Annotated in this window: 80 protein-coding genes and 12 pseudogenes (2 of these 92 running past the window's edge); 36 read left to right on the top strand and 56 right to left on the bottom strand. The window is 58.1% G+C overall.

Going from position 1 to position 115,343, the window contains the following annotated elements:
- The 3 genes and pseudogenes from AU509_RS18245 to AU509_RS01215 form a co-directional block, all read left to right on the top strand.
- A protein-coding gene (locus AU509_RS18245) for a hypothetical protein (protein ID WP_217809646.1) crosses the window boundary here: on the top strand, positions 1–103 show its final stretch. 146 nt of this gene lie to the left of the window's left edge; only the last 103 of its 249 coding nucleotides appear in the window; the start codon falls outside the window, past its left edge; its stop codon occupies positions 101–103.
- A pseudogene (locus tag AU509_RS19010) lies at positions 79–1,318 on the top strand (amidase). The gene AU509_RS18245 and the pseudogene AU509_RS19010 overlap by 25 nt, the downstream one beginning before the upstream one ends.
- Before the next feature lie 28 nt (positions 1,319–1,346).
- Complete coding sequence (locus AU509_RS01215) at positions 1,347–2,615, top strand: MFS transporter (RefSeq protein ID WP_094117452.1); 1,269 nt, start codon at positions 1,347–1,349, stop codon at positions 2,613–2,615.
- A 120-nt stretch (positions 2,616–2,735) separates the two neighbouring features.
- On the opposite strand, the gene AU509_RS01210 is transcribed toward AU509_RS01215, so the two are convergent.
- Positions 2,736–3,689 (bottom strand): AraC-like ligand-binding domain-containing protein, encoded by a 954-nt coding sequence (locus AU509_RS01210; RefSeq protein WP_094117451.1) that lies wholly within the window; start codon positions 3,687–3,689, stop codon positions 2,736–2,738.
- 171 nt (positions 3,690–3,860) lie between these two features.
- Here AU509_RS01210 and AU509_RS01205 point away from each other — a divergent pair, with 171 nt between their 5' ends.
- The 3 genes from AU509_RS01205 to AU509_RS01195 all read left to right on the top strand — a co-directional run bounded on the left by AU509_RS01205 (position 3,861) and on the right by AU509_RS01195 (position 6,435).
- Positions 3,861–4,889 (top strand): carbon-nitrogen hydrolase family protein, encoded by a 1,029-nt coding sequence (locus AU509_RS01205; protein WP_085650925.1) that lies wholly within the window; start codon positions 3,861–3,863, stop codon positions 4,887–4,889.
- A 77-nt stretch (positions 4,890–4,966) separates the two neighbouring features.
- Positions 4,967–5,857 (top strand): transporter, encoded by an 891-nt coding sequence (locus tag AU509_RS01200; RefSeq protein ID WP_162896375.1) that lies wholly within the window; start codon positions 4,967–4,969, stop codon positions 5,855–5,857.
- Positions 5,858–6,063: 206 nt separating this feature from the next.
- Positions 6,064–6,435, top strand: coding sequence for a group I truncated hemoglobin (locus AU509_RS01195; protein ID WP_244200970.1), 372 nt, complete (start codon positions 6,064–6,066; stop codon positions 6,433–6,435).
- A gap of 187 nt (positions 6,436–6,622) precedes the next feature.
- Here AU509_RS01195 and xdhB read toward each other — a convergent pair whose 3' ends face one another.
- The 4 genes from xdhB to ygfK form a co-directional block, all read right to left on the bottom strand.
- Complete coding sequence (gene xdhB / locus AU509_RS01190) at positions 6,623–8,962, bottom strand: xanthine dehydrogenase molybdopterin binding subunit (RefSeq protein WP_094117450.1); 2,340 nt, start codon at positions 8,960–8,962, stop codon at positions 6,623–6,625.
- Positions 8,952–10,394 carry a xanthine dehydrogenase small subunit gene (gene xdhA / locus AU509_RS01185; protein ID WP_094117449.1) on the bottom strand — a complete coding sequence of 481 codons (1,443 nt, stop codon included), beginning with the start codon at positions 10,392–10,394 and terminating at the stop codon, positions 8,952–8,954. Before xdhA ends, xdhB begins: the two co-directional genes overlap by 11 nt.
- Positions 10,395–11,030: 636 nt before the next feature.
- A complete protein-coding gene (gene ssnA, locus AU509_RS01175; RefSeq protein ID WP_094117447.1) occupies positions 11,031–12,362 on the bottom strand; it encodes a putative aminohydrolase SsnA in 1,332 nt (443 codons plus the stop codon).
- A gap of 3 nt (positions 12,363–12,365) precedes the next feature.
- Entirely contained in the window at positions 12,366–15,473 is a 3,108-nt protein-coding gene (gene ygfK, locus AU509_RS01170; RefSeq protein WP_094117446.1) for a putative selenate reductase subunit YgfK, read from the bottom strand.
- Between the two features lie 417 nt (positions 15,474–15,890).
- On the opposite strand from ygfK, the gene AU509_RS01165 reads away from it, so the two are divergent.
- Positions 15,891–16,700: an XdhC family protein gene (locus AU509_RS01165; RefSeq protein ID WP_094117445.1), complete on the top strand. Its 810-nt coding sequence runs from the start codon at positions 15,891–15,893 to the stop codon at positions 16,698–16,700.
- Here the strand turns inward: AU509_RS01165 and hydA are convergent.
- Together hydA and dpaL are read right to left on the bottom strand one after the other, a co-directional pair.
- Positions 16,692–18,092 carry a dihydropyrimidinase gene (gene hydA / locus AU509_RS01160; RefSeq protein ID WP_094117444.1) on the bottom strand — a complete coding sequence of 467 codons (1,401 nt, stop codon included), beginning with the start codon at positions 18,090–18,092 and terminating at the stop codon, positions 16,692–16,694. The two genes, AU509_RS01165 and hydA, sit on opposite strands and share 9 nt — an antisense overlap.
- A 27-nt stretch (positions 18,093–18,119) precedes the next feature.
- Positions 18,120–19,315 (bottom strand): annotated as a pseudogene (gene dpaL / locus AU509_RS01155) (diaminopropionate ammonia-lyase).
- Positions 19,316–19,611: 296 nt separating this feature from the next.
- Here dpaL and AU509_RS01150 point away from each other — a divergent pair.
- A complete protein-coding gene (locus AU509_RS01150) occupies positions 19,612–21,375 on the top strand; it encodes a sigma 54-interacting transcriptional regulator (RefSeq protein WP_094117443.1) in 1,764 nt (587 codons plus the stop codon).
- Positions 21,376–21,387: 12 nt separating this feature from the next.
- Here the strand turns inward: AU509_RS01150 and AU509_RS01145 are convergent, their stop codons facing one another.
- The 13 genes and pseudogenes from AU509_RS01145 to AU509_RS01090 all read right to left on the bottom strand — a co-directional run bounded on the left by AU509_RS01145 (position 21,388) and on the right by AU509_RS01090 (position 34,574).
- Positions 21,388–21,957, bottom strand: coding sequence for an NTP transferase domain-containing protein (locus AU509_RS01145; RefSeq protein ID WP_094117442.1), 570 nt, complete (start codon positions 21,955–21,957; stop codon positions 21,388–21,390).
- Positions 21,958–21,976: 19 nt separating this feature from the next.
- Positions 21,977–22,435, bottom strand: coding sequence for a (2Fe-2S)-binding protein (locus AU509_RS01140; RefSeq protein ID WP_094117441.1), 459 nt, complete (start codon positions 22,433–22,435; stop codon positions 21,977–21,979).
- Positions 22,436–22,438: 3 nt separating this feature from the next.
- Positions 22,439–25,669: a molybdopterin cofactor-binding domain-containing protein gene (locus AU509_RS01135; protein ID WP_100053490.1), complete on the bottom strand. Its 3,231-nt coding sequence runs from the start codon at positions 25,667–25,669 to the stop codon at positions 22,439–22,441.
- Between the two features lie 7 nt (positions 25,670–25,676).
- On the bottom strand, positions 25,677–26,159 hold the full coding sequence (locus tag AU509_RS18380) for a nitrilase-related carbon-nitrogen hydrolase (RefSeq protein WP_254901493.1): 483 nt from the start codon (positions 26,157–26,159) through the stop codon (positions 25,677–25,679).
- Positions 26,084–26,629 carry a nitrilase-related carbon-nitrogen hydrolase gene (locus AU509_RS18375; RefSeq protein WP_254901492.1) on the bottom strand — a complete coding sequence of 182 codons (546 nt, stop codon included), beginning with the start codon at positions 26,627–26,629 and terminating at the stop codon, positions 26,084–26,086. The genes AU509_RS18380 and AU509_RS18375 overlap by 76 nt, the downstream gene beginning before the upstream one ends.
- Before the next feature lie 29 nt (positions 26,630–26,658).
- A pseudogene (locus tag AU509_RS01125) lies at positions 26,659–27,893 on the bottom strand (Zn-dependent hydrolase).
- Between the two features lie 35 nt (positions 27,894–27,928).
- Positions 27,929–28,684 carry an ABC transporter permease gene (locus AU509_RS01120; protein WP_244200971.1) on the bottom strand — a complete coding sequence of 252 codons (756 nt, stop codon included), beginning with the start codon at positions 28,682–28,684 and terminating at the stop codon, positions 27,929–27,931.
- 13 nt (positions 28,685–28,697) lie between these two features.
- Positions 28,698–29,477: an ABC transporter ATP-binding protein gene (locus AU509_RS01115; RefSeq protein ID WP_094117439.1), complete on the bottom strand. Its 780-nt coding sequence runs from the start codon at positions 29,475–29,477 to the stop codon at positions 28,698–28,700.
- A 34-nt stretch (positions 29,478–29,511) separates the two neighbouring features.
- Positions 29,512–30,555, bottom strand: coding sequence for an ABC transporter substrate-binding protein (locus AU509_RS01110; protein WP_217809642.1), 1,044 nt, complete (start codon positions 30,553–30,555; stop codon positions 29,512–29,514).
- A gap of 33 nt (positions 30,556–30,588) precedes the next feature.
- The gene (locus AU509_RS01105) at positions 30,589–31,521 is read right to left on the bottom strand and encodes a MurR/RpiR family transcriptional regulator (protein WP_085650941.1); all 933 of its coding nucleotides are present in this window, start codon (positions 31,519–31,521) and stop codon (positions 30,589–30,591) included.
- 516 nt (positions 31,522–32,037) lie between these two features.
- Positions 32,038–32,340: a helix-turn-helix domain-containing protein gene (locus AU509_RS01100; RefSeq protein WP_085650942.1), complete on the bottom strand. Its 303-nt coding sequence runs from the start codon at positions 32,338–32,340 to the stop codon at positions 32,038–32,040.
- 4 nt (positions 32,341–32,344) lie between these two features.
- Positions 32,345–32,698, bottom strand: a complete 354-nt coding sequence (locus AU509_RS01095) for a type II toxin-antitoxin system RelE/ParE family toxin (RefSeq protein ID WP_085650943.1) — start codon at positions 32,696–32,698, stop codon at positions 32,345–32,347.
- 421 nt (positions 32,699–33,119) lie between these two features.
- The gene (locus tag AU509_RS01090) at positions 33,120–34,574 is read right to left on the bottom strand and encodes a sugar porter family MFS transporter (protein WP_094117438.1); all 1,455 of its coding nucleotides are present in this window, start codon (positions 34,572–34,574) and stop codon (positions 33,120–33,122) included.
- 415 nt (positions 34,575–34,989) lie between these two features.
- On the opposite strand from AU509_RS01090, the gene AU509_RS18085 reads away from it, so the two are divergent.
- The 3 genes from AU509_RS18085 to AU509_RS01080 all read left to right on the top strand — a co-directional run bounded on the left by AU509_RS18085 (position 34,990) and on the right by AU509_RS01080 (position 37,404).
- Positions 34,990–35,148, top strand: a complete 159-nt coding sequence (locus AU509_RS18085) for a hypothetical protein (RefSeq protein WP_176223437.1) — start codon at positions 34,990–34,992, stop codon at positions 35,146–35,148.
- 134 nt (positions 35,149–35,282) lie between these two features.
- Positions 35,283–36,290, top strand: a complete 1,008-nt coding sequence (locus tag AU509_RS01085; RefSeq protein ID WP_094117437.1) for an alpha/beta fold hydrolase — start codon at positions 35,283–35,285, stop codon at positions 36,288–36,290.
- Positions 36,291–36,453: 163 nt separating this feature from the next.
- Complete coding sequence (locus AU509_RS01080; protein WP_208640017.1) at positions 36,454–37,404, top strand: D-2-hydroxyacid dehydrogenase family protein; 951 nt, start codon at positions 36,454–36,456, stop codon at positions 37,402–37,404.
- 40 nt (positions 37,405–37,444) lie between these two features.
- Here AU509_RS01080 and AU509_RS01075 read toward each other — a convergent pair whose 3' ends face one another.
- From AU509_RS01075 to AU509_RS01045, 7 genes and pseudogenes are all read right to left on the bottom strand, one after another.
- Positions 37,445–38,080, bottom strand: a complete 636-nt coding sequence (locus AU509_RS01075) for a glutathione S-transferase family protein (RefSeq protein ID WP_094117435.1) — start codon at positions 38,078–38,080, stop codon at positions 37,445–37,447.
- Between the two features lie 115 nt (positions 38,081–38,195).
- The gene (locus AU509_RS01070; protein WP_094117434.1) at positions 38,196–39,959 is read right to left on the bottom strand and encodes a tannase/feruloyl esterase family alpha/beta hydrolase; all 1,764 of its coding nucleotides are present in this window, start codon (positions 39,957–39,959) and stop codon (positions 38,196–38,198) included.
- Between the two features lie 290 nt (positions 39,960–40,249).
- Positions 40,250–41,277, bottom strand: a pseudogene (locus AU509_RS01065) (NADP-dependent oxidoreductase).
- A gap of 238 nt (positions 41,278–41,515) precedes the next feature.
- Positions 41,516–42,631 (bottom strand): NADH:flavin oxidoreductase/NADH oxidase, encoded by a 1,116-nt coding sequence (locus AU509_RS01060; RefSeq protein WP_085650995.1) that lies wholly within the window; start codon positions 42,629–42,631, stop codon positions 41,516–41,518.
- A gap of 379 nt (positions 42,632–43,010) precedes the next feature.
- Positions 43,011–44,357: a carboxylesterase family protein gene (locus tag AU509_RS01055; RefSeq protein ID WP_085650950.1), complete on the bottom strand. Its 1,347-nt coding sequence runs from the start codon at positions 44,355–44,357 to the stop codon at positions 43,011–43,013.
- Positions 44,358–44,698: 341 nt separating this feature from the next.
- A complete protein-coding gene (locus AU509_RS01050; protein ID WP_085650951.1) occupies positions 44,699–45,721 on the bottom strand; it encodes an LLM class flavin-dependent oxidoreductase in 1,023 nt (340 codons plus the stop codon).
- Positions 45,722–45,968: 247 nt separating this feature from the next.
- Positions 45,969–47,306 (bottom strand): neutral/alkaline non-lysosomal ceramidase N-terminal domain-containing protein, encoded by a 1,338-nt coding sequence (locus AU509_RS01045; protein WP_094117433.1) that lies wholly within the window; start codon positions 47,304–47,306, stop codon positions 45,969–45,971.
- A gap of 226 nt (positions 47,307–47,532) precedes the next feature.
- On the opposite strand from AU509_RS01045, the gene AU509_RS01040 reads away from it, so the two are divergent.
- The 4 genes from AU509_RS01040 to AU509_RS01030 all read left to right on the top strand — a co-directional run bounded on the left by AU509_RS01040 (position 47,533) and on the right by AU509_RS01030 (position 49,567).
- On the top strand, positions 47,533–47,814 hold the full coding sequence (locus tag AU509_RS01040; RefSeq protein WP_176223436.1) for a TetR/AcrR family transcriptional regulator: 282 nt from the start codon (positions 47,533–47,535) through the stop codon (positions 47,812–47,814).
- 145 nt (positions 47,815–47,959) lie between these two features.
- On the top strand, positions 47,960–48,169 hold the full coding sequence (locus AU509_RS01035) for a hypothetical protein (protein ID WP_139823998.1): 210 nt from the start codon (positions 47,960–47,962) through the stop codon (positions 48,167–48,169).
- Between the two features lie 133 nt (positions 48,170–48,302).
- The gene (locus tag AU509_RS18370) at positions 48,303–48,677 is read left to right on the top strand and encodes an acyl-CoA dehydrogenase family protein (RefSeq protein ID WP_254901491.1); all 375 of its coding nucleotides are present in this window, start codon (positions 48,303–48,305) and stop codon (positions 48,675–48,677) included.
- Positions 48,638–49,567 carry an SfnB family sulfur acquisition oxidoreductase gene (locus AU509_RS01030; protein WP_254901495.1) on the top strand — a complete coding sequence of 310 codons (930 nt, stop codon included), beginning with the start codon at positions 48,638–48,640 and terminating at the stop codon, positions 49,565–49,567. The genes AU509_RS18370 and AU509_RS01030 overlap by 40 nt, the downstream gene beginning before the upstream one ends.
- Positions 49,568–49,848: 281 nt before the next feature.
- Here AU509_RS01030 and AU509_RS01025 read toward each other — a convergent pair whose 3' ends face one another.
- Positions 49,849–50,523, bottom strand: a complete 675-nt coding sequence (locus AU509_RS01025; protein WP_085650955.1) for a MarC family NAAT transporter — start codon at positions 50,521–50,523, stop codon at positions 49,849–49,851.
- Between the two features lie 319 nt (positions 50,524–50,842).
- Between AU509_RS01025 and AU509_RS01020 the strand changes: the two genes are divergently transcribed.
- From AU509_RS01020 to AU509_RS01005, 4 genes are all read left to right on the top strand, one after another.
- On the top strand, positions 50,843–51,676 hold the full coding sequence (locus AU509_RS01020; RefSeq protein ID WP_085650956.1) for a VOC family protein: 834 nt from the start codon (positions 50,843–50,845) through the stop codon (positions 51,674–51,676).
- 325 nt (positions 51,677–52,001) lie between these two features.
- Positions 52,002–52,859, top strand: a complete 858-nt coding sequence (locus AU509_RS01015; RefSeq protein WP_176223435.1) for a neutral/alkaline non-lysosomal ceramidase N-terminal domain-containing protein — start codon at positions 52,002–52,004, stop codon at positions 52,857–52,859.
- Positions 52,860–52,876: 17 nt separating this feature from the next.
- Positions 52,877–53,308: a hypothetical protein gene (locus AU509_RS01010; RefSeq protein WP_139823996.1), complete on the top strand. Its 432-nt coding sequence runs from the start codon at positions 52,877–52,879 to the stop codon at positions 53,306–53,308.
- Between the two features lie 250 nt (positions 53,309–53,558).
- A complete protein-coding gene (locus tag AU509_RS01005; protein ID WP_162896377.1) occupies positions 53,559–54,608 on the top strand; it encodes an NAD(P)-dependent alcohol dehydrogenase in 1,050 nt (349 codons plus the stop codon).
- Positions 54,609–54,736: 128 nt separating this feature from the next.
- Here the strand turns inward: AU509_RS01005 and bcsG are convergent.
- Both bcsG and bcsE read right to left on the bottom strand, forming a co-directional pair.
- Positions 54,737–56,397 (bottom strand): annotated as a pseudogene (gene bcsG, locus AU509_RS01000) (cellulose biosynthesis protein BcsG).
- A 184-nt stretch (positions 56,398–56,581) separates the two neighbouring features.
- Positions 56,582–58,074 (bottom strand): annotated as a pseudogene (gene bcsE, locus AU509_RS17875) (cellulose biosynthesis protein BcsE).
- A gap of 268 nt (positions 58,075–58,342) precedes the next feature.
- On the opposite strand from bcsE, the gene bcsR reads away from it, so the two are divergent.
- From bcsR to AU509_RS00955, 7 genes and pseudogenes are all read left to right on the top strand, one after another.
- Positions 58,343–58,549 (top strand): cellulose biosynthesis protein BcsR, encoded by a 207-nt coding sequence (gene bcsR / locus AU509_RS00985; protein ID WP_085650961.1) that lies wholly within the window; start codon positions 58,343–58,345, stop codon positions 58,547–58,549.
- Positions 58,540–59,274 (top strand): cellulose biosynthesis protein BcsQ, encoded by a 735-nt coding sequence (gene bcsQ / locus AU509_RS00980; protein WP_085650962.1) that lies wholly within the window; start codon positions 58,540–58,542, stop codon positions 59,272–59,274. The genes bcsR and bcsQ overlap by 10 nt, the downstream gene beginning before the upstream one ends.
- Entirely contained in the window at positions 59,271–61,865 is a 2,595-nt protein-coding gene (bcsA, locus tag AU509_RS00975) for a UDP-forming cellulose synthase catalytic subunit (RefSeq protein ID WP_094117428.1), read from the top strand. The genes bcsQ and bcsA overlap by 4 nt, the downstream gene beginning before the upstream one ends.
- A gap of 19 nt (positions 61,866–61,884) precedes the next feature.
- A pseudogene (gene bcsB / locus AU509_RS00970) lies at positions 61,885–64,187 on the top strand (cellulose biosynthesis cyclic di-GMP-binding regulatory protein BcsB).
- Positions 64,184–65,296, top strand: a complete 1,113-nt coding sequence (gene bcsZ / locus AU509_RS00965) for a cellulose synthase complex periplasmic endoglucanase BcsZ (RefSeq protein ID WP_244200972.1) — start codon at positions 64,184–64,186, stop codon at positions 65,294–65,296. Before bcsB ends, bcsZ begins: the two are co-directional and overlap by 4 nt.
- Positions 65,278–68,774: pseudogene (bcsC, locus tag AU509_RS19005) on the top strand (cellulose synthase complex outer membrane protein BcsC). The gene bcsZ and the pseudogene bcsC overlap by 19 nt, the downstream one beginning before the upstream one ends.
- A 246-nt stretch (positions 68,775–69,020) precedes the next feature.
- The gene (locus AU509_RS00955) at positions 69,021–70,616 is read left to right on the top strand and encodes an EAL domain-containing protein (protein WP_244200973.1); all 1,596 of its coding nucleotides are present in this window, start codon (positions 69,021–69,023) and stop codon (positions 70,614–70,616) included.
- 66 nt (positions 70,617–70,682) lie between these two features.
- Here AU509_RS00955 and AU509_RS00950 read toward each other — a convergent pair whose 3' ends face one another.
- Positions 70,683–71,834: an alanine racemase gene (locus AU509_RS00950; RefSeq protein ID WP_085650967.1), complete on the bottom strand. Its 1,152-nt coding sequence runs from the start codon at positions 71,832–71,834 to the stop codon at positions 70,683–70,685.
- 323 nt (positions 71,835–72,157) lie between these two features.
- Between AU509_RS00950 and AU509_RS00945 the strand changes: the two genes are divergently transcribed.
- Positions 72,158–73,174 carry an acyltransferase family protein gene (locus tag AU509_RS00945; RefSeq protein WP_085650968.1) on the top strand — a complete coding sequence of 339 codons (1,017 nt, stop codon included), beginning with the start codon at positions 72,158–72,160 and terminating at the stop codon, positions 73,172–73,174.
- Between the two features lie 72 nt (positions 73,175–73,246).
- Here AU509_RS00945 and AU509_RS00940 read toward each other — a convergent pair whose 3' ends face one another.
- Complete coding sequence (locus tag AU509_RS00940; RefSeq protein WP_094117426.1) at positions 73,247–74,413, bottom strand: pyridoxal phosphate-dependent aminotransferase; 1,167 nt, start codon at positions 74,411–74,413, stop codon at positions 73,247–73,249.
- A gap of 386 nt (positions 74,414–74,799) precedes the next feature.
- Between AU509_RS00940 and AU509_RS00935 the strand changes: the two are divergent.
- Together AU509_RS00935 and ggt are read left to right on the top strand one after the other, a co-directional pair.
- Positions 74,800–77,074: pseudogene (locus AU509_RS00935) on the top strand (molybdopterin-dependent oxidoreductase).
- A 194-nt stretch (positions 77,075–77,268) separates the two neighbouring features.
- On the top strand, positions 77,269–79,032 hold the full coding sequence (ggt, locus tag AU509_RS00930) for a gamma-glutamyltransferase (protein ID WP_094117425.1): 1,764 nt from the start codon (positions 77,269–77,271) through the stop codon (positions 79,030–79,032).
- A 73-nt stretch (positions 79,033–79,105) separates the two neighbouring features.
- On the opposite strand, the gene AU509_RS00925 is transcribed toward ggt, so the two are convergent.
- Entirely contained in the window at positions 79,106–80,122 is a 1,017-nt protein-coding gene (locus tag AU509_RS00925) for a Ppx/GppA phosphatase family protein (RefSeq protein WP_094117424.1), read from the bottom strand.
- Between the two features lie 697 nt (positions 80,123–80,819).
- Here AU509_RS00925 and AU509_RS00920 point away from each other — a divergent pair.
- Positions 80,820–81,422 carry a TetR/AcrR family transcriptional regulator gene (locus AU509_RS00920; RefSeq protein ID WP_094117423.1) on the top strand — a complete coding sequence of 201 codons (603 nt, stop codon included), beginning with the start codon at positions 80,820–80,822 and terminating at the stop codon, positions 81,420–81,422.
- Positions 81,419–82,609 carry a multidrug effflux MFS transporter gene (locus AU509_RS00915; protein ID WP_094117422.1) on the top strand — a complete coding sequence of 397 codons (1,191 nt, stop codon included), beginning with the start codon at positions 81,419–81,421 and terminating at the stop codon, positions 82,607–82,609. The genes AU509_RS00920 and AU509_RS00915 overlap by 4 nt, the downstream gene beginning before the upstream one ends.
- Positions 82,610–82,668: 59 nt before the next feature.
- Here AU509_RS00915 and fdhE read toward each other — a convergent pair whose 3' ends face one another.
- From fdhE to AU509_RS00895, 4 genes and pseudogenes are all read right to left on the bottom strand, one after another.
- Complete coding sequence (gene fdhE / locus AU509_RS00910) at positions 82,669–83,595, bottom strand: formate dehydrogenase accessory protein FdhE (RefSeq protein ID WP_085650975.1); 927 nt, start codon at positions 83,593–83,595, stop codon at positions 82,669–82,671.
- A 418-nt stretch (positions 83,596–84,013) separates the two neighbouring features.
- A complete protein-coding gene (locus AU509_RS00905; RefSeq protein ID WP_085650976.1) occupies positions 84,014–84,349 on the bottom strand; it encodes a DUF2002 family protein in 336 nt (111 codons plus the stop codon).
- A gap of 68 nt (positions 84,350–84,417) precedes the next feature.
- A complete protein-coding gene (locus AU509_RS00900) occupies positions 84,418–85,149 on the bottom strand; it encodes a glutamine amidotransferase (protein WP_085650977.1) in 732 nt (243 codons plus the stop codon).
- Positions 85,150–85,398: 249 nt separating this feature from the next.
- A pseudogene (locus AU509_RS00895) lies at positions 85,399–86,990 on the bottom strand (ABC-F family ATPase).
- Positions 86,991–87,170: 180 nt separating this feature from the next.
- On the opposite strand from AU509_RS00895, the gene AU509_RS00890 reads away from it, so the two are divergent.
- On the top strand, positions 87,171–88,049 hold the full coding sequence (locus tag AU509_RS00890; protein ID WP_094117421.1) for a PhzF family phenazine biosynthesis protein: 879 nt from the start codon (positions 87,171–87,173) through the stop codon (positions 88,047–88,049).
- Between the two features lie 127 nt (positions 88,050–88,176).
- Here the strand turns inward: AU509_RS00890 and AU509_RS00885 are convergent, their stop codons facing one another.
- The 15 genes and pseudogenes from AU509_RS00885 to lrhA form a co-directional block, all read right to left on the bottom strand.
- On the bottom strand, positions 88,177–88,488 hold the full coding sequence (locus AU509_RS00885) for a DUF883 family protein (RefSeq protein ID WP_085650980.1): 312 nt from the start codon (positions 88,486–88,488) through the stop codon (positions 88,177–88,179).
- Positions 88,489–88,648: 160 nt separating this feature from the next.
- A pseudogene (gene nuoN / locus AU509_RS00880) lies at positions 88,649–90,111 on the bottom strand (NADH-quinone oxidoreductase subunit NuoN).
- 6 nt (positions 90,112–90,117) lie between these two features.
- On the bottom strand, positions 90,118–91,653 hold the full coding sequence (gene nuoM / locus AU509_RS00875) for an NADH-quinone oxidoreductase subunit M (RefSeq protein ID WP_094117420.1): 1,536 nt from the start codon (positions 91,651–91,653) through the stop codon (positions 90,118–90,120).
- 99 nt (positions 91,654–91,752) lie between these two features.
- Positions 91,753–93,603, bottom strand: a complete 1,851-nt coding sequence (nuoL, locus tag AU509_RS00870) for an NADH-quinone oxidoreductase subunit L (protein WP_085650983.1) — start codon at positions 93,601–93,603, stop codon at positions 91,753–91,755.
- Positions 93,600–93,902 (bottom strand): NADH-quinone oxidoreductase subunit NuoK, encoded by a 303-nt coding sequence (gene nuoK / locus AU509_RS00865; protein ID WP_085650984.1) that lies wholly within the window; start codon positions 93,900–93,902, stop codon positions 93,600–93,602. Before nuoK ends, nuoL begins: the two co-directional genes overlap by 4 nt.
- Entirely contained in the window at positions 93,899–94,447 is a 549-nt protein-coding gene (gene nuoJ, locus AU509_RS00860) for an NADH-quinone oxidoreductase subunit J (RefSeq protein ID WP_094117419.1), read from the bottom strand. The genes nuoK and nuoJ overlap by 4 nt, the downstream gene beginning before the upstream one ends.
- A gap of 10 nt (positions 94,448–94,457) precedes the next feature.
- Positions 94,458–95,000, bottom strand: a complete 543-nt coding sequence (nuoI, locus tag AU509_RS00855) for an NADH-quinone oxidoreductase subunit NuoI (protein ID WP_026739920.1) — start codon at positions 94,998–95,000, stop codon at positions 94,458–94,460.
- 14 nt (positions 95,001–95,014) lie between these two features.
- Positions 95,015–95,992, bottom strand: a complete 978-nt coding sequence (gene nuoH / locus AU509_RS00850; RefSeq protein ID WP_085650986.1) for an NADH-quinone oxidoreductase subunit NuoH — start codon at positions 95,990–95,992, stop codon at positions 95,015–95,017.
- The gene (gene nuoG / locus AU509_RS00845) at positions 95,989–98,715 is read right to left on the bottom strand and encodes an NADH-quinone oxidoreductase subunit NuoG (RefSeq protein ID WP_094117482.1); all 2,727 of its coding nucleotides are present in this window, start codon (positions 98,713–98,715) and stop codon (positions 95,989–95,991) included. The genes nuoH and nuoG overlap by 4 nt, the downstream gene beginning before the upstream one ends.
- Positions 98,716–98,834: 119 nt before the next feature.
- Positions 98,835–100,184 (bottom strand): NADH-quinone oxidoreductase subunit NuoF, encoded by a 1,350-nt coding sequence (gene nuoF / locus AU509_RS00840; protein WP_094117418.1) that lies wholly within the window; start codon positions 100,182–100,184, stop codon positions 98,835–98,837.
- Positions 100,181–100,726 carry an NADH-quinone oxidoreductase subunit NuoE gene (gene nuoE / locus AU509_RS00835; RefSeq protein WP_094117417.1) on the bottom strand — a complete coding sequence of 182 codons (546 nt, stop codon included), beginning with the start codon at positions 100,724–100,726 and terminating at the stop codon, positions 100,181–100,183. Before nuoE ends, nuoF begins: the two co-directional genes overlap by 4 nt.
- Positions 100,727–100,728: 2 nt before the next feature.
- The gene (gene nuoC / locus AU509_RS00830; RefSeq protein ID WP_094117416.1) at positions 100,729–102,528 is read right to left on the bottom strand and encodes an NADH-quinone oxidoreductase subunit C/D; all 1,800 of its coding nucleotides are present in this window, start codon (positions 102,526–102,528) and stop codon (positions 100,729–100,731) included.
- 100 nt (positions 102,529–102,628) lie between these two features.
- Positions 102,629–103,302: pseudogene (locus AU509_RS00825) on the bottom strand (NuoB/complex I 20 kDa subunit family protein).
- A gap of 14 nt (positions 103,303–103,316) precedes the next feature.
- On the bottom strand, positions 103,317–103,766 hold the full coding sequence (locus AU509_RS00820) for an NADH-quinone oxidoreductase subunit A (RefSeq protein ID WP_026739927.1): 450 nt from the start codon (positions 103,764–103,766) through the stop codon (positions 103,317–103,319).
- Between the two features lie 642 nt (positions 103,767–104,408).
- The gene (gene lrhA / locus AU509_RS00815) at positions 104,409–105,359 is read right to left on the bottom strand and encodes a transcriptional regulator LrhA (protein ID WP_094117415.1); all 951 of its coding nucleotides are present in this window, start codon (positions 105,357–105,359) and stop codon (positions 104,409–104,411) included.
- Between the two features lie 1,250 nt (positions 105,360–106,609).
- Here lrhA and AU509_RS00810 point away from each other — a divergent pair.
- Entirely contained in the window at positions 106,610–107,824 is a 1,215-nt protein-coding gene (locus AU509_RS00810; RefSeq protein WP_094117414.1) for a pyridoxal phosphate-dependent aminotransferase, read from the top strand.
- 150 nt (positions 107,825–107,974) lie between these two features.
- The gene (gene yfbR / locus AU509_RS00805; RefSeq protein WP_094117413.1) at positions 107,975–108,574 is read left to right on the top strand and encodes a 5'-deoxynucleotidase; all 600 of its coding nucleotides are present in this window, start codon (positions 107,975–107,977) and stop codon (positions 108,572–108,574) included.
- Here yfbR and AU509_RS00800 read toward each other — a convergent pair.
- The 4 genes from AU509_RS00800 to yfbV all read right to left on the bottom strand — a co-directional run bounded on the left by AU509_RS00800 (position 108,569) and on the right by yfbV (position 112,273).
- Entirely contained in the window at positions 108,569–110,410 is a 1,842-nt protein-coding gene (locus AU509_RS00800; RefSeq protein WP_094117412.1) for an SLC13 family permease, read from the bottom strand. The two genes, yfbR and AU509_RS00800, sit on opposite strands and share 6 nt — an antisense overlap.
- Positions 110,411–110,519: 109 nt before the next feature.
- Entirely contained in the window at positions 110,520–111,176 is a 657-nt protein-coding gene (locus AU509_RS00795) for a sugar phosphatase (protein ID WP_094117411.1), read from the bottom strand.
- Between the two features lie 19 nt (positions 111,177–111,195).
- The gene (locus AU509_RS00790; protein ID WP_094117410.1) at positions 111,196–111,690 is read right to left on the bottom strand and encodes a YfbU family protein; all 495 of its coding nucleotides are present in this window, start codon (positions 111,688–111,690) and stop codon (positions 111,196–111,198) included.
- 127 nt (positions 111,691–111,817) lie between these two features.
- Positions 111,818–112,273: a terminus macrodomain insulation protein YfbV gene (gene yfbV / locus AU509_RS00785; protein ID WP_094117409.1), complete on the bottom strand. Its 456-nt coding sequence runs from the start codon at positions 112,271–112,273 to the stop codon at positions 111,818–111,820.
- Between the two features lie 413 nt (positions 112,274–112,686).
- On the opposite strand from yfbV, the gene ackA reads away from it, so the two are divergent.
- Together ackA and pta are read left to right on the top strand one after the other, a co-directional pair.
- A complete protein-coding gene (gene ackA / locus AU509_RS00780) occupies positions 112,687–113,889 on the top strand; it encodes an acetate kinase (protein WP_085652059.1) in 1,203 nt (400 codons plus the stop codon).
- An 84-nt stretch (positions 113,890–113,973) separates the two neighbouring features.
- A protein-coding gene (gene pta, locus AU509_RS00775; protein ID WP_094117408.1) for a phosphate acetyltransferase crosses the window boundary here: on the top strand, positions 113,974–115,343 show its 5' portion. The gene runs 775 nt beyond the window's last position; only the first 1,370 of its 2,145 coding nucleotides appear in the window; it begins with the start codon at positions 113,974–113,976; its stop codon lies off the right edge, out of view.

Here is a 115,343-nt window from a genome sequence, read left to right as displayed (position 1 = left end):
CCTGCGGGAAAGATCGCGGCTGCTCAGAGAAGCGGAAGATAAAGACCTCGCCTTGGCGAAGGGCGACTATCAGGCTGGATGCATGGATTCCCTTTGGCGGTGAAAGATCTGGCGCTCACGCAAGGGATCCCGACTACCCGGGGATCGCGGATTTTCGCAGAGGACATTCCCGAGAAAGACGCCCTCATCGTGGAAAGAATGAAGCAGGCGGGTGCATCGTGATCGGTAAAACCAATACGCCGGAATTTGGGCTAGGTTCTCAGACCTATAATTCGGTGTTCGGCGCGACGGGCAATGCCTATCACCCGGCGTTGACCGCAGGAGGCAGCAGCGGCGGCGCGGCGGCGGCACTGGCGATGTACCTGCTGCCGGTGGCAGACGGCAGCGACATGATGGGCTCGTTACGTAACCCCGCCGCCTTCAATAACGTCATTGGCTTCCGCCCTTCGCAGGGCTGCGTTCCTCTAACGGAGAGCAACGAGCTGTTTATCAACCAGATGGCGTATGAAGGTCCGATGGGGCGCTGCGTCAAAGACGTTGCCCTTCTGTTGGCCACGCAGGCCGGTCGGGACGATCGCGCGCCGCTATCGCTGAACGTCGATGCCGAACAGTTTACCGCCTCGCTGGAAAGCGACTGTACCGGTCTGCGAATCGGCTGGCTGGGCGATCTTCAGGGCCACCTCCCCTTCGAAGACGGCGTATTGCCCCTGTGTGAAGCCGCGCTGAGCACGTTTTCTTCGCTCGGCTGCGACGTGAGCGACGTCGTGATTGATATGGATTTCGACTCGGTCTGGAACGCGTGGTGTACGCTGCGGCACGCGGCCGTGATGCACAATCTTTTCCCCCTCTACGCAGACCCCGAGAAGCGGACATTCCTGAAACCGGAAGCGCTTTGGGAAATAGAGAACGGGCTGGCGTTAAGCGCGATGCAAGTCATGCAGCGTCGGCGGTCAGAACGCAGCTCTACAGAAAATTGCTCGCGCTTTTCGATGAGGTGGACTTCCTGATACTACCGAGCGCGCAGGTTTTTCCCTTCGACAAACACCGCCATTGGCCGGACACCCTGTCAGGCCGGACGATGGACACCTATCACCGCTGGATGGAAGTCACCATCCTCGGGAGCCTTTCCGGCTGTCCCATCGTGAATATGCCGGCCGGATTTAATCCATCAGGGTTGCCTACCGGGCTCCAAATTATCGGGCGTCCTCAGCGCGATATGGCGGTGCTGCGGCTGGCTCAGGCCTATGAAACCGCCACGCAATGGACCGCAAAGGTTAAACCGCCGGCCATTAACGACAGCGAATTGATTCACGATTGATTTCATTTATTCACCAGAGGGGATCACAATGAGCAGCCATAAAAAAATTATCGCAGGCACCATCGGCAATATACTCGAATGGTATGACTTTCTGATTTATGGCTTCTTCGCTGCGGTGATCGCCAGACAATTCTTTCCGGCCAATGACGAATACAGTTCGCTGCTGATTTCGTTAGCGACCTTCGGCGTGGGCTTTTTTACCCGACCAATTGGCGGACTGGTGATTGGTTTTTATGCGGATAAATACGGCCGGAAGAAAGCGCTACAGCTCATCATCTGGCTGATGTTTATCGCGGTCGCGATCTTTGTCGTGACCCCGTCCTATCACCAGATTGGTATTACAGCCCCGATATTGATCGTCATCGCGCGTCTTATTCAGGGGTTCGCGACCGGTGGCGAATATGCCAGCTCAACCTCCTATCTGGTGGAAGGCTCAGACGACAATAAGAAAACGTTTTACGGTTCCTGGCAATTATTCGGGCAGTGTCTGGCGGTGGTGCTGGCATCGATTATCTCAATGATTATTTTCAAGGTGTTCAAAGAGAGTCTGGACAGCTGGGGCTGGCGAATTGCGTTTGCCATCGGTCTGATTATTTGTCCGGTCGGGCTCTGGATTCGAAATAACCTCTCTGAATCCGACGAGTTTATTCAGCAGCAATCCGAGGAAACCCTGCCAGGCGATAAAAAACGGCTGGATGTCAGAAAAATCATCCTCGGATTTTGTCTGGTGGTCAGCGGAACGGTGGGCTTCTACGTGTTGTTGATTAATATGCCGAGCTTCGCCAGTAAACAGCTAGGCATGCCCATCACCAGCGTACTGACCATCCAAATCGGCATCGTCAGCCTGATGGCGATCATCATTCCCCTGTTCGGCATTCTGGCGGACAAAATCGGAAGAAAGCGCGTGTTCCTCGTCGCCACTATCGGCTACTTCGTGATGGTGCTGCCGCTGTTTACCTGGGTGATTCATTCTCCCCAAATCAGTCATATGCTGATTATGCAGCTGGTGCTGGGCATCTGTCTGGCCGCGCAATTTGCCACCATGCCCACCATGCTGACATTGCTGTTCCCCGTCGAGAACCGGGTGACCTCGTTATCCATCAGTTACAATCTGGCGACCATGACCTTTGGCGGATTCTCGCCGTTCATCGTGGCCTGGCTGTCGCATAGTTGGGGCGCGCCTGCCCCGGCGTATTACATGTTTGCGGTGTCTGCCATCAGCCTGGGGGCCGCGATTTGTTTTCCTCGCGACGAGAAAAAAGCGCAGCCCATGGTGGCCAGCGAGTGGACGCACTAACGATGATCGACTGGGGCCATAGAACGGACGATATGGCCCGTTTTATTCAGCGGCGCTGACATAGTAAGAGGCATATTCAAGACCGTGGTGATGGATACAATGGATCTGTTCGTCACTCCATTACTGCCCGACCGTCGTCGGTTGCGCCCGAACAAAATGGCTCGGCGTTGCACCGAACATTTTCTTAAATTCTCTCGAAAAATAGGCGGGATCGCTAAATCCCCAGCGGTAGGCGATATCACTGACCGAACCGTGCCTCGCGCCTCGGTCTCGCAAGGTTTCCGCGCACCGGTTTAACCGCGCCGTTAACAGATAGCGACCGAATGTGTGACCTTCCCGTTGAAATAACATGCTGAGGTAGCGAGGCGTGATTTTAAAACGTTGGGCGACCGCTTTAAGGTTTAAATCCGGATCTGAGAGATTGTCGTTAATCAGCATTTTTATTTGTAAAAACAGCATACTGGCCGTCGTAGACTGAGCCGAATGACTGCGATGATCGGCGATAATCGTCGCCAGCAGATCCATCGCCTGATCAATCAGCCGCTGCTGGTGCTGTTTAGGCAATTCATCCGGCAGATTAAACAAGCCATCGAGAAAACTCGCGGTCAGCCCACTGAGCGGATGCGAGCCGCCGAAGCTCACCGCGGTCAAGTCGTCCACCCGCCCTAAGCGACGCTGTAAATGCAGTCGGGGAAATTGCACCACCAGTTGCTGAAACTCCCCATTCAGGTGCAGTTCGTAAGGCGCGCGCGTGTCGTACAACGCGAATTCGCCACGGCCAAGCGTCGCCTCTCGCCCACCCTGAACGACGCCTGTCCGACCGTGTCTGACCATGCTCAACAGGATGACATCATCGCAATACTGATGTAGCCGACCTTGAGTACGCGTCACCGTCTGCGGCGCGCCCTGCACATTGACCAGCGCAATATCCGATAGCGCGCGCGACTGTAATCGCCCATGAAAATCGCCGTCGCCGATCCGGCACTCTAACGGTACGAAAGTCTGGCTTATCGCTTCACGCCAGTAGCTGTGACGTTCTCTGGCAAGCACCTCTCCGGTATCAAACACCTTCATGCGGCAGCTCCATCGTGTTGTTCCCCACGCGGCGGAAGCTGCAAGTTGTGTGCCATCGGGAGTTCCTTCTCAGTCAAGAGTGACTTCCTTCTGGTCATAACGCGCGAAACACCGTTCCCCTTATAAAAAACAGCGAACACATCGTTATTTCAACGGAGAGAGGCACCCCTGATGAATCGAGCTATCACCGTCGCCTGCGTACAGGCCGCCCCGGTATTTATGGATCTCAATGCCACGGTGGATAAGACCATCGCCCTGATCGAAGAGGCCGCACAGCGTGGCGCCGAGCTGGTGGCTTTCCCGGAAACGTGGATCCCGGGCTATCCCTGGTTCCTGTGGCTGGACTCCCCTGCCGCCGTAATGCCGTGGGTTTACCGCTATCACCAGAACTCGCTGACGCTGGACAGCGAGCAGGCGAAACGCATCGCGGCAGCGGCGCAGGCCAACAATATCTGGGTTGTGCTGGGATTCAGCGAGCGTGATAACGGCAGCCTGTATATCGCTCAGTGGATAATCGACAACCAGGGCGAAACGGTCGCAACGCGTCGCAAGCTGAAAGCGACTCACGTCGAACGTACGCTGTTTGGCGAAAGCGACGGTTCCTCCCTGCGCACCTTCTCCACGCCGCTTGGCACGCTGGGGGCGCTGTGCTGCTGGGAGCATCTCCAGCCGCTGACGCGCTACGCGATGTATGCCCAACATGAACAAATCCACATCGGCGCGTGGCCCAGTTTTAGCCTCTATCAGGGCGCGACCGCGGCGCTGGGTCCGGACGTCAACGTAGCGGCGTCGCGTCTTTATGCCGCCGAGGGGCAATGCTTTGTGCTCGCGCCCTGCGCCATCGTCTCGCCGGAGATGATTGAGCAGCTCTGCACCGATGAGACCAAACGCCAGCTGCTGAAAGTCGGCGGCGGCCATGCGCGAATCTTTGGACCGGATGGCGGCGAACTGGCGACGCCGCTGCCGGAAGACGAAGAGGGACTGTTGATGGCGACGCTGGAGCCCGCCGCGATCACCTTTGCCAAGGCTGCCGCAGATCCGGTGGGGCATTACTCGCGCCCGGACGTCACGCGACTGCTGTTTAACTCCGCCGCTAACCCGACCGTGGTCAATCTCGCCGTCACGCCTCCACCGGAAGCGGACGAACCGTTTCCGGCGACCACGGCGGAATGGGTCGTGCTACCGGAAAGTCAGGGCTAACAGACCGAGGCTCCGACACGATCGGAGCCATCCTTGCGATATCTAATAAAAACAAGTTTCTGAACAGGGGGATAATCATGAAATTAGCCGTCCGGCAGTATCAACGAATGGCCCTTTTCGTCTTAGTGAGTGGCGCGGCGATGAATGCGGCGCAGGCGCTGGAATTTTCGCCTGGCGACTATGAAATGCTGCCGGACAACGCCACCTTTTTTCTGACGTATTTACAGTACAATCATAGCGATGCTTATTATTCTCAAGGCAATAAGGCGGCGGGCGACAATAAGCTCAAATCAGAAGTCTCGATGTTACGCCTTATCCATGCTTATCATCCGATGGAAAATGTCAGCATCCAGCCACAGGTCATTCTGCCGTTTGGCAACGTTACCGCCTATGGCGATAGCCGCGCATTGGGAGACGCCTCCGGTATCGGCGATGTCGTCGTTGGCTCCCCAGTCGTCGTCAATATGGATCCCGCGGGCACCAACGTTTTGGCCCTCGGTCCCTACATTTATCTGCCTACGGGTCATTACAACAACGATAACCCATTGAATATGGGTGAAAACCGCTGGCGTTTCTTGCTTCAGGCCGCGTGGATTCACCACTTCACTCCTCACTGGGCCTTCGATACCGGCGCCGATGTTTCCTGGGTCACGCCTAACGACGACTACGGTGCGTCAGGGCAGACATTAGAACAAAAACCGCGTTACGAATATCAAGCCTATCTGCGCTATGACTTCACGCCGCAAACGCGGGTAGGTTTCGGCGGCGGATGGATTACGGGGGCAGAGAGCAGCGTGGGAGGAGTGAATCAGCGCGATCGCCTGAATACCACCTACGCCCGTATCTCTGCCTCGCACTTTTTTACGCCATCGGTGCAATTGCAGGCGGTCTTAGGGCGAGATCTGGATGTCAAACAAGGATTTAAACAGGATTTGAACGCCACGTTGCGTTTAGGCGTCCTGTTTTGATTTTTCATGACAGGTGAACGTTTTCGAATGCACTGACCTTAGCTGATCATCATCGGAGGACTCAACATGACTCGTCAACACCCCGCAGAACCCAGTCAGGACACCCTGTATACCCGTCTTGGCGGATACGATGCCATTCATCAATTTGCGGGCGCGGCCCTCAAAAAAGCGATGGCACATCCCAAAATCGGGCATATCTGGGCCATATGTCAGAATCCACGTTCCTCAAGGAACATATCAATTTCGTTGATTTTCTGGCCGTACACTGGGGCGGCAACGCGGTATATCGCGGCCGGGATATGGTGACGGCCCATCGTGGAATGGGTCTGACCGAAGAGCACTGGCAGGCCATGTTCGACTGCCTTGAAGCGTGTTACGAGGATTTCGACGTCCCCCATGATCTGCGTGAAGAGATCACCGCCACGTTCATGTCATTCAAACCGGTGGTGATTGGCAGCCCCTCCTATCGTGACGTCGTGCTGTCGCACCCGGAGATGGATGTCACCAAAGGCATGAAAAGCGTTGGCGTGGAGTGGCCTTCGTCCAACGATGCCGACACCCCCACCGATCCGCGATAAGCCTCGGTAATCCCCTACGCATTGCGTGTCACTCCGCGCATGACGCCAGTGGATCGGGGCTGAGTCCGGGCCGCATCGCCGACAGAGCATCAGCGCCTCCCAGTGCTGACCCGCGTTTGAACCGCGGTCGCTTACAGGCCCGCGCAGATCGTGCTGCGCGGGCCTGATTTCCGTTGAAAGCGGCGCCTCAGAACGTCTGCAACGCACGCCATACCCGCTCCGGCGTTGCGGGAAGGTCGAGCAGATGATGCGGCCCTTCATCCCGTCGCGCGACGGCATCCTGCAACGCGCACCAGACGGCCATGCCGAGCATAAACGGCGGCTCGCCCACGGCTTTGGAGCGGAACACGGTTTCTGCGGCGTTGCCCGTATCAGGCAGAAGCTGCACGCGAAAATCGTGCGGGATATCCGCGACCGTCGGGATTTTGTAGGTCGCGCCGGTGTCCGTCAGCAGCCGCCCCTGCTCATTCCACACCAGCTCTTCCGTCGTCACCCAGCCCATGCCCTGCACGAAACCGCCTTCCACCTGCCCGATATCCAGCGCCGGATTCAGCGAAGCGCCCGCATCGTGCAGGATATCGACGCGCTTGACCTGATACTCGCCGGTCAGCGTATCCACCGCCACTTCCGCACAGGCCGCGCCATACACAAAATAATAAAACGGCTCTCCGCGTCCCGCCTCGCGATCGTAATGAATGCCCGGCACCCGATAGTATCCCGTGGCCGACAGCGATACCTGATTAAGCCACGCCAGATGCGCGACCTGCGCAAACGTCAGATGCTGGCTGCCTGCGCGTATGACGCCATTATGAAACGCGACGTCCGACGGTTCACAGGCATACAGGCGGCACAGCAGTGTGACGAGTCGCTGCTTGATGATTTCCGCCGCCTGCTGGGCCGCTTTTCCGTTTAAGTCCGCGCCGCTGGACGCCGCGGTCGGCGAGGTATTCGGCACTTTCCCCGTATGCGTGGCGGTGACCTGAATCGATGCGATATCGATTTGCAGCACCTGCGCCACGATCTGCGCCACCTTGGTATTCAGCCCCTGCCCCATCTCCGTACCGCCGTGATTCAATTGCACGCTGCCATCGCTATACACTAGCAGCAGCGCGCCAGCCTGGTTGAGAAACGTGGCGGTAAACGAAATGCCGAACTTGATGGGCATCAGCGCCAATCCGCGCCGCCACGTTGCGTGACGGGCGTTAAAAACCTCAATCTCCGCACGGCGCTGACTGTACGCGGCGCTCTGCTCCAGCCGCGCGGTGATCTCGTTCAGCAGATTTTGTCTGACCGGCTGGTAGTAGTGGGTCACATTGCGATCCGCTACCCCGTAATAGTTACGCTTGCGGACCTCCAGCGGGTCCAAATGCAGGGTACGCGCGATATGTTCGATGACCTGTTCAATCGCCGCCATCCCCTGTGGGCCGCCGAAGCCGCGAAAGGCCGTGTTGGAAACCGTGTGCGTGCGGCAGCGGTATCCGGTAATGAGCGCATCCCCCAGATAATAGGCATTATCCGCGTGGAACATGGCGCGATCGACAATCGATCCCGAGAGATCCAACGAATGGCCGCAGTTTGCCGCCAGATCGATCCTCACGCCGCTGAACACGCCATGGTCATCAATGCCCACCTCATAGCGCACGAAAAAACCGTGGCGCTTGCCGGTGATACGCATATCGTCGCGCCGCGACAGACACATTTTTACCGGTCTTTCCGTCACACGCGCGGCAATCGCGCATAAACAGGCGACGGCCGCTCCTTGAGACTCCTTGCCGCCGAAAGCGCCGCCCATACGGCGCATTTCCACCGTGACTTCGCTTTGGCGAACGCCGAGCACCGAGGCGACCAGCTTTTGCACCTCGGTCGGATTCTGGCTGGAGGCGTAGACCGTGACCGTCTGATTTTCGCCCGGACACACCAACGCGGACTGCGTTTCCAAATAAAAGTGCTCCTGTCCGCCGACGTGGAACTCGCCCGTCAGGCGGTGGGTCGCGCGGGCCAACGCCGCATCGACATCGCCGCGTCGATGTTCAAAGGGACGCTCGACATAGCACTTTTTTTCCAGCGCGTCTTTCACGTCCAGTATCGGCGTGAGCACCTCGTAGTCGATCACCGCCGCCTGCGCGGCCCGTCTGGCGGCTTCGCGGGTTTCCGCCGCGACCACCAGCACCACCTGTCCGGCATAGTTCACTTCGCCATCCGCCAGCAGCAGGTCGCCCGGCGCCAAAGCGCCGATATCCGGATTCCCCGGGATGTGTTGCCGGGTGACGACCGCCACCACGCCGGGAATGCGATAGCAGGGTTCGACGTCCAGCGACCGAATACGCGCGTGGGCGTGATCGCTCAAACGCGGGCAAAGATGCAGGACGCCTTCCGGTTCGGGACGATCGTCGATATAGCGCGCCTCGCCGCTGACATGTTGCTCCGCGCTCTCGTGAACGCGGCTATCCCCCACCGCGCCGGGCAGCGGCTGGCGGAATTGCGCTTGCAGCGCGGTTTGTTCAGGCTGTGAAGGATTATGCGACATGGGGGACGGCCTCCGTTTCGGGCGCTTCGCCTTGCATCCATTCGTAGTAACGCAGCAGCAGATTTTTGGCGATCTGACGGCGATATTCGGCGCTGGCGCGCGCATCGCTTAGCGGCGTGAAGTCCTGCTCCAGCGCCTGACAGGCGGCGGCGACCGTCGCCCGGTTCCACGGCTGATGCAACAGCGCCTGCTCACAGCGCTCGGCCCGCCGGGGGATCGCATCCATTCCCCCGAAGGCGACGCGCGCCTCGGCGACCCTTCCGCGCTGGAGTTGCAGTGAAAACGCGCCAAAGACAATGGAAATATCGTCGTCTGCTCGCTTGGAGACTTTCCACGCCTGAAAATGATCCAACCGCGGACCGCGCGGGATCCTCACCTCACGAATAAATTCGCCCTCCTCTAACGCGGTGTGGCGATAGGACAGGAAGAAGTCATGCAGCGGCAGCGTGCGGGTTCTCTCCCCTTGTTGCAGCAGCAGTTCGGCGTCCAGCGCCAGCAGCATCGGCGGGGTATCGCCGATGGGCGAAGCATTGGCGATATTGCCGCCTAACGTGCCGCGATTGCGAATTTGGCGTGAGGCGAAACGACGTAGTACCTGCGAAAACGCGGGGATCGACGTCTCCAGTAGCGTTTCGCACTGCGTGATGCTCATCCCCGCGCCCAGATAAAACGCGTGTTCATCCGTCCGCCAGCGGTGAAGCTCGCTCACCTGATCCAGATCGATGAAAGGCGCGCCATCGTCAGCCGCTTGCGCGATCTCCAGCATCAAATCGGTCCCGCCCGCCAATAGCCGGGCCTGCGGATAGCGCTGATAACAGTCGGCCAGCTGGTCCAACGTCGCGGGAATAAAGCAGTCGCGCGCGCCCTGAGAGAGCGTCTCTACCTCTGTCTGAGACAGCGCCGCCAGCCGCGCAACGGTCAAGGCTTCGTCACGGCGAAAGCTGTCTTCTGTCGGATGTTCGCACAGGTAGCGGGCCGCGGACATAATCGGCCGATAGCCGGTACAGCGACACAGGTTTCCCGCCAGCGCCTGTTCGGCTTCCGCCCGATCCCACCCCGAGCTCTGCTTTTGCAGCACGAACAGCGACATCACCATGCCCGGCGTACAGAAACCACATTGGGAAGCATGCAGATCCACGACCGCCTGTTGCACGGGATGCAGCGCCCCCTGCTGCCGAAGATCCTCAACGGTAATCAGCTGTTTACCCTGCAACGCGCTGACCGGCATCAGGCAGGCGCTGGCCGTCTCATAATGCAACCGTCCCTGCTCTACCCGACCGAGCGCCACGGTGCAGGCGCCGCAATCGCCCGATCCGCACCCCTCTTTGGTGCCCACGCGACGTCTTCGCTGTCGCAAATACGCCAAGACGGTCATGGCAGGATCGAGATCGCGTTCAACCACCGGCGTGTCATGCAATAAAAATTGGATCATGCGGTTTTATCCTGGGTTATCAACGGATGATGTCTTAATAGGAGCAATTCCCATACCAAAATAAAAACCGCATCTTTATTTCATTTATTTTCTGAAAGGCAAACGATTGCCAATTTAAGAAAATAATCGCACCGAATTCACGCATTAGGACGCCGATAACGCGATCATTTCCGCCCTGAATGTTATGCACCATGAAATGGCATTCTGGCATGAATATGCCCATATAAAGTGCATGGCTATATAATATTTCTGACACCCATAATGACGAAGAAAATAAATAGACCACATCGAATACGAGAGTAACCGACAGACGGCCGGCGTTGCTACATGGGGTTAACACGTGTGAAATGGCGGCCTCTAACCCGTCAGAGGCACAAAGAGATAAACATCAAAAAAAAATAAAACAGACCACATCCATCCTCCTACTGAATCGGGAATCGCTGGGTGTGACTTACAATAAAAAATAAGGTCTGACGATTAATTATCATAGCGAATTAATAATTAAATCAATAATACTTCGATATTGATGTTAATAACCCCACCCGATATAAAAACACGGAAAAAATAAAAAACCCTCCGCGTTCACGAAGGGTTTATCGGGTTTTAAATATAGCGAGTAACGCGGTGATACTCGATTTATCCGCCTAAGTTATCCATCCGCTGCCACAATTTCTTCGCTTCCCGTCGGGCATGGAAATAGATTTCCTCGACGTCGAAAGGAAAACAGCGATCCTCATACACCATATTGCCCGCCACCATGACGCTGTGTACGCAAGAGGAATTGAGCCCAAACGCCAGATGACCGGCCAGATTCTCTGCGCACAGCGGCGTCGGCGACGGGTAATCCAACAGGGTTAAATCCGCCTGATACCCGGCGGCGAGCGCGCCGAATGAGGCCTGAAAATTACGCTCCAGCAGCAGATTGCCCTGATGCAGAAAGCGCATGAAGCTGTCCGGCCACAGCGTGCCGCCCGCATCGCGGTGTTTGAAGTAGGCGAATTTCAGCTCTTCGAACATGTCGGCGCCGATACCGTCCGTGCCGAGCGCGACGTGGCGATACTCGGCCAGACGCGGATTGTAGCCCACCTGATTGTTCATGTTCGAGCGCGGATTGTGCACCAGAAAAGCATCCGCATGGTTGATTACCGCGACATCCTCGGCGGAAAGACAGAGGCCGTGCGCAATCAGGCTTTTCTCGTTAATCAGGCGCGCGCGCGCCAGTCTGACCATCGGGTCAACGCCATAGTGGTGATGACTGTGCGAAACATCGTAGCGATCTTCCGCCACGTGCAGATGTAGCCCGCGCCCCGTCACCTGCACGGCGTTCTCCAGCAATGCCAACCCGGCATCGCTGAGCGTAAAAGGCGCATGCGCACCGATATGCGCTTCCACCAGATAGGGCGTTTTCCCGGACTTTTTATCCAGATCGATACGATGCGCAAAGCGGATGTTCTCTTCCACCCCGCGACGCAGTTCATCCAGCCCACCGTTTCGGTCCGTCGTTTCATAACAGGTCATGCCGCGCAGACCGGCGGTCAGAAATCCCCGGCGCAGAATATCCAGCGAACCGGCAATGAGCGACGGCGACGCATGATGGTCAATCACCGCCGTACAGCCTTGCTTGATGGCCTCCAGCGAACAGACCAGCCCGCTGTAATACAGCGACTCCTCGTCCAGCGCGCGATCCAGTTTCCACCACAGATTCTTGAGCGTTGAAATGAAGTCGGGACAGGGGTCAATGCGCGCCATCACGCCTCGCGCCAGCCCGGAGTAGAAGTGGTTATGAGCGCAAACAAGGCCCGGCATGACCAGCCGTCCGTTCATTTCTTTGACCGCCGCCGCCGGATAGCGCGCCGTCAGTTTGGTCCCGACCGCCGCAATCTCCGTGCCGTCGATGGCGATGTCCACGCCCTCATCCACCCGTGCAGGCGAAAACTGTACCGCAGTCGCATTGCGTAAAATCAGCATGAGTTACTCCTCCACCGCGCCAAGCAGATAGTGATGTTCTCGATAAACCGTTGAAATAATTCGGCACATATCGGCCAGTGCCGGTGGAGCGCTGGCGATAACGCCGTGCGGGTCTATCGCCAGGTGATAAATTTGCTGTTCGTGGCGCACCAGCACGCCGTCCTCATCCAGCATGAATCCGGGATTACCGCTGGCGGCAAAATCCTGCCGCAAATTGAAGATCGTGACTTTGTCCCGATACGGTTTCCCGTCCCACGGGCAGAACTGAGCGCAGTTGCCGCACTCATTGCAATAGGCATCAATGTGCAGCGTCTGAAAACGGTCACGAAAGCCGGGAACGGCAATCGAGATATTGGCGCGATTGGGGCAGACATCCACGCACTTGGCGCAGACGTAGTTGCATGACAGGCAGCGGGCGGCCTCTTGTTGGGCAAACGCATCTTGCTCATCGGCCCCGACCCGGCGCAGTGCTATCGTGCCTTTGCGACGGTAGATATCGTCAGGATCGGTATTCAGCCAGCGTTTGGCCGCGTGATCGTCATGCACATTTTCCCGGCGCAATATCTCATCCGCTGCACGCCGTGCCGCCCCCATCGCCGCGACAATCGACGCCGGGCCGCTGTGCGCATCGCCAATCAGAAAGACGTTTTTGCGTACCGTTTCCTGCGTCTGGCGGTTCACCGTCGGGATACCGCTCTCCGCCAGCGGAACGCCTATACGGGCCAGTGCCTCGTAGTCCGGCTCTTCCCCGATGGCGGAAATCAGCGCGTCCAGACACACCACATCAGTGCGTTCGGTCGCCTGCGGACGCGACCGCCCCAACGCATCCGGTTCGCCGGGCTGCATGATGCGTAGCGTCACCGTCCCATCCGCGTCAAAACGTTCCGGGCTGACCCAGAAGCGAAAATCCACGCCCGCGCGGCGCGCCTCCTCCACCTCCTCACGCCAGGCGGGCATCTCTTTTTCGCCCCGTCGATAGAGCAGCGTCACCTGCGTGACCCCGGGGACCCGCATCGCCGCGCGGGCGCAATCCATCGCGGTATTGCCTGCGCCAATCACCCCGACCGAACGCCCTAAAGAGAGCGGCTCCTGACGGTTAAAGCGCCGCAGGAACTGGAACGATGACCACACGGCGCCATTGTCTCCCGCCAGCGCCGCCTCCCGGCTGCGGTAGGCGCCGGTTCCCACGCACACAAAGGTATATCCCCGCTGGCGTAACGCCTCGACCGTCAGATCGTCGTCACAGCCATAGTGAAACTGCACGCCGTGCTGGGCGACGAAATCAATATCATGCTGGATTTTTTCCGCCGGAATACGGAACTGCGGCACGACGTGGCGCACCACGCCGCCCGCGCTTGGCTCCCGTTCAAACACGGTGACCGGATGGCCCGCCCGCGCCAGAAAATACCCCGTCGCCAGCCCCGCAGGCCCCGCCCCCAATACCGCGACCGGATGACGATGGCCCGAACCTGCCGGTCGACACCAGCGACGTCGATACTCCTCCCACCCTTTTTCTAACGCGATACGTTTGATGTCCCGGATTTGCAGCACGCTATCGTAGTCCAGTCGCGTACAGTTGGACTGACACTGATGATCGCAGATATGGCCGGTGATCGCGGGCAAGGCGTTGCGCTGGTAGATCAGCGCCAACGCATCCGCGTAGCGCCCCGCCCCTGCCAGACGCAGGTACTCGGGAATATCCTGATGGATAGCGCAGGCGCTCACGCACGGCGCGACGTAACAGTCGGAGGGCGGTAAGGCGCCGCCCGCCGCGATGGTATCGTCCTGTTTCCAGGACTTCTGATGGTACTCCGCCGTCAGCGCGGCACGCGCCAGAGTCTCTAACCGGTCGACATCCACCGAGGTCATGCCCCAGCCGGTCGAGGTTTCCAGTTCATGCGCACAGGCGGCCAGACGTAGGTATCCGCCCGGTTTGAGCAAATCCGTCGCCATCGTAATCTGGTGAATGCCGGTTTCATGAATGGCGCGGATAGTGAACTGGCTAGCCCCGCCGGAGTAAGAGATCGGCAGTTTTCCCTGAAAGTGGCGCGACAATACGGCGGCGACGTTGATGGAAAGCGGAAACAGCGCTCGTCCGGACATGTACATGTCCTCGTCGGCCAGACGTCGTTTGTGGTTGCCGACGCCCAGCGTGTTAGTGAGTTTGACCCCAAACGCCAGCCCCCGCTGATCCGCCAGAGCCAGCAAACGCTCCAGCATCGAGAGCGCCTGCGCCAACGGCAAGTCATGCAAAAAAGACGCTTCTTTCAGCGGGATGTCGTCAAACCCACAGCCATCCAGAATCTCACGCACCCGCGCGTAGCCGAGCAGCGTGGGGTTCAGCTTCACAAACGTGTGCAGCCTCTTCTCTTCCAGCATATAGCGGCAGATGGCTTCAATCTCATCAGGCGGGCATCCGTGCATGGTGGAGAGCGTCACGCCAGTAACCAACTGCGGAGTAATCCGCTCAGGCAGCGCCATCAGCGCAGGCCGTTGCGCCGGTGGGACGATATCGCGCAGCAAATCGACCTGCTCGACCCAGTGCGTCAGCGTCTGGCGATAACGCTGGAAGGCGGGAGTGTCGCCCGCATCCATCATCGTCGCGATAAAGGTTTGCATCGGCGCCTGTTGAATACCTGTCAGGTCATAGCCCACGCTCATATTGAAGATAAACGACCGCCCCTGCCCGGCGGAACGCGGCGCAAACAGACACTCCAGCAGCCACAGCGCGAACCACGCCTTGAGGTATTCATCGGCCGCTTTCTCCAGCGTGAACTCGGTAGACCATTCGGTGTTGAACCCTTCGTCCTGCGCATCAATACACGGTTTCTTCAGCTCAAGCCGGTCCAGAATCTGCACCGTTTTCAATTCAATAAAACTGCCGCCGCAGAGCCAGGCGGCAATAATATTTTGCGCCAACTGCGTGTGCGGCCCGGCCGCTGGCCCCACCGGGGTATCGCACACTTCGCCAAAGACGCCCATTTGCCGGGCCGGTTGACGGCGATAGAACTGGCGCTCAGGAATGCCGAAAATAGACCGGTTTTGCCGAAATTCAGCAAACATTCTTTCCAGCAGCTGCTCGAATGGAATGGGACGCATCACATCACCCACATTGCTCTCCTTTATTGTTTTTCTTGGAAAATCAAACGATACGACCACCGCATTACGCGGAAATAAGCGCACCAACGCGCCGGGATAACACCGGTCTCACGCGAATGTTTCGAATAGGAGCAATATGCAGGCCAGAAATTCGTCGGGGCCACATCGCGCCGGGACATCCCCCGTTTCCGCCGCCCTGCACGTCCAGAGGAAATATCGATGGCAAGCGCGCCGTGCCGTCCTCTTTCCGGTTCAGCGCAACGTTTTGCAAATAGAGAGACGAATTTCTCATTTTGAGAAAATGAGCCGGGCTTTCTCACTGCGCTATAGCGTCTTTTTTGTCCGCCGCACCGCTCACCCTTAGGCTCAGGTCACGGGCACAAAATTTGCATTACCTGATCATCACCCATGACTTACGCGAGGTACGGAATGCGCCTTTTTACTCATGCAGCGGAACTGGAAAAGAACAACCGCGCTTTTGCGTGGATTCAAATCGTGGAAAGCCGCGGCTCGACGCCCCGCCACAGCGCCAGCATGCTGGTCGATGAAGACGGCCACTGCGTCGGTACGATTGGCGGAGGAATGGTGGAGCGGCTGGTGCTGGAAGAGGCGAAAGAGGCCCTGGCGCAGGGGGCGTCCCGCCTGTTCAGCGGGCGCATGGCGCGTCAGGGCGAAGGCGCGGTCGGTTCAGACTGCGGCGGCGCGATGAAAGTCCATATCGCGGTTCAGCCTCGTCGCCCGCAGCTGATCTTGCTCGGTGCCGGGCACGTCAACCGGGCTATCGCCGTGGCCGCCGCCCCGCTTGGCTTCGAGATCACGCTGGTCGATACCTGGCAGGATAATCTTGAACACCCCGATCTGTCGACGGCCAGCCGTCGGTTACTCGCCGACAGCTTTACCGACGGTATCCGACAGTTGACGCTGGACGACCACTGCTATGTGGTCATTGCCACCAATCATCAGGATAAAGAGGCGCTGACACAGACGCTCGGCAGCCCGGTCCGTTATCTGGGGCTGCTGGCCAGCCGCCGCAAGCTCCAGACTTTTCGCGCGGATCTGGAAAAAAGCGGCGTCGCAGCCGCCGATCTGGCGGCGCTGCGTTCGCCCATCGGGCTGGATATCGGCGCCGAAACGCCGGAGGAGATCGCCATCAGCGTACTGGCGGAACTTCTGCAGGTGAAAAACGGCGCCAGCGCGGCACCGTTGCAGTCGACCACGCTGGCGGTGGTGTCAACCTAGCGCGTCAACCGGCGGCGCGCTAAATGGCTGACGATGCAAAAACCGTCCATGCCCGGCGCGGCCGGAAAAAACGCCGTCCCGCCAGACGATCTCTCCCCGACTCAGCGTCATGATCGGCCACCCTTGGCAGGCCATCCCCTCGTAAGGGGAGTTGTCGCCGTCATCATGCATGTCCTCATGACGCAGCGTCACGCGGCGATGGGGATCAAACACCACCAGATCGGCGTCCGCATCAGGCATAAAACTGCCCTTCTGCGGCCAGAGTCCGAAGAGCTGCGCCGGACGGGCGCTGGTCAGCGCCACAAACCGCTCAGCGCTGATTCGCCCCGTCGCCACGCCGTGGGTGTAAAGCAGCGCCAGCCGATTTTCCACCCCCGGCAGCCCGTTAGGGCAGCGGCTGAAATCCCCGTGGGATAGTGCATGACGCTGGCTCAGCGAAAAATGGCAGTGGTCGGTCGCGACCGTCGCAATACTGCCGTCTTCCAGCCCTTGCCACAGCGCCGCCTGCTCTTCCTGACCGCGCAGCGGCGGACTGAGAATATACTTCAGCCCCTCCGGTTCCAGATAACGCCGCTCGTCCAACAACAGGTACTGCGGACAGGTTTCGGCCCACACGGATTGGTGTTGACGTTGGGCCAGCCGCAGGTAGTCCAGCCCCAATCCATTCGACAGGTGGACGATATAGAGCGGCGCGTTGTCCGCCAGCGCCGCCAGATTGATCATGCGCGCTATCGCCTCCGCCTCGCAGGCGACCGGACGGCTCAACGCGTGATAGATGGGCGCCGTTTTCCCCTGTCGCAGCAGCGCCTCCCGACGCAGGCGGATCGCCGCATCGTTTTCGGGGTGTACCGTGGTGAGCGCGCCCAGCTGACGCAGGCGCTGCATCGCCCGTAATACCGCCGCATCGTCCAGCTTGTATTGGTAAGTCAGGTAGAGTTTGAAGCTGCTGATCCCTTCTTGCTCCACCATCGACACCATTTCGGCCAGAATCGCGTCGTCCACATGCTGCACCACGCCGTGGAAGCTGTAGTCGATTGTCGCCTGACCCTCCGCGTAGGCATGATAAAGCGCCAATTGGTGATGCAGGCGACAGCCCGGCGGCCCGAATCCCATGTGATCGATAATCGTCGTCGTGCCGCCACAGGCCGCCGCGCGGGTGCCAGCATAAAAATCGTCGCAGCTGCGCCCGATACCGACATCAATATTGAAATGGGTATGCACATCAATGCCACCCGGCATCACCTGACAGCCCGTGACGTCGATGACGTCCATTTCCGGCGTGATAGGGATATCCTGACCTCGCTGCGCAATGCGCCCCCGCTCGATCAGCAGATCTTCGCGGTATTGCCCTACGTGGTCGATCAGCGTGCCGCCCCTGAGTAACCGTTTCATCAGGCTCTCCTGTTGCTGTCCGTGGGATTAGCCCATCGCCGGCAGACCTTCCCAGACCACTTCGCGATAGTGTTGACGATCGGTATCCCCTTCAGAACTGATCACCAGCACGCGGGAAGAGGCATCCAGCCCCAGCTGCGCCAATAGGCTTCACGCCGGGGACTGTGTAATATCGCCGCCAGTACGCCCATGCCGACGGCGCCGGACTCTCCCGACACGATGCGCGCGTCGTTTCCCAACGGGTTGCCCAAGACGCGCATCCCCAACGCCGTGACCCGGTCTTCGCAGGAGATAAACTGACGCGAACAATCGCGCAGGCGCGGCCATCCCAGCGGATTCGGCTCGCCGCAGGCCAGCCCCACCATCATGGTGTCCATCGCTCCGCCCACGGCGACGATCTCGCCATGCTGCGCAGAGCGAAACAGGCAGTCGGCCCGCTCTGGCTCGACGATCACCGTATGCAGGGACCCCGCGCCGTAGCTGTTGACCAAATGGTCCAGCACCCCCGCCGCCATCGCCCCTACGCCCGCCTGCAAAAAGACGTGCGTCGGCGCAGGCCATTGCCGCCCGGCGATCTGTTCTACCGCCTCCACCGCCAGCGTGCCATAGCCTTGCATAATCCACGCGGGGATCTTCTCATACCCCGGCCAGGCGGTGTCCTGCACCACTTCCCACCCCTTTTCCTGCGCGGTTTGCATGGTCAGCCGGACGGTATCGTCATAATTCATGTCGGTCACGATGCACTCCGCCCCCAGCCCGGTGATGTGGGCCACGCGTTCAGCGGACGCGCCTTTCGGCATGTAAACAACCGCGTGTTGTCCCAGCGCTTTGGCCGCCCACGCGATGCCGCGGCCGTGATTGCCATCCGTCGTCGTGGCGAAGGTGAGGCGTTCCGGGAGCGCCGTCCGCCCCGACTCAAATGAAAAATCCGCCAGCGTCAGCTGATATTTTTCGCAGATGCAACGGGCTATCGCATACGCGCCGCCGAGGATTTTAAACGCATTCAGGCCGAAGCGCTGAGACTCGTCTTTTACCCACACCCGCCCCACGCCAAGCGCCTCGGCGAAGGCGTCCAGTGAGTACAACGGCGTCGGGGTATAGCCCGGCATCCGCTGATGAAAAGCCCGCGCCTGTTCCGCCTGTTCCCGGCTAAACAGCGCCGCGCCCTGCGGATTAAAGTGGGCGTTATCGGCGATATGCATTCGTAATGAAAACGTAGACATGTCGGTATCCTGATGATGTTGAAAACAATTATTCACCGGGATAGGTTCAATATCTGTGCCAGTTTGTAGTTGCAGCCGTCACCGCGATGTCGAATAATCAAAATTGAGAAAACAGGCGTTATCACGCCGCCTGGCGTGAGCGTTTATGACGTTGTTCCCCGATTTTCTCTGCCTACGTGGGTGTTTTCACGCCTTATCAAGACAGCGCAAGGATGACGCGCATTCTCAAAATGAGAAACGCCGTACGGCAGCGACTGTTCCGGCGAGCCTGAATTTAATTGAACAAGAGCGTACCCATGACGAGCCAAGCCCTGTCACTGATGCATATTCAACCCACGATCAAGCATTTCACGCAGATGCTCGGTCAGGTTTTGCGGCTTGAAGTTGAAATCGTCGATAACCGGTTGCTGCGCGTAGCGGGAACCGGCCCATACAGTTCGCGGATCGGCCTCCCCTCGGAGCACACCCGGCTGCTGCAATACGTGATTCAACATAAGAAAGAGAAGGTGGTCACTCAGTCGCAGCACGATCCTCTCTGCCAGCGCTGCGGCCAGCTCGACCAGTGCGGCGAATTGGCTTTTCTGGGGATGCCGATGATGCACGACGGCGCCTGTCTCGGCGTGATCAGCCTCGCGGCGATCACACCGGAACAACAGCAGCGCTTACAGGACAACGTCGGCGTATTTTCAGACTACGTTCGCCATGTCTCCTCACTGCTCATGGCTAACCTGACCAAAAGTCCAACGGCCCACCCTGACATGGATGTGCTGTTCACCACGCTCATCAACAGTATGGATCAGGGCATTTTGGTGCTGGATGAGCACGGGATGATGACCTTCGCTAATCAGAACGCGCTGACGCTGCTCAATACCCCTTTGGAAACGCTGGCCAAAACCCCGGTGTCCATACGCCCGTTGGTCGCCAGCAAAGATTTCGCCAACGGCAATGCCCAGCACGTCATCACCTTTGCGGCCCGACAGGAAGTGGTGATCGGACAGCACCATAGCGGCAACCGACTCCAGCTGTTTCTGTTTGCCTTTCACCAGTCAGAACGTCCCGCGCCATTGGAAGAAATGGACAGCGAACCGCGTATCGGCCAGTTCATTGGACACGCGCCGGTGATTCAGACCCTGAAACAGCATATCGCCCGCTTTGCCGACAGCCCCTCCAGCATCATGATCACCGGAGAGAGCGGCAGCGGCAAAGAGATGTTGGCCCGCTCGATTCATCAGATGGGCCGACGCGGCAAGCACCCTTTTATTGCCATTAACTGCGCGGCGATCCCGGAACATCTGCTGGAAAGCGAACTGTTCGGCTATGTCAAAGGCGCGTTCACCGGCGCGGCGCCCAACGGTAAGGCCGGGCTGATCCAGTCGGCTCATCGCGGCACGCTGTTTCTGGACGAAATCGGCGATATGCCGCTCACCTTGCAGGCCAAACTGTTGCGGGTGCTGGAGACGCGCGAGGTCATGCCGTTGGGGGCGGCTAAGCCGGTGTCCGTGGATATCCGTATTATTTCCGCTACCCATCAGAATTTAGCGCAGGCGATCGATGACGGCCGATTCCGGGAAGATCTCTATTATCGCCTGAAGGTGATACCGGTAGAGATCCCGCCGTTACGGGAACGGACGGAGGATATCGAGCTGCTGGTGCACCATTTTCTCAATCTGCATACCCGACGAATGGGCCGTACCTACCCTGGCGTCAGTCGGGAAGTCATGGCCTTGCTGAGACACTACCGCTGGCCGGGCAATGTGCGCGAATTAAGTAATTTGGTGGAGTATCTGGTGAATATCGTGCCCGATGGCGAGGTGATTGATCCGACGCTGCTGCCGCCCCACTTTCATCGCGCGGCAGCGGCACCGTCTGCCGTTGGCGCCGCGCCAGCCTACGATGATCCCGCCGCCACGCCGCCAAGCCTCAAACAGTGGGAGCATCAGCGTATTGAAGACGCGTTGCGTCGCGGCATCAGTAAAAAGCAGCTGGCGCAAGCATTGGATATCAGCATGGCGACGCTGTATCGGAAAATCAAAAAATACGGGCTTGGCGATATTCGCTAGCCCGCCCACGGATTAACGCCGCAGAAGCAGCTGCTGGTACTGTTCCGGCGTATCCATATCCCAATGGATCGCGCCGTCCGCCACCGGCACCCGCCGTTGACCGTGACGCGCGATCAGCGTCTTCATTGAGGTCTCGTCGTCCGCCGCCAGCACCGCTTCGCGCATGGCGGGCGGCAACAGCACCGGGTGTCCTTTCCCGTGCGCATATTCCGGCACCAGACAGGTGGCGTCCCGCTGTCGCCACAGCGCACGGTAGACCGCGCCGCTGACCGCAGGCATATCCCCCAAAGCCAGAAAGAAATAGCCCTCGTCAATCGCTTCCACGCCACAGCGAATGGAAGAAAACATCCCCTGCGTGAAGCCTTCGTTATGGCGCAGGGTGATGCGCGAATGGCCGCCATAGCGCCAGTTCAGCTCCGTGCCGCGAAAGCCGGTCACCAGCACCACGCGATCGCAGAAAGACAGCGCCGCGCCGAGCGCGCCGTCCAGCACCGTTCCGTTTTCCCAGGGCAGCATCATTTTCCACTGCCCCATGCGGCTGGACAGTCCCGCCGCCAGCATCACGCAAACCTTGGGTTTCATCGCATTCACTCCAGCGGAACTACTGGGCCAACACGGCTTTGATGGAGGTCAGAATGGGTTGGTAACCGGTGCAGCGGCACAGGTTGCCCTCCAGCGCCTCGCGGATCTCTTCGTCGTTCGGCTGCGGATTGGCATCCAGCAGCGCCTTGGCGCTAATCAATACGCCGGGCGTGCAAAAGCCGCACTGTACGCCGCCGTGACGGACAAAGGCCTGTTGCAGTTTGACCCCCACCGGGTCGCGGTGCAGTGCCTCCACCGTCGTGATCTCCGCGCCGTCGCACTGAGCGACCAACAGCAGGCAAGAGCACACCGCCCGCCCGTTCATGATGACCGAACACGCGCCGCACTCGCCGACCGAGCAGCCTTCCTTCGTCCCGGTCAGGCGGCGGTCGTCCCGCAGGTAGTCCAGCAGGCGGGTATTGTCGTCGACGCTCGCCTGCACCCGAATACCGTTAATTTTCATTTCCACATCCATCATGTCCTACTCCTGCGCTGCCAGTTCCGACATGACCTGTCGAAACATATCGAGATAAACCGGGATTTTGTACGGCGCCGACCAGCGGCCGCCGATGGCCTGCGTTACCAGCGCTTCCAGCGCCGCCGCCGCGCGATCGATGACCGCAGGCGTTGGCGGATGCCCCAACAGCGCCTGCTCTACCGCCGTCAGCCGCTGAGGCTGCCCCAATACCGCGCCATCCACTAAACGACACAGGTCGATTCGCCCACGGGCATCCAGACGGAACAACGCCGTCAGACTTTGGCGGGTGATATTGACGGCGGTCCGACGCCCGAGTTGCAGATAAAACGGCCGCAGCTCGCCCTCGGGAGGGCGCGGCAGGATGATGCGAGTGAGCAGTTCGCCGGGGCGAAGCTGGGTTCGGTAACCCCCGGTGATAAACGCGGCGAGCGGCACCCGGCGGCGCTCAGCGGCGGATCGCAGCTCCACGTCCGCCTGATAAATCATGAGCGGGGGGACGGAATCCGCACAGGGCGCGGCATTGACGATATTGCCCCCGACCGTCGCGCGATTGCGCAGCTGCAACGAGCCCACCGTCCGGCACGCGGTCACCAGCAGCGGGTAATCGCGGATCAAGCGCGGGTGAGCCACCAGATCGGTAAAGCAGGTGCCCGCGCCGATGCTGACGCCATCGCCCTCTTCGGCGATACCGCGCAGTTCGCGCAGTCCGGAGATATTGACCAGACGCACCGGCGTCGTTTTCAGTCGCGCCTGCACCAACACGTCGGTGCCGCCCGCCAGCGCCTGCGCGCCCTCCTGCGCCAAAAGCGACAACGCGTGCTCCAGATCCGACGGCTGACTGACCTGCAGCGTGTTGAGCCGCAGCACCTGTTTATGCTCCCCGTCATGCGCCTGAACTTCGCTCTGACGCGCCGGTTTTTTCAGGTTATACCCCAGACGCACCTGTTCCAGCGTCAGCGGCAGCGTGCGATTCCAGCGGCCCACGGCGAAACTGACCGCATTGTTGAGCGCCGCCCCGCCCAGCTCCAGCACCGGCTCGCCAATTACTTTGGCCCCGTAAGGCCCCGCCTTGTCGTGATTTTCCACCGCAATGACGTTGATGTTGGGGATATCGCGGATCGTCGGCAGCAGATAGGTATCGAAGTTCTCCGATTTGACCTCTCCGTTTTCGATGTTGAGATCCTCCAGCATGCCGTAGCCGATCATTCCCTGCACGACGCCGCCGTAGACCTGTCCTTCAAACCCAACGCGGTTGATCACTTTCCCCACATCATGCACCGCCGTAATATCCAGCAGCGTGACTTTGCCGGTGCGCGTATCGACGGCGACATCCGCCACCTGACATCCGTATACCCAGGTGAAATAGGGGCTGCCGCAGCCCTTTTCCTCATCCCAGTGGATGGAAGGCGCGACGTGCCAGCCATAGGCGGAAAGATTGGCGCCGGTGGCCTTGGTCAGCGTGACCGCCTGACCGAAATCCATATGGCGACTCAGATCCGCACGGTTGAACACCTTGCCATCGCGCCACATCAGCGCATCGACGCCGGAGGCCCCGAGCGTCGTCGCCACCGCCTCCGCAATACGTTGTTTGAGCTTGTCGGCGGCGTTGAGCACCGCCTGCCCGCCCATTAACGTACCGCGCGACGCCACCGTGGAGCCGCCATCGGCGATCATCGCCGTGGCGGGATCGGTAAACATGATCCACGACAGCGGCAGTCCAAAGGCCTCCGCCGCAATCATCGACATCACCGTTTGCAGTCCCTGACCATTTTCCGAGACGGCGGTAGAGAGGTTAACGCTGCCATCCGCATTGATCTGTATCAGCGCGGAGGAGGCATCCAGCCCCTCGGCCCCCAGCGAGCATCCACGGTGGCTCAGCGCCAACCCGATACCGTATTTGACGGGGCCGCCTAGCGTATTCAGCTTCCGGTAATGCTCACGTTTCGCCATAAAATCGACGCTATTCGCCGCTTTTGACAGCACTTCCTCGGCGGAAACCGTGTGTTCGCTGAACACCTGCCCCGCCATACTGGTGTCCCCTTGTTGCAGGATATTGCGCTGACGCAGCGCCAGAGGCGACAGCCCGAGCAGGGACGCGACCTCATCCATCAACGACTCATTGGCGAGAATGACCTGCGGCGCGCCGAAGCCGCGAAACGCCGAGGTGTAGTTGTTATTGGTGTACACGCCGGTGACATCGACGCGCACGTTCGGAATACGATAGGGTCCGGCCGCCTGCACCGAGCTGCGCCAGGTCACAAACGGGGTCTGCCCGGCATAGCTGCCGCCATCCGCCAGCACATCGATCTTGATCGCCTGAATACGCGCCTCGTCATCCAGCCCGATTTTATATTTCATCTTGTAGGGATGACGTTTGTAGCTCTCCCGCATCGACTGTTCACGGTTGTAGGTAAATTTAACCGGTCGGCCCGTCAGCTGGCTCAACAGCGCCGCGCGGCACGCCAGATGATCGATAATATCGTCTTTTCCGCCGAAGGAGCCGCCGATCACGGCGCGTTTCACATTCACGCGAGACTGCGGCAGCCCCAGATATTTCGCCACAAAGCCCCGGACGCGGTGGGCGTTCTGTACCGACCCGGAGAGCGTCATGATTTGTTCGTTATCATCGAGCCAGGCGATGATCGATTCCGGCTCAATGTAGGCGTGCTCCTGATATCCCACCTCATATTCTCGTTCAAAGATGTGGCGGGAGGCGGCAAAGCCCGCGTCGATATCGCCCTTGATCGTATGGTGATGATTAATCACGTTGCTGGCGCTGCCGGGGTGGATTAAACGCGCATCCGGCTTTAGCGCCTCCTCGACGCCAGTGATCGGCTCGAACGGCGTATAGCGCACGCGGATCTTATCCGCCGCCAGGCAGGCCGCCTCGTAGCTTTCGGCCGCAATCACGGCAATCACGTCACCGCGAAAAGCGATATTGTCTTTGACCAGCGGCGGGTAATCCGCCATCACCACGCCGATATGGCTTTCACCGGGCACATCGCGCCAGGTGGCGATCCTGACGACGCCCGGCACCGCTAAGGCCGCGCTCAGGTCAACCTCTTCCACCCGCCCCGCGGCGATATCGGCATAGCGGCATACGCCGTGCAGCATCTCTTTCAGGACGATGTCGTCCCCATACACCGCGCTGCCTTTCACTTTGCCCAGACCGTCAACGCGAGGGACTTCGCGGCCCACGGTCTGCATATCCCATCCGTCTTTTGTTTCTTCCATGGTTACCTCATGGGTGACGCGGACTGCCGTCAGCCAGCAGCGCTTCGCCTTTGATCGTGGTGATTGGGCCGTAAGCCTGAGGCTGACGATGCAAATCGAAATTGAAGGTGGTGCGTTTGTAGATCTGACAGAAATCGAGATCGCAGCGGGCGATGGCCACTTCGTCGCCTTTGGTGACACAGCGGGCGACCACTTCGCCCGAGGGCGCGATAATGCAGCTGCCGCCGATGTGATCGACCCCCTCTTCCGTTCCCGCCTTGGCCACGCCGACGACCCAGGTTCCGTTCTGATAAGCCCCAGCCTGCATAGACAGTTGGTTATGGAACAGCGACAGGTCGTCGTGTTCCGGCGCGGGCGCGTTGTGTACCGGCGTGTTGTAGCCAATCAGCACCATTTCCACCCCCTGTAGCCCCATTACGCGATAGGTTTCGCACCAGCGACGATCGTTGCAGATCGCCATGCCGAACCGACCGTCAAAGGCGTCAAACACCGGAAATTCACAGCCGGGCGTGAAATAGCGCTTTTCCAGATGCTGGAACGCGCGCCAGGCTCATGCTCACGGTGTCCCGGCAGGTGAACTTTGTGGTATTTCCCGACAATTTCGCCGCTTTTATCTACCAGAATCGATGTATTGAAGCGTTTCTTTTCTCCTTGTTCCCGGCTCAGCTCGGCATAGCCCAGACAAAATCCCACCTGTAATGTCCTCGCCAGTTCGAACAGCGGCAGAGTCTCACTTCCCGGCATCGCGGTTTCACACCACGCGTCCAGCTGCGCTTCGTCTTCGATGTACCAGCGCGGAAAGAAAGTGGTGAGCGCCAGCTCGGGATAGACAATCAGATCCGCGCCCAGCTGATGGGCTTCCCGCATCAGGTTCATCAGACGCGCCACCACGGCGGCACGGGAATCCACTTTGTTGACCGGCCCTAACTGGCCGATAGCGACATTGACATAACGCCCCATGGGTACTTTCTCCTCTAAAACATGCGGGATCAGACGCGATCGGCGCGCTGGACGACCGCGCCCAGCAGCACGTTCGCACCCGCAATCAAATCCTTCGGTGCCGTAAACTCCTGCGTGTTGTGGCTTAATCCCGCCACGCTCGGGACAAAAATCATTCCCGCAGGACACATCTCCGCCATAATCTGCGCATCGTGCCCCGCGCCGCTCGGCATGCGGTGGAACGCCAGGCCGCGTTTACGTGCCTGCGCCTCAACCAGCGCCACCATTTCCGGCGCAAACGGCGTGGGTTCGAAACGGGCCAGCGATTGACGCCGCAGCGCGATCCCTTCGTCTTCCGCCGCCTGCTCGGCAAACGCCCACAGGCGCTGTTCCGCCTCGCGCAGGGCTTCGGCATCCGTGTTGCGTAGATCCACCGTCAGCGTCACCTTGTCAGGGATCACGTTGACCAGATTCGGGCTGAACACCGCATGGCCGACCGTCGCCACCTGATCGCCGCCCAGAGTTTGCGCCAGCTGGCGGGCAAACACATCGATCTGCGCCGCGACATAGCCGGCATCCCGCCGTAAACGCATCGGCGTGGTGCCCGCATGGTTGGAGACGCCTTGCAGTTGGAATTCAGTCCAGGAGATGCCCTGAACGCCCTCAACCACGCCGATACTGATCCCCGCTTCATCCAGCACCGGTCCTTGCTCGATGTGCAGTTCGAAATAGCTGTCGACGCGGTTTTCTCCCACGGAGCCCGTGCCGTCGTAGCCAATGCGCCGCAACGCTTCGCCCACGGTCACGCCATCGATACCGCGCGTGGCCAGCGCGGTTTCCAACGCGAGTCCGCCCTGATACACCAGACTGCCCATCATGTCGGGTTGAAAACGCGCGCCCTCCTCATTGGTGAAGAACGCCACCGCCACCGGTCGACGTAAACGCAGGCCGTTCTCTTTTAACGTGGCGATGACCTCCAGCCCGGACAGCACGCCGTAGTTGCCGTCATACAAACCGCCCGTCGCCACGGTATCGATATGCGAGCCAATCATGACCGGCGGCGCATCGATGAGTCCGGGATAGACGCCCACGACATTGCCGATGGCGTCGACCGAAATCGCTAATCCCAGCGCCTGCATCCGCGCGACGGTCCAATCCCGCCCCTGTTTGTCTTCATCGCTGAGCGCCAGTCGGCACACCCCGCCCTGCGGCAGGCGCCTATCTCGCCCAACGCATTCAGCGACGCCAGCAGGCGTTCGCCGTTAACCTGTAATTCGCTCGTCATCACCCCACCTTCTCCCTTCTGTTGACCGAGCTGCATCACCGATGCGCCCAATGCGTCATGCGCTTCTCAATCAGAGCGAAAAGTTCGTACATCACGACCCCCATCGCGCCAATGACGATTAACCCGGCAAATACCAGCCCCATATTCATGTTGGAGCTAGCCGCCATCATCAGGTAGCCAATCCCCAGATTGGAGGCCACCGTTTCTGAGATCACCGAACCGACAAAAGCCAGCGTGATCGCCACTTTTAATGAAGCGAAGAAATACGGCAGTGACCGGGGCAAGCCGACCTTTTTAAGGATGTCGAGGCGGGAAGCGCCCAGCGAACGCAGCACGTCTTCCATCTCCGGCTCCACGGTGGCCAGCCCGGTGGCAACGTTGACCACCACCGGGAAAAATGAGATCAAAAACGCGGTGACGATGGCGGGTAGAGTGCCAATACCGAACCACACCACCAGCACCGGCACAAAGGCCACCTTGGGAATCGCGTTAAATCCGACCAACAAGGGATATATCGATTTGTAGACCAATGTGGAGGCTCCCACGGCCACGCCCAAGACCACACCGAAGACCACCGCCAGCACAAATCCCACCATCGTGGTGTACAGGGTCTGTAAAGAGTGGGCGGCGATGGGGCGCCAGTCGGCAATCAATGAGCGGTACACGTCGCTCACCGAAGGAAACAGGTAGCTCGGAACATTCAGTCCGACCACCACCGCCTGCCAGACGCCCCCGATGAACAGCAGCAGCGCCCAAGGGGCCAGTTTGATTAACGTGTGTCGCGGTATCACGATAGGCCTCCCGTTATGCGTGGTGTTGTGCAGCGATGTGCTCGCGCAGTTCGAGCACATAGCGAGAGAAATCATCGGTGTAGGCGATTTGCAGATCGCGCGGGCGCGGGAGATCGATCTCCCTACGGGCGATAATGCGGCCGGGTCGCGCGCTCATGACGTAGACGGTATCCGCCAAAAAAACCGCTTCGCGCAGATCGTGAGTGACCAGCACCACCGTGAAAGGCGCGTCCTGCCACAGATCACGCACCATGCACCAAAGCTCTTCACGGGTGAACGCGTCCAGCGCGCCGAACGGTTCGTCCAGCATCAGCAAACGCGGCTTGTGGATTAGCGCGCGACAAATGGAGGCCCGCTGCTGCATTCCGCCGGACAGCTGCCACGGAAATTTGTCCTCATACCCTTCCAGCCCGACGCGTTTGAGCAAGGCGCGCGCCTGCGCTTCGTATTCCCGCTTTTTTGCATGTCGGGTTGAACGGTAGGGTTCGACGATTTCCATCGGCAACATGACGTTTTCCAACGTGGTGCGCCAAGGCAACAGGTTCGAAGCCTGAAACGCCATGCCGACGCATTTCTGCGGCCCCGCCACTTCCCGCTGGTTAACGAAGACGTAGCCCTTGCTGGGTGAAATCAGCCCTGAGGTCAACTTCATGAACGTCGATTTGCCACAGCCGGAAGGGCCGACAAGCGCCACAAACTCATTTTCATCAATGCTGAAGTTAATCTCTTCAATCGCCAGCGCTTGGCTGTGCTGATAGGCCAGACTGACATTGTCGAATTTCACGAAACTCATAGATGTTCTCCCCTGAATCAGGCCGCCTTTCGATTTACCGCACGGAACGCTCTGCGCGTTCCGGCAATAACGCCCGCGTGAATACCGCATCTGCCGTTGGGGTATTTTTCAATGCGAACGCGGCAACCACATCGCTGATGGAACGGTTCAGGCGTTCGGTATCCACATCACCCAAGCCGTTCTTGCGGGTTTCCGGGGTGACGACCCGTTGCCCAAACGCCAGTTGCAGGCGACGCGTTTCCAGCGGCAGATCGATCAACGCATCCTGTTCTTTCACGAAGCGGGCGGCGCTGACGGGATCGGCCAGCGTTTCCTGCACCGCTTTGTTGAAGGCGCGCAGGAAGGCTTTGAGGGTGTCAGGATGCTTTTCCAGCATCGTTTTGCTGGCGATGAGGGTGTTGCCGTAGAGGTCGACGCCATATTGCGCATAGGGGAAAACCACCAGATCGTCCGCCTTGACGCCGCGAGCTTCCAGATTCAACAGATTGGTAAAAGAGAACCCCGCAATGGCATCAACGCTCTTACGCACCAGCAGATTGGCGGTCACGGTAGGGTCGGCGGACTGCCAGGTGACGGCATCCTTGCTTAACCCGTTTTTTTGCGCAAAGACCGGCCAGGACTTGCGTGCGGCATCGAACACCGGGGCGGCGATAGTTTTGCCGGCTAACGCAGCAGGGGTCGTCACGCCAGCGCTTTTGAGCAAAAAGACGGCGGCGGGCGTGGCGTTATACACCATGTAAATGCCCTTAACGCCCGTACCGAGATGCTGGGACTCTTGCTCGATCAAGGCGTTGATATCGGCAAAGGCCATATCATAAGCCCCGGTCGCGACCCGAGTGACGGCACCCGCAGAGCCGTTACCAGAGTCGATCTGTACGTCCAACCCTTCTTGACTGAAATAGCCCTTGCTTTCGCCATCAAAAACGGGGCCGAAGGGCCTTCGAAACGCCAGTCGAGCGAGAATTTCACTTTGACGGGGTCTGCCGCATAGGCCGGTGAAGCCACGACGGACAGGCACAGTAGCGCCGAGCAACCCCATTTGTGCACGTTTGCAAAGAGGGATATCAACATCACGCATGTCCTCAAGCTGGAAAATCAATGGGTAACAGGACTAACCCCGACGTTTGTGGACCACCGTCGAGGGTGGATCCTGTGAGTACAGATCGCCAATCTGTCGATGGATATCTTCCATGCGCTGCATGCGTTGGCTTGCCCTGTCGGAACAACAGGCGGCCAGTTCGTTGCCGATGAAATTCACCATGCTGATGGCGGTGGTGTAGGAATCAAAAATATCGCCGTGCTTTGCGGCGCAGGGGATCACGACATCGGCCAGCGCACAGACATCAGAAACCAGCGTGTTGCTCAGCACGACGATGCGAGCCTGATAGCGCTTCGCCACGCTGACCAACGGCGCAAGCAGTTGCACCTGCCGGGGGAAGTCCACGACGAACAGCACGTCCGTGGGGCGGATATCCGCCAGCACGTCGGCAAATCTGGCGGCCGGATCGTTGACCAGCTGCACATCGCTCAACATGTGAGAAAACAGCGACTGCGCGTAAAACGCCGTCGCAAAGCTGTTGCGAAAGCCGAGTACCCAGACGCGACGCGCGCCGCTTATCAGCGTGACCGCACGCTCCAGCGCTACCGACACGCTGTCTTGCTGCATGCCTTTGAGGTTTTTGCGCTCGCGCTCGATATGGGCATCCAGCCGTTCACGCAGCGTCTTCGGGTGCGACGTACGCTGCTCGAGATTGCTTAGCGGCGAATAGCCCATAGGTTCAATCTCGCGGCATTTCATGCGGAACTGATTGAAATCCTGAAAGCCAAGGCGACGGAACACGCGCGCAGCGGTGGATTTGGAAACGCCCGCCAGCTGAGCCAGCTCGGTGGCGCTATAGCTGGCAAGGTGATGCTGATGATCCAGAATGACATCCACCAGCTTCCTTTCCGCCGGAGATAAGTTGCCGTATATGAGACGGATCGCGGTTTGCAGCTCCATCAACGTGCTGGGATGTTTATCTGGTACAGATAACGCGTTATTCATCCTTCCCCCTGCCAACGTGATACCTGACGTTTAATGATGTGGCATTCGCCCATTTGGCACATCCGTTCGATACAACCACATCAAAAGAAACGTGTGTACCAAACACTAAGCAAAGGGCATTCCAAAACCACATAAAAATAATGGATTTTATTTAATCCACTGAAATACATAGTTTTATTCATAATTGGAACGATAGTGAGCAATATAAACAACGACGTCGGAGAGACTCTCTTGGTGCGCAAGAGGGAAGTGTCGCACCAGAATGAAGCCGGTAGACAGGGCGCGTGACATTCACGCAGGAACGCGATGAATGCGGCAGCACTACTGAGGGAAGGCAACATCGCCACTGGGAGCGCGCGCCTCTAACTTGATTGCTTGATTGCTTGATTGCTTGATTGCTTGATTGCTTGATTGCTTGATAGAGGATGGACGAAAAGCGGTTTTTTAATGAAATCCATGGGTTAAGCACGGTTTGACGCCCATGCAACAAAATGGTGAAGCGGTGACATGCACCGCTTAAAGCACAAAACCGTAGTGCGAGCCGTCCGGCAGTTCGACATCAAGCCGCAGCTTGCCGCCGGTTGCCTCGACATAGCGTTTAAGCGTAGACAGCTTCAAGTCCCGGCCTCGTTTCTCCATCCCCGCGACGGTCGGCTGTTTCAGTCCCAGCGCCTGCGCCATTTCTACCTGCGTTTTCTGTACTTTCTCGCGCAGTTCCGCGAGGTGAATATTGAGCAGCATATCCGCGGCGATGGTCTGCGCATCCGCGACGACTTCCGGTTTTTCATCCGCGATAAGCTGTTCCAGCGTTCTACCCATAGCGTTACTCCTTCTTATTTAATTGATTGAGATACTTCGTGAATTCTCGATCGGCCAGCGGGATCATCTCATCGTAAAAGCGCTTTTCATGACCAGCCTTATTGCCTGCACACAGCAGAATACCGGTACGGCGCGGGTCAAAGGCGAAAAAAGCGCGTATGGGATCCCCCCGGCTTTGCACTCTCAGCTCTTTCATATTGCTGTAGCGGGAACGTTTGACTGTATCGACGTAGGGTCTTGGCAACATCGGTCCCTTTTCCCGCAACACCATGAGCGCCGCAAGTACGCAGGCCCGGTCGATATCGCATAACGAACAAAACCAAACGTCAAATGTTTCTGTTGTTTCAATGACCCACACACGACCTCCTCATCACTATAGGTTGAATGCTATATAGGTGTAAACCTATATTTTGATGATGTCGTGATAATGGGCGTGATGCACTCACGTCCGTCAGAAAGCCCGAGAAGCATTGAAGTATTCCGTCGATGTTGCAGCGACGCGACAGGCACCTTGCGGGCGGTGCCGCGGTTTAGGTTGATGAGATTAAAGCGCGTCGGCCTAACGGACAGCACGGCATCAATCAGAAAGGACAAAAATGGGAGGTGTTGGGCGGGTAAACGGCAATGACTCAAGGAAGAAAGATATTGCCCCGACGCGGCAGGAGCCGTCACGATGAACAGGGGAGCTCGTCATCCCTGACAAGATCCCCTCACGGCTGAGACTGACCGTTCATCCCGTGGGTATTACGCAGCGAAGCGGTGTGACGCCTCGCCGTACATTAGTCAGCCTGCGTCTCGCTATCGCTATCTTCACCGTATTTATGGCGCATATGTGATTCGATCTGCTCCAGGCTTTTTCCGCGCGTTTCCGGCACCATCAACGCGATAAACAGCAAAGAACACACGTTAATCACCGCGAAGATGAAAAAAGTTTTACTCCCGGCAAACGCCATCACCGGCGGGAAGCTCAGCGCAACCAGCGCATTGAAAATCCACTGTACTGAAATGGCGGTCCCGGTCAGTCGGCCGCGCAGCTGCATGGGGAACAGCTCAGACATCAGCAGCCAGTACACCGGCGCGATAAACATCTGCATAAAGAACAGGAACACCAGAATACACAGCAGGGCGATGTAACTTTGCGTCAGATCGGCGGGCAAGAACGTCAGCACGGCGCCCAGCGACACCTGCGCGGCGATGACGAAGATGAAGCCCGTCATTAACATCCGACGTCGCGCGAAACGGGTGACGGCCCAAATCCCCGCCAGGGAGGCAATCACAGATACCACCCCGTTCCCAATGGTCGCGGTAATGGCCGCCGTGGTGCCGAGACCGGTGGATTTCAGGATAATCGGGGTGTAGTACATGAACGCATTCACCCCGGTAAACTGGAGCGCAAAGCCGAGTCCGATGCCGATCACCAACAGCCTCAAGACCCACTTTTCACGCAGCAGTTCGCCGACTTCAGGCCCACGCGCCGCTTCCCGGGCCTGTTCACGCATCTCCTTCAACTCTTTACGGACTTCACGCGGCGTCTCGCGAAGCTCCTTCAGCACCTCTTTCGCTTCACTGTGGCGCCCTTCCGACACCAGCCAGTGCGGCGAGACGGGCACGAAGAACGTACCGACGAAAAGCAGCACGCCAGGCACCATCGCGATAGCCAGCATATACCGCCACATGTGCCCTTCATTCAACAGATAGCTGAGCGCGGCGCTGACCACATAGGCGACGAGCTGCCCCGTCACAATCATCAGCTCATTACGGCTGACAAGCGGCGCTCTCAGTTTCGGTCCGGCGATTTCCGCGATGAACACCGGCACGGTCGACGATCCGCCCCCCACGGCCAGTCCCAGCAGAAAGCGCATCACGACCATTGAGGTGACAGAAGGTGCCAGCGCGGTCCCCAGTGAACCGGCGACAAACAACACCGCAAGGCTGCGCAGCGTGATACGACGGCCAAACTTATCGGAGAAAAATCCGCTAAGGAAGGAACCTACCGCAGCACCAAACACCAGTGAAGAGGCGACCAGTCCTTCGGTGAAAGACGTTAACCCCAAGCCCCCGTCTGCCGTAGGGGCAGACATATAAGGTAATGCGCCTGAAATAATCCCCGTGTCATAACCAAACGCCAATGCGCCCATCGTCGCGACCAGCACGACGAAAAAGATCCTCTGTCTGACGACTTCTGCACGGGAGAGTTCTTTAGTTCCTGATGAATCAGAATGTTGGTCATCCATAGTCTTCTCTTTTAATTGATAGTCTGATGAAAGAGCTTTCCCGAAAACGCCGGGTAATTTCGTCAACGCACAACGTTAAAAGTGTAGACGTCGCGATGCCGTAGAAAGGTTAAAGCGAAAAATAATATTGGCCTGCGACGGTTCCGCCTTCGCGGCGAAGGATGCGGCCGCTGACCTATATTGACCTAAAATTTCATTTATTTTTAATTATTTACACTCGAGACGCCTTCGTTTTTCGGCGATGCCGCGACGATCGCTGGCCTACGTCAAAAAGGATAAATTCAGAGTCATCCGGTTCGTTCTCGGCAGGCAGCGGCCAATAGTTGCTCATAAAACAACCCATTGAGTCGTGTGCCCAGCCTCATTCGCCGTTCATGCAGCGCACACGCCCCATCGACGTTAGGGGAGAATCACCATGAACAAACCTTCCGCCAACGCAGGTAAAACGGCTCGCGTGACCGGCGCTTCCCACGGTATCGGCCAAGACATTGCCCGCGTGATGGCGTTTCCATCCGGTGAGGATAGAGGTTGGATCAACGTTCAAGTCGTTCGCGCCAATGGCGGATTTGCCTGATTGTTGCCGGTGCGTCACAGTCCCATTCCTTACCGCTCATTTCTGGAACAGTAGTGAATGCGAAACGTTGTGCCGCGGTGAAAAAAGAAATCATGCTAAGGTTCTTGAAGGACAATTCATCGGAAAGGTCAATCATGTCTCGAGTCGTCAAACGTCTGTTTTTCACGCTGGCGGTGTCATTCTGTGGCGCGCAATCCGCCCTCGCCGCCCCGGTCTATGGTCCGCAGCTTGAAGGGTTCACCTACCCTTATCCGCTGCGCCACTTCGCCTTTACCTCTCAGGGCGTTCCGCTGGAAATGGGCTATATGGATGTCGCCCCGCAAGGCCCCGCCAACGGCAAAACCGCCGTGTTCCTGCACGGAAAAAACTTCTGCGCCGCGACCTGGGACGATGCGATCAAGGCGTTGAGTCGGCAAGGCTACCGGGTAATTGCCCCCGACCAGATTGGTTTTTGCACCTCCACCAAACCCGAACGCTATCAGTACAGTTTTCAACAGTTAGCCGCCAATACTCATGCGCTGCTGCAGAGTCTCGGCATTCATCACGCGATGGTGGTCGGCCACTCGACCGGCGGGATGCTGGCGACGCGTTATGCCCTGATGTATCCCGACGCGGTGCAAAAGCTGGTGCTGGTGAATCCTATCGGTCTGGAAGACTGGAAAGCCCTCGGCGTCCCCTACCGCACGCCCGATCAGTGGTATGAGCGCGAATTAAAGACCTCCGCGGCCAGTATCCGCAACTATGAACTGAACACCTATTACGTCGGGCGCTGGAAACCCGCCTACGACCGTTGGGTCGACATGCTGGCCGGATTGAATCAAGGCCCCGGACACCAGCGCGTCGCCTGGAACTCCGCGTTAATCTACGACATGATTTTCACTCAGCCGGTCGTCTATGAATTTTCCGCGTTGCAGATGCCGACCACGCTCATCATCGGGACGGCGGACACCACCGCCATCGGCAGCGATATCGCCCCCGCGGCGGTCAAAGCGAAGCTGGGCCATTACGACCAGCTCGGCAAAGCCACGGTAAAACGGATCCCGAAAGGTGATCTGGTGGAGTTTGCCGGTCTGGGACACGCGCCGCAGATGGAAGAGCCTGAACGTTTCAACCGCGCCCTGTTGCAGATCCTGAACCGCTGACCGGCTGACGTCCGCGAAGGGGAAGTGTTCACGCGGCGTTCATATTACTGACATTAAGAGAGCGCTGATTTAAGCATCGCATTCACTGAAAAAGGCATGAAGGACGCGCGCACTCTTTGATAGCGGCGTCCATTGGCGCTAGCCTCCAGAAGGAGCCATGAGCATGATAAAGATAGCGATTATTGATGATTATCAGGGCATTGCACTGTCCTGTGCAGACTGGTCCGCCGTGCAGTCTCGGGCAAGCATCGACGTGTTTTGCGATCATCTGTCCGACGAGTCTGCGCTGGTTGCCCGACTGCGCCCTTTCGACGCCCTCTGCGTGATGCGCGAGAGAACGCCGCTGACGGCCAGCCTGCTCGCCCAGTTGCCTAACCTCAAATTCATTGCCTCGACGTCCGCCCGCAATGCGTCTATCGATGTCGCGGCAGCGCGCGCTCAGGGCATCACGGTCAGCGCCACCCAAGGGCGCGGCAACGGTGCGCCGGAACTTACATGGGCGTTGCTGCTGGCGGCTGCCCGACACCTGCCCGCCGAATGCGCGTCGCTGCGATCCGGAGGTTGGCAAGTAGACGTAGGGGCGGACTTGGAGGGCAGCACGCTCGGTATTCTCGGACTGGGAAAAATCGGGGCTCGGGTCGCCGCCATTGGCCGGGCCTTCGGCATGAAGGTCATCGCATGGAGCCAGAACCTGACGCCGGAGGCCGCGCAGGCCGCGGGCGTCACTCCGGTCGATAAAACCACGCTGTTGCGTGAATCCGACTGGCTCTCGCTGCATCTGGTGCTGTCGGATCGCACGCGCGGCATTGTCGGCGCGTCCGATCTGGCATTAATGAAACCCACCGCGTGGTTAATTAACACAGCGCGCGGGCCGCTAGTCGATGAAGGCGCGTTGATCGCGGCGTTATCACGACGGACGATTGCCGGCGCCGCGCTCGACGTTTTCTCCACCGAACCGTTGCCGGACGATCACCCCTTTCGCACGTTGAACAACGTAATCGCGACGCCCCACATCGGCTTCGTCACCCACCACACCTACCGTATTTTCTACGAGGAGACCGTGCAAAACCTGCTGGCCTGGCTGGACGGCTCGCCGATGCGGGTCATGGCGTAACGCGGGGCGCACGCTTTCAGCGCCGTCTCAACGAGGATCTTTAATCTCGTCGCTCAGGCGCGCCATTATTACCGTAGAGAACAAAACCGGGGCGTTCGCACAGCGTCTGGTAAAAACGCGCCACGGCAGGCAGTTCGGGCTTAGGGAACGGCGTCGAATACCAACGATGCGTCGAAAGCCCCAACACGATGTCCGCCAGCGTAAAGCGGGAACCGCAAACGAACGCGCCGGTGCTTTCCAGTACCCCATCCAGCAGCGTCATGCGTTGATTCCACAGCTGAATACTGGCCTCAATGGCCTGGGGGTTAGTGTGCGCGGCGCTTTTTCGCACCAGCCCCATATAGGCATAGACCCAGGCGTTATTTAATTCCGTCGCCTGCCAGTCCATCCACATCTCAACCTGCGCACGCGCCGCCGGGGCGGCAGGAAGGAGCGCCTCTCCGCCATAGGCGTTGGCCAAATAGCGGCAAAGGGTATTCGACTGTCCCAGCACATGGTCTTCATCTATCAACACCGGGATCATGCCATTAGGATTGATGGCGAGAAACTCAGGAGAGGACAGCGATAATGTCCCTTGTCCCCAAGGCTCGTGTTCAAACGGCAGCCCGAGTTCATGACAGGTCCACAACACCTTACGTACATTGATGGAAATTTCACGTCCGAGAATGGTGATCATAGCGAGACACCGACTTCTGAATGAGTGGAACCACTGGTTATAGCATGAAAAATAAGACGGCGGCCACACAAGGCGGCCGCCGTCCGACGTCATCACGCACTTAGCAATCGCGGGCTTATTTGACGACCAGCTTACCGTCTTTCGCCTCATAGTTTTTCTGGTTATCGGGGCCGATATATGACCGAGCCGGATTACCAAATGCCACGCGGAAAAAGGCTTCCGACATGACCGGCCGGTAGTGACTGGCGTCGTTAGGATCGCCCTGACCGGTGTAACGCGCGATGTAAGGATAAGGATAAACCGGACGGGTCGCCTTAAGCTCAACGGCCGGCGACGCGATCGGCGAGCTTTTCTGCTGTACGCCGTGGAACCGCACTTCCGCCGCCGACTCCCCTTTCGCCGATGCGGCCGCAGGCGGCATCGGGCTTTTCGCCTGCGCGGCTTTACCGGTCACGATCCACTTCGGCGCTTCGCCCCGCTCCGTCCAGGCCATCAGCGGCGTCAGCAGGTCCATCTGGTCATAGCCTTCTCCGTTACCGCAATGGCCGACACCGGGTAGCAGGAACAGGCGCATAAACGTATCGACAGAGGCTTTGCCCAACGTGGTATTTACGCCCCGGTAGTAGGCCAGCGAGAATGCCGGGCTCACCGAATCGTCCGCCAGACCATGCCACATAATCAGTTTTCCGCCGTGCTGCATAAAGGGACGCAGGTTGGTATTGGCCGCGTTATACAACGGCGCGAGCTGCGCTACCGCATCGAAATTTCTGCGATTAAGCGGAAAATCACTCATTTTGCTGATCGGCTGCTTGCCGGGCAGCAGCACCGACTGTAGGGCTGGCAGCACCATCGATTCCGATATGCCGCGTTCCGTCGCTTTAGCCGGAACAGGCCAGCGCAGTTCGGAACCTATCGGCAGGCCGCCGAGCACGAAGCGATTCCCTGAGACGTCGCCCGCTCCCGTATACAGTTTTCGGGCGACCTCAATCTCATCCTGCGTCAGACAGTTCGATTTGTCGGTCTGCTTTTCAGCGCATCGCTTGACCCAGTTCGCCGAAAACGAGCAGGCATACGGATTTTGCAGCAGGCCATCGTTAACGCCGGACAGCGTCGGACAGTGTTTCAGCACCGCCTTATGCAGAATGGCCAGACGATCCTGCAACAGGATCGCGGTGCCGTCCGGACGCTGATTCGCTACGCTGTTCCAGCCATGGAAGAACGAGTTCTGGAACTGGAAAAACGCGGCCGGCGCACCCGCCGAAATGCCGTTGAAATCTTCCGGGTAACGCTGCGCTTCCATCAGGGCTTCGCGCCCGCCGTCGGAACACCCCATGAAGTAGGCATAGCGCTGCGGCTGGCCGTAATATGCGGCCACCAACGCTTTAGCCAACACCGCCGTCAGATGGTTGGCGCGGTAGGCGAAGTCGATGCGTTTCTGAGGATCTTCCGCCCAGGAGGCATCCATCATGCTGCCCTGATGTCCCATATCCGTCGCGGCGACTACAAACTCGCCGTTCACGGCGGGAACGCAGCCGTTGGCGTTGGATAGGCGCAGATTAATATTGCCGCACAGACCGCCGCAGCCGACCTGCAGAAAACGCTGTGTCCAGTGCTCAGCCGGAAGCGCTATCTCTACGCCGATGGACGGCGCAATGGTCGCTGATATTTGGCAGAAGTTCCCCTTCTCGGTTTTCGTCAGGGTGGCCGAATGAAGGGTCACTTTTCCCCCGACCGCATTGGAAAACGCCATCGCCCCCAGTTGCTCGCAAGAGACCACCGGCTGGACGACCGGCAGCTCGGCGGCCGACGCATTCGACGCCGCAAAGGCGACAAAAAGGCAGGCGGCCAGCGGTTGCCATAGCCCCATTACGTATTTCATCCCAATCCTCATTGATCTGTTCCTGTCATGCGGGCGTGATCCCGTCATCCGGCCCGCGCTCGTCTTCGTCACAGTGCGCACGGAGGCCCACATAGCGCCACGCGGACAACCCAGAGAAATGATAGACGTTTTCGTCTTGACCCGGAGCGGATTTTCACAACCTTTTCAGTCCGCTATGAAGGTAATCACGCCCGGCGCTCCTGCGTTTTAACCGGAAGATACCCGACCGCTTAGCGCCGTCGCTGCTTGCCCACTCGCGCCTGATCACCCCGCGAAGCGCCGTCAACGATTCACGCCGGATCGTTAAGACGCACCACGACCTTGCCGAAATTTTTACCCGCCAGAAGATTCAGGAAGGCCTGTGGCGCCTGTTCCAAACCATCGGCAACCTCTTCGCGAATTTTCACCTTCCCGTCATTAACCCACCCCGTCATGTCATTCAGGAAAGTCGCCCAACCGTCGGCATAGTGATCCAAAATGATAAACCCCTGGATTCGCCAGCGTCGGGTCAGCACATCCATCATCGTCTGAGGCAACCGATCCGGCCCGGTCGTGGAATGAATGCCGTTATAGTGCGAGATCAAACCACAGACCGGCACGCGAGCGCCGACGTTAAGATGCGGCATGACGGCGTCAAATACCTTGCCCCCGACATTTTCGTAATAGACGTCGATCCCGTCGGGCGTCGCTGCCGCCAACTGGTCACTAAAATCGGCCGCGCGGTGGTCCAGACAGGCATCAAAGCCAAGCGATTCGACGGCATAGCGGCACTTGGCTGCTCCACCGGCCACCCCGACCGCTCGCGCGCCTTTTAGGCGGGCAATCTGCCCGACGACGGAACCGACGGCCCCCGTCGCTGCCGCCACGACGACGGTTTCGCCCGCTTTCGGCTCGCCAATCTTCAGCAGCCCGTGGTAAGCGGTAAACCCAGGCATCCCCAGCACGCTCAGAGCGAGGGAGGGATGCCGAATACGCGCGTCGATAAGGCTGATATCGCGGCCGTCCAACAGCGCATAGGTCTGCCAGCCGCCATCCCCAACACAAGATCGCCCTCGTTAAAGTCTGGATGGCGTGAGGCGATCACCCGGCTGACGGTAGCGCCGACCATCACCGACTCCAGCGCCACCGGCGGCGCATAGGATGGCGTATCGCTCATACGTCCGCGCATATAAGGGTCGAGCGAAAGGAAGTCGTTTTTCAGCAGCACCTGTCCGTCGGCAGGCTGCGGGTTCGGCGCGGATTCCAGTCGAAAGAGGTCGAGTTCGGGCGCGCCGTCAGGACGACGTTGCAGCACGATACGGTGATTAGTCGATGTCATAGTCACTCCCTGCTTGTGGTAATCGCTTCGGAAATCGACAGGACGCATAACGGCGGAATGCGGTCCAAACCTTGCTTTCCTTGAATGGGACCAGCAGGTATGTCCGTCTGCCGTATGGCTCGTCTTTCGAGGCAGAGATCACGGCCCCTCCGCGTCTCGTCGTCCCCCGAAGCGATGCGAATGTTTATGGACGCCGAGTCGATGGCGGTCCGATGTCACGTAAGACGCGGCGCCAACGCTATGACGACAGCTTGCCCGCGCCGTGATAAGTCTTAAGCCAATGCGCATAGGGTGCAGGCAGCACGTCCTCTGGGCGGTCGACGTTCAGCGCCTGCGCCAACACATACGGATAGTGTGGATTGGCCAACATCGCTCTGCCCATCATCACCAAATCCACCTGTTTCTCCGCTACGACGCGTTCCGCCAGCGCTGGCTCGTCGACACCCCAGCCGACCGCAACCGGCACCCCGGCGCCGCGGCTCACTTTCTCGGCGATAGGCGCCAACAGGGCGGGCTTCTCCCACGGAATGTGGGTGTCGGGAATAACGAAGTTGATGCTGACGTTTAGCAGATCCAGTCCGGCTGCCCGCATCCGCCTGACCCCTTCAATAGACTCCGCCAGCGTACGTTCGTCATTTCCGTCAAATTCGATCACGCCGAAGCGCGCGGTCAGCGGCAGATGTTCAGGCCAGACATCGCGCACCGCCGCCAGCGTTTCCAGTAGGAAGCGACAGCGATTCTCCAGATTGCCGCCGTAGCGGTCGTCGCGATGATTGCTGTGCGGGGAGAAAAAACTCTGCGCCAGATAGCCGTGTGCGAAGTGTAACTCCAGCCATTCGAAACCGGCATCGCGAGCGCGCCGCGCGGCGCTGGCAAAACTCCCTGTGACCCGGTCAATCTCATCGAATGTCATGGCTTTCGGCACGCGCGGCAACGCGCCGCCGAAAGCGATGGCCGATGGCCCCCACGTTTCCCAGGCGCGCGGATCGTCAGTCGGTAAATGATCGTCGCCGTCCCACGGCCGGTTGGCGCTGGCCTTGCGTCCGGCGTGCGCGATCTGGATACCGGGAACGGCGCCCGCGGCCTTGATTGCCGCCGCAATGCGCGCCAGCCCTTCCGCCTGGGCGTCATTCCAGAGTCCCAGACAGTGCGGCGTGATGCGACCTTCAGGCGACACCGCCGTCGCCTCGACGATCACCAGACCGGCTCCGCCCCGCGCCAGTCCCGCATAGTGAACCTGATGCCAGTCGTTGGTGAGTCCTTCTGTGGCGCTGTACTGGCACATCGGCGGCACCGCAATGCGGTTACGCAGGGTAATGTCCTTCAGTGTGAATGGAGTGAACAATACCGACATATCGAACCTCGCTTTCTGTGAATGGAATGGGCGGACACGGTCGCCGCGCAGCGGCAGCGCGATGGACGCGATATAGAGGAAGTCAGCACAGGCGCAACGTCGAACGGGCCGCCGAGTAAGCATGGTTGATTTGTGGATCTTTTGCCCGGTTAATTATTCATTACGCCAATCATTCAGGGAGAAATCACTGTGCAACAGGGGTATCCGGCTTTTAAGGGAAAGGCTGGAAGGCATTCCGTATGGGGGAAGCGATGCCCGTCTTCAGGCATCGCTACGTTTCGGCACGAGGGAACACATCAACGGTTTAACAGCGCAAAGCGGCGGCAAATCCGTCTCTGCCAAATGAAACCGCCGTCGATCGCATCAGCGGCAATACACCTTAGCGGTGTTGACGGAACAACCACTCGCGAATGGGTTCAATCGTGTAGGCAATGCGCCAGGTATTGCGATGTCCGCTCGCCCCGGCTCCTGACTGGTTCGGGGGGATCACCGTACCTTTGGCAAATGAGACATAGTTAACTGGGCAGTCCTGATCTTCGATAGCTTGGCTGGCCTTGCGGAACTGCTCGGCCGACCACGTCCCTTCCCAAACGGCGGTCGCCACCTTCACACCCTCTTTTTTCAGGACCTCAGTGATCGCGTTTTGTCCCGGAAAAGCCTTGTCGTCATCCTGCGACACCAGAATCCACAGTTTTTGTTTGGCGAGCGGTTTAACCAGCGCCGGATCCCATTGCCCCGCCACCAGGAACGAGGCGGCGAAGAACGTCGGATATTTGATATTCATCGCAATCGACATCATGCAGCCGCCGGACTGGCCAGTCGCGTAGAGTCGGTTGCGATCGATACTGTAGCGTTCCGTCAGTGACGTAATGAGATGGATGGTCGCGTCCAGCGCATCGGAGGTTTTCGAGTCGTCATCCGCGATAATTTCGGCGTATTGCGGCGCCAGCACGAAGGCCGGACGTTGAGCCTGATCGGACGGGCTGGCCCACGCAATAGCGCCTAATCCCTGATAGAGCGTGGAACGGGTTACGTCGCTGGTGGCCCCGGCATCGTGCATAAATAAGACCAGCGGATAGGTCTGCTTCGGATCATAGTGCTTTGGCACAAACAGGTTGTAGCGCAGCATTTTGCCGGTTTTCGCATCGGTAAACGTCAGCGATTCGAAGTCGTCGACGACAAGATTTTCGACTTTCGTCGTCGTCAGTGTAGTCGGCGTTGCGGCAAGGCGGCGACCGCTCTCGGCCTTGAGATCGCCGGTTTGATGCACCTTGGCGACAGGGGACGCATAGGACGTGTCATACACCGGGATGTCCCCCGCTTTGCCAGGACCGCCGTGGCCACCGGACGAGGGCGGCTGACCGCCGGGCTTGGCGTCCATTTTTTGCGCCAGCGGCGCGTTCGCATCCTCCGGCGATAGGGTAACGATGACGAAATGGCCCTCGGCGGCCTGATCGGCAGGATTGGCCGACGTGCTGGCGAAGACGCCGGTGACCGTGCGGCCTTCTACGCTGAAATCGGCCTTATTCAGGGACGCGCCGCTGATGGCTTCGTCATATTCTACGGCCACCGCGGTCATCCGAATGCCATCGCCGAAGACCTGCGTAATAGCGCTGGCGCCCTTGACCTCCCCGCTTACGCCTTGCCTGGCGAAGGCGGAGGTGTTGATCGCTATCATGGCGCCAGACAGCAGGCTCATCATCAGAAAATCACGACGTGTTGGCATGGTTCATCCTTTCATTACTAGGTCGTTTAATCTCGTCGGTCGCGTACCGCGTCGGCATCATGCGCCACCCTCGCTTACCGTTCAGGCGGGCGAAAATATCACCGCCGTCGACACGCTATTTACCATAGACCGTTTTCGGTCGTCATTGTTGCAATCCCCTGAAGTCATTACGAATTTTTTACACTTAGCGCTGTGTGGCCCGATGACGGAGGTGGGGAAAGCGCAAAACGGCAGGTGAAAACGCCTGTTTGCAGACAAAAACGAATGCGTTTTCTGCACGGCTGAGAAAGCGGGACGAACCGGCGGATAACCCGCGCCGGTTCGTCCCCTCGACGGCAAGGTTAACGCCAGCCTAAGCCGGGCGCGACCTGCGTCAGTATCGATTCAATCACATGCGCATTGTAGTCCACGCCCAGCTGATTGGGCACGGTCAACAGCAGCGTATCCGCCTCGGCAATCGCCTCGTCCTGAGCAAGCTGTTTGATGAGCTGCTCCGGCTCGGCGGCATAGCTGCGGCCGAAAATCGCTCGCGTTTTATCATCCAGAAAACCAACCTGATCGGCTTCCTGTCCCCCGCCGCCGAAGTAGGCGCGATCCCGATCGTCCACCAGCGCGAAGATGCTGCGGCTGACTGATACCCGAGGCTCGCGCGTGTGCCCCGCCGCTTTCCAGGCTTCACGATACGCCCGGATCTGTTTGGCCTGCTGAATGTGGAACGGCTCGCCGGTTTCATCGTCTTTCAGCGTGGAGCTTTGCAGATTCAGACCAAGCTTGGCCGCCCACATCGCCGTGGCGTTCGAGCCTGCGCCCCACCAGATACGCTCGCGCAATCCTTCCGAAAAAGGCTCAAGGCGCAGCAGCCCCGGCGGATTGGGAAACATCGGCTGCGGATGCGGCTCGGCAAAGCCTTCCCCGCGCAGCGCATCGAGCAGCACCTCAGTATGGCGACGCGCCATGTCCGCGTCGGTTTCGCCCTCGGCAGGCTGGTAACCGAAATAGCTCCAGCCGTCGATCACCTGCTCAGGCGACCCACGACTAATGCCGAGCTGAAGACGCCCGCCGGAAATCAAATCCGCCGCGCTGGCGTCTTCCGCCATATACAGCGGGTTTTCGTAACGCATATCGATGACGCCGGTGCCGATCTCAATGCGACGGGTTTTCGCCCCCACGGCCGCCAGCAGCGGGAAAGGCGAACTGAGCTGACGTGCGAAATGGTGCACCCGAAAATAGGCGCCGTCCGCCCCCAGTTCTTCCGCGGCGACGGCCAAATCGATGGACTGCAGCAGCGTATCCGCCGCCGAACGCGTCGCCGACTGCGACGAAGGCGTCCAGTGGCCAAACGACAAAAATCCTATTTTTTTCACGAGGCAGGTGTTCCTTATGTGTGGATGGCGAGTCGACGACGACACCGTATCGCCCATACGTCAACTTTAGACAAGACTACGCAGAAAGACGAAAACCGACCAGAAGCACCGCACAACAGGCAAAAAACCATAGCGCGCTGATTACCTCGTCGGATATCGTGTCCGCGCCGGGCATACCGAGTCCCCTCCGCAGCCGACTGGGAGACAACAGGGCGCAAACCTGCCGTCTGCGCCACTCGCTCCACGCTTATTTCTGCCTTTGTAACGCATTGCCTATCATCGTGGTGAAGTTATTCACGATGGCCTCTTCCGCACAGCCCGCCTTTAGCGGACTCGCTTTCACTTCGAAGATCGAGTCGGGGTATGAGGCATCGTCCGGAATATAGCCAATGCGATCGTTGACGATAGAAGTGAGGATCGTTTTGCGCAGTGGCGAGCTTTGCGCCAGTCGATAGCCGATACGGGTCATCACTTCGCCCGACACCCCCGCCAGCGCCGTATCGTTCAACATGACCAGACCCAGGCGAAGATTCACGTTTGCAACCTGGGTTTGGTTCATGTTCTCCATCGTCTCGGTCCCCTGCTGCGTCGGGCAGCTCACCACTTTTTCCTCTGCCCGAATGTTGACCCGACGGGTCATGTCAATGGGCTTGATGTTGCGGGCTACGTCCACAATGGCCTCGCCCACCGTCTGACCCTGCGTCGTCGCCGCATTCCAGGCAAACGCGGCGTCGTTCTCATCGGTATCCGACAAACCAGCGCGGAAAATCCGCGGGTTCTGATCGGCAATGGTTCCTACCGACCATAACGACACCGCATTCCCCCCGAGCGTTTTCTCCACATAGTGTGCGGCGACGCCGGCCAGATCGCCGCTGATCTGTTTGATGCCGAGCGTCGTCACCGAGTGAACCGCGTAGTTCGTCAGCAGCGCGATGGGTTGGCCGTCCAGCGTGTCGAACTTCATCACCCACAGGCCTTTGTCGGACGGCCCGGTGGGATTCACGCCCATAATCCAGCCATCGGCGGTATATTCGTCGCGATTCACATTGACGTTCACCGTCCCTTTCCCGACGCCGAAACGTGCGGGTTTGGCCTGCTGTTCAGACTGACGAAGCGCTTCGATCATCGTGGTGTAGAGGCCTTCGCTCCAGGCCAAAGACGTCGTCGTTCCCTCATGGGCCAGTGCGCCCGGAGAGACATCACCGACCCGCGGTGCGCTGTGGTCGTGCGTGGCGAAGATCAGGATGTTGGCGAACGGTATCTGCAGCTCTTTTTCAATCCGTTGACGCACCGTCGTCGTGTCGCCGACTTCCATGCTGTCCACCGAAACCAATGCCACTTTGCTGCCGCCGCTATCGATGAGCAGCGTGCGCAGATAAATCGGATCGTGCACCCCGACGAAATCCCCGCCCATCGGGTTCATCTCTTTCAGGGTGCCCGGCGTGATATCCACTTTAGCGGCCCCGACGCGCAGCAGGCCGTGCTCCGCCGCACAGGCCGGCGCCAGCAGACTGCCAACGCACAGTATCGCGCCCAGCGCGAGGGAGGTTAGGTGTAACACGGGAAGAGCCAAACGATTAGACATAGTTGTTTCCTTTCAACAAGTTGGCATAGCCGAAAGCGCCGGGCCGGTCCCCACCAGGCGGTATAGTTGACTGCGGCTGCGATCGCTCACGTCACCGCAGCCGATAATCCGCACTCCTGCCTGAGCAGGGCGACAGCAGACAACGCCGTTTCCATGGTACTCTTGAGTACCCAGTATTGATTCATGGCAGTGCCCTGTCAACGCCATGAAAAGAGGATGCCTTACGATGAAAAAGCGGCAGCCGACCTCGCCTGATGGCGTGGCGGACACCCCGTCACAACGGCGCTCCCACATTATCGACGCCGCAGACAGCCTGTTCCGCCAGCATGGCTTCACGGGAACGACTACCAGCATGATCGCCGCCGCAGCCACGGTGTCGAAACGCGACCTGTATGCGATTTTCCACAACAAAAACGAGATTTATTATTCGGTCGTCGAGAAAAATCAGCGGCTGTTTCTGGATCTTCCGCGACCGGAGGCTGAGGATCTGCCCATGCTGCGTCGCTGATAAAAATTTTTCGTCTCGATAGGGACGACGCGGCAGGACAGCGTCGTCTGGCCTTCATTCGCGTCTTCATGAAGCTGCGGTGGAAGCGCCCGAGACAGCCGGCCCTCTTTACGCCAGCGGACGATTTCACCCCCGCGAGGCGCTGATGGATTGGCTGCTAACGCAGGCCCGACGTGGCAAGCTGCCGCTGCAGGATGAAGAGGAAGCAAGGGTCTATGCCGGGATGCTGATGAACCTCGTCTTCGGCGCGCTGCTCCCTGTGCGACCCGACCACGAGGAGCTTGATGAACGCACCGCGCATGTCGTTAAAGCGCTGACCATTTTCCTGAAAGGCGTCGGCTGCGATATAAGCTAATCTCATTTTTATCTATAAAAAACATATACCTGACAAATAAGGTTATCCGAAATTCATCTATAAGACCCGATGCTGCGATTGCTAGGATGAGGCCTCGGCGCCGTTGCGCCTTCGCCTGCGAGGAGAAATGCTTATGTCCACCATCGACGTGACCGCTGCTCAACCGGAAGTCCGGGTCAATGCTTCCGCCCCCTTTACGCCGCTTCCCCGCCCGACGTCGCCTGCGCACATCATCGCCAGCGACGAGGAGGCCATCGCCGTCGCCGAACGGCTGGCCGCACAGTTTGCTACGGGCGCCGCCCGCCGTGACCGCGAAGGCATCTTGCCGATTGCCGAGCTGGAAGCGTTTTCGCAGAGCGGTCTTTGGGGCATCAGCATACCGCGCGCCTACGGCGGGGCTGGCGTCTCCTACGCTACGGTGGCGCAGGTCATCGCGATTATCTCCGCGGCGGACTCAGCCTCGGTCAAATCCCGCAGAACCATCTGGCGGGGGTCGCGCATCTACTGACCGACGGCACTGAACGTCAGAAAAAAACGCTGCTGGCCGATATTCTGCGGGGCATCCGCTGGGGCAACGCCTTCTCGGAAAAAGGCGGCGCTACCGTGGCAGACTTCAAAACCACGCTCCGTCGCGAAGGCAATGAGGTCATCGTGACCGGAGAGAAGTTCTATGCCACCGGCGCGCTGCTGGCGCACGTCGTTCATACGGTCGCCATCGACGAGGAGGGACGGCCGCATCTGGTCGTATTCGATCGCGACACGCCGGGGCTGACGGTGATCAACAACTGGTCGAGCTTCGGCCAACGCACTACCGCCTCCGGCACCGTCATCCTCGACCATGCGCGGGCGCCCCTTGAACGCGTCATTCCCGCCTGGCGGGCCTTCGATCGCCCCACCCCGTCCGGGCCGATTTCGCAGATCATTCAGTCTGCCGTGGATGTCGGCATCGCCCGTGGCACGATCGCCGACACGCTGACATTCGTACGGGAAAAATCACGCCCCTGGATCGACAGCGATAAACAGACTGCCGCAGAAGATGTTTTCACCATCGCCGCCGTCGGCGATCTCGCTATCCGCCTGCACGCCGCCGAAGCGCTGCTGGAGCGCGCCGGACGTCTGATTGACGTGGCCGTCGCCGCGCCGAGTGAAGAGACGGTGGCCGCCGCCGCGGTCGCCACCGCCGAGTCCAAGGTGCTGTCCACCGAGATCGCTCTGCTAGCCGGCAACAAGCTGTTCGAGCTGGCCGGAACCCGCGCCACGTTGGCCGAATACAATCTTGACCGCCACTGGCGCAATGCCCGGACGCATACCCTGCATGACCCGGTACGCTGGAAGTATTTTCACGTCGGCAACTATTATCTCAATCGGGTCAACCCTCCCCGCCACGCGTGGAACTAAGCGCGTCGGCCGAGGGGACAAGTCGCAAGGAGCATCAACAAGAGGGAACGGAGGACGACAAGAAGACAGCGTTGAGGGCATTGTCGGGGGAACCCCTTCGCCGTTAGAGACTTCGACGGCCCTCATCCACGTTCTCGTTTCGTCCAGGCGTCGTTTGGACGCCCAACTTCCCGTGACAACGACCAAGCCCCATCGGCGAAAAAACGGTGACCACCGCGCAATGCCTGTCACACGGAAAACAGGCCGACGCGCGTTCCGTTCACTGGCGTCAGGCAGCGGATTCAATAGGAAACAATCAGCTCCATCACCCCGTTGATAATGAACTGCACGCCCATGCAGACCAACAGAAAGCCCATCAGTCGCGAAACGGCGTCAATACCGCTTTTACCAATCAAACGCATGATGAAACCCGCGCTTTTCAGACACACCAGCAGGATGAGGGCCACCGCAATAAACGTCATCACCGGGCTCACCATCAGCACCCACTGCTCGAACCCGAGCGAATTGGCTTTCAATGTCGACACCGAGCTGATGATCATCGCAATCGTCCCCGGCCCGGCGCTTCCCGGCATGGCCAGCGGCACAAACGCGATATTTTCCGAATCCTTTTTGGTGACGTCCGGCACTTTTTGATCTGCCGACGCCGTCTCGATATGCGACTTCTGAGGAAACAGCATGCGGAAACCGATAAAGGCGACAATCAGCCCGCCGGCGATGCGCAACCCCGGAATCGAGATGCCAAAGGTATTCATGACCAGCTGGCCTGCGTAAAACGCCACCATCATGATCAAAAAGACGTAAAACGCCGCCATCGTCGACTGCTGACTGATGTCCTTGCGGGTCATGTTCCCCGACAGGCTTAACAGCAGCGCCACCGACGTCAACGGGTTGACCAGCGGCAATAACAGCACCAGCCCCAACCCTACGGCTTCAAACAATTGAGAGATTCCCGTCATACGGCTTCCTTATGATTTCAGCGGTGCAAGAGACTTCAGCGTAGCATAGGAAAAATGTCAGGGAACAGGAGGTTAGCTTCTGCGCGAAGTCGCCGCCGCCACGATGAGGAAAGAGTCCCCTCGCTGGCTCGGCGCTCCCGACTCACCACGGCCATCCCTATTTGGCACGCAGGCAGACCGGTCTTGCCTTGCCTGGTTACGAGAGGCGTTTTCGTCCGATGGCGACGTGATGCTTCCCCCATAACGCGCCGCAACGCTGTTACAATGGGGTCGGCGGGCACGCCCCGCGATCCACTTTTTAACACAGGGAGAATGGTGTATGCCTGAATTACCCCCCGTGGTCGACCATGTGATCATCAACGTCGCCGACCAGTTGGATGAAGCCAGCACGCTGTTTCGTCGTCTCGGCTTTCAACTCAGCGAGCGCGGCCATCACACGATGGGCTCCAGCAACCATCTGGCCATCTTCGGCGAGACCTATCTGGAACTGCTGGGCTACGAGCCTGAAACCGGCAAAGACTTTTGCCAGTCCCCACTCGGCCTCAGTGGGCTGGTGTGGAAGACTTCTGATGCGGACGCCGTCTATCAGCACCTGCAACAGCAGCAGCTCGACGGGGACTCGCCTGCATCTTTTTCCCGACCGGTCACGCTGCCGGACGGCAGTCCGATAGCGGCGCGCTTCCGCATCGCCCGACTGCGCGCCGACGCCATTGCGAACGGCGTCAGCTTTTTCTGCCAGCACTTGACCCCGGAAGCCGTATGGCAGCCAGCGTGGCGCAAACATCGCAACGGCGTCGTCGAGATCGCTGAGTTCGTGATCGCCGCCGAGCGCTCGGAAGACGCCGCCGCGGTCTATCGCCGACTGTTTGACGGCGCGGTATTCACCTCCGGCGAGAACGACGAATTAAGCCTGCAGGCAGGACAAACGCGGGTGCGTTTCGTCAGTGCCGACTCGGCCCGCGCCGAATTTGGCGCGCTACCGAGCGATTATGATGGCCAACCGCGGATGGCGGCGCTCAGCTTCAAGACCCGCTCGCTCGACCAGACGCGCCAAAGCCTGCTGGCCGGGAATCTGCCGTTTGTCGAGAACGAAAACGGTATTCAGGTGCCGACAGAGGCCGGATTTAACCTCGCGCTGCGGTTTCGCACCTAAAACGCGTGAAAATTCAGGGTCAGTGACGGAACGCTAGCGTCCGACTGCGGTCGGACTTATAAGAACATGGCGTGTGACGTCACTGAGGCAACAGCCCGGTTACAGGTGCTCACGTTATCCTGAATATCGCCTGACACCGTGTTAAGGCCGTTTGCCGCACAATCACCCCACTGATGGGGTGTCGTTCGCCGCCCCGCCCGGCGGGTCGGTCGGTGTCGCAGGCGGCAACACTATCCACGTACCGAGAGAGCGCCGCCGCGCGCGGCTATACGATGGACCAATGATGAAAAAAACCTTTCTACGCCACTCCCTGGCAATAGGAATCATGATGCTTTGCGGGCTGGCTCAGGCCGCGCCGTTGATGGCGGGCGCGGGCCGGGCGGATATCGATATCCCCACCAGCCTTTACCCTATCGACGGCTTCGTCGGGCAGCACGACCCGCTGGCCGCGCGCGTGATTTTGCTTGATGACGGCGCGACCCGGCTGGGGATTGTCGTCGTGGATCAGACCTCGCTGTCCGACGAGTCGATCAACCACATGAAGGCGGCCCTTCAGCAGGTGGCGCAAGTCTCCCCGGAAAAGGCTATCGTCAGCGCCAGTCACGGATTCTCCGCGCCGCATGTGCTGCCGCATGAACACACCGCGCCGGAAGTTCAGGCTCAAACCACGCGGGTGCAGCAGGCGCTGGTCGATGCGGTCCGCACGGCGGCACAGTCGGCGATGACGTCGATGACCTCGGCCCGCGTGGGTTACGGGGAAGGCGTCAGTCGGGTGAACGTTAATCGCGACGTGCCAACGCCGTTCGGCTGGTGGCTTGGCGCCAACGATCAGGGGGACCGTGATCCCACGTTGTCCGTCTTGCGCATCGATACCGCGCGAGGGGCACCGCTGGCGGTCATGATGAATTACGCCGTGCAATCTTCGGTGATGGACGGTTCCACGCTCAAAGCGGGCGGTAAGCTGATCACCGCGGATCTGGCGGGCGTCGCGACGCGTTATGTGGAACAGCATGCGGCTCAGCGCGGCGGCAAGCCGGTGGCGGCGTTTCTGGTCGGCGCGGCAGGCGATCAGGCGCCCCGTCTTCAGGCTAATCGCCATGTGGTCCACCAGGATGGCACCGTCACCCGCGTCGACACACATGAGGAGGCTTCACGCTGCTCGATCGCCTCGGCACAGAGTTAGGCAGCACCGCGTTGCAGGTGTCTGATCGTATCAAAGCCGACGACGCCCCCACGTTGGCGATAGAAAGAAAAAGCGTCATGGTCACCTCGCAAACGCACTCGCCTCAGAATTCGCCTCAAGGCCCGGTGACGACTTATACTTATACGCCAGATCAACCTGTCGCACTGCCGGTGGTGCTCATCAGGATTGGCGATATCGCGCTGGTCGGCGTACAGCCGGAGCTGGCGGCGCAAATCGGCAAGCGCATCAAGGCCGAGTCGCCGTTTGCGCATACGCTGGTGCTGACGATGGTCGACGGCGCGGCAAAATATCTACCGGACGACGCCAGCTATGACCGATTCACCTACGAAGCCCGCAGTTCCGGTTTCGCACAAGGTTCGGCAGATACGCTGGTCGATGCCGTTCACGGCTGGCTGGATGCGTTACATCGCGCCGCGCCGCATCCATAACCTCACGTTCCGGGACGGTTTTCCTATAATGCTAAGTGCACCACAGAGACCACCGCGGATTTGATGGCAGGGCAAACCGGCGTAGTCATTTTCCGGGGCGGCGTTGCCGCCCTTCCGCCGCGTTATCGCCCGCCTCGTCCTTCAACCCGCACATTGCTATTTCTCACTGCAAGTCCGCGTCATCGACTTCCAGCCGTTTTGGCGGTCGTTGCGCACCACGGTCGTTACCCAATGAAACAGGAGAATGAACATGAAAGTGCTCGGTTATGCCGCCAAGTCGGCCCAGACGCCTCTGGCGCCGCTTGAATTCACCCGCCGCGAACCACGACCTGACGATGTCGTCATCGACGTGCTGTACTGCGGCGTCTGTCATTCCGACCTGCATCAGGCTCGCAACGACTGGGGGATCAGCCTTTATCCGCTCATTCCCGGCCATGAAGTGGTCGGGCGCGTCACGGAGGTCGGCAGCGAAGTGACCCAGTTCAAACCGGGCGATCTCGCGGGCATCGGCTGCATGGTGGACTCGTGTCGCGAGTGTCACCCCTGTCGGCAGGGTCTGGAGCAGTACTGCGAAGAGGGCAATATTCAAACCTACAACGGGCGCGATCGCCACGATCACCAGCCGACCTACGGCGGCTATTCGCAAAAAATCCTCGCGTCACAGGACTTCGTGCTGCGGATCCCAGACAGTCTCGACCTGAAGGCCGTCGCCCCGCTGCTGTGCGCGGGCATCACCACCTGGTCCCCGCTGCGCAAGTGGGGCGTGACCCAAGGCAGTAAAGTCGCCGTCATAGGACTCGGCGGTCTGGGCCACATGGCGCTGAAGCTGGCGCATGCGATGGGCGCGGATGTCACCCTGTTTACTCGCAGCAAGAGCAAAGAGGCCGACGCTCGCCGTCTGGGCGCGCATCACATCGTCATTTCATCCAATCCAGATGAAATGAAAGCGGTGAGCAACCACTTCGATCTGATTATCGATACGGTGCCCTACGAACACGACGTCAATCCGTATATGACCACCCTGGCGCTCGACGGGACGCTGGTGTTCGTCGGCCTCCTCGGCCAGGTAGAACCGCCGCTGAACACGATGCCGATCGTGTTGGGCCGCCGCTCCGTCGCGGGCTCCTGCATTGGTGGCATTGCCGAAACACAGGAAATGCTCGATTTCTGCGGTGAGCACGGCATCGTCTCCGACGTCGAGATGATCAACATCCAGCAGATCAACGACGCCTATGAGCGGCTGCTCAACAGCGACGTGAAGTATCGTTTCGTCATCGACATGGCCTCGCTGAAGGCGTAGCGCTCAGAAGTCAGCTCGCGGCCCGTTTCGTCATGATGTTCACGGCGAAGCGGGCCGTTTTTTATGTCAGGCAAAAAAAAGACGCCGTGGAGTGAGTGATCCACGGCGTCATCGTCAGAGCGTCAACGTCAGGGGTAATTCACCCAGTCGCCGCCGTTCAGCCGTATCCAGGTTTTCCCCTGATAACGCATCACCACCGCCCCGTCGTTTTCCGACACCACCGGCGTCGTCGGCAGATTGTTGGTCAGTACCGACATGTTAACGTTGGCGGCGTTAAACACCTGACCGTCCACCACGCGGGAAATGAGCTCAGACAGCGCCTGCATGCTCGTCGGCGTATCCACGCGCAGCGGCTGTTCCTGATGCGGCGCTTTCATACCGGCGAACAGAATACCGACCGGCACGTGCGTGATACTCGGGCTTGGAATATCCCGAAGACCGGACATCTGCATCTTGTCGCCCGCCAGCGCCGCGCCATGTTCCGGCACGACAACCACCATCACCCGCCGTCCCGACTCATCGAGCTGGCGCATAAAGGCTTCGAGCTGATCGAACATCTGCTGCGCCCGCGGCTGATAAGCAGCGGAGCGCGTCGTCCCCAAATCGCGCGTCCCGTCATGCAGCGGGATCACGTTGAAGAAGGTCGCGCTGCGCGCGTCATTGCTCTGCCGACGTTCATCCAGCCAGCGTTGCATCAGCTGCGCGTCGTTAAATACCGGCGTGCCGTCGAACGAGGTATAGGCCGGTGCGATCCCCGCCTGAGACAGCAGCGGCGCCGCGATGCGGCCTTGCTCGCGCAGCGACTTCAGGTAGTTGCCGAAAAGACCCGGATGATCCAGCACCAGCTGCTGGCGGAAGCCAGTTTTTCGAGATTATCGAACAGATAGCAGTGATCCGCCGTCGGCTTATAGATATCGTTGTGCGCCGTCTGACCGCAGCTGGCGCGCAACAGGCGAATACCCGCAGGACCGCTGTACCCGGTCGCCGAGTTGTAATTGCCGAGCAGAATGTCGAACCGTTTCCACAGCGGATGATGACGGAGCTGCACCGTATCCAAATCGGACCATGACAGCGAACAGATATTGATGATTAACACGTCAAACGGCTGCGAATCCGCTGGGAGAGTGTCAGGGAAATGCGTGACTCGCTGCTTTTCCTGCGCATAAAAACGCGACAAAAAGGCCGTTAAATTGGCGCTGGTCGGCGGCGCGCTCTCGTCGAGTCCATCCGGCGACGCGTTCGACGTACCGGGCAGCGGCGCACCGTTATTGATGACCACCTGAGGCGTGGCGGCCTTCGTGGGCAGTAGAGAGAAAGCCGGCCCAGCGATGTTGATCATGTTGATCCAGCACAGCATGGCCGTCACCAGTACGGTAATACGCACCCACTGGGCGACAAACAGGTACAGGACCCAGAGGACGAACCCGGTAGCGACCATCCGACCATTGATGAATCGGTCTGCCAGATCGAGCAGATAATCGCCTGAAAACGCGGTGAGCTGCGTACCTTGGCTGAGGATACTTTGGATCCCCGGCAGCCAGGTGTCGTGATAGAACAGCGCGATCCCGATGGGGATCGAGATCCACTGACGCAGCCGGTGCAGGCTCAGCGAGGGCAACGGAAACACCAGCCAGCAAAGAAAGACCAGGTTATCCAGCGCGTGAAAGTTGAGATAGCCGAACCATAGCAGTGCGAACTTCAGCAAGAAATAGAAATTCCAGCCGCCCAAACCTCGCCAGCTGCTCAGAGAGGACGCCGCATCGGGCGCCGCTTGTTTTACTTCTGTCATGATTATTTCACATCCGATTGTGAAGATTTTCGCCGCCAGGTTCCCTCATATTTCATCGCGCGCGACGGCGTCAGACGATGCATAAAACCCCGCCAACGGGCGGACAGCCAGCGAGGAAGAAACGCTCTCAATACTAAAAGGGTCAGCAGGAAAAAAATGCCTGCATGCATGATTTCCATCAGATTCATTTGGCCGCGCCCTCGCCCTGCGCCAGTCTGATGCGCTGCGGCACCCGACGCTCTGTGGGGGGAATCGACTCGGGTTTGGCCGCGCCGACGGCGGCGACCGTGACTTCCTTCAGCGCGCGCGGCATCCACGCGCTCATTAGACGAATTTCCGACAATATCGGCCGATCTTCGCACCAGACCTGACGGTCGGAGAAAATTTCGTCGTACGGCAACGGGAAGATGGACGTCAGCGCCGTTTTCAGGTCGTGCAGATGGCAAGAGAACAGGAACAGATACAGTCGGTTATCCATCACCGTGAACACATCGCCGTTACGACGGGTTTTGCACAGCGTCAATGCCTGCTCCGCCTTCAGCTGGCTCACCGGCGTCAACGCCACCAGCACGCCTTTGCTGTTTTCCGGCAACAGCGGATCGTTCATCAGTAGCGTCACGGTATGACAGAACGTCTCCAGAGGCATGAATCCCTTCTGGCGCAGTGGCTGTTGCAGCTTCCTCAGCACCGTAAAATCTTTCGGCACATAGCGCTGATAGCGTTGCCCCTGCAACCCCTCCAGCATGATCAGAAAGCGCGACAACGAGGTGCCGAACGGCACGATAATGTTCACGCCGCACGCCAGCAGCAGACGCTCGTCGTTCTGGCGTTGACCCACTTCCATCTCGCGCACGACGATTTTCAGCCCGGTGCCGCGCTGACTGCGCAGCCGGTGGATATGGCGAGCCAGTCCGCCGGTCTGATCGTTATGACTGAGGCAGAAAATGACAGTAGCGGAATCCGCCTCTTCGGCCTGCGCATAAACCCGATCGTTGCCGTCGTGTAATTGCCACTGGTTCGATAATGGAGGGCCCCTTCCAATACGCTGCGTTCGGCAATAAAAATATGCTCGTCATTTAATGTTAAGGCCGTGTTTTGCTCTTCTTGTTTCATCAACGAAAAACGATCGTGCTCCAAAATTAATGCTAACTGTCTGTCTGCCAGTAATCGCGTAGCGTTATACCACCAATGGATTCTATATTTCCAATTATCTTTCTGATATTCGAGGCACGAAAATCCATTTAAATAACGAAATAGGCCGTGCAGATGATCACCCAATGAAATTATTTTTCTTCCATAGGTAATAATTACCATCGAAATCTTTTTGTTTTTTAATGTAGCATTTATTCTTTTTAACCACTCAGACAATTCTGAAGAAGTTAATTTGTCCCAATCGCTAACCTCGGTATAAAACAAAACCAATTGAGGACTTGATGAAGAAGAAAATAGACGTAAAAAGTCTTTATCCAACTTCAATAATGCTCTGCTGGTTTGCGGTAATGAATACATCGGAATGCGATCCGGCCCTGAAGTCAGCGGCGGAGTCAGCAGCTCGCGCGGCGCGGTAGCCGAGCTGACAAGCGTTACCGCCGCCTGAGCACTCATGACCTGTCGTGCCAGTGCAATAGCATCTTCCTGCCGTTGAACCGTAACCCAATAACAACCTGGCGGCTGCATCAGCATTAATTCATCCGGCAGCTGTTCTATTCCTAACGTAGAGAAATATTTCATAGATTATTTTTTATAATAAAGAGATCAAAACGACGTTATCATTTGTCGTCAATTTTAAAATAATTGTAATATACGCAACAATCATCATATCTTTATCCCATTAATTATGGCTCCCGACCACCTTTTAGATCACAATACAGATTAATCCGATAATTCTATTAAAGCCAAAAGCTTTATTCTTAATCACATATAAAACGATAACCATCAGTGGACGATGAAAAGAGAAAACGCCGTTTATAAAAATGCGGGTTGTGTACAGCCGCAAAATGACATTGCCATATTGAATAAAGTTTTTTCATTAGCACCTATTCGGTATGTCGATATTGCCAGAGAAAATCGTCTGGCCAGAGTAATTGCTCGCTGGTCTCTACTGCATGAATTTAATTCCGAGCAGCAAGAGAACGACACATCATGCCGATAATTGCGCTTCAGGGAATACGCGGCGGCACCGGAACCACCGCACTCACGTCCGCACTGGCCTGGGCTCTCAGCCAGAGCGGGGAATCGGTCATGGCGCTGGACTTTTCGCCCACCAATCAGCTCGGGATCCATTTCAACACGCCCGTGTCCTATCACGACGGCTGGATGCGCGCAGCACTCGAAGACGGTGACTGGCGAGAAAGCGTCATGCGCTATCTCAACGGCCTCGACTTCATCCCCTTCGGTCGACTGGACGACGCCGAACAGATGCACTACCACACCGCCTCCTCGGACATTCTCCAGCCCTGGATCGACGAGCGCCTGAACGCCCTGCGTCAGGACTACCGCTGGATCCTGTTGGATGTGCCAGCGCACCCGCTTCCGCTGGCGCAGAATTTGCTGCACGCGGCCGACCGGACGCTTCGGGTGATCGCGCCGGACGCCAACTGTCATTTGCGTTTGCATCGCGAACCGATCGACGCCAACAACCTGTATCTCCTCAACCGATTCAACGTCAACAGCGCCGTACAGCGGGATCTCCACCAGCTGTGGAGCAGTACGCTGCAAGCATTGCTGCCGATCATCGTCCATCAGGATGAAGCCTTTTCTGAAGCGTTGATGATGAAGCAGCCCGTGGGAGAATACCGCCCGTCCAGTCTGGCGACGGAGGAGATAGCAACGCTGGCGGCCTGGCTGCAACTGAACGTGACGGAGCCAACAGCATGAGTCCATTTCGCTGGCTGCTCTGTCCGCCGATTCATCAGGCGCTGCAGCGCCGCTACCGCGGCTATCGACGTCTGGGCGTATCCAGCCCAACGGCGTGTTTGCAGTGTCTGTGGATCGCGCTGGCCTGGATCTTTTGTCGTCTGGAAACCCCCGCCTGGCAACGCATTATCGCCAAACGGCGTCAGCTGTTTCCGCATATCGCCTCTCAGCGGCCGCGGCCGCTGGACGCACTGCGTTACCTGCTGCAACTCTCCTGGCTACTGCTGTTTTTCCCCGGCGATGCGCAACGTTCCTCGTTCCGTTGGCTGCTGGACGGCCGTCGGCGTGTTCACCAGTGGCTCGACGGCCTGCCGGAGCGCGCCCGGCAGCATCAGTTCCATACGCGGGCCGAACGTCAGGTGAGTCGGCTGCCGCTCTGGCTGCGGCGACTCACCTTGATCGGCTGCGCCGTCCTGGTCGGGCTGTTAGGGTTGCTGTGCATCTCACAGCCGTTCGACATCGCCACCCAGCTCGTTTTCGTCGTGCTGCTGTGGGGCATGGCGATGGTGGTGCGTCGGCTGCCCGGCCGTTTGCCGACCGTGATGCTGATTATGCTGTCGCTGACCGTTTCCTGCCGTTATCTCTGGTGGCGCTACAGTTCAACACTCAACTGGGACGATCCGGTCAGTCTGGTCTTCGGCCTGCTGCTGGTCGCCGCGGAAACTTACGCCTGGGGCGTGCTGGTTCTGGGCTATTTTCAAACGCTGTGGCCGCTGAATCGCCAGCCGGTGTCCTTGCCCGACGCGCCTGAAACGTGGCCCTCAGTCGACCTGCTGATCCCCACTTATAACGAACCGCTCAGCGTCGTCAAACCTACGCTCTACGCCGCGCTGGGCATCGACTGGCCGCAGGACAAGCTAACCATCTACGTGCTCGACGACGGCGACCGACCGGAGTTCCGCGAGTTTGCCGACAGCATCGGCGTTCGCTATATCGCGCGTTCCACCCACGAACACGCCAAAGCGGGCAACATCAACCACGCTCTGCGCACCGCCTGCAACAGCGAATACGTCACCATTTTCGACTGCGACCATGTACCGGCGCGCTCCTTCCTGCAGATGACGATGGGTTGGTTCCTGAAAGACTCGAAGCTGGCGATGCTGCAAACGCCGCACCACTTCTTCTCGCCGGACCCGTTCGAGCGCAACCTTGGCCGCTTCCGTCGTACGCCGAACGAAGGCACCCTGTTCTACGGACTGGTGCAGGACGGCAACGACGTCTGGGACGCCACGTTCTTCTGCGGCTCCTGCGCTATTATTCGCCGCTGCGCGCTGGATGAAATCGGCGGCATCGCCGTCGAAACCGTCACGGAAGATGCGCACACCTCGCTGCGTCTGCACCGGCTCGGTTACTCGTCGGCCTATATTCGTATCCCGCAGGCGGCCGGGCTGGCGACGGAGAGCCTGTCCGCGCACATCGGCCAGCGCATACGCTGGGCGCGGGGCATGGTGCAGATTTTTCGTCTGGACAATCCGCTGATGGGGAAAGGGCTGACCTTCATGCAGCGGCTGTGCTACGCCAATGCCATGCTGCACTTTCTCTCCGGCATTCCGCGGCTGATTTTCCTGTTAGCGCCGCTGGCCTTCCTGCTGTGCCACGCCTACATCATTTTCGCTCCGGCGCTGGCCATCGCGATTTACGTGCTGCCGCATATGCTGCACACCAGCCTGACCAACTCCCGCATTCAGGGACGCTATCGCCATTCGTTCTGGAGTGAGGTGTATGAAACCGTGCTGGCCTGGTATATCGCCCGTCCGACCACGGTCGCGCTGTTCAATCCCAACAAGGGCACGTTCAACGTGACGGCTAAAGGCGGTTTGGTCGCTCAAAAACATCTCGATTGGGTGATCACCCGACCTTACGTCCTGCTGGTGTTGCTGAATCTGGCAGGGCTGTTCATGGCGTTCTGGCGGCTGTACGACGGCCCGCAGAACGAAATGCTGACCGTGGTCATCAGCCTGATCTGGGTGTTGTACAACATGATAATCCTCGGCGGCGCGGTGTCCGTCGCAGTCGAAGCCCGACAGCTGCGTGAGTCGCACCGCGTGGATATCGATATGCCCGCCGCGCTGGCGCGGGAAAACGGCCATATGTTGCCTTGTACGCTGCGCGATTATTCAGACGGCGGCGTCGGCGTGGAACTGCGGGAAGCGCTGGCGTTGCGCAAGGACGAGAAGGTGTTTCTGATACTGCAACGTGACCGTCAGGAGTTCTACTTCCCCTGCTACGTCCAGCGCGTATTAGGACGGGCGGCCGGCATCCGGTTGCACAACCTGACGACCGAGCAACAGGTCGACTTCATTCAATGCACGTTCGCCCGCGCCGACACTTGGGCGCTGTGGCAGGACAGCTTTCCACAGGATAAACCCCTGCACAGCCTTGCAGACATCGCCGTGCTGGGTTTCAAAGGTTACTTACGTCTGGCCGAGTACGGACCGCCCCGATTACGGCGACTGTTCATGCTGCTGACGACGTTCGTCGCCTGGGTGGTTTCGTTTTTTCCCCAACAGGTCAGGATTAACTCTGCCGGCGCTCCCGGCCAGAAAGCATGACCCCACTGATGATGACACAATGACAAGAAGATTACGTTGGTTCACTTTTATTCTGTTTGGATTCTCTCCAATCACTCATGCGGACGTGCTCTCCGAGCACACCGCCACGGCGGATACGGTTGCCGCCATCGATAATGCCGCGCCGCCGAGCGCGCCGGAACCCGCGGAGACGACGCCTCCGGTGCGCGACAGCCTGCTGCCGTTCAGCCGTCTGGCGCCCCCGCCGGGCGGCTTCCAACTGCAAGGGATGCGCCCGGACGGTCAGATAGAGTTCGGCGTACGCAGCGATGAGCTGGTCACCCGCGCCGTACTCCAGCTGAACTATCGCCCGTCTCCCGCGCTGCTGCCGTCGCAGTCGCATCTGCAGGTCTTTCTGAACGATGCGCTGGTGGGGGTTGTGCCCATCACGACCGAACAGCTCGGCAAGAACAACCAGATTCAGCTGGATCTCGATCCGCGTTTTATCAGCGACTTCAACCGGGTCCGCCTCTCGCTGGTCGGTCACTACGCCAACCAGTGTGAAAACATCACCAATACGGCTATCTGGATGGCGATCGGTCAGGACAGCACGCTGAAGCTGACGCTGCAAAAGCTGCCGCTCAAGAACGACTTGTCCCACTTCCCGGAACCGTTCTTCGACAGCCGCGACGCCCAGCCGCTCCAGCTGCCGGTCGTGTTCTCCGCCCGTCCTTCGACGACGGAACAGCGCGCCGCGGCCGTATTGGCGTCCTGGTTCGGCGTCAAAGCCGACTGGCGCGGACAGCGTTTCCCGGTGCTGTATAACCAGCTGCCGTCGCATCAGCATGCCGTCGTCTTCGCCACCAATGCGCATCGCCCGGATTTCCTCAAAGCGTATCCGCTGGTCGACAAACCTACCGTGGAGATCCTCAGCCAGCCGGACGACCCGTACCACAAAATGCTGCTGATTCTGGGCCGGGACGACACCGATCTGATCACCGCCGTTCAGGGGATCGCACAGGGCGATGTCCTGCTGCGTGGCCAGTCGTCCACTATCGACAACGTCCGTCAGCTAGCGCCGCGTCTTCCTTATGACGCGCCGAACTGGGCGCATACCGACCGCCCGACCCGTTTCTCCGAGCTGCAGCAATATGAAGCGCAGTACCAGTCGGACGGGTTACAGCCTTCGCCGATCTCCATGCTGCTGAGATTGCCGCCGGATCTGTATCTGGTACGCGAACGCAGCATCGACATGAACGTCATGTATCGCTACACCTCGCCGCGCCAGAACGACGGATCTCGTCTGGCGGTGAACCTGAACAATCAGTTTGTGCAGGACGTGCCGTTGACGACGAAAAACAGCAGCGGCCAGTGGCTACTGCACGTCCCGCTGATTCAGGGACAGCAGGACACCAAATCGGCGGTGACGCTGCCCGCGCTGCGCCTGGGCGCGGCGAACCAGCTGCGCTTTGACTTCGACTACGCGGCGCGCCAGATCGGCAGCATCCATGATGAACAGTGCGAAACCGTCATGCCGGTCGCCAACCATGTGGTCATCGACGGCGACTCGACCGTCGACTTCTCCGGTTATCGTCACTATCTGGAAATGCCGTCGCTGCGCGCTTTCGCCAACGCGGGGTTCCCGTTCAGCCGCCATGCGGATCTGTCGCAGACGCTGCTGCTGGTGAACGCGCATCCGCAGCCCGGTCAGATCAGCACGCTGCTCAACGTGATGGGCAATATCGGCGCCCAGACCGGTTTCCCGGCCCTCAACGTTCGCATTGCTGACGACTGGGAGCAGGCGGAAACTCAGGACGTGGATCTGCTGATGATCGGCGGTCTGCCGGATAATCTGCGCGAAGGTCACGACGTGAATCTGCTGGTGGATACCACCAAAAGTTGGGTGAAAAAACCGCTGCGTCAGATGGCGCTGGATACGCCGGTCACCGCCGCCGACCGTAAGGCGGAGAGCCAGACCACGATCCTGTCTGAAGGACCGATGGCGGCTATCGTCAGTTTCCAGTCTCCCTACCATGACCAGCGCAGCGTCGTCGCGCTGCTGGCCGATACCCCGCGCGCCTACGAGCTGCTGAATGACGCGATGAACGATACCGGCAAACGCGCCGCTATCTTCGGCGCTGTCTCGATCATTCGCGAGTCCGGCGTCAATAGCCTCCGTGTCGGCGACACCTGGTTCGTGGGCTACCTGCGTGGTGGGAAAGCATCTGGAGCGCGATGTCCTCGCATCCCGTCTGGCTGGCCTCCCTCGCCGTCTTCATGGTCATCCTGTTGGCATTAATGACCTGGCGACTGATGCGCCATATCAGCCAGCGTCGTCTCGACGACGAGGACGCGTCTCTGTGAGACGACTGACCGTTTCCTGCTGTGGTTTGCTGGCGCTGCTGTTCAGCAGCGTCGCACCGGCGGAATGCCGCTGGCCGCTGTGGGAACAGTTCCAGCAGGCCTATATCAGCGCCGAGGGTCAGGTCATCGATCCCCACGACGGCGACCCAATCACGACCTCCGAAGGACAAAGCTACGCGCTGTTTTTCGCCCTGGCGGCGAATGACCGCGACCGTTTTGACCGCATACTGAACTGGACGGAAACCCATCTGGCGAACGGCGATCTGACGCTGCACCTGCCCGGTTGGCTATGGGGACGCGATGCCGCCACCGGTCGCCAGACGCTGCTGGACGATAACTCCGCCGCCGATGCCGATCTGTGGATCGCTTACTCGCTGTTGCAGGCCGGGAAGCTGTGGCAAAGCCGCACTTATCAGGTCATGGGCACTCTGCTGCTCCAACGCATCGCCCGGGAAGAGACGGCCGAGGTCCCCGAGATCGGCCCCGTGCTGCTGCCCGGCAAAAACGGCTTTGCGTCGCAGACCCGCTGGACGGTCAATCCCAGCTATCTGCCGCCGCCGCTGCTCGCCAGCTTCGCGGAACAGTCCAGCCTCTGGTCTCGCCTGCATCGCACGGCGATCGCACTCTTGATCGCGACCGCGCCGCACGGATTTTCCCCGGACTGGATCGTATGGACGTCGGGATCGGGGTGGCATTTCGATGAAGCCAAAGGCCCGATCGGCAGCTATAACGCCATTCGGGTGTACCTGTGGGCCGCGATGCTGGATGACCACGACCCGGACAAGGCGTCGCTGTCGCAGGCGTTTATGCCGATGGCCCGCTATGTGGAAACCCACGGCGCGCCGCCGGCGCGTATTAACGTCAGTCACGCAGAGAGCGAGCCGCTTGGCAACGTCGGCTTTTCCGCCGCGCTGCTGCCGCTTCTCCAACACTCTCCCGCCCTGTCCGACCAACGCCAGCGAGTGTGGAACACCCCTTTTAGCGAAGAGGCCTATTACCGCACCGTACTGACCCTGTTCGGCACCGGTTGGGACAGCCACCTTTTCCGCTTTTCGCCGCACGGCGATGTCATCCCCGCCTGGAAAGAAACATGCGTAACATCAAAATAAACTGGCTGCGATTCATGCTGCCTGCCCTCGCCGGACTGCCTGCGGCGCCCGCCGTCTATGCCGTCAACGCGCCCGTTGCAGACAGTCAACGCGGTATTTCCCCCGTCAACTGGCTGCTGCAACAGGTTCGAATGGGGGAAACCACCCACCAGCTCGAACTGGTGAAGCGGTCGCTTTACCGTCTGGAGAATATCGCGCCCGATAACCCGGACGTCCTCGCCGCGCTATTGCGCCACGCGCTGATGCAGAGCGACAGAACCAAAGCCCAAAGTTATATGGACCGGCTGAACGCCGAGGCGCCGAACTCCGCGGCCGCCCGCGAGTCCACGGTCAGCATGATGCTGGCCACGGCGGAAGGTCGACAGCAGTGGCAAGAGGCCCGCCTGCTGGCGGCTTCCGGACGGCTGGTCGAGGCGCGCGCGGCCTACGACGCGCTGTTTCACGGCGTCTATCCGACCGTGGACACCTCCTACGAATACTGGCGGCTGGTCGCACGTATTCCCGGTCAGGAGCCGCAGGCGCTAAAACAGCTACAGGCGCTGGATCGCTTCCATCCCGGCAGCGTCAACGTCAGGATGCAGATTGCGCGGATGCTGTTCTCGCAGGACGATGTGCCACAAGCCGTCGCCACGATCCGCGCGCTGGCCGACAATGCCCGCGGGCGCGATGACGCCGCCGAACTGTGGCTCAAATACATCAAAGCTCAGCCGATTACCGACGACAGCGTAGCGCAGCTGCGCGATTACCTGACGACGTTCACCTCCGGGGATGAGTATCAAAATGGACGACAGGAGCTGGATCGCCAGCAGAGACTGCTGGCCGATCCGGTGTTTCAACAGCGCGCCGCCAGCCTGACCCGGGTCGCGCGAGGCGAAGGCGCGACGGCCATCCCCGCGCTGCAAAAAGCGCTGCGCGCCAATCCCAACGACGCCGAAGTGCTGGGAGCGATGGGCCAAGCGCTGGCGCGCAGCAATCAGCGCGCCGCCGCGGTTCGCTATTTTGAGCAGGCTATCCAGGCCGACGAAGCCAGTCTGAAGGTCGCCAAATGGCAGAGCCTGCTGGAGTCCACGCGTTACTGGCTGGCCGTCGACGGCGGCGACAGCGCGCTCGCCGCGCAGAATCTCGATATGGCCGAGCGGCAATACCGACAGGCGCGCTCGCTGGATGACGGCGGCAGCGATGCGGTCATCGGACTCGGCGACGTCGCGCTGGCGCGTCATGCCCCCCTCGCAGCGGAACAGCTGTATCGGCAGGCGCTGCAGATGGACAGCAACGCCACGGCGGCACGGCGGCTGGTGACGCTCTACCAGCAGGAGTCGCCGCAGAAGGCGATGGCGTTTATCGAGAACGGGCTAACGCCCGCGCAGAAACGCGCCCTGTTCGCCACGCTCAACGCGCTGCGCAGCGATACGCTGCGGGCGGATGCCGACCGGCTGGCCGCTCAGTCTCGCTGGACGCTGGCGGTCGAGAAGTACCGCGAGGCCGTCAGCTTCGCGCCGGAGGATGTCTGGCTGCACTATCGGCTCGCCGCCGCGCTACGCGCCGCCGGGCAACCGGAGGAAGCCGACCGCGAAATGGAGGCCATGTCGCGCCAGCAGCCGCACGACGCCACGCGACTCTATGCCTACAGCCTCTATCTGTCCGGCAGCGACCGGGCTCATCGCGCGCTGGCGTTGTTGAATAGCGTGCCGGAAGCACGCCGTGAGCAAAGTTTGCAGGATCTGATGACACGTTTGCAGCAAGAGGACGTTTACACCCGCGCCTATGCGCTGCACGCCGCCGGACTGGACGCGCAGGCGTACGAACTACTGCATACGCTGCCGGACACGCCGCGTCGCGGTATCGTTCTCGCCGACTGGGCGTTGGAGCGGGGAGAGACAGACACGGCGCTGGCCGGCTATCAGCAAGTGCTGACGCGCGACCCGCTGAACGGCGATGCACGCATCGGCCAGGCTGAAACGCTCGCCGCGCAGGGCCGTCGGCATGAGGCGCAAACGACGCTGAATGCGCTGTCGTCAGGCCCCGTCGAACCTTCGCTGGATCAGGCAGACGCACCGCCAATCTTTGGTGGCAGTTGGGTGAACCTCAGCGGGCCAACTCGCTGTTCACACAGCTGAAACGCCGCGCCGCGCAGACGCCGCCCTCTCCGGATGCCGCAAGGGTTTATCGTGACGCCGCCAGCCTCGCCCGCCAGCAGGGACATCCCGACGAGGCGCTGGAGGATTACCGTCAGGCGATGGTCGACAGCGGTATCACGCCGACGCCGCCGCGCGATAACGCCGCCTTTACCGCCTTGACTCGCCTGCGCCTGGAAGACAGCTGGCTACAGCGTTCGGTGCGCGCCGACGCCGCGTCGCTCTACCGTCAGCAGGACACCACGCTCTCGGTGGCGCAGGATTACTCCCGCAACAAGGGAACCGGCGGTCAATCTGACTTCACCGCGCACACCACCATGTTGCAGGGCGAAACGCCGATCGCGAGCGGACGAGGATTCCTGCGCGTTGACCATGTTGCCGTCTCCGCAGGCCAGTTCAGCACCACGAATGGTACGCACACCAGCCTGTTCGGCACCTGCGCGGACTCAGGTTGCAGCCGCGATCGCACGCAACGCGCGGAAGGCGTGGCGCTGGGGGCGGGCTGGCGCAATCAGGACTGGTCGGCCGATCTGGGAACGACGCCGATAGGCTTTCGCGTCTTAAACTGGGTCGGCGGTATCAGCCATAACACCGACATCCACGATGTGGGCGTGACGCTCACCGCCTCGCGCCGTCCTATCTCCAGCTCGCTGCTGGCGTTCGCGGGCGCGCAAAACCCTGGCGGCGGCAACAGCAATACCTGGGGCGGCGTCGTGGCGACGGGAGGCGCGATCGGTCTGAGCTACGATCGCGGCGGCGATCACGGCCTGTGGGGCGACATCAGCGCTCATCGCATCGATGGTAAAAACGTCGCGGGCAACCAGCGACAGCGTCTGATGGGCGGGTATTACTACAAGCTGATCAACGAAGATCATCGCCGAGCGACCGTGGGTTTTAACAGCATGTTTTGGCGCTACCAGAAGGATCTCAGCGGCTACACCTATGGTCAGGGCGGCTATTACAGCCCGCAGCGCTACCTCTCGCTCGGGGTGCCTATCACTTATCGGCAGCGTTTCGACAACTGGTCGCTGGATCTGGGCGGCTCAGTCTCGTGGTCCCGTTCGAAAACCGCCGGTCAGCGACGTTATCCCGTCTACCCCGGTTTTAACAGCGATCAGGCCTCCGCCGACGGCAGTAGTCAGGGGATTGGCTACACGTTGCAGGCGCAGGTGGAACGACGTTTGACGGCGCATTGGACGCTGGGCCTCGGCGTCGATATCCAGAAAGCCAAAGACTATACGCCCAGCCATGCCCTGCTCTACATGCGCTATTCAGAAGCGGGCTGGCAAGGCGATATGGATCTGCCGATCCAGCCGATGACGCCTTCCGCGGACATTAAATAGCGTCGTCTTTTGCGGCGCGGTGGCCGCGATTCTCTCGTCTTCCCCTCGACCTGTCGCGCCGTGCGGCAGGTCATCTTCCCTCATGGCCCCCAACAACTTTTTCCCGCTCCGGGACAGGCGAGTGCTACACTTGTCGCATAAAGATTTCTGGCATAATGCATCTGGTCTAGAACCGCATCTCGCTGTTCCCCCACTCTTTTCAAACCAGCACTAATGTTCTGAATCATCTGTAGAATGGAGGCTTTCTTGATCGTCTATAGTCGCATTCAGGCTCGTAAATACAGAGCAGGACTGCTTGCCGCCGCCGTATTCCCTTTGCTCCTCAGCATAATCTTCAGCTATATCATCGCCCGACAGGATGTGAAGCGCGATCTGCAAGCCACGACTCAGGTGATTCTGCATCAGGCGGAAACGATTAACAGCATGGCCTGGAATCAGGTCGCCGAACTGAAAACGCTAGAGGGAAAGTCCTGTGAATCCGTACTCGGCGATCTGATCCGGCAAGGCACGCTTTCCGCCTATTTCCGTTCGATGGGGCTGCTGAGCGGCCAGGATATGTACTGTTCCTCCGTCTCCGGCGATCAGGTCATCCCACTGACGCAAATCATTCAGTATCCGCTGCCTGCCGAACAGCCCGAAATGTGGAGCATGTCGGTGCCGCGTACGCGTGGCGTGTCCACCCGCCCCGCGATTATTTTCGCCCGCCAGTTTTCGCCGACCTACGGCGCGTTTGTGGTCGTCGACGGTCAATATCTGCTCGACTTTATGAGCGCTATCAATAACGCGCGGCCTTATGAGCTGACCGTGCAGTTTAACGGCGGTTTTCGCATTCAGGAAGGCGAGAAAAGTCAAACGTCGCACCCGTTTATCTCGCCGCTGTATCACGAACGCGCATCCAAACGGTATCCGATCATCGTCAGCGCCGAGGTGCAGCCGGAGGAGATACAGCAAGACTGGCTGAATGACTTCCTGACGTTCCTGCCGCTGTCGCTGTTTCTGTCGCTGACCTTCATCTACATCGTGCAATCCTGGAAAAAGCGCAAGATGTCGCTCCGCGATGAGCTGCGCAAAGGGATACAGGCCAATGAGTTTTCGGTGCATTACCAGCCGCTGTACGACCTGAAGACCGAACGCTGTATCGGCGCCGAAGCGCTGTTGCGCTGGTTCAGACCGGGTGGCCGCACCATCAGTCCCGACATCTTCATTCCCTCCGCCGAGAACGAGGGGCTGATTATTCCGCTCACGCATCACTTGTTTAAGCTGCTGGCCGCTGACATTGGCAGTTGGACGTTACCGCAGGATTTCCGGCTGGGGATCAACATCGCCGCGGCGCATATTCATCATCCCGACTTCGTGAACGATATCCGCCAGTTGGCAAAAACGCTGCGGCCTCAGCGCGTACAGATTACCCTGGAGCTTACAGAGCGCAGTCTGATCAGCGACACTCAGGATGTCGTACAAAAGCTGACGCAGCTTCGTAGCGAAGGCATTCTTATCGCAGTGGACGATTTCGGGACGGGCCACTGTTCTCTGTCCTACCTGCAAATGTTCCCGCTGGACTATCTCAAGATAGACAAAGGCTTCATCGGCACCATCGAATCCGCCAATCGGGATACGCCGGTGCTCGACGCCATCATCAATCTGAGCCATCGTCTGGCGCTGAGAATGGTCGCCGAAGGCGTCAATTCCGCCTATGAATATGATTACCTCAAACGGTGCGGCGTTCAGCTGATGCAGGGATACCTGTACGCGCGCCCGATGAGCAGCGAAGCGCTGATGGCGTGGTTGAAAGAACAAGGCGAACGCAAATTCACCGCCGCCCCGGAGACCGAGACGGCGTAACCGCGCCGTGGCGGTGACGCAGGACGCGGCGGTCGCAGGCAGCCGCTTTCCCGCCGCCAGCGACGGTTACAGGAAACAGCCCCGCCCTTCCGTCGGCATCACCTCGCCCGCAGAGTTCTCGCCGCGCAGCACCCAACGATTGAACTGCGCCATCACCGCGCAGGAGTGATTGGGAAAGACCCGCATCAGGCTGCCCAGACGCGGCGGCTGCCCTTGATGCGGGATAAAACCGTGCTCTTCGGACAGCTTCTCCACCGTGTAGGCCAGCGGCAGGTGCTCGCTGATGGCGATCCCCCAATGACTCGCGCCCGTTCCATGAGGCCCGCGGTCGGACGTCAGCGCTTTTGAACCGGCATCAATGATGGCATAGCGATCGTTGACCGCCACCACTCGCGCCACGACGCTCATCGCCAAATCGTCCGGCTGGCACAGTCCGAGACGAATCGCCGTTAAATCCAGCAGCGCATAATTGCCCGGACGAATCTCATCCGTCCCCGCCGCGACCGGCGCCCCCAACGCAGTCGGCGTCGCGCCCGTGGAAATAGCGCAGCGGCTGACCGCGCCGTCTTGCAAAATGCGGGTCTGTAGCTGACTCAGCAGCGTCGCTTCCTCGGTGGCGATCGTCTGGATCTGCGCAATCCCCGACGCCCCGTAGGCATGACCGGCATGAGAGACCAAACCGCCGAATCGCAGCTCGGGACAGCGGGCGATATGCCCCGCCAACGTGACGCCCGCTTCACCATGCGGATTTACGCCCACCCGGCCCAGCCCCACATCGACCTTCACATATACCGTTACGGGATCGTTGCCTTGTTCCCGCACCGCGCGGGCGATGGCTTCGACCCCCATCGGTTCAGCGGCGATAAAAGACACCCGCGCCCGGCGATAGGCGGCCTCAACCAGCAGCTCGCGGATGCTTTCAGGAACAATGACAGGGTAGGCCAACAGGACATCTTCGATGCCGCCTTCGATAAAGGCGACGCCTTCGCTCGGTTTGGATACCGTAATCCCTACCGCGCCCGCCGCGATCTGCCGACGGGCAATCACGACGCTCTTGTGCGTTTTGACGTGGGGTCGCAAGCTGACGCCCGCCGCGTCCGCTTTCAACTGCATCTGCCGTAGATTCCGCTGCAAACGCAGATCGTCAATCTCGATATACGGCGTCAATCTATCGTCGCGGTATGGCCGCAGGTAATCCGATCCCCGATTCTGGCGCATGGCAACACTCCTGATGATGAAGAGACAAACGGCGAAGCGGGTGGAAACCCCGTTCGACGGGTAACGATGCAGCCCGGATTCACGTCGGCGACCGCTTCGTACCGATAGCAATACCGCATCCGTCGATAGGGTGAAAGCAAAACTGAGGCTGACGGCGGAATGCAAGGCGCAGGCGAAAACGTTGGCGACACTCCCGAGGCCGGAAAATAGAGATAATTCTGTTTATGATGAGAAAGCGTAGTATTTCGTTGAGAATGAAAATAGCTTCACCTACTCTGAGCCACTGAAATAGCCCCGACCCACTGAGTTTCAGAGTATCGACTATGAATAAAAAACTGAGCTATATACAGTACTTGCGTGGTATTGCCGCCGTTATGGTTATTTTCGCGCACACCACAACGGCCATCTATGATGGTGGTATTCAAAATGGATATCGACTCGAAGATCTCGGCACGTTGGGCGTCTATATATTTTTCATTATCAGCGGTTTTATCATGATGAAAGCCACGTATAAAAAAACGTGGTCGCCGCAAGAAGCAAAAACCTTTCTGATCCACCGATTCAACCGGGTTATTCCCCCTTATTGGTTCTGGACTACCGCGCTGCTGGCGCTGTGGCTTGCCGGGCTGGCGTTGAAGAGTCACCACTTCGATATGGGCAAAATCCTCAGTTCTTACCTGCTGTTACCACGTATCGGCGAGGACGGCCGCATTAACCCGATCTTGTCTCAGGGATGGACGCTGATTTACGAAATGTTTTTTTATTGCCTGTTTGCGGTGTGTATTTTCTTCGGTAAGAAAAACCGGATATTGCTGACCCTGTCGTTCTGTTTCCTGCTTTCTTATCTCATCGGGAAATGGCTCCCGGCGGATACGGGCGCCAGCCTATTATTGACCAACCCTATTCTGCTGTATTTTCTCGCGGGCATGGTTATTTTCTTTTTATCCGAGCGAATGACCGTGAAAAATGGGTTTTTATTATCGGCAATGGTGCTGGTCCTTTACTTGATTTGTCGTCTATTCCAACCCGCCTGGCTGCCCGTTATTTTTTCTATCACACCTATTTTTATTGTCCTGTTTTCCGCCTGCTCTCTGGAAGGATGGACCTCCCGCGCGTTAATGCTGATCGGCGATGCATCCTATTCCATTTATTTGGCGCACGGATTCGTCACCATGACGTTATCCATGCTGATGAAAAAGCTGTCCGTCAGTGACATTAATCAAACGGCGGTGATTATTCTGACCACGCTGGTTTCGCTGGCCGTCGGGATTGTCGCCTACCGTGTGGTGGAAAAACCGCTGACCGCGCTCATCCCCAACAAACGCACCGTCAAGGCCTGATGAGGCTCGGAAGGAAACAGTGACGTCAGATGCGGTCTCACATAGCCGTATCTGACGCCGCTCAATAAACGGCTACAGCCAACCCTTTGTTCTGAACTCCCGCATCAGCTTGGTAAAGGTGTGCATTTCTTCCGGCGTACCCATGGAAATTCGGCACCAGTCGGTGGCGGGCGGAAAAGCGCGGCCAATCAAGATGCCGTGTTCTTTCATGCGTTTCTGATATCCTTCTAGCGGCACCTTGATACGGTGAAACAAGAAGTTAGCCTCTGACGGCAAATACTCCAGGTCCAGGGACTTCAAGGTATCGATCAGAATCTGACGGGACGTATCGATGGTTTTCTTGCTGTAGTTAATGAAGGCTTTGTCGTCGAGCGACGCGCTGGCGGCCGCAATCGCACAGAAGTTCAGCGATTCGGACGTGTTGTAGTTCGCCATCTTCGCCAGCAGCTCAGGCTTACCGATCGCATAGCCCGCGCGCATACCCGCCATCGCGAAGATTTTCGAAAACGTCTTCAGCAGGATGATGTTGTCGTACCCCTCTCGGATCAGCCCGTCCACCGAGCGGAACCGTGAGTCGTTGACGAACTCGGCGTAGGCTTCATCCACCAGAAACAGCGTATCCTTCGGTTTGCTTTTGATCCACGGTTCGATCAGATCCGCGGGCGTAATAGTGGCGGTGGGATTGTTGGGGTTGACGATGTAAACGAGGGTCGGACCGTCATAAGCGGCGACGGTTTTTTTCATCGCTTCAATATCAAACTTCCAGCCCGGCAGCATGGGCAGCCGAACAATATTCATCCCCATGATTTTGGCGTACTTAGGACCGCCTTCGTAGGTCAGTTCAGGGATAACCAGCTGCGTTTTCGCCGTCCCCAGCGCTTCGAAACAAGAACGAATCCCCTCGCAGGAGCCTTGCAGCATCAGCACGTTGCTCTTATCCACGCCGTGCAGTCCGGCGATTTTTTCCTGCAGCTGCCCTTGCTCCTTGTAGGGATAGCGGTTGGCCTTGGCGATAGCCAGACGCGCCGCTTCTTGCCCTTTAGGCGACATCCCCAATGGGTTTTCATTATAGTTAATGCGAATCACCGACTCCGTGGAGGTATCGCCGCTTTTGCTGCCGGCGATAGAAGAAGCCAGCGCCGATTTGTTCAGCCCTGCCAGCGCCAAACCGCCGAGTAACGCCCCTGAATATTTGAACATCTCACGGCGTTTTTGATTGATGAGGGTTATGTCGCTCATGTGCCTGTGCTCCCTTATGTGAATATACACAACTTTACACAAGCAAAGGTTATACCAAACCTATACAGGAAAAGATCGGGCTTAGGCCTGACAGGCTCTCACCTGACGTTCGGGAAACGAATATGCACGTGAAACTGGTATTGCAACGTTTCCTCGCCCCTCATCAATGTGCGCATCCAAAGGTCTTTAGGTGGTATCGCCTTAACAACCAAGGCGGTTAAATATCAACCGCATGCACCTTAACCGATATTCGGCTGCACTAAAAAAGCGCCGCCCCTCTTTACCATTCCGCTCACATCGTGTTTATTGCTTATCCGGATCATTATCCGCCAACGATACATGCCGGCTCTTCGGCGAGGAAAAACCACTGATTTTCCGAGGACACTATGACAATAACGCGTTACCCCCATCTCGCGCATTGGGGCGCCTTTACAGCCGTAGTGGAAGACGGCAGGTTGATTGGCTGCGAGCCGTTTGCCGCCGACCCCGATCCGTCGCCGATGCTCGACAGCATCGTGCCGCTGGTCTATTCGCCACAGCGCATCCGTAAACCCGCCGTCCGCCGTTCCTGGCTGGCTAAACGGGAAAATAGCGACACGTCGCTGCGCGGCAAAGAGCCGTTTGTGGAAGTGGACTGGGACGTCGCACTGGATCTGGTGGCCGAAGAAAACCGCCGCGTGCGCGATCGCTACGGCGCCGACGGTCTGTTCGCCGGTTCGTACGGCTGGTCCTCCGCCGGGCGCTACCACCACGCGCGCTCGCAGGTGCGCCGTTTCTACTTCTCCGGCGGCGGTGCGGTCGATCAGGCGGGTAACTACAGCTGGGGCGCGGCGCAGTTCTTCCTGCCTTACGTTATCGGCACCTTCCATCCGCTCACTGGTAAAGTCACCGAATGGCGCAGTGTCGCCGAGCATTGCCAGCTGTTTATCGCCTTTGGCGGGCTGGCGCTGAAAAATGCTCAGGTGGCCTCCGGCGGCGCGGGACAGCATACGCTGAAAGTCGCGCTGGAAACGCTCAAGGCCCGAGGGATACCGGTCATCAACATCAGTCCGATGCGCGACGACTGCCCGGCGTTCGTCGACGCGGAATGGATACCGATTCGCCCCAACACTGATGTGGCGCTGATGCTGGCGTTAGGATTCGAGATTCGCCGACTCGACGCGGACGATCGCGCGTTTTTGGCTCGCTACTGCGTGGGCTACGACGCCTGAGCGACTATCTTGACGGCCGCACTGACGGCACGCCCAAAACACCGGAGTGGGCCAGCGCCATCACCGGTATTCCGGCCGAGCGGATCGCGCGGCTCGCGAAGCAGCTTATCGGCGTGCGCAGCTTTATCACCTGTTCCTACTCGGTACAGCGCGCGCACCGCGGCGAACAGCCCTACTGGATGATGATCGCCCTATCCGCCATGTTGGGCCAGGTCGGATTACCCGGCGGCGGCTTCTCGTTCGGACATGGTTCGATGAACAGCGTCGGCAACGAGCGGATCGCCACGCCCGCCCCCGCCTCTCCCTCTGTGCCGAATCGCGGCAGCATCATTCCCGTCGCACGCATCGCCGACATGCTGTTGCAACCAGGCCAGCCCTATACGTTTCAGGGGCAGACGCATACCTATCCAGATATCCATCTGATCCACTGGGCAGGCGGCAACCCGTTCCATCATCACCAACAGCTCAACCGACTGGTGGAAGGCTGGCGCAAGCCGGATACCGTCGTCGTGCAGGATATCGTCTGGACGCCCGCCGCCCGCATGGCCGATATCGTACTGCCGGTCACCACCACGCTGGAACGCAATGACATCGGCGGTTCGTCGCGCGATCGCTATATTTTCGCCATGCATCAGCCATAGCGCCGCAGCATCACGCCCGCAACGACGTGGATATTTTCAGCGAGCTGGCGCAGCGACTCGGCTACGGCGACGAATTCACGCAGGGCCGCAGCGAGCGCGACTGGCTGGCGATGATGTACCAGCAGTGCCGTGAACGTCAGGGCGAGACGGGGCAGGACTGGCCGGATTTCGAGGCGTTCTGGCGTCAGGGTTACGTCGAAATTCCGATGGACGATAAGCCGTTTGTCTTCTTCGAGGCGTTCCGTGACGACCCGGAACAGCATGCGTTGAAGACCCCCAGCGGCAAAATCGAACTGTTCAGCGAGACGCTGGCGGGCTACCGCTATGACGACTTTGGTCCGCATCCCGAGTGGCGTCCGCCGGTCGAGTGGCTGGGCGCCGACTCGGCGCAACAATGGCCGCTTCACTTTATCTCCATTCAGCCGTCGGACCGGCTGCATAGTCAGCTCGGCAGCACACCTCAGGTCGCCGCCAACATGACGGCTGGGCGGGAAACGCTCTATATGCACCCGGAGGATGCGGTGGCGCGAAATATCGCCGACGGTATGCAGGTCGAAGTCCATAACGCGCGCGGACGCATCTATGGCGGGGTGAAAATCACCGACGGCGTCACGCCGGGCGTGGTGATCATGTCCACCGGCGCATGGTTCGATCCGGGCTGGGAACAGAAAGAGTGGGACCCGGTGGAAAGATCCGGCAATGCCAACGTGCTGACGCTGGATATCGGCACCTCTTCCCTCACCCAAGGCCCCAATGCCATGAGCTGCCTGGTCGAGGTGGTCGCCGCGCCGCACACCACGACGGCCTGACGTTCCCATCGACATCAACGGCCCTCGCAATGAGGGCCGTTTCTTTTTTATCACGCCCTGGTCTTCATCACTCGATTTATGGTATCGAAAGGTTCCTTCGTCGGAGACAGCTCCGTATGCTGTTTAGCGACCGGCGAACACGATGGCCGGTTATACAAACCACAGAGTCGGTATGAGTTCGAGAGGAGATAGGGATGACATCAGGAAAATGGCGATTGGCATTAAGCTTATCAGGACTCCTCACCGTAGGACCGACCTATGCGGTCTCCATTCCCGCCGTGGAGGCAAAACAGGGAATGGTGGTGAGTTCGCAGCACCTGGCTTCACAGGTGGGCGTTGATATCCTGAAAATGGGGGGAAATGCGGTGGATGCGGCGGTTGCCGTCGGCTACGCCCAGGCGGTGGTTAACGCCTGTTGCGGCAATATCGGCGGCGGAGGCTTTATGACCCTGCATCTGGCGAACGGTAAAGACACCTTCATCAACTTCCGCGAAACCGCCCCGGCGGCGGCCAAAGCCGATATGTATCTGGACGCGGAAGGCAAAGTGAACCCCGGCGCCAGCCTGTATGGCTATCTGGCGGTCGGCGTGCCCGGCACCGTGATGGGGCTGGAAACCGCGCGTGAAAAATACGGGACGATGAGCCGTCAGCAGCTGCTGGCGCCGGCCATCAAACTGGCTCGCGAAGGATTTATTCTCAACCGCGGCGACACCGATATCATGAACACCACCGTCAAACGTTTCAGACAAGATCCGGAAGCGGCCCGCCTCTTCCTGCGCCCGGATGGATCGCCGATGCAGCCGGGTGACCGGCTGGTGCAAAAAGATCTGGCGCGCACCCTGCAAAGCATCGCCGATCGCGGCCCCGACGCCTTCTATAAGGGAGAGTTACCGCGCAAAATCGAAGCGGCGGCGAAAAAAGGCGGCGGTATCATCACCGCGGCGGACTTCGCCCGTTATACGGTCACGGAAACCACGCCGATTAGCTGCACCTATCGGGGCTACAAATTTATCTCTTCCCCTCCGCCGAGCTCCGGCGGCGTCACACTGTGCGAAACGCTGAACATTCTGGAAGGATACGACCTGAAAAGCATGGGCTATAACTCCGCGCAGGCCATCCACACGGTGACCGAAGCGCTACGCCACGCCTACATGGATCGCAATACTTATCTGGGCGACCCCGCTTTTGTGCATAACCCGCTTGATCGTTTGTTGAGCAAAACCTACGCCGCGGATATCCGCCGCAAGATCGACCCGGAGAAGGCCACGCCGTCGACGCAGGTCGCGCCCGGCACGGAACCGCATGAGAAACCGGAAACCACCCACTATTCCATTGTCGATAGTCAGGGAAATGCGGTGTCCACCACTTATACCGTCAACGGGCGTTTCGGCGCCGTGGTGATCACACCCGGCACCGGCTTCTTCCTGAACGATGAAATGGACGACTTCACCGCCAAAGTCGGGGAAAAGAACCTCTACGGCCTGGTTCAAGGAGAACGGAACGCCATCGCGCCGGGCAAACGTCCGCTGTCATCCATGAGCCCGTCGCTGGTCACCAAAGACGGCAAAATTTTCCTGGTGCTGGGATCGCCCGGCGGCTCGCGCATCATCAGCATTACGCTGCAAACGGCGTTGAATATTATCGACTTCGGGATGACGCCGCAGGAAGCAGTGGATGCGCCACGTATCCATCATCAATGGCTGCCGGATGAGGTCTACTATGAACGGCGCGGCTTGTCCGCCGATACGCTGAAACTGCTGGCGGAACGCGGGTATAAGATGATTGAACAAACGCCCTGGGGCGCTGCCGAACTGATTATGGAGGGTCTGCCCGGTATTCAGGGCGTGGAGCCCGCCAACTCAGGCAATGACTCCGCCGTGTCCGATAAAGTACGCGAAGGGTATCTGTATGGCGCGAACGACTCCCGGCGACCTGCGGGTTCGGCGGTAGGCTACTAAAAGGAAACGAACGAAACGCAGAGGCCGACACGCGCGCGAAAGACGGCCTCTGCGCAGATAGAGCGGGCAGAAATTACTGCAACAAAACGCCCTGAATCAGGCTGGCTTTCACCACATGAACTTCTGAAATATCAAGTGCCTCCATGAAGCCTTCAACCAGCAACAGGTTCGTCACGTCCGTGGCTTTGTATTTGCCCTGTAACTGCGAGTCGTCCATATGGCTCTTTTTGCCGACGATGTTCTTCAACTCCTCCAGACGATAGCTGTTGCGCCCCGTGCCGAGCTGGCCGGAAATGGAGTAGCTGTGTACGCCGCCGATCCCGATGACCAGCTTGCGCGCGGCGGCAAGACGGATCTCGGGCCGAACATGCGTCGTCGCGTAGAAACGAACAAAACGCAGGATCATCGGCAGTTGATCGCCGACCGGGTTAGGTGAGGAGACCGCCCGCAACTCCTTGTTCTGGAAAACATCAATCACCATATCCTTCAGGCTGACCGCCGCCAGCTTGCCCAGATAGACAACCGGCTTTAGGTGACCGTTGATCGGCTCGAAGCTGGTCATCTGCATAGAACCGCCGCCGATGTCCCACACCAGAATGTCGCTATTGCTCAGCGCGGGTTGGTTCAGCGTGGCTTTCGCGGACATAAATCCCAGCAGCGCTTCCTGTTCCTGGCTAAGGACTTTGATGGACAGTCCGGTGTTGCGCTCAAAGTCGGCGATCACCTGCTCGCCGTTGCTGGCGGAACGAAAAACCTCCGTCGCCACGCCGCTGATGCGGGTCGGGTGCCACTGATTCACCTCATGGAGCAGCGACTGCAGCGTCGCCAGCCCTTCATTGGCAATCGCCGGGCTCAGATCGCCGTTAAGGGAACGCGCTAGATCCGCGTTGTAACCGACTGGTTGTTCGTGTTGATACAAGATATTGCCGAGTACGCCGTGGCAAACGTCCACCTCCGCGACCATCGCTTTGGTGGTGCCGGAGCCAATGTCGAACCCGGCACGGGTTTCAATACAGTCTGAAGCCTGTACATAACCGATACTCAAAAAAAGGCCGGCAAGTGCCAGCAGGCTGCGTGTAGCTTTTATCATGGTAGTCCCTTGATCTCGGCCGTTCCCGCTGCCAGAAATAGCGCCCAACGCTGCGCAAGCGTTTCAGCCACTCTGAACGGAATCTGGGATACGGCGCGATGGTTATAATTGTTTTGGATCCCCAACGGGGAGCATGTCAGGTCGCACAGCGCTCTCATGATTGCGCGTGGTAGGCCATTCATCTTGCGCCATTGCGAACACATTGTGTGATGACGTCACCGTGACATACCGTCCCGAAGGCCGCCTGACGGGGAATCCATCCTACGGCCCCCGTAAGCGCGCCCATAATGCGATATGGCGGGGAGCGGGTCAAATTCCCATTATCATCACGCGGACAAATATCGGCGGGCGCAATCGTCTTTTTTTACAATCACTTAACCAGAACCACGTTATTTTGAAACGCGACGCTTACCGGCTGTTTGGCAACGCGATGTTAAAAGCATAGAGGAAAACCCCGCGCTCGCCACTGCGCGACACGCCCGGTATTACAGGCTTAAAACTCATCGGAAAGGGGATGATTCTTCGCCAGCGCGGCTGGTTGAGGAACTTGCCCTATTCAAGGAACTCATCTAAGATTTCACCAAATTGAGAATGAACGTTCATTCTCAATTTACACAAAAGCACGTGGCGATAATTATCGTGCCTTATCATTTACAGACCGCCGCCCACTTTCGCCGCGTGTCGGTCGGAGCCAACCATGCCGTCAGAAACGCCAAAACATCACTCTTTCCGCGAGCGAGAGGATCGCATCATTGCCGCCGCGCGTCAGTGTTTTCGCCGGGCAGGCTTCCACGGCGCAGGGATGGCGGAAATTGCCCGCGTCGCTGAATTGAGCGTCGGACAGATTTATCGCTATTTCGCCAACAAGGACGCGATTATCGAGGAGATGGTTTACCGCATCGCAGAAGCCAGGATCGCGCCGCTGGAACAGGATTTGAACCATACCGTGCGCATGCCGGACATTCTGGTCGGCAACGCGCCCTACGATGAGATGTACCACGACAGCGACGACAACGCATTGATGCTCGAAGCCACGGCCGAGGCCAGCCGTAATCCGCGCGTGGCGGAGATCCTCAAAGCCGCCGACGCACGTATTTTCAATCAAGCCTGCCTGATGCTGCAAAAACGCTATCCTCGGCTCTCCCAGGCGTCTATCGCCGCGCGGGTAGAACTGATGGCCGCGCTGGTGCAAGGCACCTCGACGCGCTCGCTGTTGGCGTTTTCCGCTCCGCGGGCGGAATTACATCAGCTCTATCAACACATCATTAACCTGCTTTTTTCGGAAGATGAGGCTTTATGAAAACCCACTCCCCTACCCGTCTTGGCTATGCGCTCATGCTGGGTTCGCTGGCCGCACTGGGCCCGCTGTGTACCGATTTATATCTGCCGGCGCTGCCTCAACTGACGACCGAGCTCAGTACCAACACGTCTACCGCGCAGCTCAGCCTGACCGCCGGGCTGCTGGGACTCGGCGGCGGTCAGCTGATTTTTGGCCCGCTCAGCGATGCGCTCGGCCGAATGCGCCCCCTGCTGTTTTCGCTGGCGCTGCTGCTGGCCGCGTCGATAGGGTGCGCCCTCGCTACCGATATCCATCAACTGCTGGCGGCGCGTCTGTTACAGGGCATTGCCGGTGCTGGCGGCGCTGTTTTATCGCGCGCGGTGGCCCGCGACCTGTACGCCGGACATGAACTGACCCGCTTTTTCGCCTTATTGATGTTGGTGAACGGGTTGGCGCCGATCTTTGCGCCGGTGTTGGGCGGTGCGCTGATGGGCCTCACCGACTGGCGCGGCATCTTCGTCGCGCTAGCGACCGTCGCGATGCTGTTACTGCTCTTGTCCGCATTCAGGATGCGAGAAACGTTGCCGCAAGAGCGGCGAATCAGCGGCGGCCTGAGCGCGATGCTGTCGTCGCTTGGCGGGCTGCTGCGGGAACGTCAGTTTATGGGAATGTGTCTGGCGCAAGGGCTGTCAGGCGCAGGCATGTTCGCCTATATCGGCGCTTCGCCGTTCGTCTTACAGCAAATCTACGGGTTAAGCCCACAAACCTTCAGCCTGTGTTTCGCCCTGAACGGTATCGGGCTGATTGTCGCCGGACAGCTGTCCGCGCGCTTTAGCCGACACCATCGGGAAGAACGCGTGCTGCGCGTGGGGTTGACGATTGCGGTGCTGGCCTCTGCGATACTGCTCGCCGCCGGTCTGACGCAGGCGTCGCTGGTGTGGATTCTGGTGCCGCTGTTTTTCGCCGTCGCGATGATCGGTGTCATTGGCCCCTGCGCGTCCGCGCTGGCAATGCAAAGTCAGGGAAATCAGGCGGGGAGCGCGTCAGCGCTGATTGGTCTGAGTATGTTCGCGCTGGGGGCGTTGAGCGTCCCGTTGACCGGGCTGGCGGGCACCAGCGCCACGTCGATGGCACTGGTCATGCTTGGGTGTTATGGGCTGGCGGTGCTGTCTTACGTGCTGCTAGTCGTTAAAACGCGAGCGGCCTAAGCCGCTCCGTCCGACAACGCCCTGTCGCCAGAGCGTTGTCGCCTCCCCCTTCATGCGTATCAGATAGCGCTTTCCGGGAACAGGAAGGGATTGATACTGCTACGAAAGAAACCTTCTTCTTCCATTCTGATATCCAGCACCAGGGAGGCCAGATCGTCCGCCACCGCTTCCACCCGGCAGTCTTTTTCCTGATAGAGCAGTTTGATGTAGGTGCCGCAATCGCCACAGCTTTCCGTTTGATGAGACGCCATACTATCGTCATCCAACGACCAGTAACTCAGCTGTTCGGACTGTTCACAGTTGCTGCATTTCACGCGCGCCATATGCCACTCTGTTTCACACAGGTTGCAGTGCAGATAGCGCAGGCCGCTTTCCGCCCCCATGTGCACCACGCCGGACACGGGAATGCCGCCGCAGACCGGACAGAACTGGCGATGTTCGCCCTCCTCCGGGAGCACCTGACCGGGCAGTTGGCTGGCCATTTGCGCCCAATACAGCGACAGCGCGGCCCACACGAACGGCGCTTTATCATTGCTCTCGGCGCAAAAAGACTGACTGAAGAGCGCATCGGCCAACGCTTCCTTCTCCGGCCCAGACATCTTTTCCAGATTTTCCAGCGCGCTAAGGATCTGGCCGCTCATCTGCGGCTTTAACTCTTCAATCAACGCCTGCAATAGCGTGAGCCAATGCGCATCGCGACGAAAATGCGCGGCATCCAACGGCGGCTGTCCGCCGGTTTGCACAAGGCGTGTGAAGTCCATCGTCAACGGATGGTCGTGTTGAACATGCTGCTGCGCTTCCACTACCTGCGCGGCAAACGTCAGGTAGTCGCCCAGCGGGTGGTTATCCGCCAATTGACGCAGCCGTTCGGCGCGGCCGCTGTACAGGCTTTTCAAATTAGCGAACAGCAACGACGGGACCGTTCCCAGTGTGGACGTCGCCGCTTCGCCTGCTGGCTGTTCCTGAGGAACAATATGAATACTCATCAGGGTTCTTTTCCGGTTGTAGTGACAGTGACGGACTGGCCGTAATCAGCCAGAACGACGCGCTTCCAAGGGGAGTATACCCCACATGCGATATTCGTTTCCCGCGGCGCCGGCCGCTGGAACGATCCGGTGCGACATTGACCGTATCACTTTAAGTGTAGGACGAAATTACCTTTTTAACCGTTTTCGCGCGGCAGAAGGGGTTTTGTGACGCAAAAGCGTCGTGCGGGAGGAATCGTGTCGCGGTGTGGTAGTGGTCAGCGGGAGGCGTTTCACTCCCCCGCAGAACCTGCGTATGCCATCGGAAAAACGTTCAATGCGTTGCCCCGTGATCGGGCGATCTTTGCAGGCCGCGAATCGCTCACGGCCCATCGACATAACGATGAGCCATTAGCTCACCGCAGGCGCATGATAAACATCAGCCGAACATGCGCTCAAGATAGCGAGACAGCATAGCGCGTGAGGTGAAACCGTGCGGAATGCCCACATAAGACGGAGTTTCAGACTCGGGGTCGAGCGGGAAGCGCTCATAGGCCGGACTGCTGCGCAGCGTTTCCGCGGGATGGGCGTATTTCAGACTTTTCGCACCCTGACTGGGGTGGATAACCACGGCGGTACGCCCCATTCTGGCCTCGCGATTCACATAAACGTAGTGTTCGCCTTTGTAGAATCCATACGCTTTGTCCGTCACGGTATCGCGAGTAAATCCTTCTTTCTCAAATACTTGAGCTACTTCATCAGGGCGTAAATACATCAATTGTCCTCCCTCTACGCTAATCTGAGGGAGTGACCATAACTCACTGAATTCGTGCGACAACCGGACTACTCCGAACCTGCCTCTGTCGCCGCGGCCCGCGCCAACCGTGCCTGACGCACAAATTCCACCAGCAGGCGACGCGCCCAAAGGGGTTCTTCCGACACCGTCAGCGTCGGCTGACGGTTGTTTTTCAGACAGGCGTTCATCACGCTCGCATCCATTTCCGGATGAAACTGGAAGGACAACGTCGTGGGCGAATAACGTAGGATCTGACAGCCGTCCAGCGTCGATGACGCTAACACCTGCGCGCCTGGCGGCGGTGTGACGACGGACTGGAGATGCGTCAGATAGGCGCTAAATTCTGTCGGCAGTTCGGACAGCAACGCATCCTGAGCCGCCGCCGGTTTGAGCGACACGGTTTCCAACCCCACTTCTTTCCCCTGCGGATTATCAGTCACCGTTCCGCCCAATGCGTCTGCCAACAGCTGATGTCCATAGCATACGCCCAGCAGCGGCAGCTGTTCGTCCACGGCCCGCCGCAGCCATGCCCCCGTGCGTTCACTCCAATCCAGGCGGTCGGTGACCATCGCCCACGAACCGGTCACTATCGCGGCGCTTAGCGCAGAAGGCGGCGGCAGCGTCTCATTCAAGTCGGGGCGCACCATCAGCAGTTCGCCAAGTTCCAGCGGCGCCAGCGCGCTGCGAAACCAGTCCGACTGCTGGCCGACGGCGGCGGCGATAGGCGCAGGCGGTTCGCCCATTTGGATAATCAAAATCGGTTTTTCAGCACGCTTCATCTGTTTTTCTTCAAGCCATCGAGAAAGGAATAACGCAGAACGTAGCACTCCCGTGGCCGTTTGTCATCGCCCACCCAAACCCTGTTGGACGCTGACGTCTATTGCTCCGGATACGCGACCTGTCGTGCTGCTTTCGCGCCCCAGATTGACAGGAAACGCGCTAAGCCCACCATCGCATAACGGACACAAAAAAGCCGTCGCACAGGCGACGGCTCCAGACGATGCGATGAAAACCGCGACTAACGGACGTTATTCGATGCCGCGGCTGCGCAGGTAATCTTCATAGCTTCCGGTGAAGTCGATCACTTTCTCAGGCGTGATTTCCAGCACACGGGTGGCCAGCGAGCTCACGAACTCACGGTCGTGCGAGACGAAGACCAACGTCCCCTGATACATCTCGAGCGCCATGTTCAGCGATTCGATGGACTCCATATCCAGGTGGTTGGTCGGTTCATCCATGATCAGCACGTTAGGACGCTGCATCATCAGCTTGCCGAACAACATGCGCCCTTTTTCCCCCCCGGACAGTACCTTCACTTTCTTGCGAATGTCGTCCTGCGAGAACAGCAGGCGGCCCAGTACGCTGCGTACGGCCTGCTCGTCGTCGTTTTCCTGCTTCCACTGGCTCATCCAGTCGAAAACCGTCAGCTCATCGTCGAACTCATATTCGTGATCCTGCGCGTAGTAGCCAATCTGCACATTTTCGGACCATTTGACGGTACCGACATCCGGTGCCAGATCGCCAACCAGCGTTTTCAACAGCGTGGTTTTACCAATCCCGTTGGTCCCGAGCACCGCGACTTTCTCGCCGACTTCGATCAGCAGTTTAAGCTTGCTGAACAGCGGGCCGTTGTCGAATCCTTTCGCCAGATCCTCAATTTCCAGCGCGTTACGGAACAGCTTTTTATCCTGCTCGAAACGGATGAAGGGGTTCTGACGACTGGAAGCCTTGATCTCTTCCAGCTGGATTTTGTCGATCTGGCGCGCACGCGACGTGGCCTGACGAGATTTAGAGGCGTTGGCGCTAAAACGGCTGACGAACGACTGCAGCTCGGCAATCTGTGCCTTCTTCTTGGCGTTGTCTGCCACCAGACGCTCACGCGCCTGCGTGGCGGCCGTCATGTATTCGTCGTAGTTGCCCGGGTACAGGCGCAGTTCGCCGTAATCCAGATCCGCCATGTGCGTACACACCATGTTCAGGAAGTGGCGGTCATGGGAAATGATGATCATGGTGCTGTTACGTTCGTTCAGCACCTGCTCCAGCCAGCGAATGGTATCGATGTCCAGGTTGTTGGTCGGTTCATCGAGAAGCAGAATATCCGGGTTGGCGAACAGCGCCTGCGCCAACAGCACACGCAGTTTCCAGCCCGGCGCGACTTCGCTCATCGGACCGTAATGCTGCTCCAGCGGGATCCCTACGCCCAGCAACAGTTCGCCCGCGCGGCCTCGGCGCTGTAGCCGTCCATTTCACCGTACTTGACTTCCAGATCGGCCACTTTATAGCCGTCTTCTTCGCTCATTTCCGGCAGCGCGTAGATGCGATCGCGCTCTTCTTTCACGTCCCACAGTTCGGCATGGCCCATGATGACCGTGTCCAACACCGAGTATTGTTCAAACGCGAACTGGTCCTGGCGCAGCTTGCCGAGACGTTCGTTAGGATCCAGAGAAACATTGCCGCCGCTGGGGGTCAGGTCGCCGCCCAGAATTTTCATAAAGGTGGATTTACCGCAGCCGTTGGCGCCGATCAGGCCATAGCGGTTGCCGCCGCCGAATTTGACGGAAATGTTTTCAAAAAGCGGCTTACTGCCGAATTGCATCGTTATGTTATTCGTTACCAGCACAGTATTTACTCAGATCTAAGTGTGATTTGCCGCACATTATGCCATAAGCGGCCCTCAGAATCCCGGCCATATTCGAACACTATTTGACCAGAAGGGTTTCTATGAGATTCTGAATATAAACAAGTGCTAATCTTGAATAAAAAAACTTAATATGTCGTAAACCCCTTGAAGGAAGCGCAAATGTCATCAGAGCGTCAGTTTAAACAGGTCGATGTCTTCACCCACCATGATTTCCAAGGTAACCCGCTGGCCGTCATTCTGGACGCTGAAGGGCTGAGTGATGAGCAGATGCAGGCCATCGCCCGGTGGACTAATCTCTCTGAAACCACTTTTGTGCTGCCGCCCACTGACCCCACGGCGGATTACCTGGTTCGTATTTTCACGCCGTCGCAGGAGCTGCCTTTTGCGGGCCACCCCACGCTCGGGACGGCGCATGCTTTGCTGGAAGCGGGACTCACGCCGCACGTGCCGGGGCAACTGATTCAGCAGTGCGGCGTCGGCCTGATCCCCATTAATCTGTCGGACAACGGTCTACTGGCCTTCAGAGCGCCGGAAGCCACAATCGATCCGGTGGATGCCAGCCACTACGCCTTGATTGATGCGGCGCTTGGCAGCCATCATCGACACGGCGACGTGCCCCCCACGGTCGTCAATATGGGGATAAGCTGGATGATCGTACGCATGGACAGCGCCGCGTCCTGTCTGGGCGTCAGAATTGCTCAGCCTGCGTTCGAAAAACTGCTGGCGGAGACCCACGCCGACGGTATCGCTATCTATGGCCCGCACGAAAACGCGACGCCGACCGATTACGAAGTCCGGGCGTTTTTCCCGCTGGATACCGTGATTGAAGATCCGGTGACCGGCAGTGCGAACGCCTGTATCGCCCGCGCGTTGCAGCATGGTCACGATCTGGAAAAAATGACGAAGAAGCTGGGATACTGCGTGCGTCAGGGGACCATGTTGTACCGTAACGGACGCGTCAATGTCGCATACATCGACGGTCAACCGTGGATTGGCGGCTACAGTCGTACCCTGATTGACGGTACGCTTAACGCCTGAAGCGTATTGACACCCGCAGCGTCTGACGCATAGACGCATAAAAGAACAGGCGCCGTACCCCATCATTGGGATACGGCGCCTGTTTTAGTGAACAACGTCGGCACAATCCGACGTCACGAGAGCAACATTACTTGCGGGCGAGTAAAATCCCGAGCACCAGTCCAACAGACGCACCGATACCTAAGCCATGCCACGGGTTGTCCTGAATATAGCTGTCCGCCTTCTTCGCAAACTTTTTAGCCCGGTGGCAGCAACCTTTGGACGGCTCGAGACGAGAGCGAACATCCTGCAGCGAGTCATAAGCCTGTTTTTTAAGATCTTGAAAAGCGCTGTCTGCGTAGTCGCCGGAATATTTCAATAGCTCGTCCAGCGTGGTGGACAGCAGTTTTACATCGTCCTCAATACTCACTTCATGTGACTGTTTATCATGCGGTGCCATTATTTTCTCCTGTTGGTGAAAATGCGCTAACCCTTTAACTATAGATAACCTGGCGCCGATGCGGGGCCGAATTGAGACAGATAATTCCTGATTATCTGGCCACCGTCATAAAAAAAGCCGCGACACGTCGCGGCTTTCATCGTCTTGAACCTATCACGGGTTACATCAATGGCTGTGCCATCTGTACCAGCGAGATAAGCGGCTGAGGGTAAAGGCCCAGCGCGACAATAATGATGGCGGAAACCACTACCACAATGCCAGCCAGCGAGAACGGGCATACCGCCGCTTCATTTTGAGCCGAGACCTGAGCCGGCGGCTTGGACAGATACAAGTTCACCATCGCGCGCAGGTAATAGTAGAGGCCAATGGCGCTACCCACGACAACCGCCGCCGTCAACCACCACAGCTGAGCGTTCACACTCACCGCCAGCACGTAGAACTTGCCGAAGAAGCCCAGCGTCATCGGGATCCCCGCCAGTGACAGCATCATGACCGACATTGCTCCAGCCAGTACCGGGCGACGCCAGAACAAACCGCGATACGCCGCCAGCGAATCTTCATCGGTACCGCGATAAGGCTGGAGATCAGGCTGACGACGCCGAAAGCGCCCAGGCTGCTAAACAGATAGCCCACCAGATAGACGCCGACGGTTTCCAACGCCAGTTCATGCGACTGCACGGCAATCAGCGCCACCAGCAGATAACCCATATGTGCGATGGACGAGTAGCCCAGCAGACGTTTGATATTGGTTTGCGCCACCGCCATCACGTTACCCACGATGATGGAGACAAAGGCCACCACGGCCAACGCCAACCTGACTGACTCGCCGTCGACCAGCGGGGCGTACAGGAACAGGCGCATGACCGCGCCGAAGATGGCGATCTTGCTCGCCGTCGCCAGAAAGGTAGAGACCGGCGCGGGCGCGCCCTGATACACATCCGGCGTCCACAAATGGAACGGCGCCAGTGACAGCTTGAAGCCGATGCCCACAATCATCATACCCAGACCCGCCAGCAACAGCGGCTGATACAGTTGCTGGTCGCTCAGGCTTTTGCCCAGGCTGGCGAAACTCAGGTCGCCGGAACCAGCATAGACCAGCGCCATCCCGAACAGCAGGAAAGAGGACGCGGCGGCAGACAGCAGCATATATTTGACGGCCGCTTCCAGCGAACGTTCCTGACGGAAGGCGTAGCCCACCAGTCCGAACAGCGGCAGAGAAATCAGCTCAATACCGATGAATAGCGACGCCAGATGGTTAGCGCTGGACAGCAGCACGCCCCCTAGCGTAGCGATAAGCACCAGCAGGTAGAACTCGTCGCGGTTGTCCGGGTAACCCTTGAGCCAGGCGTAACCGTAGAGGCAGGTAGCCATACCGGCCACCAGCACCAGACCGGTGTAGAGCATTGAATAGCCGTCCACGCGGATCAGCGGCGTCACATCCGTTGGGCCGGTCTGCCCGACCAGATAGAGGGCGGCCAGCGAAATACCCAGACCGATGACGGACAAAGAGGCATTCACAACGTGGTTGCGTCGCCACGCAATGGACAGCATCACAACCACTACCGTTAATCCGACAAGGAGTAGCGGCGAAAGCGCGATCAGTTGTTGAGGAGTTATTGTCATGGCGAATTAAAGCCTTGTTGTTGAAATAATGGAACTCTGAATCGACGACGTAAACCACTGTTGAATATTGGTCATCGCCGCGCTGGAGGTATCCAGAACCGGCTGAGGATAAATACCCAGCGCGACCAGCAGCACAATCAGCAGTAAGATGATGGACAGCTCGCGCGTCGTCATTCCTGCCAGCGGTGCGTCGGATTTCGGCGCGCCGTAGTAAGCGCGTTGCATCATGATCAACGAGTACACCGAGGCAAACACCAGACCAAAAGTGGAGATGACCGTGATCACCGGCACCACCTGATAGCTGCCGAACAGGATCATGAATTCGCCCACGAAGTTACCGGTTCCCGGCATCCCCAATGTCGCCACCGCGAAGAACAGCGATACGGCGGGCAGATAGCGAATACGTCCCCACAAACCGCCCATCTCGCGCATGTCACGCGTCTGCAAGCGTTCGTACAGCTGGCCGCAGATGATGAACATCCCGGCAGCGGACAGACCGTGCGCGATCATCTGCACCACTGCGCCCTGATACGCCAGCTGACTACCGGAGTAGATGGCGACCATGACGAAGCCCATATGCGACACGGAGGTGTAGGCCACCAGACGTTTGATGTCGGTCTGTTTGAACGCCAGCCAGGCGCCGTAGAAGATACTGATCACGCCCAGCCACATGGCGATCGGCGCGAATTCGTGAGACGTGGTCGGGAACAGCGGCAGGCTAAAACGCAGCAGACCGTAGGCCGCCGTTTTCATCAGCAGACCCGAAAGATCGACAGACCCCGCCGTCGGCGCCAGCGCATGCGCATCCGGCGACCAGCCGTGTACCGGCACCAGCGGCATTTTCACCGCGAAGGCGACGAAGAAGCCCAGCATCAGCAGATATTCCACGCCGTGGGACATTTCGGTGCGCAGCAGCGCGTCGTAGTTAAACGTCCAGACGCCGGTAGAGGCGTGGTGCGCCAGCACCAGACCCAGGATGGCGATCAACATCACCAGACCGCTGGTCTGCGTATAGATGAAGAACTTGGTCGCGGCCTTGCTGCGCGCGCGTTCGTCCGCGCCTTCATGACCCCATACGGCGATCAGGAAGTACATCGGAACCAGCATCATTTCCCAGAAGAAGAAGAACAGGAACAGGTCCACTGCCACAAACACGCCGATCACCCCGACCAGCGTCAACAGCAGGTTGAGATGGAACAGGCCCGAGCGACGATGTTTTTCATTCCACGAGCACAGGACAGACAGCAGTCCCAGCAGCGCGGTCAGCACCACCATCAGCAGCGACAGACCATCCAGCGCCAGATGGAAACCGATGCCGAAGCGCGGGATCCACGGTGCGTCAAACACTTCCTGCCATTGCGGCACGCCGTGCGGCACCGCCAGAGAATAGCCACCCTGCAGCCAAAGCTGTACGGATAGCGCCAGTGTCAACCCCATAGTAATCAGTGCAATCCAACGCGGCACGTTGGCGCCGAATCGCTCGAACAGCCAGCTCAGCAGACCGCCGATCAGGGGGATAAGAAGTAGCCAAGGTAGTAGCATGGCGTTTTGTGTCCCTAAATATAAAGAAAACGAGAAACTTGCTGCCGGCAGGGACGCCTGCATCAGGCGTCCGCTACCCTCAAAGTCGCTGTATTGCCATTACGCCAGCAACAGCAATCCCAGCACCACGACGGCGCCCATACCCACGGAGGCGACATACCAGCGCACCTGACCGTTCTGGCCGACCGCCAGACCACGGTTGCCCCAGGCAACCAGCAGCGCCGGGATCGTCATCAGCTTGTCGAACGGATCGTGTTTCAACAGCGCGCCCATCGCCAGATACGGTTTGACGAAGATCTTGTCGTACAGCCAGTCGAAGCCCCAGGCGTGGAACCACCAGGTCGAGAAGAAACGACCAGGCGCGCTGTTGGCGATGCGGTTGACGAGGCGACGTTGTCCCAGCCACAGAGCGGCGGCCAGCAGGATACCGACCACAGCGACAACGGCGGACGCGATTTCCAGCGTCAGCATATGCCCGTGTTCCAGTTCCGTTGTTTGCGGCAGCACACCGTGCAGCGGCGGCACGATCAGCGCGCCGACGAACGTAGACAGCACCAGCAATATCAGCAGCGGCAGGTGATGGGATATCCCCTTGAGCGCGTGTGCTTTCGTTTTTTCTTCACCGTGGAACACGATGAAAATCATTCTGAAGGTGTAGAGCGAGGTCATGAACGCGCCCGCCAAACCGGCGATGGCGAAGTTGATGTGTCCGTTCGCCCAAGCGCCCGCCAGAATTTCATCCTTACTGAAGAAGCCTGACGTCACCAGCGGCAGCGCCGACAGTGCCGCCCCGCCGACCAGGAAGCAGACATAAACCAGCGGAATGGTTTTGCGTAATCCGCCCATCTTGAAGATGTTCTGTTCGTGGTGGCAGGCCAAAATCACCGAGCCGGAGGACAGGAACAGCAGCGCCTTGAAGAACGCGTGAGTCATCAGATGGAAAATCGCGGCATCCCACGCGGCCGCGCCGAGCGCCAGGAACATGTAGCCGATTTGGCTCATGGTGGAATAGGCCAGCACGCGTTTGATATCCGTTTGCACCAGCGCGGCGAAACCGGCCAGCACCAGCGTGACCGCCCCAATGATGCCGACCAGATGCAGTACCTCCGGCGCCATCAGGAACAGACCGTGCGTGCGTGCGATCAAGTACACGCCCGCCGTGACCATGGTCGCGGCATGGATTAGCGCGGAAACCGGCGTCGGACCCGCCATAGCGTCAGCCAGCCAGGTTTGCAGCGGCAGCTGCGCGGACTTACCGACCGCGCCGCCCAGCAGCATCAACGTCGCCATCGTAATGGCCGGCGAACCTTCCGCCAGATGCTGCGGCGCCAAGACCATCAGTTCGCGGAAGTTCAGCGTGCCCAGCTCGCGATAGAGGATAAACAGCGCGAAAGCCAGGAAGACGTCGCCGACGCGAGTCACGATGAACGCTTTCATCGCCGCCGCGCCGTTGCTCGGATTGGTGTAGTAGAAACCGATCAGCAGGTAGCTGCACAGCCCTACCCCTTCCCAGCCGAGATACATCAACAGCAGGTTATCCGCCAGCACCAGCACCAGCATGCTCGCGATAAACAGGTTGGTGTAGGCGAAGAAGCGGGAGTAGCCCTCTTCCCCTCGCATGTACCAAGACGCGTACAGATGGATAAGAAAGCCGACGCCGGTGACCACCGAGAGCATGGTCAGCGACAGACCGTCCAGCGCCAGATTGACGGTGATGTCGAAATTGCCCACCGACATCCAGGTCCACAGGTGCTGATTGAAGAACACCACGCCGTCGCCCTGCTGATGGCTGAAGAAGTCGATGCCAATCCAGCAGGTCAACAAGGCGGACAAGCCGACGGAGCCTACGCCGACGGTCGCTGAGACATTTTCAGACCAACGGCCGCGGGAAAAGGCCAGCAACAGAAATCCGAGTAGCGGAAATAAAAGAGTTAAGTAGAGTAAGTTCATCCGCGCATCTCACTGACAGTATCAATATTCAGGGTCTGACGGCGACGATACAGCTGCAGCAGCAGCGCGAGGCCGATACTGGCTTCGGCGGCGGCCAGCGTGATCGCCAGAATGTACATCACCTGACCATCCGGGTGACCCCAGTAGCTACCGGCCACGACAAACGCCAGCGCAGCCGCGTTGATCATGATTTCCAGACTGATCAGCATGAACAGCAGGTTGCGCCGGATAATCAGCCCGGTAAGGCCCAGTACAAAAAGAATGGCCGCCAGCAGCAAACCGTGTTGTAGGGGAATCATGCCCGTCCCTCCGTTGTTTTCTTATCGGCGTCATCTGCATCCGCAACGCCGTCGAGCCGGTCTTCACGGCCGACGTGGAAGGCGACGACCAGCCCGGCCAGCAGCAACATGGAGGCCAGTTCAACCGCCAGCACATAAGGTCCGAACAGCGTGATGCCGACCGCTTTGGCGTCAATCATGCTGCCCTGAATGCCTGCGTCGGTGACGCTGTAGATCCCTTTAATAATGACCGCCAGCAGCAGCAGAGACAAAATGCCGGGGCCGATCCAGACACCAGGCTTGAGCCACTGTTTTTCCTGCTCCGCCACGGCGCTGCCGAGGTTCAGCATCATCACCACGAACACGAACAGCACCATAATGGCGCCCGCGTAGACAATGATTTCCAACGCGCCCGCAAAATAGGCGCCCAGCGAGAAGAACACGCAGGCGATGGCCAGAAGAGACACGATTAAATAAAGTAGTGCATGCACTGGATTGGTATGGGTAATGACACGCAATGTTGCCAATACCGCAATCAACGCAGCCGCATAAAAAGCGAATTCCATGCTTGGCTCCTTAAGGCAGCAGACCTTTGACATCAATGGGTTTGGCTTCGTTTTCGGCTTCGCCTTTGTCTTTCCCATTGATAGCCATGCCGGCCATCCGGTAGAAGTTATATTCCGGATATTTACCCGGCCCCGAGATCAGCAGATCTTCTTTTTCGTACACCAGATCCTGGCGTTTGAATTCACCCATCTCAAAATCGGGCGTCAGCTGGATGGCTGTCGTCGGACAGGCTTCTTCACACATGCCGCAAAAAATGCAGCGTGAGAAGTTGATGCGGAAGAATTCCGGATACCAACGCCCGTCTTTCGTTTCCGCTTTTTGCAGCGAGATACAGCCGACAGGACAGGCCACGGCGCACAAGTTGCAGGCGACGCAACGTTCGTCGCCGTCGGGGTCGCGCGTCAGCACGATACGACCGCGATAACGGGGCGGCGGATTCACCGGCTCCTCAGGGTACATGCGGGTTTCACGTTTTTTGAACGCGTTGGACCCCACCATGCAAATGCTGCGTACCTGGGTGCCAAAACCCACCAAGAGTTCTTTCAGTGTCATGGTTTATTCACCCCTTATTGAGCGTTGTACAAAATGACCGCGGCGGTCGCCAACAGGTTAAGCAGCGTCAACGGCAGACAAATCTTCCAACCGAAAGCCATCACCTGGTCGTAACGCGGACGGGGTAACGCAGCACGGATCAGGATGAACATCATCATGAAGAAGGCCGTTTTGAGTGCAAACCACACGATCGGCGGCAGGAAAGGTCCGTGCCAGCCGCCAAAGAACAACGTCACGATCAGCGCCGAGACGGTCACGATGCCGATGTACTCCCCGACGAAGAATAGACCGAATTTCATCCCGGAATATTCGATGTGGTAGCCGTCGGCCAGTTCCTGCTCCGCTTCCGGCTGGTCGAACGGATGGCGGTGACATACCGCGACGCCGGCGATAGCGAAAGTGACAAACCCGAAGAACTGCGGAATGACGTTCCAGATATGCGTCTGACTCTCGACGATGTCGCGCATGTTGAATGAACCGGCCTGAGCCACCACCCCCATCAGCGACAGCCCCAGAAACACCTCATAGCTGAGCGTCTGGGCGGAGGCGCGAACGGCCCCCAACAGAGAGTATTTGTTGTTACTGGACCAACCGGCGAACAGCACGGCATACACCGCCAGACCGGCCATCATCAGGAAGAACAGCAAACCGATGTTCAGGTCGGACACGCCCCAGGTCGGGGTGATCGGTACGATGGAGAACGACAGCAGCAGCGACGTAAATGCAATCATCGGCGCCAGCGTGAAGATGACCCGGTCGGCGAACGGCGGCAGCCAGTCCTCCTTGAAGAACATCTTCAGCATGTCCGACACCAGCTGCAGCGAGCCGCCCCAACCTACGCGGTTCGGCCCGTAGCGCCCCTGGAACAACCCCAGCAGGCGGCGTTCGCCCATACTCATGAAAGCGCCGCAGGTCACGACGACCAGCAGGATCACGATCGCCTTGAGCACGGCGATCAAAATATCCACCACTTCCGGTGTAAACCAACTCATTGTGCCGCCTCCCGCAGTGTTTCAACGGTCGCACCCGCCAGAACCGGGGCGATGCCCGGGAAGCCCAGCGGCAACCCTACCTGTCCTTGACGCAACTCGGCGCTGACCTGTACCGGCAGACGCAAGGTCTGTCCATCACAGACAATCTCAAGCAGCGCACCCGGATTCACGCCCAACTGGGCCGCATCTTCGGGGTTCACCATCGCGTATGGCTGAGGCATCCGTTGCTGGATGACGTCAGCGCGCTGCGACATTTCTTCACTGCCAAACAGATGGTAGTAAGGCGCCACTTGCCATTGACCCGCCTGCGCCGCAAACGGCGCGGGGATCTGATTGAAGTAGTCCAACGCGCCCTCGCCCGCTTCGACCAATCGTACGCCCGGGTCGCCGTGGCGCAAATGGCCGCCGACTTCATCCTGGAACTTGTTCCACGCCTGCGGGGAGTTCCAGCCCGGCGCCCAGGCAAAGGCGACCTGACGGCTTTGGGCCTCGGGACTGTTGTTCCCTTCCATCGAGAAAGCGAACATCGTGTCCTGATCCTGCGGCTGGCGCGGTTCGTTGACGTCGATGTTGGCGCGCATGGCGGTACGCCCGCTGTAACGGTGCGGCTCACGCGCCAGCTTCTGACCACGAATGCGGAAAGAGGCGTCTGGCGCGGCGTCCTTGATCGCCGCTAACTGCGGCAACGCGGCGGCGCAGGCATCCACCACATGGTCGAGCAGCGTCCAGTTCACCTCGCGGCTGGCGATAGTCGCCTTGACCGCATGCAACCAGCGCCAGCTTTCCAGCATGACCGTGGTGTTGTCGTAATAGGCGGGGTCATAAACCTGGAAGAAGCGCTGAGCGCGACCTTCCTGGTTGATGAGCGTCCCATCACTTTCGGCGAAGCTGGCCGCCGACAAAATCAGGTTGGCCTTATCCATGACGCGCGTGCGTTGATGGTCGACCACGATCAGATTGGCGACGTTATCGAGCGCGGCGTCAATCCGCTGCGCCGACGCATGTCGATACAGATCGTTTTCGAGCACCACGACGCTGTCCGCCTCGCCGGACTCCAGCCGGACAAGCGCTTCGTCCAGCGAGCCGCCGCCGATCATGCCAAGCCCCATGCTGTTGGCGCCGCTGGCAACGAACGTAATGCCGACGTCGGCACCGCGCCCCTTTAATGCTTTGGCCACGTTGGCGGCCGCTGCGATAATCTCTTCGCTGCCCGCATGCGTACCGGTGACAATCAGCGGTTTCTTCGCGCCCGCCAGCGCCTGAACGACGACATCCAGTTTCGGCTCAAGGTCGCTTGCCAAATCGGTCACCGCCGGCGCCGCGTCATCCAGCGCATGCGCGATAGCGAAACCCAGACGCGCCTGTTCGTTGACCGGGGCGTGGTAGCTCCATGCCGCCACGTCATCGAGACGGGTGCTGTCGACGTGAGTCACAAAGAGGGGATGCTTAGCGTGCTGGCCGATATTCATGATGGCGGCGATCTGCCAGTCCGCCACTTTCTGTGCGGCAGCCATTTCACGCGCTTTGCCTTTCACCGCCTGGCGCACCGCAAGCGCAATGCGCGCGCCGGTCTGCGTCAAATCTTCGCCCAGCACCAACACCGCATCGTAACCTTCAATCTCGCGAAGGGCCGGGGTGTGAACACCGCTCTCTTTCAGCACTTTCAACATCAGCTGAACGCGGTTCTGTTCGCCCTGCGCCATGCCGCTGTAGAAGTTTTCTGCGCCGACCAGTTCACGCAGCGCAAAGTTGCTTTCGATACTGGCGCGTGGGGAACCGATGCCGATGACCTGCTTAGACTCGCGTAGAACGTTGGCCGCGCTCTGCACCGCCTGTTCGGCGTTCTGCGTCGTCCAGTCATTGCCGAGACGCTGTTGCGGCTGGCGAGGACGATCTTTCAGGTTGACGTAGCCATAGCCGAAGCGGCCGCGATCGCACAGGAAATAGTGGTTCACGCTGCCGTTGAAACGGTTTTCAATACGGCGCAGTTCGCCATAACGTTCGCCGGGGCTGGTGTTACACCCCACGCTGCACTGCTGGCAAATGCTGGGCGCAAACTGCATGTCCCATTTACGGTTGTAACGTTCGGAATGGGTTTTGTCGGTGAAGACCCCGGTCGGGCACACTTCCACCAGGTTGCCGGAGAATTCGCTCTCAAGAACGCCGTCTTCGGGACGACCGAAGTAGACGTTGTCGTGCGCGCCGTACACGCCGAGGTCTTTGCCATCAGCGTAATCTTTGTAATAACGCACACAACGATAACAGGCGATACAGCGGTTCATTTCGTGCGAGATGAACGGCCCGAGATCCTGATTATGATGGGTTCGTTTGGTGAAACGATAGCGGCGGGTGTTGTGGCCGGTCATCACCGTCATGTCCTGTAGGTGGCAGTTGCCGCCCTCTTCGCAGACCGGACAATCGTGGGGATGGTTGGTCATTAGCCACTCGACGACGCTTTTGCGGAACAGTTTAGCTTCTTCATCGTCAATCGCGATGAAGGTGCCGTCCGCAGCGGGCGTCATACAGGACATGACCAGACGACCGCGCGTATCTTCCGCGTTCTGGTATTGCTTGACCGCGCACAGGCGGCATGATCCAACGCTACCCAGCGCCGGATGCCAGCAAAAGTAAGGAATATCAAGGCCCAGAGTGAGACATGCCTCAAGGAGGTTGTCCGCTCCGTTCACATCATATTCTTTGCCGTCTACATGAATCGTTGCCATAGTCAGCATGCTTCCATAAAGGCCCGCGTATTAAGCAGGCGCTAATCAAAAATTCTGTCTATCAGATGAAGAATCGCTTACGTCGGTGCGAAACATCGCATCTGCGACTCGGCCATTGCTTACCAGCGCTGTTTCAGCAGGTTCGGTTGAATCCCGCCTATCGCTTTTGTATTGCTGATAGTCTGCTTGGCGATACCCGCCTCAAACTCATGCCGGAAATACTTTATTGCGCTTTGCAGCGGCTCAACGGCCCCCGGCGCATGGGCGCAGAAGGTATGGCCCGGCGACAGGAAGCGGCACAGCTGTTCCAGCGTTTCGATATCGCCCGGCTGTCCTTCACCTGCTTCAAGCGCGCGCAGCAGCTTCACGCTCCACGGCAGTCCGTCTCGGCATGGCGTACACCAGCCGCAGGACTCGCGCGCGAAGAACTCTTCCAGATTGCGCGTCAAACCGACCATATTGATCTCGTTATCCACCGCCATCGCCAGCCCGGTACCCAGACGGCTACCCGCCTTAGCGATGCTTTCGAAGTCCATCGGCAGGTCCAGATGATCGCCGGTCAGGAAGTCGGTTCCCGCGCCGCCTGGCTGCCAGGCTTTTAGCGTCAAGCCATCGCGCATACCGCCTGCATAATCTTCCAGAATTTCACGGGCGGTCGTCCCAAACGGCAGTTCCCACAGGCCCGGGTTTTTCACCCGACCGGAGAAGCCCATCAGCTTGGTGCCGGCATCTTTACTCTTGCCCGCAGACAACCCCTGATACCAGTCGACGCCATGCTCGATAATGGCCGGGACGTTGCACAAGGTTTCGACGTTGTTGACGCAGGTCGGTTTGCCCCACACGCCCGCAGACGCCGGGAACGGCGGCTTGGAACGCGGGTTGGCGCGACGGCCTTCCAGCGAGTTAATCAGCGCGGTTTCTTCACCGCAGATATAACGTCCGGCGCCGGTGTGAACGAACAGTTCGAAGTCGAAGCCGCTGCCCAGAATGTTCTTGCCCAGCAAACCTGCGGCTTTGGCTTCTTCGATTGCCCGGCGCAGGTTAGCGGCCGCCTGAACGTATTCGCCGCGCAGGAAGATATAGCCGCGATAAGATTTCAGCGCATAGGCGCCAATCAGCATGCCTTCCACCAGCAGGTGAGGCAGCTGTTCCATCAGCAAGCGGTCTTTGTAGGTGCCGGGTTCCATCTCATCCGCATTACACAGCAGGTAGCGGATATTCATGCTTTCGTCTTTCGGCATCAGGCTCCATTTGAGCCCGGTGGAGAAGCCTGCTCCGCCACGTCCGCGCAGACCCGCGTCTTTGACCAGCGTTACCACGTCGCTCTGGGCGATACCGGTCAGTGCTTTTTGCGCGCCCGCGTAGCCATTCTTACTGCGGTATTCATCCAGCCATACCGGCTGTTTGTCTTCACGCAGACGCCAGGTAAGAGGATGCTGTTCGGCAGTGAGAACAATGTTTTTAGTCATTGATACTGCTCCAGTAATGAATCGATATCGTCAGGCTTGACGTGGCTGTGGGTGTCTTCGTCGATCATCATCGAAGGCCCTTTGTCACAGTTACCCAGACAGCAGGTCGGCAGCAGCGTGAAGCGGCCGTCGAACGTGGTCTGACCCGGCTGGATATTGAGCTTTTTCTCCAGCGCGGCGCGAACGCCCTGAAAACCGTTGATGTAGCACACGACGCTATCGCAGTAGCGAATGACGTGACGCCCTACCGGCTGGCGGAAAATCTGGCTGTAAAAGGTGGCGACGCCTTCCACATCGCTGGCCGGAATGCCCAGAATGTCGGCAATCGCGTAAATGGCGCCGTCCGGCACCCACCCACGCTGTTTCTGTACAATTTTCAGCGCTTCAATCGAGGCCGCGCGAGCGTCTTCATAATGGTGTTTTTCATGCTCGATGGCGTCACGTTCGGCGTCGCTGAGCACAAACACGTCCTGGACATCCGTCGTGGAAGCCGACTGCCCCTGAGCGTCTAATGAAGGTTGAGTGTTGTTATGATCGTGCATAATTAGCGGTCCACATCTGACATGACGAAATCAATACTGCCGAGGTAAACGATCAAGTCGGATACCAGGCATCCGCGGATGACCGAAGGAATCTGCTGCAGATGAGCGAAGCTCGGCGTGCGGATGCGCGTACGGTAGCTCATGGTGCTGCCATCGCTGGTCAGGTAGTAACTGTTGATCCCCTTGGTGCCTTCGATCATCTGGAACGATTCGTTGGCCGGCATGACCGGGCCCCAGGACACTTGCAGGAAGTGGTTGATCATCGTTTCGATGTGCTGCAGCGTGCGTTCTTTCGGCGGCGGCGTCGTCAGCGGATGATCGGCCTTGAACGGCCCTTCCGGCATGTTGTTCAGGCACTGTTCGAGGATGCGCAGACTCTGGCGCAGCTCTTCCACTTTCAACATCACGCGGGTGTAGCTGTCGCTGATGCCATCGCCGACCGGCACCTCAAAGTCGAAGTTTTCATAGCCGGAGTAAGGACGCCATTTACGGACATCGAACGGAATGCCGGTCGCTCGCAAGCCTGCGCCCGTCACGCCCCACTCCAGCGCCTCTTTGGCGTTGTAGGCGGCGACGCCCTGCGAACGTCCTTTCAAAATGGTGTTTTGCAACGCCGCTTTGACATAGGTATCCAGACGCGCCGGCATCCAGTCCAGGAATTCACGCAGCAGTCGATCCCAGCCGCGCGGCAGGTCATGAGCCACGCCGCCGATACGGAACCAGGCGGGATGCATACGGAAACCGGTGATCGCTTCCACCAGATCGTAGATTTTCTGACGATCGGTAAACGCGAAGAAGACCGGCGTCATGGCGCCGACATCCTGAATGAAGGTGCTGATGTAGAGCAGATGACTGTTGATGCGGAACAGTTCGGACAACATCACGCGGATAGTCTCTACGCGCTCAGGCACTTTAATGCCCGCCAGCTTCTCAACCGCCAGCACGTATGGCATCTCGTTAACGCAGCCGCCGAGATATTCGATACGGTCGGTGTACGGAATGTAGCTGTGCCAGGACTGGCGCTCGCCCATTTTTTCCGCACCGCGGTGGTGGTAGCCGACGTCAGGAATACAGTCGATGATCTCTTCGCCGTCGAGCTGCAAGATCAGACGGAACGCACCGTGTGAGGAGGGATGGTTTGGCCCCATGTTCAGGAACATGAAGTCTTCGTTTTGCGTGCCGCGCTTCATGCCCCAGTCTTCAGGCTTGAAGGTCAGCGACTCCATTTCCAGATCTTCGCGCTGTTTGGTCAGTACGAAAGGATCGAATTCTGTCGCGCGCGCCGGGAAGTCTTTACGCAGCGGGTGACCTTCCCAGGTTTGCGGCATCATGATGCGCGTAAGATGCGGATGACCGTTAAAGGTAATGCCGAACATGTCCCACACTTCACGCTCATACCAGTTCGCGTTCGGGAACAACGGCGTCATCGTCGGCAGGAACAGATCGTTCTCCGCCAGCGCCACTTTCAGCATGATGTCGCCGTTACGTTCAAGGGAAGTCAGCAGATAGAAGACGGAGAAGTCTGCGGCGGGTAGCCCCTCGCGGTGCGTACGCAGGCGTTCATCCATGCCATGCAGATCCATCAGCATGACATAAGGCTTCGGTTGTTTTTTCAGGAAATCGACGACGTCGAGTAATTGCTCACGTTTGACCCAAACTACCGGCATCCCCGTCCGCGTGGCCTGGACGGTAAACGCGTCCTGACCGAAACGGTTCCACAGCTCGCCAACGACCGGATCATCCAGATGATCGCGGGTTTGCCATGCGGGCAGAACGGCGTCGTGTGTCGTTAAATCTGTCATAAGTAATGTCACCACATTAAATGTGTTATTTCCGTGACTGATGATGGCGGCGCGCTGTTATGTTGATATTACGCAGCCATCACGGCCTATCATTCACAGGTCAAATTTCATCCGGGGAACGTAGGTGGGTTACCGCAATACGCTCTTCGCGTTTACGTTCACGTTCGGATTGCATGTTGGCGCGATACACGCCTGATCGCCGACGACCCATGACAGCGGACGACGCTCTTTACCAATAGACTCTTTCAGCAACAGCAGCGCCTGCATGTACGCTTCCGGACGCGGCGGACACCCTGGGATGTACACGTCTACCGGCAGGAATTTATCGACGCCCTGAACGACGGAATAGATGTCGTACATACCGCCGGAGTTGGCGCACGCGCCCATGGAGATGACCCATTTCGGTTCCAGCATCTGGTCATACAGGCGCTGAATAACGGGAGCCATTTTCAGGAAAGGGGTTCCGGCGATGACCATGAAGTCGGCCTGGCGGGGAGAGGCACGCAACACTTCGGAACCAAAGCGCGCCACATCGTGTACGGCGGTGAAGGAAGTCACCATCTCCACGTAACAGCAAGAAAGACCAAAGTTGAAGGGCCACAGGGAGTTACCGCGTCCCCAGTTGACCATATTTTGCAGCGTCTGCTCCAGATTGCCCATAAACACGCTTTTGTTAACGTGCTGTTCGAGTGGGTCGCTGACGACCTCTTGCTTCTGTAGCGGATAACGGTCGTTCTCACCGTCGGGGTCTATGCGGGTGAGCGTATAGTCCATTTATTGCCTCGCTATTACTGCTGATGAGTATTGGTGGTGGAGTGGTTTACGACGATGTCAGACTTCACGACTTGCCGCTTGGAGCGCTTTGGCGTCCAGTCCAGCGCGCCGATACGCACCAGATAGACCAGCCCGGCCAACAGCACCAATATGAAAATGGTGGCTTCGATAAAACCTACCCAGCCGCTTTCCCGAATAGAAACGGACCAGGCATACAGGTACAGCGCTTCCACGTCGAAAATGACGAAGAACATCGCAACAAGATAGAATTTTGCAGACAGTCTCAGTCGGGCAGACCCGACGGAATCGATACCCGATTCGTAAGGCGTATTTTTAGCCCGGCCTTTGGATCGCCCTCCCAGCAGAAAGCCGCCCAACAGCATGAAACCGCAGAGACCCACGGCAACGATCAGAAATAAAGCAAATGCCCAGTGGTGGGCGAGGACTTCAGTAGTTGTTGACATACTCATTGCTTACTCATCAAAAGTGGCTTTGGCAGCTGCTCTTTTTACGGCAGTTAATCGCCACATCGATTAAAAGGAAGGATTTGTAACCATAAAAATACCACAAATTATAGGGTTAAGGCGCGGTAAATGTGGTTATTCATCCTGTTTTTGCAACCTTTTCTCAACCTTTATAAAAATAACAGCACATAAATTAACATGCACGTATCTTTGTTAACCTTTCATAAACATAGCAGAGACTGAATCGTATCAATGCTACTCCTGGTTGTTTTAGACCAATGCGAAGAAAAAGCCCCTATTTCTGTAGTGACTATATCAATTTCAACATGAATGCAGGTTAATGAATAAGGTTAAGGCAAGTATTTTTTGATCTCTCACACGTTTTTCCGGTTTTAGTTATTAAAAAAAGTACGTTCAGTAAGCAATTGTTAATACGACAAACCGTGTGGATATGACCGGGGGTAGGATCAGAGAAGTGCGGACGTTAGAAGAAAAGGAAGATGTATCGCCAGTAGAGGAGCGAATTCTGACGCGAGCGACGAAAAAAACGACAGAGTGGCAACAAGCACACACTCTGTCGTGAGTATCCGGACGTTTTTATAACATTTCACACTGACGCATACCGCTCAGCGCTGTAAAAAGTCAGAGAATATTTTTCAATGATTCGTCCGTGGGAGTAATGCGGATATCCCCTTCCGGAACACTATTCACAGAAAGTAGATTGGAACGCGTGCCTGACTCAATGGCGCTGAAGATCGCCGTACTCAACTCGTTATTTTGCTGTGGATTCTTGCACAGGTAATAACGGGTATCGGGTAACTTCGGCAAGCCTTCTTCTTCACCGAGCACACGCAGTTCCGGCGTCATCATTTCTACCGAACGCACCGTAATGCCCAATCCCGCTTTGACCGCCGCCCGAACCGCCGACAGTGTGGAAGCCACGTACGAAATCTTCCACGGAATACCCGCTGCGGTCAGCTTTTCCAGCGCCAGCGTGCGGAAAGGACTCGGTTCATCCAGAACGACTAACGGCACAGGACTGCCGTGTTGGAACTGGTATTCCGCCGAGCAGTACCACAGCGTCGGTGACGAGCGCAGCAGAACATTAGGAAACTCGGTGCTGTTCTCGGTCGTGATGACTAAATCAATTTTGCCCTGATGCAACATTTCCATCATTTCAGGGCTGCGTTTGATACTCACTTCAATCGACAGTTTGGGGAAAACCGAGGTCACGCGCTGCAAGATAAACGGCAGAATAGTATCCGCAGTATCATCAGAAGCGCCGATCGTCAGGGTTCCCTGAATGTCGCTGAACATTAATGAGGCGCAGGCCTCATCATTGAACTGCAGTATTTTTCTGGCATAACCAAGAAACTGGATCCCATGCTCGGTGAGCAGCTTATTTCTCCCATGACGGGCGAATAACTCCTTACCGATGAGTTGTTCCAGCCGCTGCATCTGCTGACTAACGGCAGACTGCGTTCTGCATACTGCCACGGCCGCGGCCGCAAAAGTATTCAAATCGGCGACAGCGACAAACGTTCTCAGCAGATCCAGATCAAGATTGAGAACTGGGCGATTTGCATTTGTCATACGGTTCTTCACTTATCTATTTTAATTATTAACTAACATACCTGGTGTTGGATACGTATCCCGACAACGTCGGCATACAATGAAAGACAGTATCGTAGATGAACGGTTACGGCAAAAAATACTTAATGTTTCGTTACCACATCGCTTTTTTTTCGCCCTCTCCCTTACCTGTTCATTTTATTGATTCGAGCCGCCGATAAAAAGAACGGCTATTTATTTTAGATAATAAAATAAAAGTCTTGCGCGCACTAGTACGCTAAAGAGAGCGGATTGACATGATAAAAGCCGACGTTGACGAAAGTCTCTGTATTTACAGAGTACCTTTCAGTAAAATAGATAACTTAATGTCGTCATTTCAATACGTTACGATTTATCTGAATTCACCGTAACCGCCCACTTCATCGCCAAGCAATATACGATGACCTACTCGTAAAATATTCTGATATAAGATACCAGAATTAAGTTTTATGTCATCTACAAACTCGTTATTGGCTATAATGTAACTCGAGTGATTAATCTGACAAGAGCCCATCTATAACAATCTGAAAAATCCTATATTACCTATTAATATTACTAGATTGATCATTGTGAAAAAACTTTTGTAAAGGCATCGAAAAGAAAAGACGAGGCTCTATTAATTGCATATTCGAATTCAAAATAGACGAGTATTTATTGGCTGGCCTACCCTTTGTGACAAGATGCTCTAAAATAGTCACGGCTATTACAAACGGTGTTAATTTCATATCAGGGAAGGCGAGTCTCAATAATAAAATAAGAAATCCCTTTATTTTAATCGGTTACATGTAAAGGCTACACCTAAATAAGATTGGTTTTTTACCCGCTATTCCAGCCATTGCGAAAAATAGGGTTATTGCCTAAATCGAGTGGTCCCTTTTACGTCAGGTCATGGTCCAGGGAAACAGGCAATAATAGTGATGCATTTGCGTTCAAATGAGAAACTCACTTTGAAATTGCGTACCCCAGGCCGCCACGAGTTCCCCCTGACGTCGCACAAATCACCTTATCCCGCGCCCTTTCCAATCGAAAAAGACAAAGAAATGGATTTATACAGTCTAAAAAGACAACAAATAAAAAAATAACAGTTTTTTACACTATGGAATTGGCGCTACCCACGGTTTTTGAGATAGCGGATTCATAGAGGATCATTCTTCAAAATCCGCGTCAGGAGGAGTACATTAAGCCGATTAAGCGTCTACTATTCAGGAACCTTCCTGTACAAGGTTTGTTAAATGTCCCCTATCGAAAAATCCAAGAAATTGGAAAATGTTTGTTATGACATCCGTGGCCCGGTGTTAAAAGAAGCCAAACGGTTGGAAGAAGAAGGCAACAAGGTTCTTAAACTTAACATCGGCAACCCTGCCCCATTCGGTTTCGAAGCCCCCGATGAAATTCTGGTTGACGTGATTAGGAACCTGCCGACCGCGCAAGGTTATTGCGACTCGAAAGGACTCTATTCCGCCCGTAAGGCCATCGTCCAGCACTATCAGGCGCGCGGGCTGCGTGACATCACCGTAGAAGACGTTTACATCGGCAACGGCGTCTCCGAACTCATCGTGCAGTCCATGCAGGCTCTCCTGAATAATGGCGACGAAATGCTGGTGCCTGCGCCGGACTATCCTTTATGGACGGCCGCCGTATCGCTGTCGAACGGTAAAGCCGTGCACTATCGCTGTGACGAAGAGTCCGGCTGGTTTCCTGACCTGGATGATATTCGTAAAAAAATCACGCCGAACACGCGCGGTATCGTCATCATTAACCCGAATAACCCCACCGGCGCCGTTTACAGCAAAGAGCTGTTGATGGAGATCGTCGAGATCGCCCGTCAAAACGACCTGATCATTTTCGCCGATGAGATCTACGACAAGATTCTGTATGACGAAGCCCAGCACCACTCCATTGCGGCACTGGCGCCGGACCTGCTCACGGTGACGTTCAACGGCCTGTCGAAGACCTATCGCGTGGCTGGGTTCCGTCAGGGATGGATGGTATTGAACGGCCCCAAAAAGCATGCGAAAGGCTATATCGAAGGGCTGGAGATGCTCGCCTCGATGCGTCTTTGCGCCAACGTCCCCATGCAACATGCAATTCAGACGGCGCTCGGCGGTTATCAGAGCATCAGTGAATTTATTCGCCCCGGCGGCCGTTTGTATGAACAGCGTAATCGCGCCTGGGAATTGATTAACCAGATCCCCGGCGTCTCCTGCGTGAAACCGTCCGGTGCTCTCTATATGTTCCCGCGTATCGACGCGAAGCGTTTCAACCTTCACGACGACCAGAAGCTGGTGCTGGATCTGCTGCTGCAGGAAAAAGTGCTGCTGGTTCAGGGGAGCGCGTTCAACTGGCCGGAGCCAGACCATGTTCGCATCGTGACGCTGCCGCGCGTCGACGAGCTGGATATGGCCGTGCATAAGCTGGGACGTTTCCTCGAACACTACCACCAGTAATCACTGCGGTCGGTACATCACACGGGCGGCGCTTTATGGCACTGCCCGTTTTTTCATCCGATTCCCACCCCACCGAGCGCCGGGGCTGAGTTGCTAATTCTGCGTCAAGCGACCACAATGGTTTTTCCCTCCGCGTATTGAGAGAGTGCTATGGTTCAAAGTCATTTCTTCGCCCATCTATCCCGTCTAAAACTGATTAACCGCTGGCCGCTGATGCGTAACGTCCGCACGGAAAACGTCTCGGAACATAGTTTGCAGGTCGCGTTTGTGGCCCATGCGCTTGCCGTTATCAGAAACCGAAAATTCGGCGGGGATCTCAATGCCGAGCGTATCGCCCTGCTCGCGATGTACCACGATGCCAGCGAAGTGCTGACCGGCGATATGCCGACGCCCATCAAGTATTACAACGCCCAGATGGCGCACGAATATAAGAAGATCGAGAAAATCGCTCAGCAAAAGCTTATCGATATGCTGCCAAGCGAACTGCAGGAAGACTATCGCATGCTGCTGGATGATACCTATACCAGCGAGGAAGAGCATGCGGTGGTCAAACAGGCTGATGCGCTGTGCGCCTACCTGAAATGTCTGGAAGAACTGTCGGCAGGCAATAACGAATTCGTATTGGCCAAAGCGCGTCTGGAAAAAACGCTGCAACAACGACACAGTCAGGAAATGGACTATTTCATGACCGTGTTCATTCCAAGCTTCAGCCTCTCCTTGGATGAAATCAGCCAGGACTCCCCGCTATAACGGGGAGAACGGGTAGAGCCACGGGATCATCACGACGCTCACGCCCATGACCAATACGGTGAAAGGCACCCCGATTTTAAGGAAGTCGCTGAACCGGTAACCGCCCGGTGCTAATACCAACGTATTCACCGGCGAAGAGACGGGCGTCATGAATGCCGCTGAAGCGGCGATAGCAATAATCATGGCAAACGGATAAGGCGACACCTGCATTTGGTCGGCTGCGGCGATAGCAATGGGTGCCATGAGCACCGCCGTCGCCGTATTCGAAATGAACAGACCGATCACCGCACACAGAACGAACAGACACGCCAGCATCACCTGCGGCCCGGCATCCCCCGCGACGTCCATCAATCCTTTGACAATCATCGCCACTCCGCCCGTTTTCTCCAGCGCCAGCGCAAAGGGCATCATACCGATAATCAGCATCAGGCTCGGCCAGTGTACCGCGCGATAGGCGCTCTCCATATCAATGCAGCGAAATTGGCCCATCATCAGACAGGCGATCAGCGCCGCGACCGCATTAGGGATCTCATCGGTCAGCATCATGGCGATCATCAACGCGAGGCAGAACAACGCATGAGGCGCCTGACTTTTCGCGGGGGCCACTTCGTCCACTTCGGCGGGTAAATTCAGCACGATAAAATTCTGTTTTTGCTGATACAGCTGGCGAATATTACGCCAGTCCCCGATCACCAGCAGGATATCGCCCAATTGAAGCGGCTCATTCGACAGCGCGCCGTCCAGCGCTTCGCCGTTGCGGCGTATCCCCACCACCGTCAGACCATATCGGCTACGAAACATCGCATCCTGAAGAGTTTTACCCACCAGCTCCGAGTCTGGGATCAGTGAAACTTCCGCCATGCCAACATCACGCGCCTGCTCAGAGAAATATTCGCCGCGCAGCACCATGGGCTCCAGCAGATGCGCAGAGCAGAACTCACGCAGGTCGACGTCGGAAGCCGACATATCGATCAACAGAACATCGTTCAGGCGCAGTTCAGTATTCACCGCAACGCTAATCATCACTCGTCTGAACTTGCGCCAGCGCTCGATCCCTACGACGTTAGCGCCGAAACGCTGGCGCAAGTTAAGATCGTCCAGCCGCTGGCCGACAAACGGCGAACCCCTTCGAATCGCCAGCCGCCGCGCTCGTCCCGTCAGCTTGTAGTCGCGGATCAAATCCCGAAATGTCTTTCGCTTCCACGCGTCTTTATTATCGCCGCTGTCGTTACTCCCCAGCCAGAAACGCGCCACCAGCATATAGCCAATACCGACCAACAGAACCACTACGCCGATGGGCGTCATGCCGAAAAAGCCAAAGCCCGCGATATGGTTGCGCATCAGTTCGCTGTTAACCACCATGTTGGGCGCGGTAGCAACCAAGGTCATCATACCGCTGATCAGGCCGGCGAAACTCAGGGGCATCAACAGACGAGCGGGCGAACTCTTCATGCGTGCCGCGACATTCAGCACCACCGGAATAAAAATCGCCACGACGCCGGTGGAGCTCATAAACGCGCCCAGCCCCGCGACAGTCAGCATGAGCAGCACCAACATTCGAACTTCACTCTCTCCAGCGACATGCATTAACCAGTCGCCGACCTGATACGCGACCCCGGTCCGCACCAACCCCTCGCCGATGACAAACAAGGCGGCAATCAATATTACGTTTGGATCGCTAAACCCCATCAACGCTTCCGGCAACGTTAGTGTGCCGCTTAAGACAAAAGCGATGATGACCAGCAATGCGACCACATCCATTCGCAATTTGTTGGTGGCGAACAAAACGATGGCGATGAACAACAACGTCAACACCCATAGCAGCTCACGGGTCACTAGCACCTCCTGTTAGTGGCAATCCTTAAAACAGAGAACTCAGCATGACATAAAAAAACCCTGCAAAAGCAAGGTTGATATTTTTATTCCCCACACTCGTTCGTTATCTTCAGCGTGACGCGGTGACGACAAAACCCGCGTCGCCAGACGTCACATCCAACTGCTCCAGGGAGCTAAGCACCATGTCGACTTTATCCAAATCGGGCGTGTCCGACGGTGCGTTAACAGCGATAACTTTCGCCTTTGCGGCAAGACCGGACTGAACTCCGGCGGGGGCGTCTTCGACGACGGCGCAATCCTGCGGGTTAAGCCCCAACAGCTGTGCGCCAAGCAGATAGGCGTCCGGATGCGGTTTTCCTTGGGAGACGCATTCCGCGGTCACAAACTCTCGCGGCATTAACAACCCTGCGGCTTTATGGCGGGCATAGGCTATCGGCACGGACCCTGAGGTGACGATGGCCCAAGGCACATTGAGCGCCTCCAGACGCTGAAGCAGCGCCTGCGCGCCGGGCATGGCGGTGATGCCTTCCAGATCCGTCGATTCTCTCTCTTCCAATACCTGATAAGCGTGCTGAATGTCCGCTTCACTCTTATCGTGAAGGAAGTGACGCAACGACGTGATGGCTTGCTTACCATGAATGAAATCAAGTACTCGCTGTGGATCGAGTCCTTGCCCCTCCGCCCACCAGCGCCAGGCATTTTCAACAACAGGTAAAGAGTTGACTAATGTACCGTCCAGATCAAACAGAAAACCTTTAACTTCCACCGTTAACCTCTTTGCTTTATCAAGCGTTGACGATTTGTGAAATTTCCACCGCGCTGAGGTGATATTGCCGCAGACAGGCAAGCCAAATGTTAAGCATACGCGAGTACTTATCCCACATGGGGGTTTGAGCATTAAAGCCGTGCGTACCGGCGTCAAAATGCAGATAACGGCCTTCCGTATGCACCATGAAGCGAACATATCCCAGAAAGCGTGCTTCCGTGGCGGCGTCAAAACCTAAAAACGCCAGTCGGCGTTCGCTGAACTCGGGTTTTTGAGACAAGTTGCTCCAGGAAACCTGTAGCGCGTGGTGCATTTCCATCATATTGATAATGATACGGCAAATATCTTCGCTCAAATCGCCGAACTCATGGTCAAGTTCACGCATTTGCAGGCCATAGCCTCGCTCAATAATAGTCCGCAACCGCCGATATCGCTCTGCGTTCTTTGGGTCCAGCAGGGTCATGACTTGATATTGATTTGACAGGATTAATCGTTGGGCATTGGTTATGTCCATGGCGCTCTCCAGAATCACCTTCCGCCAAGGTCGGTGTAAAAAGAAGAATCGCATACTCCCTGCAAAGTAGTTTTTGATTTAGAGCGGTATCGGAAGGAAATAGAGACGGGGTAAAACGAGACCCACATCAAAGATCGTCGAGAAAGGCCTTGTCTAGCTGCTTGAAGGCGCGTTTAAGTACGTCAGCCAGCATCTGATACGTCGGCTTTTCTTCCAGCGGCGCCAGAGCGAGTCCCGCGTCCAGTAGTCGCTGACGAATATCGTGAAACCACTGCAATAAGGAAGGCGGCAATGGCGTGATGGCGCGACGACCCAACCACCACAATCCCTGCATCGGAAGACTCAACGCGAACAGCGCGGTTGCCACGACGGGCCCCAGTTGACCGCCCAGAGCCACCTGCCAGGAGAGCGTGAAAACGGCCAGCGGCGGCATGAAGCGAATAGCGAAAAGTGTGGTGCGTACAACGCGGTTTTCAGGAAATACCGGGGCCAGACGCTTGTCTGCAGGCCAGGTCTTCATATAGTGCTGGCCGAGTCTCAACAGCTTGAACCAGCCCGCTTTACCGGTAGGATTTGTCGTCATCGCACACCTCAACTTCACGTATAAAAAATAAAAAAATCTGTACAAATCACCAACTAAAATTAATAACCTTAAAATATATTTTGTGTTTAACGAACGCTATCGGTATCCTAATTCCGGCCTTTTGCCGCACTGCATTTAAGGCGTGGTGGCGGACCTCCGCCTCTGACTGGTGAGGCCAAATCCCACCCAGAGTCAGCTTTATCTTGCCCGGCAACAGCAAAGTTTCACAGCGTCGATGTCACCTTCACTCCGCATTTGTTAGTGCAAGCGTCATGTGACTTCGACACTTTATATTGTCATGTCTGGTAAATTCTACCAAGCCATGATGTTAATCATAAATGTCATTCGCGTTACGCGCTATGCTGCGCGCCGCATGATATTTCTTTAACCATGTATAACAAGTAGGTACCTCCATGTCGAGTAAGTTAGTCCTGGTTCTAAACTGTGGTAGTTCATCCCTCAAGTTTGCCATCATTGATGCCGTCAACGGGGACGAATACCTGTCTGGCCTGGCAGAATGTTTCCACCTTCCCGAAGCACGTATCAAATGGAAATTGGACGGAGGCAAACAGGAAGCCGATCTGGGTGCTGGCGCAGCTCACAGCGAAGCGCTGAACTTTATCGTCAACACGATCCTCAGCCAGAAACCAGAGCTTTCCGCTCAGCTGGTTGCTATCGGCCACCGTATCGTTCACGGCGGCGAGAAATTCACCCAGTCTGCGGTGATCGACAGCAACGTTCTGCAAGGCATTAAAGATGCCGTTCCGTTTGCGCCGCTGCACAACCCGGCTCACCTGATCGGTATCGCCGAAGCCCTGAAAGCCTTCCCGAACCTGGCTAACAAAAACGTGGCCGTTTTCGACACCGCGTTCCACCAGACCATGCCGGAAGAATCCTACCTGTATGCTCTGCCGTACAAACTGTACACCGAACACCATATCCGTCGTTACGGCGCGCACGGCACCAGCCACTTCTATGTGTCTCAGGAAGCCGCTAAAGCGCTGAACAAACCGCTGGATGAACTGAACGTAATCACCTGCCACCTGGGCAACGGCGGTTCCGTATCTGCTATCCGCAACGGTAAATGTGTTGATACTTCCATGGGCCTGACGCCGCTGGAAGGTCTGGTGATGGGCACCCGTAGCGGTGACATCGATCCGGCCATCGTATTCCACCTGCACGACGCGCTGGGCATGAGCATCGACGACATCAACAAAATGCTGACCAAAGAGTCCGGCCTGCAGGGTCTGACCGAAGTCACCAGCGACTGTCGTTATGTTGAAGACAACTACGAAACGAAACCTGACGCTAAACGCGCCATGAACGTATTCTGCCACCGTCTGGCTAAATACATCGGTGCTTACAGCGCCCTGATGGAAGGTCGTCTGGATGCCGTGATCTTCACCGGCGGCATCGGTGAAAATGCGGCGATGGTGCGTGAGCTGACCCTGAAACAGCTGGGCCTGCTGGGCTTCGAAGTCGACCACGAACGCAACCTGGCGGCGCGCTTCGGCAACAGCGGCAACATCGGTAAAGAGGGCACCCGCCCGGCTCTGGTCATCCCGACCAATGAAGAGCTGGTTATCGCGCAGGACGCACTCCGCCTGACCGCGTAACCGAAAAAATCAGTATCCTAACTCCGTCAGCTCAGGCTGACGGAGTTGTTTTTGAGCAACGAGCAACCGCAAAGAGGTTAAGCCGTGTCCCGTACAATCATGTTGATTCCTACTGGCACCAGTGTGGGTCTGACCAGCGTCAGCCTGGGTGTCATTCGTTCCATGGAGCAGAAAGGCGTCCGCCTGAGCTTGTTCAAACCTATCGCCCAGCCGCGTTCTGAAGAACAGGTGCTGGATCAGACCACCGCGATCATCCGCGCCAATTCTGCAATCAATGCCGCAGAACCGCTGCAGATGAGCCACGTGGAATCGCTGCTGAGCTCCAACCAGCAGGACGTTCTGCTGGAAGAGATCATCGCCCGCTACCACGAAAACACCCAAGATGCCGACGTGGTACTGGTAGAAGGTCTGGTTCCTACCCGTAAGCATCAGTTCGCCAACGCGCTGAACTATGAAATTGCCAAAACGCTGAATGCGGAAATCGTGTTCGTCACCGCGCTGGGCAACGATTCTGCGGATCAGCTGAAAGAGCGCATCGAACTGGCTCGCTCCAGCTTCGGCGGCAGCAAAAATCAGAACATCACCGGCGTCATCATCAACAAGCTGAACGCACCGGTGGACGAACAAGGCCGTACTCGCCCGGATCTGTCGGAAATCTTCGATGACTCCAACAAGGCAAGCGTCGCCAATATCGATCCTAAGCAGCTGTTCGCCAACAGCCCGCTGCCGGTACTGGGCTGCATTCCGTGGAGCTTTGACCTGATCGCCACTCGCGCAGTGGATATGGCCAAACATCTGAACGCCCGCGTGATCAATGCTGGCGATATCGAAACGCGCCGCATTAAATCCGTGACCTTCTGCGCACGTAGCATTCCTAACATGCTGGAGCACTTCCGTCCGGGTTCCCTGCTGGTGACTTCAGCAGACCGTCCTGACGTTCTGGTTGCTGCTAGCCTGGCGGCAATGAACGGCGTGGAAATCGGCGCCCTGCTGCTGACCGGCGGCTACGAAATGGACCCGAGCATCAGCGCCCTGTGCGAACGCGCATTCCAGACTGGCCTGCCTGTCTTCATGGTAGAGACCAATACCTGGCAGACCTCGCTGACGCTGCAGAGCTTCAGCCTGGAAGTGCCTGCCGACGACCACCAGCGTGTGGAAAAAGTACAGGAATATATCGCCCGCTACATCAACACCGAGTGGATCGAGTCTCTGTCTGCCGCCTCTGAAGGCTCTCGCCGCCTGTCTCCGCCAGCCTTCCGTTACCAGTTGACCGAACTGGCGCGTAAAGCCGGTAAACGCATTGTTCTGCCGGAAGGCGACGAGCCGCGTACCATCAAAGCGGCGGCCATTTGTGCCGAACGCGGTATCGCTCACTGCGTCCTGCTGGGTAATCCGGAAGAGATCCAGCGCGTCGCCGCCGTTCAGGGCGTAGAGCTGGGTCAGGGCATCGAAAT

It is taken from the genome of Lonsdalea britannica, from assembly GCF_002111595.1.
Classification (GTDB): domain Bacteria; phylum Pseudomonadota; class Gammaproteobacteria; order Enterobacterales; family Enterobacteriaceae; genus Lonsdalea; species Lonsdalea britannica.
The sequence above is the reverse complement of the archived record's forward strand: the minus strand, read 5'-3'. Positions and strand labels throughout refer to the sequence as shown.

Excerpts from the sequence above, each read along its gene's own strand:
- AU509_RS01205 (WP_085650925.1), top strand. The coding sequence starts at position 3,861 with ATGAATCGAGCTATCACCGTCGCCTGCGTACAGGCCGCCCCGGTATTT.
- AU509_RS00920 (WP_094117423.1), top strand. The coding sequence starts at position 80,820 with ATGCCGTCAGAAACGCCAAAACATCACTCTTTCCGCGAGCGAGAGGAT.
- nuoJ (WP_094117419.1), bottom strand. The coding sequence starts at position 94,447 with ATGGAATTCGCTTTTTATGCGGCTGCGTTGATTGCGGTATTGGCAACA.
- AU509_RS01215 (WP_094117452.1), top strand. The coding sequence starts at position 1,347 with ATGAGCAGCCATAAAAAAATTATCGCAGGCACCATCGGCAATATACTC.
- AU509_RS01200 (WP_162896375.1), top strand. The coding sequence starts at position 4,967 with ATGAAATTAGCCGTCCGGCAGTATCAACGAATGGCCCTTTTCGTCTTA.
- AU509_RS01005 (WP_162896377.1), top strand. The coding sequence starts at position 53,559 with ATGAAAGTGCTCGGTTATGCCGCCAAGTCGGCCCAGACGCCTCTGGCG.
- nuoI (WP_026739920.1), bottom strand. The coding sequence starts at position 95,000 with ATGACACTGAAAGAACTCTTGGTGGGTTTTGGCACCCAGGTACGCAGC.
- lrhA (WP_094117415.1), bottom strand. The coding sequence starts at position 105,359 with ATGACAAATGCAAATCGCCCAGTTCTCAATCTTGATCTGGATCTGCTG.
- bcsA (WP_094117428.1), top strand. The coding sequence starts at position 59,271 with ATGAGTCCATTTCGCTGGCTGCTCTGTCCGCCGATTCATCAGGCGCTG.
- nuoG (WP_094117482.1), bottom strand. The coding sequence starts at position 98,715 with ATGGCAACGATTCATGTAGACGGCAAAGAATATGATGTGAACGGAGCG.
- AU509_RS01210 (WP_094117451.1), bottom strand. The coding sequence starts at position 3,689 with ATGAAGGTGTTTGATACCGGAGAGGTGCTTGCCAGAGAACGTCACAGC.
- AU509_RS01035 (WP_139823998.1), top strand. The coding sequence starts at position 47,960 with ATGGATTGGCTGCTAACGCAGGCCCGACGTGGCAAGCTGCCGCTGCAG.
- AU509_RS00810 (WP_094117414.1), top strand. The coding sequence starts at position 106,610 with ATGTCCCCTATCGAAAAATCCAAGAAATTGGAAAATGTTTGTTATGAC.
- fdhE (WP_085650975.1), bottom strand. The coding sequence starts at position 83,595 with ATGAGTATTCATATTGTTCCTCAGGAACAGCCAGCAGGCGAAGCGGCG.
- bcsR (WP_085650961.1), top strand. The coding sequence starts at position 58,343 with ATGAAAAGAGAAAACGCCGTTTATAAAAATGCGGGTTGTGTACAGCCG.
- AU509_RS01165 (WP_094117445.1), top strand. The coding sequence starts at position 15,891 with ATGCGCCTTTTTACTCATGCAGCGGAACTGGAAAAGAACAACCGCGCT.
- AU509_RS00945 (WP_085650968.1), top strand. The coding sequence starts at position 72,158 with ATGAATAAAAAACTGAGCTATATACAGTACTTGCGTGGTATTGCCGCC.
- nuoM (WP_094117420.1), bottom strand. The coding sequence starts at position 91,653 with ATGCTACTACCTTGGCTACTTCTTATCCCCCTGATCGGCGGTCTGCTG.
- AU509_RS01025 (WP_085650955.1), bottom strand. The coding sequence starts at position 50,523 with ATGACGGGAATCTCTCAATTGTTTGAAGCCGTAGGGTTGGGGCTGGTG.
- AU509_RS01080 (WP_208640017.1), top strand. The coding sequence starts at position 36,454 with ATGATAAAGATAGCGATTATTGATGATTATCAGGGCATTGCACTGTCC.
- AU509_RS01040 (WP_176223436.1), top strand. The coding sequence starts at position 47,533 with ATGAAAAAGCGGCAGCCGACCTCGCCTGATGGCGTGGCGGACACCCCG.
- bcsQ (WP_085650962.1), top strand. The coding sequence starts at position 58,540 with ATGCCGATAATTGCGCTTCAGGGAATACGCGGCGGCACCGGAACCACC.
- AU509_RS01015 (WP_176223435.1), top strand. The coding sequence starts at position 52,002 with ATGATGCTTTGCGGGCTGGCTCAGGCCGCGCCGTTGATGGCGGGCGCG.
- nuoK (WP_085650984.1), bottom strand. The coding sequence starts at position 93,902 with ATGATTCCCCTACAACACGGTTTGCTGCTGGCGGCCATTCTTTTTGTA.
- AU509_RS01085 (WP_094117437.1), top strand. The coding sequence starts at position 35,283 with ATGTCTCGAGTCGTCAAACGTCTGTTTTTCACGCTGGCGGTGTCATTC.
- nuoL (WP_085650983.1), bottom strand. The coding sequence starts at position 93,603 with ATGAACTTACTCTACTTAACTCTTTTATTTCCGCTACTCGGATTTCTG.
- AU509_RS01195 (WP_244200970.1), top strand. The coding sequence starts at position 6,064 with ATGTCAGAATCCACGTTCCTCAAGGAACATATCAATTTCGTTGATTTT.
- nuoF (WP_094117418.1), bottom strand. The coding sequence starts at position 100,184 with ATGACTAAAAACATTGTTCTCACTGCCGAACAGCATCCTCTTACCTGG.
- AU509_RS01100 (WP_085650942.1), bottom strand. The coding sequence starts at position 32,340 with ATGGGTAGAACGCTGGAACAGCTTATCGCGGATGAAAAACCGGAAGTC.
- nuoE (WP_094117417.1), bottom strand. The coding sequence starts at position 100,726 with ATGCACGATCATAACAACACTCAACCTTCATTAGACGCTCAGGGGCAG.
- AU509_RS01150 (WP_094117443.1), top strand. The coding sequence starts at position 19,612 with ATGACGAGCCAAGCCCTGTCACTGATGCATATTCAACCCACGATCAAG.
- AU509_RS01060 (WP_085650995.1), bottom strand. The coding sequence starts at position 42,631 with ATGTCGGTATTGTTCACTCCATTCACACTGAAGGACATTACCCTGCGT.
- yfbR (WP_094117413.1), top strand. The coding sequence starts at position 107,975 with ATGGTTCAAAGTCATTTCTTCGCCCATCTATCCCGTCTAAAACTGATT.
- AU509_RS01145 (WP_094117442.1), bottom strand. The coding sequence starts at position 21,957 with ATGAAACCCAAGGTTTGCGTGATGCTGGCGGCGGGACTGTCCAGCCGC.
- AU509_RS00790 (WP_094117410.1), bottom strand. The coding sequence starts at position 111,690 with ATGGACATAACCAATGCCCAACGATTAATCCTGTCAAATCAATATCAA.
- AU509_RS18370 (WP_254901491.1), top strand. The coding sequence starts at position 48,303 with ATGTCCACCATCGACGTGACCGCTGCTCAACCGGAAGTCCGGGTCAAT.
- AU509_RS00915 (WP_094117422.1), top strand. The coding sequence starts at position 81,419 with ATGAAAACCCACTCCCCTACCCGTCTTGGCTATGCGCTCATGCTGGGT.
- ggt (WP_094117425.1), top strand. The coding sequence starts at position 77,269 with ATGACATCAGGAAAATGGCGATTGGCATTAAGCTTATCAGGACTCCTC.
- AU509_RS01115 (WP_094117439.1), bottom strand. The coding sequence starts at position 29,477 with ATGAGTTTCGTGAAATTCGACAATGTCAGTCTGGCCTATCAGCACAGC.
- nuoH (WP_085650986.1), bottom strand. The coding sequence starts at position 95,992 with ATGAGTTGGTTTACACCGGAAGTGGTGGATATTTTGATCGCCGTGCTC.
- AU509_RS01110 (WP_217809642.1), bottom strand. The coding sequence starts at position 30,555 with ATGCGTGATGTTGATATCCCTCTTTGCAAACGTGCACAAATGGGGTTG.
- hydA (WP_094117444.1), bottom strand. The coding sequence starts at position 18,092 with ATGAAACGGTTACTCAGGGGCGGCACGCTGATCGACCACGTAGGGCAA.
- AU509_RS01075 (WP_094117435.1), bottom strand. The coding sequence starts at position 38,080 with ATGATCACCATTCTCGGACGTGAAATTTCCATCAATGTACGTAAGGTG.
- xdhB (WP_094117450.1), bottom strand. The coding sequence starts at position 8,962 with ATGTCGCATAATCCTTCACAGCCTGAACAAACCGCGCTGCAAGCGCAA.
- xdhA (WP_094117449.1), bottom strand. The coding sequence starts at position 10,394 with ATGATCCAATTTTTATTGCATGACACGCCGGTGGTTGAACGCGATCTC.
- AU509_RS00820 (WP_026739927.1), bottom strand. The coding sequence starts at position 103,766 with ATGTCAACAACTACTGAAGTCCTCGCCCACCACTGGGCATTTGCTTTA.
- AU509_RS00905 (WP_085650976.1), bottom strand. The coding sequence starts at position 84,349 with ATGTATTTACGCCCTGATGAAGTAGCTCAAGTATTTGAGAAAGAAGGA.
- yfbV (WP_094117409.1), bottom strand. The coding sequence starts at position 112,273 with ATGACGACAAATCCTACCGGTAAAGCGGGCTGGTTCAAGCTGTTGAGA.
- AU509_RS01090 (WP_094117438.1), bottom strand. The coding sequence starts at position 34,574 with ATGGATGACCAACATTCTGATTCATCAGGAACTAAAGAACTCTCCCGT.
- ackA (WP_085652059.1), top strand. The coding sequence starts at position 112,687 with ATGTCGAGTAAGTTAGTCCTGGTTCTAAACTGTGGTAGTTCATCCCTC.
- AU509_RS01045 (WP_094117433.1), bottom strand. The coding sequence starts at position 47,306 with ATGTCTAATCGTTTGGCTCTTCCCGTGTTACACCTAACCTCCCTCGCG.
- AU509_RS01020 (WP_085650956.1), top strand. The coding sequence starts at position 50,843 with ATGCCTGAATTACCCCCCGTGGTCGACCATGTGATCATCAACGTCGCC.
- AU509_RS00950 (WP_085650967.1), bottom strand. The coding sequence starts at position 71,834 with ATGCGCCAGAATCGGGGATCGGATTACCTGCGGCCATACCGCGACGAT.
- nuoC (WP_094117416.1), bottom strand. The coding sequence starts at position 102,528 with ATGACAGATTTAACGACACACGACGCCGTTCTGCCCGCATGGCAAACC.
- AU509_RS01135 (WP_100053490.1), bottom strand. The coding sequence starts at position 25,669 with ATGGAAGAAACAAAAGACGGATGGGATATGCAGACCGTGGGCCGCGAA.
- AU509_RS01055 (WP_085650950.1), bottom strand. The coding sequence starts at position 44,357 with ATGCCAACACGTCGTGATTTTCTGATGATGAGCCTGCTGTCTGGCGCC.
- AU509_RS00885 (WP_085650980.1), bottom strand. The coding sequence starts at position 88,488 with ATGGCACCGCATGATAAACAGTCACATGAAGTGAGTATTGAGGACGAT.
- ssnA (WP_094117447.1), bottom strand. The coding sequence starts at position 12,362 with ATGCTGATTTTACGCAATGCGACTGCGGTACAGTTTTCGCCTGCACGG.
- AU509_RS18085 (WP_176223437.1), top strand. The coding sequence starts at position 34,990 with ATGAACAAACCTTCCGCCAACGCAGGTAAAACGGCTCGCGTGACCGGC.
- AU509_RS18375 (WP_254901492.1), bottom strand. The coding sequence starts at position 26,629 with ATGGGGCGTTATGTCAATGTCGCTATCGGCCAGTTAGGGCCGGTCAAC.
- AU509_RS00900 (WP_085650977.1), bottom strand. The coding sequence starts at position 85,149 with ATGAAGCGTGCTGAAAAACCGATTTTGATTATCCAAATGGGCGAACCG.
- AU509_RS01070 (WP_094117434.1), bottom strand. The coding sequence starts at position 39,959 with ATGAAATACGTAATGGGGCTATGGCAACCGCTGGCCGCCTGCCTTTTT.
- AU509_RS00940 (WP_094117426.1), bottom strand. The coding sequence starts at position 74,413 with ATGAGCGACATAACCCTCATCAATCAAAAACGCCGTGAGATGTTCAAA.
- AU509_RS00890 (WP_094117421.1), top strand. The coding sequence starts at position 87,171 with ATGTCATCAGAGCGTCAGTTTAAACAGGTCGATGTCTTCACCCACCAT.
- AU509_RS00925 (WP_094117424.1), bottom strand. The coding sequence starts at position 80,122 with ATGATAAAAGCTACACGCAGCCTGCTGGCACTTGCCGGCCTTTTTTTG.
- AU509_RS01105 (WP_085650941.1), bottom strand. The coding sequence starts at position 31,521 with ATGAATAACGCGTTATCTGTACCAGATAAACATCCCAGCACGTTGATG.
- AU509_RS01140 (WP_094117441.1), bottom strand. The coding sequence starts at position 22,435 with ATGATGGATGTGGAAATGAAAATTAACGGTATTCGGGTGCAGGCGAGC.